The 94,245-nt window shown below is 52.3% G+C and carries 92 protein-coding genes, 1 tRNA gene and 1 pseudogene (1 of these 94 running past the window's edge); 41 read left to right on the plus strand and 53 right to left on the minus strand.

The genetic code is table 11. The features are described 5' to 3' along the window. Nucleotides 1–633, minus strand: partial view of a threonine ammonia-lyase IlvA gene (gene ilvA / locus J4E70_RS11835; protein WP_213889639.1) — the 5' portion only. It extends 615 nt beyond the left edge of the window; the window shows 633 of its 1,248 coding nt (coding positions 1–633); the start codon lies at nucleotides 631–633; the stop codon falls past the left edge of the window. 190 nt (nucleotides 634–823) lie between these two features. Here ilvA and J4E70_RS11840 point away from each other — a divergent pair, with 190 nt between their 5' ends. Both J4E70_RS11840 and J4E70_RS11845 read left to right on the plus strand, forming a co-directional pair. Further along, a complete protein-coding gene (locus tag J4E70_RS11840; protein ID WP_213889640.1) occupies nucleotides 824–2,047 on the plus strand; it encodes an argininosuccinate synthase in 1,224 nt (407 codons plus the stop codon). 181 nt (nucleotides 2,048–2,228) lie between these two features. After that, on the plus strand, nucleotides 2,229–3,209 hold the full coding sequence (locus J4E70_RS11845) for a Hint domain-containing protein (protein WP_213889641.1): 981 nt from the start codon (nucleotides 2,229–2,231) through the stop codon (nucleotides 3,207–3,209). Here the strand turns inward: J4E70_RS11845 and J4E70_RS11850 are convergent. After that, nucleotides 3,206–3,925 (minus strand): sulfotransferase-like domain-containing protein, encoded by a 720-nt coding sequence (locus tag J4E70_RS11850; protein ID WP_213889642.1) that lies wholly within the window; start codon nucleotides 3,923–3,925, stop codon nucleotides 3,206–3,208. The genes J4E70_RS11845 and J4E70_RS11850 overlap by 4 nt on opposite strands. A gap of 211 nt (nucleotides 3,926–4,136) precedes the next feature. On the opposite strand from J4E70_RS11850, the gene msrA reads away from it, so the two are divergent. Beyond that, nucleotides 4,137–4,805, plus strand: coding sequence for a peptide-methionine (S)-S-oxide reductase MsrA (gene msrA / locus J4E70_RS11855; protein WP_213889643.1), 669 nt, complete (start codon nucleotides 4,137–4,139; stop codon nucleotides 4,803–4,805). Here the strand turns inward: msrA and J4E70_RS11860 are convergent. Further along, the gene (locus J4E70_RS11860; RefSeq protein ID WP_213889644.1) at nucleotides 4,802–5,683 is read right to left on the minus strand and encodes a ribokinase; all 882 of its coding nucleotides are present in this window, start codon (nucleotides 5,681–5,683) and stop codon (nucleotides 4,802–4,804) included. The genes msrA and J4E70_RS11860 overlap by 4 nt on opposite strands. Continuing rightward, complete coding sequence (locus J4E70_RS11865; protein WP_213889646.1) at nucleotides 5,684–7,942, minus strand: NADP-dependent malic enzyme; 2,259 nt, start codon at nucleotides 7,940–7,942, stop codon at nucleotides 5,684–5,686. It lies immediately after the preceding gene. Between the two features lie 177 nt (nucleotides 7,943–8,119). Here J4E70_RS11865 and mutS point away from each other — a divergent pair, with 177 nt between their 5' ends. Beyond that, on the plus strand, nucleotides 8,120–10,777 hold the full coding sequence (gene mutS, locus J4E70_RS11870) for a DNA mismatch repair protein MutS (RefSeq protein ID WP_246531720.1): 2,658 nt from the start codon (nucleotides 8,120–8,122) through the stop codon (nucleotides 10,775–10,777). A 26-nt stretch (nucleotides 10,778–10,803) separates the two neighbouring features. Here the strand turns inward: mutS and J4E70_RS11875 are convergent, their stop codons facing one another. Both J4E70_RS11875 and hrcA read right to left on the minus strand, forming a co-directional pair. Continuing rightward, nucleotides 10,804–11,379, minus strand: a complete 576-nt coding sequence (locus tag J4E70_RS11875; RefSeq protein ID WP_213889648.1) for a nucleotide exchange factor GrpE — start codon at nucleotides 11,377–11,379, stop codon at nucleotides 10,804–10,806. An 11-nt stretch (nucleotides 11,380–11,390) separates the two neighbouring features. Continuing rightward, nucleotides 11,391–12,455 (minus strand): heat-inducible transcriptional repressor HrcA, encoded by a 1,065-nt coding sequence (gene hrcA / locus J4E70_RS11880; RefSeq protein ID WP_213889650.1) that lies wholly within the window; start codon nucleotides 12,453–12,455, stop codon nucleotides 11,391–11,393. A 120-nt stretch (nucleotides 12,456–12,575) separates the two neighbouring features. Here hrcA and rph point away from each other — a divergent pair, with 120 nt between their 5' ends. From rph to J4E70_RS11900, 4 genes are read left to right on the plus strand one after another with little or no spacing between them, the layout of a single operon-like run. Continuing rightward, complete coding sequence (gene rph / locus J4E70_RS11885; protein ID WP_213889652.1) at nucleotides 12,576–13,289, plus strand: ribonuclease PH; 714 nt, start codon at nucleotides 12,576–12,578, stop codon at nucleotides 13,287–13,289. Between the two features lies 1 nt (nucleotide 13,290). Next, nucleotides 13,291–13,899: an RdgB/HAM1 family non-canonical purine NTP pyrophosphatase gene (gene rdgB / locus J4E70_RS11890; protein WP_213889653.1), complete on the plus strand. Its 609-nt coding sequence runs from the start codon at nucleotides 13,291–13,293 to the stop codon at nucleotides 13,897–13,899. After that, nucleotides 13,883–15,052, plus strand: coding sequence for a radical SAM family heme chaperone HemW (gene hemW, locus J4E70_RS11895; protein ID WP_213889654.1), 1,170 nt, complete (start codon nucleotides 13,883–13,885; stop codon nucleotides 15,050–15,052). Before rdgB ends, hemW begins: the two co-directional genes overlap by 17 nt. Nucleotide 15,053: 1 nt before the next feature. Further along, entirely contained in the window at nucleotides 15,054–15,407 is a 354-nt protein-coding gene (locus J4E70_RS11900) for a YbaN family protein (RefSeq protein WP_213889658.1), read from the plus strand. On the opposite strand, the gene J4E70_RS11905 is transcribed toward J4E70_RS11900, so the two are convergent. The 7 genes from J4E70_RS11905 to hemJ form a co-directional block, all read right to left on the minus strand. Beyond that, nucleotides 15,382–16,287, minus strand: coding sequence for a ParB/RepB/Spo0J family partition protein (locus J4E70_RS11905; RefSeq protein ID WP_213889659.1), 906 nt, complete (start codon nucleotides 16,285–16,287; stop codon nucleotides 15,382–15,384). The genes J4E70_RS11900 and J4E70_RS11905 overlap by 26 nt on opposite strands. Further along, nucleotides 16,280–17,110: a ParA family protein gene (locus J4E70_RS11910; RefSeq protein ID WP_213889660.1), complete on the minus strand. Its 831-nt coding sequence runs from the start codon at nucleotides 17,108–17,110 to the stop codon at nucleotides 16,280–16,282. Before J4E70_RS11910 ends, J4E70_RS11905 begins: the two co-directional genes overlap by 8 nt. Further along, nucleotides 17,103–17,666 carry a 16S rRNA (guanine(527)-N(7))-methyltransferase RsmG gene (gene rsmG / locus J4E70_RS11915; RefSeq protein WP_246531721.1) on the minus strand — a complete coding sequence of 188 codons (564 nt, stop codon included), beginning with the start codon at nucleotides 17,664–17,666 and terminating at the stop codon, nucleotides 17,103–17,105. Before rsmG ends, J4E70_RS11910 begins: the two co-directional genes overlap by 8 nt. A 65-nt stretch (nucleotides 17,667–17,731) precedes the next feature. After that, a complete protein-coding gene (mnmG, locus tag J4E70_RS11920; RefSeq protein WP_213889663.1) occupies nucleotides 17,732–19,609 on the minus strand; it encodes a tRNA uridine-5-carboxymethylaminomethyl(34) synthesis enzyme MnmG in 1,878 nt (625 codons plus the stop codon). Nucleotides 19,610–19,612: 3 nt separating this feature from the next. Continuing rightward, nucleotides 19,613–20,902 carry a tRNA uridine-5-carboxymethylaminomethyl(34) synthesis GTPase MnmE gene (gene mnmE / locus J4E70_RS11925; protein WP_213889664.1) on the minus strand — a complete coding sequence of 430 codons (1,290 nt, stop codon included), beginning with the start codon at nucleotides 20,900–20,902 and terminating at the stop codon, nucleotides 19,613–19,615. A 31-nt stretch (nucleotides 20,903–20,933) separates the two neighbouring features. Next, entirely contained in the window at nucleotides 20,934–22,205 is a 1,272-nt protein-coding gene (gene rho / locus J4E70_RS11930) for a transcription termination factor Rho (RefSeq protein ID WP_213889665.1), read from the minus strand. Nucleotides 22,206–22,326: 121 nt separating this feature from the next. Continuing rightward, entirely contained in the window at nucleotides 22,327–22,779 is a 453-nt protein-coding gene (gene hemJ, locus J4E70_RS11935) for a protoporphyrinogen oxidase HemJ (RefSeq protein ID WP_213889668.1), read from the minus strand. Between the two features lie 414 nt (nucleotides 22,780–23,193). On the opposite strand from hemJ, the gene J4E70_RS11940 reads away from it, so the two are divergent. From J4E70_RS11940 to dnaQ, 4 genes are read left to right on the plus strand one after another with little or no spacing between them, the layout of a single operon-like run. Further along, nucleotides 23,194–23,793: a Maf family protein gene (locus tag J4E70_RS11940; RefSeq protein WP_213889669.1), complete on the plus strand. Its 600-nt coding sequence runs from the start codon at nucleotides 23,194–23,196 to the stop codon at nucleotides 23,791–23,793. Then, entirely contained in the window at nucleotides 23,790–24,626 is an 837-nt protein-coding gene (locus J4E70_RS11945; protein WP_213889672.1) for a shikimate dehydrogenase, read from the plus strand. The genes J4E70_RS11940 and J4E70_RS11945 overlap by 4 nt, the downstream gene beginning before the upstream one ends. Beyond that, nucleotides 24,623–25,222 carry a dephospho-CoA kinase gene (gene coaE, locus J4E70_RS11950; protein WP_213889674.1) on the plus strand — a complete coding sequence of 200 codons (600 nt, stop codon included), beginning with the start codon at nucleotides 24,623–24,625 and terminating at the stop codon, nucleotides 25,220–25,222. The genes J4E70_RS11945 and coaE overlap by 4 nt, the downstream gene beginning before the upstream one ends. Next, nucleotides 25,215–25,901 carry a DNA polymerase III subunit epsilon gene (gene dnaQ / locus J4E70_RS11955; RefSeq protein WP_213889677.1) on the plus strand — a complete coding sequence of 229 codons (687 nt, stop codon included), beginning with the start codon at nucleotides 25,215–25,217 and terminating at the stop codon, nucleotides 25,899–25,901. Before coaE ends, dnaQ begins: the two co-directional genes overlap by 8 nt. Nucleotides 25,902–25,905: 4 nt before the next feature. Here the strand turns inward: dnaQ and secB are convergent, their stop codons facing one another. Both secB and J4E70_RS11965 read right to left on the minus strand, forming a co-directional pair. After that, nucleotides 25,906–26,406: a protein-export chaperone SecB gene (secB, locus tag J4E70_RS11960; RefSeq protein WP_213889678.1), complete on the minus strand. Its 501-nt coding sequence runs from the start codon at nucleotides 26,404–26,406 to the stop codon at nucleotides 25,906–25,908. Nucleotides 26,407–26,491: 85 nt separating this feature from the next. After that, entirely contained in the window at nucleotides 26,492–26,971 is a 480-nt protein-coding gene (locus J4E70_RS11965) for an FxsA family protein (RefSeq protein ID WP_213889680.1), read from the minus strand. A 98-nt stretch (nucleotides 26,972–27,069) separates the two neighbouring features. Between J4E70_RS11965 and J4E70_RS11970 the strand changes: the two genes are divergently transcribed. From J4E70_RS11970 to J4E70_RS11980, 3 genes are read left to right on the plus strand one after another with little or no spacing between them, the layout of a single operon-like run. After that, the gene (locus J4E70_RS11970) at nucleotides 27,070–27,726 is read left to right on the plus strand and encodes a Tim44/TimA family putative adaptor protein (RefSeq protein WP_213889681.1); all 657 of its coding nucleotides are present in this window, start codon (nucleotides 27,070–27,072) and stop codon (nucleotides 27,724–27,726) included. Then, entirely contained in the window at nucleotides 27,723–28,757 is a 1,035-nt protein-coding gene (mltA, locus tag J4E70_RS11975) for a murein transglycosylase A (protein WP_213889683.1), read from the plus strand. The genes J4E70_RS11970 and mltA overlap by 4 nt, the downstream gene beginning before the upstream one ends. Next, nucleotides 28,754–29,344: a Smr/MutS family protein gene (locus J4E70_RS11980; protein WP_213889685.1), complete on the plus strand. Its 591-nt coding sequence runs from the start codon at nucleotides 28,754–28,756 to the stop codon at nucleotides 29,342–29,344. The genes mltA and J4E70_RS11980 overlap by 4 nt, the downstream gene beginning before the upstream one ends. Here J4E70_RS11980 and J4E70_RS11985 read toward each other — a convergent pair. From J4E70_RS11985 to hslU, 3 genes are all read right to left on the minus strand, one after another. Further along, nucleotides 29,327–30,550: an MFS transporter gene (locus J4E70_RS11985; protein ID WP_213889687.1), complete on the minus strand. Its 1,224-nt coding sequence runs from the start codon at nucleotides 30,548–30,550 to the stop codon at nucleotides 29,327–29,329. The genes J4E70_RS11980 and J4E70_RS11985 overlap by 18 nt on opposite strands. A 77-nt stretch (nucleotides 30,551–30,627) precedes the next feature. After that, entirely contained in the window at nucleotides 30,628–31,722 is a 1,095-nt protein-coding gene (locus J4E70_RS11990; protein WP_213889689.1) for an alpha/beta hydrolase, read from the minus strand. A gap of 57 nt (nucleotides 31,723–31,779) precedes the next feature. Next, entirely contained in the window at nucleotides 31,780–33,087 is a 1,308-nt protein-coding gene (gene hslU, locus J4E70_RS11995; RefSeq protein ID WP_213889691.1) for an ATP-dependent protease ATPase subunit HslU, read from the minus strand. Nucleotides 33,088–33,249: 162 nt separating this feature from the next. Between hslU and J4E70_RS12000 the strand changes: the two genes are divergently transcribed. Next, nucleotides 33,250–33,651 (plus strand): DM13 domain-containing protein, encoded by a 402-nt coding sequence (locus tag J4E70_RS12000; RefSeq protein WP_213889692.1) that lies wholly within the window; start codon nucleotides 33,250–33,252, stop codon nucleotides 33,649–33,651. A gap of 40 nt (nucleotides 33,652–33,691) precedes the next feature. On the opposite strand, the gene hslV is transcribed toward J4E70_RS12000, so the two are convergent. From hslV to regB, 7 genes are all read right to left on the minus strand, one after another. Further along, complete coding sequence (gene hslV, locus J4E70_RS12005) at nucleotides 33,692–34,249, minus strand: ATP-dependent protease subunit HslV (RefSeq protein ID WP_213889693.1); 558 nt, start codon at nucleotides 34,247–34,249, stop codon at nucleotides 33,692–33,694. A 234-nt stretch (nucleotides 34,250–34,483) separates the two neighbouring features. Then, entirely contained in the window at nucleotides 34,484–34,804 is a 321-nt protein-coding gene (gene trxA, locus J4E70_RS12010) for a thioredoxin (RefSeq protein ID WP_213889696.1), read from the minus strand. 62 nt (nucleotides 34,805–34,866) lie between these two features. Then, nucleotides 34,867–38,259 (minus strand): double-strand break repair helicase AddA, encoded by a 3,393-nt coding sequence (addA, locus tag J4E70_RS12015; protein ID WP_213889697.1) that lies wholly within the window; start codon nucleotides 38,257–38,259, stop codon nucleotides 34,867–34,869. Continuing rightward, complete coding sequence (gene addB, locus J4E70_RS12020; protein ID WP_213889698.1) at nucleotides 38,256–41,186, minus strand: double-strand break repair protein AddB; 2,931 nt, start codon at nucleotides 41,184–41,186, stop codon at nucleotides 38,256–38,258. The genes addA and addB overlap by 4 nt, the downstream gene beginning before the upstream one ends. Beyond that, nucleotides 41,179–41,877: a nucleotidyltransferase family protein gene (locus tag J4E70_RS12025; RefSeq protein WP_213889699.1), complete on the minus strand. Its 699-nt coding sequence runs from the start codon at nucleotides 41,875–41,877 to the stop codon at nucleotides 41,179–41,181. The genes addB and J4E70_RS12025 overlap by 8 nt, the downstream gene beginning before the upstream one ends. Then, a complete protein-coding gene (gene tsaE / locus J4E70_RS12030; RefSeq protein WP_213889701.1) occupies nucleotides 41,870–42,343 on the minus strand; it encodes a tRNA (adenosine(37)-N6)-threonylcarbamoyltransferase complex ATPase subunit type 1 TsaE in 474 nt (157 codons plus the stop codon). Before tsaE ends, J4E70_RS12025 begins: the two co-directional genes overlap by 8 nt. A gap of 119 nt (nucleotides 42,344–42,462) precedes the next feature. Further along, a complete protein-coding gene (regB, locus tag J4E70_RS12035) occupies nucleotides 42,463–43,857 on the minus strand; it encodes a sensor histidine kinase RegB (protein WP_213889702.1) in 1,395 nt (464 codons plus the stop codon). Nucleotides 43,858–43,956: 99 nt separating this feature from the next. Here regB and J4E70_RS12040 point away from each other — a divergent pair, with 99 nt between their 5' ends. Together J4E70_RS12040 and J4E70_RS12045 are read left to right on the plus strand one after the other, a co-directional pair. Then, on the plus strand, nucleotides 43,957–44,577 hold the full coding sequence (locus tag J4E70_RS12040; RefSeq protein WP_213889704.1) for an SCO family protein: 621 nt from the start codon (nucleotides 43,957–43,959) through the stop codon (nucleotides 44,575–44,577). Between the two features lie 62 nt (nucleotides 44,578–44,639). Beyond that, nucleotides 44,640–45,194, plus strand: coding sequence for an ActR/PrrA/RegA family redox response regulator transcription factor (locus tag J4E70_RS12045; RefSeq protein ID WP_213889706.1), 555 nt, complete (start codon nucleotides 44,640–44,642; stop codon nucleotides 45,192–45,194). Between the two features lie 2 nt (nucleotides 45,195–45,196). On the opposite strand, the gene J4E70_RS12050 is transcribed toward J4E70_RS12045, so the two are convergent. The 3 genes from J4E70_RS12050 to J4E70_RS12060 all read right to left on the minus strand — a co-directional run bounded on the left by J4E70_RS12050 (nucleotide 45,197) and on the right by J4E70_RS12060 (nucleotide 47,460). Beyond that, on the minus strand, nucleotides 45,197–46,066 hold the full coding sequence (locus J4E70_RS12050) for a LysR family transcriptional regulator (RefSeq protein ID WP_213889707.1): 870 nt from the start codon (nucleotides 46,064–46,066) through the stop codon (nucleotides 45,197–45,199). A gap of 305 nt (nucleotides 46,067–46,371) precedes the next feature. Beyond that, the gene (locus J4E70_RS12055; protein ID WP_213889708.1) at nucleotides 46,372–46,815 is read right to left on the minus strand and encodes a GNAT family N-acetyltransferase; all 444 of its coding nucleotides are present in this window, start codon (nucleotides 46,813–46,815) and stop codon (nucleotides 46,372–46,374) included. A gap of 48 nt (nucleotides 46,816–46,863) precedes the next feature. Further along, nucleotides 46,864–47,460, minus strand: a complete 597-nt coding sequence (locus J4E70_RS12060) for an HD domain-containing protein (RefSeq protein WP_213889710.1) — start codon at nucleotides 47,458–47,460, stop codon at nucleotides 46,864–46,866. 204 nt (nucleotides 47,461–47,664) lie between these two features. On the opposite strand from J4E70_RS12060, the gene J4E70_RS12065 reads away from it, so the two are divergent. Then, nucleotides 47,665–47,979: a hypothetical protein gene (locus J4E70_RS12065; protein ID WP_213889712.1), complete on the plus strand. Its 315-nt coding sequence runs from the start codon at nucleotides 47,665–47,667 to the stop codon at nucleotides 47,977–47,979. Between the two features lie 104 nt (nucleotides 47,980–48,083). Further along, nucleotides 48,084–49,478, plus strand: a complete 1,395-nt coding sequence (gene ahcY / locus J4E70_RS12070; protein ID WP_213889719.1) for an adenosylhomocysteinase — start codon at nucleotides 48,084–48,086, stop codon at nucleotides 49,476–49,478. A 59-nt stretch (nucleotides 49,479–49,537) separates the two neighbouring features. Here the strand turns inward: ahcY and lysM are convergent, their stop codons facing one another. After that, a complete protein-coding gene (gene lysM, locus J4E70_RS12075) occupies nucleotides 49,538–49,972 on the minus strand; it encodes a peptidoglycan-binding protein LysM (protein ID WP_213889721.1) in 435 nt (144 codons plus the stop codon). A 189-nt stretch (nucleotides 49,973–50,161) separates the two neighbouring features. Here lysM and J4E70_RS12080 point away from each other — a divergent pair, with 189 nt between their 5' ends. Next, nucleotides 50,162–50,503: a DUF2853 family protein gene (locus tag J4E70_RS12080; RefSeq protein ID WP_213889723.1), complete on the plus strand. Its 342-nt coding sequence runs from the start codon at nucleotides 50,162–50,164 to the stop codon at nucleotides 50,501–50,503. Nucleotides 50,504–50,743: 240 nt separating this feature from the next. Here J4E70_RS12080 and J4E70_RS12085 read toward each other — a convergent pair whose 3' ends face one another. Genes J4E70_RS12085 through tsaD form a run of 5 tightly spaced genes read right to left on the minus strand, consistent with a single transcriptional unit; the run spans nucleotide 50,744 to nucleotide 53,933 of the window. After that, on the minus strand, nucleotides 50,744–51,127 hold the full coding sequence (locus tag J4E70_RS12085; protein WP_213889725.1) for a DUF1761 domain-containing protein: 384 nt from the start codon (nucleotides 51,125–51,127) through the stop codon (nucleotides 50,744–50,746). A gap of 51 nt (nucleotides 51,128–51,178) precedes the next feature. Then, a complete protein-coding gene (locus tag J4E70_RS12090; RefSeq protein ID WP_213889727.1) occupies nucleotides 51,179–51,598 on the minus strand; it encodes an EVE domain-containing protein in 420 nt (139 codons plus the stop codon). After that, entirely contained in the window at nucleotides 51,598–51,870 is a 273-nt protein-coding gene (locus J4E70_RS12095) for a YciI family protein (RefSeq protein ID WP_213889729.1), read from the minus strand. The genes J4E70_RS12090 and J4E70_RS12095 overlap by 1 nt, the downstream gene beginning before the upstream one ends. Before the next feature lie 3 nt (nucleotides 51,871–51,873). Further along, a complete protein-coding gene (locus tag J4E70_RS12100; protein ID WP_213889731.1) occupies nucleotides 51,874–52,839 on the minus strand; it encodes an NAD(P)H-dependent glycerol-3-phosphate dehydrogenase in 966 nt (321 codons plus the stop codon). Further along, a complete protein-coding gene (gene tsaD, locus J4E70_RS12105; RefSeq protein ID WP_213889733.1) occupies nucleotides 52,836–53,933 on the minus strand; it encodes a tRNA (adenosine(37)-N6)-threonylcarbamoyltransferase complex transferase subunit TsaD in 1,098 nt (365 codons plus the stop codon). Before tsaD ends, J4E70_RS12100 begins: the two co-directional genes overlap by 4 nt. 75 nt (nucleotides 53,934–54,008) lie before the next feature. On the opposite strand from tsaD, the gene J4E70_RS12110 reads away from it, so the two are divergent. The 4 genes from J4E70_RS12110 (at nucleotide 54,009) to J4E70_RS12125 (ending at nucleotide 58,699) form a co-directional block, all read left to right on the plus strand. Beyond that, nucleotides 54,009–54,719, plus strand: coding sequence for a uroporphyrinogen-III synthase (locus J4E70_RS12110; RefSeq protein WP_213889735.1), 711 nt, complete (start codon nucleotides 54,009–54,011; stop codon nucleotides 54,717–54,719). Nucleotides 54,720–54,809: 90 nt separating this feature from the next. After that, nucleotides 54,810–56,096: a COG4223 family protein gene (locus J4E70_RS12115; protein WP_213889736.1), complete on the plus strand. Its 1,287-nt coding sequence runs from the start codon at nucleotides 54,810–54,812 to the stop codon at nucleotides 56,094–56,096. Nucleotides 56,097–56,106: 10 nt separating this feature from the next. Then, complete coding sequence (locus J4E70_RS12120; RefSeq protein WP_213889738.1) at nucleotides 56,107–57,585, plus strand: heme biosynthesis protein HemY; 1,479 nt, start codon at nucleotides 56,107–56,109, stop codon at nucleotides 57,583–57,585. A 364-nt stretch (nucleotides 57,586–57,949) separates the two neighbouring features. Then, nucleotides 57,950–58,699, plus strand: a complete 750-nt coding sequence (locus tag J4E70_RS12125) for a hypothetical protein (RefSeq protein WP_213889740.1) — start codon at nucleotides 57,950–57,952, stop codon at nucleotides 58,697–58,699. A 56-nt stretch (nucleotides 58,700–58,755) separates the two neighbouring features. On the opposite strand, the gene J4E70_RS12130 is transcribed toward J4E70_RS12125, so the two are convergent. From J4E70_RS12130 to J4E70_RS12140, 3 genes are all read right to left on the minus strand, one after another. Beyond that, nucleotides 58,756–58,831: transfer RNA gene (locus J4E70_RS12130), tRNA-Thr, on the minus strand. Nucleotides 58,832–59,059: 228 nt separating this feature from the next. Then, nucleotides 59,060–60,700: a tetratricopeptide repeat protein gene (locus J4E70_RS12135; protein WP_213889742.1), complete on the minus strand. Its 1,641-nt coding sequence runs from the start codon at nucleotides 60,698–60,700 to the stop codon at nucleotides 59,060–59,062. Nucleotides 60,701–60,772: 72 nt separating this feature from the next. Beyond that, nucleotides 60,773–61,177, minus strand: coding sequence for a rhodanese-like domain-containing protein (locus J4E70_RS12140; RefSeq protein ID WP_213889743.1), 405 nt, complete (start codon nucleotides 61,175–61,177; stop codon nucleotides 60,773–60,775). 355 nt (nucleotides 61,178–61,532) lie between these two features. Here J4E70_RS12140 and J4E70_RS12145 point away from each other — a divergent pair, with 355 nt between their 5' ends. After that, nucleotides 61,533–62,246 carry a GIY-YIG nuclease family protein gene (locus J4E70_RS12145; RefSeq protein WP_213889745.1) on the plus strand — a complete coding sequence of 238 codons (714 nt, stop codon included), beginning with the start codon at nucleotides 61,533–61,535 and terminating at the stop codon, nucleotides 62,244–62,246. Between the two features lie 128 nt (nucleotides 62,247–62,374). Here J4E70_RS12145 and J4E70_RS12150 read toward each other — a convergent pair whose 3' ends face one another. From J4E70_RS12150 to J4E70_RS12165, 4 genes are all read right to left on the minus strand, one after another. Beyond that, nucleotides 62,375–62,758, minus strand: coding sequence for a carboxymuconolactone decarboxylase family protein (locus tag J4E70_RS12150; RefSeq protein ID WP_213889747.1), 384 nt, complete (start codon nucleotides 62,756–62,758; stop codon nucleotides 62,375–62,377). A gap of 371 nt (nucleotides 62,759–63,129) precedes the next feature. Next, nucleotides 63,130–63,780, minus strand: coding sequence for a DsbA family protein (locus tag J4E70_RS12155; protein ID WP_213889749.1), 651 nt, complete (start codon nucleotides 63,778–63,780; stop codon nucleotides 63,130–63,132). After that, nucleotides 63,773–64,867 (minus strand): aromatic ring-hydroxylating oxygenase subunit alpha, encoded by a 1,095-nt coding sequence (locus tag J4E70_RS12160; protein ID WP_213889751.1) that lies wholly within the window; start codon nucleotides 64,865–64,867, stop codon nucleotides 63,773–63,775. The genes J4E70_RS12155 and J4E70_RS12160 overlap by 8 nt, the downstream gene beginning before the upstream one ends. After that, on the minus strand, nucleotides 64,864–65,751 hold the full coding sequence (locus J4E70_RS12165; RefSeq protein WP_213889752.1) for a MurR/RpiR family transcriptional regulator: 888 nt from the start codon (nucleotides 65,749–65,751) through the stop codon (nucleotides 64,864–64,866). Before J4E70_RS12165 ends, J4E70_RS12160 begins: the two co-directional genes overlap by 4 nt. A gap of 69 nt (nucleotides 65,752–65,820) precedes the next feature. Between J4E70_RS12165 and J4E70_RS12170 the strand changes: the two genes are divergently transcribed. The 7 genes from J4E70_RS12170 to J4E70_RS12200 are packed head-to-tail and all read left to right on the plus strand — an operon-like array spanning nucleotide 65,821 to nucleotide 74,580. Next, nucleotides 65,821–68,295 (plus strand): FAD-dependent oxidoreductase, encoded by a 2,475-nt coding sequence (locus J4E70_RS12170; RefSeq protein ID WP_213889756.1) that lies wholly within the window; start codon nucleotides 65,821–65,823, stop codon nucleotides 68,293–68,295. Next, the gene (locus tag J4E70_RS12175; RefSeq protein WP_246531722.1) at nucleotides 68,295–69,365 is read left to right on the plus strand and encodes an alcohol dehydrogenase family protein; all 1,071 of its coding nucleotides are present in this window, start codon (nucleotides 68,295–68,297) and stop codon (nucleotides 69,363–69,365) included. Before J4E70_RS12170 ends, J4E70_RS12175 begins: the two co-directional genes overlap by 1 nt. Then, nucleotides 69,362–69,964, plus strand: a complete 603-nt coding sequence (locus tag J4E70_RS12180; RefSeq protein WP_213889757.1) for a dimethylsulfonioproprionate lyase family protein — start codon at nucleotides 69,362–69,364, stop codon at nucleotides 69,962–69,964. The genes J4E70_RS12175 and J4E70_RS12180 overlap by 4 nt, the downstream gene beginning before the upstream one ends. After that, nucleotides 69,961–71,067 carry a mandelate racemase/muconate lactonizing enzyme family protein gene (locus J4E70_RS12185; RefSeq protein ID WP_213889758.1) on the plus strand — a complete coding sequence of 369 codons (1,107 nt, stop codon included), beginning with the start codon at nucleotides 69,961–69,963 and terminating at the stop codon, nucleotides 71,065–71,067. The genes J4E70_RS12180 and J4E70_RS12185 overlap by 4 nt, the downstream gene beginning before the upstream one ends. A 3-nt stretch (nucleotides 71,068–71,070) precedes the next feature. After that, on the plus strand, nucleotides 71,071–72,180 hold the full coding sequence (locus J4E70_RS12190) for a mandelate racemase/muconate lactonizing enzyme family protein (RefSeq protein ID WP_213889760.1): 1,110 nt from the start codon (nucleotides 71,071–71,073) through the stop codon (nucleotides 72,178–72,180). 3 nt (nucleotides 72,181–72,183) lie between these two features. Further along, entirely contained in the window at nucleotides 72,184–73,287 is a 1,104-nt protein-coding gene (locus J4E70_RS12195) for a mandelate racemase/muconate lactonizing enzyme family protein (protein WP_213889762.1), read from the plus strand. 9 nt (nucleotides 73,288–73,296) lie between these two features. Continuing rightward, entirely contained in the window at nucleotides 73,297–74,580 is a 1,284-nt protein-coding gene (locus J4E70_RS12200; protein WP_213889763.1) for an aspartate aminotransferase family protein, read from the plus strand. A gap of 43 nt (nucleotides 74,581–74,623) precedes the next feature. Here the strand turns inward: J4E70_RS12200 and gyrB are convergent, their stop codons facing one another. The 8 genes from gyrB to mutM all read right to left on the minus strand — a co-directional run bounded on the left by gyrB (nucleotide 74,624) and on the right by mutM (nucleotide 84,239). Then, entirely contained in the window at nucleotides 74,624–77,041 is a 2,418-nt protein-coding gene (gyrB, locus tag J4E70_RS12205; RefSeq protein WP_213889765.1) for a DNA topoisomerase (ATP-hydrolyzing) subunit B, read from the minus strand. A gap of 78 nt (nucleotides 77,042–77,119) precedes the next feature. Continuing rightward, entirely contained in the window at nucleotides 77,120–77,740 is a 621-nt protein-coding gene (locus J4E70_RS12210; RefSeq protein WP_213889767.1) for a LysE family translocator, read from the minus strand. Further along, on the minus strand, nucleotides 77,737–78,852 hold the full coding sequence (gene recF / locus J4E70_RS12215) for a DNA replication/repair protein RecF (protein ID WP_213889769.1): 1,116 nt from the start codon (nucleotides 78,850–78,852) through the stop codon (nucleotides 77,737–77,739). The genes J4E70_RS12210 and recF overlap by 4 nt, the downstream gene beginning before the upstream one ends. Nucleotides 78,853–78,917: 65 nt before the next feature. Further along, nucleotides 78,918–80,036, minus strand: coding sequence for a DNA polymerase III subunit beta (gene dnaN, locus J4E70_RS12220; protein WP_213889770.1), 1,119 nt, complete (start codon nucleotides 80,034–80,036; stop codon nucleotides 78,918–78,920). A 115-nt stretch (nucleotides 80,037–80,151) separates the two neighbouring features. Then, nucleotides 80,152–81,513 (minus strand): chromosomal replication initiator protein DnaA, encoded by a 1,362-nt coding sequence (dnaA, locus tag J4E70_RS12225; RefSeq protein ID WP_213889772.1) that lies wholly within the window; start codon nucleotides 81,511–81,513, stop codon nucleotides 80,152–80,154. Nucleotides 81,514–82,186: 673 nt separating this feature from the next. Further along, entirely contained in the window at nucleotides 82,187–82,450 is a 264-nt protein-coding gene (rpsT, locus tag J4E70_RS12230) for a 30S ribosomal protein S20 (RefSeq protein ID WP_213889774.1), read from the minus strand. Between the two features lie 97 nt (nucleotides 82,451–82,547). Beyond that, nucleotides 82,548–83,324, minus strand: a complete 777-nt coding sequence (locus tag J4E70_RS12235) for an enoyl-CoA hydratase (RefSeq protein WP_213889777.1) — start codon at nucleotides 83,322–83,324, stop codon at nucleotides 82,548–82,550. Nucleotides 83,325–83,387: 63 nt separating this feature from the next. Beyond that, nucleotides 83,388–84,239, minus strand: coding sequence for a bifunctional DNA-formamidopyrimidine glycosylase/DNA-(apurinic or apyrimidinic site) lyase (gene mutM / locus J4E70_RS12240; RefSeq protein ID WP_213889778.1), 852 nt, complete (start codon nucleotides 84,237–84,239; stop codon nucleotides 83,388–83,390). Nucleotides 84,240–84,324: 85 nt separating this feature from the next. Between mutM and ubiE the strand changes: the two genes are divergently transcribed. Both ubiE and ubiB read left to right on the plus strand, forming a co-directional pair. Continuing rightward, nucleotides 84,325–85,068 carry a bifunctional demethylmenaquinone methyltransferase/2-methoxy-6-polyprenyl-1,4-benzoquinol methylase UbiE gene (ubiE, locus tag J4E70_RS12245; protein ID WP_213889779.1) on the plus strand — a complete coding sequence of 248 codons (744 nt, stop codon included), beginning with the start codon at nucleotides 84,325–84,327 and terminating at the stop codon, nucleotides 85,066–85,068. Between the two features lie 3 nt (nucleotides 85,069–85,071). After that, entirely contained in the window at nucleotides 85,072–86,601 is a 1,530-nt protein-coding gene (gene ubiB / locus J4E70_RS12250; RefSeq protein WP_213889780.1) for a 2-polyprenylphenol 6-hydroxylase, read from the plus strand. Here ubiB and J4E70_RS12255 read toward each other — a convergent pair. The 3 genes from J4E70_RS12255 to fliK form a co-directional block, all read right to left on the minus strand. Next, nucleotides 86,587–87,393, minus strand: a complete 807-nt coding sequence (locus J4E70_RS12255; RefSeq protein ID WP_213889781.1) for a phosphotransferase family protein — start codon at nucleotides 87,391–87,393, stop codon at nucleotides 86,587–86,589. The genes ubiB and J4E70_RS12255 overlap by 15 nt on opposite strands. 138 nt (nucleotides 87,394–87,531) lie before the next feature. After that, complete coding sequence (locus tag J4E70_RS12260) at nucleotides 87,532–88,200, minus strand: flagellar hook capping FlgD N-terminal domain-containing protein (protein WP_213889782.1); 669 nt, start codon at nucleotides 88,198–88,200, stop codon at nucleotides 87,532–87,534. A 10-nt stretch (nucleotides 88,201–88,210) separates the two neighbouring features. Then, nucleotides 88,211–89,629: a flagellar hook-length control protein FliK gene (gene fliK, locus J4E70_RS12265; RefSeq protein WP_213889784.1), complete on the minus strand. Its 1,419-nt coding sequence runs from the start codon at nucleotides 89,627–89,629 to the stop codon at nucleotides 88,211–88,213. Nucleotides 89,630–89,751: 122 nt separating this feature from the next. On the opposite strand from fliK, the gene J4E70_RS12270 reads away from it, so the two are divergent. From J4E70_RS12270 to J4E70_RS12295, 6 genes are all read left to right on the plus strand, one after another. Continuing rightward, entirely contained in the window at nucleotides 89,752–90,030 is a 279-nt protein-coding gene (locus tag J4E70_RS12270; RefSeq protein WP_247077929.1) for a rod-binding protein, read from the plus strand. Beyond that, entirely contained in the window at nucleotides 90,023–90,382 is a 360-nt protein-coding gene (locus J4E70_RS12275; protein WP_213889786.1) for a hypothetical protein, read from the plus strand. The genes J4E70_RS12270 and J4E70_RS12275 overlap by 8 nt, the downstream gene beginning before the upstream one ends. Nucleotides 90,383–90,605: 223 nt before the next feature. Then, a complete protein-coding gene (locus J4E70_RS12280; RefSeq protein ID WP_213889788.1) occupies nucleotides 90,606–92,075 on the plus strand; it encodes a flagellin N-terminal helical domain-containing protein in 1,470 nt (489 codons plus the stop codon). Between the two features lie 58 nt (nucleotides 92,076–92,133). Next, nucleotides 92,134–92,538 carry a flagellar biosynthesis regulator FlaF gene (gene flaF / locus J4E70_RS12285; protein ID WP_246531723.1) on the plus strand — a complete coding sequence of 135 codons (405 nt, stop codon included), beginning with the start codon at nucleotides 92,134–92,136 and terminating at the stop codon, nucleotides 92,536–92,538. Continuing rightward, nucleotides 92,535–92,939 carry a flagellar biosynthesis repressor FlbT gene (gene flbT / locus J4E70_RS12290; RefSeq protein WP_213889790.1) on the plus strand — a complete coding sequence of 135 codons (405 nt, stop codon included), beginning with the start codon at nucleotides 92,535–92,537 and terminating at the stop codon, nucleotides 92,937–92,939. Before flaF ends, flbT begins: the two co-directional genes overlap by 4 nt. After that, a complete protein-coding gene (locus J4E70_RS12295; RefSeq protein WP_213889792.1) occupies nucleotides 92,936–93,751 on the plus strand; it encodes a DUF1217 domain-containing protein in 816 nt (271 codons plus the stop codon). The genes flbT and J4E70_RS12295 overlap by 4 nt, the downstream gene beginning before the upstream one ends. Nucleotides 93,752–93,828: 77 nt before the next feature. Here J4E70_RS12295 and fliI read toward each other — a convergent pair. Then, nucleotides 93,829–94,245 (minus strand): annotated as a pseudogene (fliI, locus tag J4E70_RS12300) (flagellum-specific ATP synthase FliI); the annotation flags it as partial.

Here is a 94,245-nt window from a genome sequence, read left to right on the forward strand (position 1 = left end):
GCCGCTGGGCTCCACGAAACGAAGTTCGGTCTTGGCGCCTATTGAACGAAGGTAGGAACGGATCCCCGCCGATAGGCCGCCACCGCCAACCGGTAAAACAATCATATCTGGCGCGCAGGAAAGCTGTACCAGAATTTCTGCCGCGACCGACGCCTGACCTTCGATCACATCGTCATCATCAAACGGAGAAAGAAAATGCGCCCCAACCTCTTTGCAATAAGCCTCGGCAGATTTGAGGGTGTCGTCAAAGTAGTCTCCGGTAAGGCGAATTTCGATTGAATCGCCTCCAAAAATACGTGTCTTATCAACCTTTTGCTGTGGTGTCGTGACGGACATAAAGATTACCCCATGAACGCCAAAATGCTTACAAACAAAAGCCACGCCCTGTGCGTGGTTTCCGGCGCTTGCGCACACAAAAGTGTGCTGATCTGGCCTCTTCTCAAGCTCTTTGAGCATAGCGTTAAACGCACCGCGTATCTTGTAAGAACGGACCGGTGAAAGATCCTCTCGTTTCAACCAGATTGATGCCTCATATCGCTGCGAAAGGTGATCATTTCGCAGCAAAGGTGTCTCTGGAAACACGCTGCGCATTTCTGCTTCTGCAGCGCGCGCTTTTTTGGAAAAGTCATTCATATACCAGATGTGCCTTGAAGCACGTGTTGGTGCAAGTCTGATCCAGCGTAATTGCGGCGACCGAGAGGATAATTGGCGACCGCGCAAATAAGAAAACCTCGCATTTGCAGCATTGTTCTGCGGCTTGCCTTGCCCTGCACCAAAAAACCCGATAATCGCCGAGCGATTGCTCAGACGACGGGAGTCCCTTATGTCCGCCCCAAAAAAAGTTGTGCTTGCCTATTCCGGGGGTCTAGACACCTCTATCATTTTGAAATGGCTACAGACCGAATACGGTTGCGAGGTTGTAACCTTTACCGCAGACCTTGGCCAAGGCGAAGAGCTGGAACCGGCGCGCGCCAAAGCAGAGCTGTTGGGGATAAAGCCCAAAAACATTTTTATTGAAGATGTGCGCGAAGAATTTGTTCGCGACTTCGTGTTTCCGATGTTTCGTGCCAATGCTGTCTACGAAGGGCTCTACCTTCTTGGTACATCCATCGCCCGGCCGCTGATTTCCAAACGCCTGATCGAGATCGCAGAAGAAACAGGCGCAGATGCTGTTGCGCATGGCGCAACGGGTAAAGGCAACGATCAGGTTCGGTTCGAGCTTTCTGCCTATGCGCTTAATCCTGATATTCGGGTCATCGCCCCTTGGCGCGAGTGGGATTTGACCAGCAGAACCCGTTTGCTTGATTTTGCAGAAAAGAACCAAATCCCCATAGCCAAGGACAAGCGCGGAGAAGCACCGTTCAGCGTTGACGCCAACCTTCTGCACACGTCCTCCGAAGGAAAAGTTCTGGAAGACCCGGCAAATGACGCGCCCGACTATGTCTATCAACGCACCGTTCACCCGGAAGACGCACCAAACGAGCCCGAGTTTATTGAGGTTGGCTTTGAGAAAGGGGACGCCGTTTCAATTAATGGCGTCACGATGAGCCCGGCTGAGGTTTTGACCAAGCTAAACGAGTTTGGCGGAAAGCACGGCATCGGCCGTCTTGACCTTGTTGAGGGTCGATTTGTTGGCATGAAGTCACGCGGTATTTATGAAACGCCGGGCGGAACTTTGTTGCTCGAGGCGCACCGAGGCATCGAATCCATCACCATGGACCGCGGCGCGATGCATCTAAAAGACGAGTTGATGCCAAAATACGCAGAGCTTATATACAACGGGTTTTGGTACAGCCCAGAGCGTGAAATGCTGCAAGCCGCCATTGATCATAGCCAGGAATTTGTCACCGGTACGGTACGGATGAAGCTATACAAGGGCCATGCGCGTACAGTTGGCCGCTGGTCAGATTATTCGTTGTATTCCGAAGAGCATGTGACCTTTGAGGATGACGCAGGCGCATACGACCAAAAAGATGCTGCTGGTTTCATCAAACTCAACGCCTTGAGATTGCGCTTAATCGCAATGCGAAATCGCAGGGCACACTGACGCGTTTCGCGGGCGAAACACCCTTAAAAACAACAGCTTTAAATAAGGCCGGATTGCGATGCAGTCCGGCTTTTGAGCCAAAATTTAACCAAAGTTAATATTTAGATTAGCGCTAGGTTTAGGTTTTATTTCGCGTTTTGGCTCATAAAGCCAATTTGCGGCTGTGTTTAGGTTTAGGGTAATGCCAGTTCGGACGATAACGATTTACGAGGTGAACAATTCCTACGTTTCCAGTGGGTCTACGTCGCCTATTTTAAACGTTGTCACACTAACCATAAACGACGACGACGGTGTTCTTGATGCGAACAGCGGTGCTGATAGTGGGACTGATCAGACCTTTACCACCTCCTTGGGGACGGCATCCGGCTATACCTTCCGTTACAATGATACCAGCTTGGTCGGCGGAACATCCCAGACGATAAAAACATTCCAGCTTGTTATTGGCGGAACGACCCGGTCCTTCATTATGAACGACGCGGGCGACAGTATTCCTGGGGCAACCACCGGGTCCTCGGTAAATTTGCAATCCTACGCAAATTACACGCCGATTAATTATACCGCGTTGCCTTGCTTCGTAACCGGAACGCGGATTCATACGGTAAGCGGTTGGCGCGCCGTAGAAAAGCTCCGCGTTGGTGACAAAATCCCAACGCACGATAGCGGTGTTCAAACCGTGAGATGGGTTGGTTCGGCTACGCTTTCTTACCGCGATCTTCTGAAGGCGCCGCATATGGCGCCGATCGCTATTCCAAAGGGCGCGCTTGGCCCTGACACTCCCAACAGGGATCTTAGGCTTTCGCCGCAACACAAGGTTCTTCTGTCCGGGTGGTCTGTCGAACTTACGGCCGGCCTTGAAGAGGCTTTCGTTCCAGCGAAATACCTGGTTGGAAAGAATGGGATCCTCATTGATCAGACCTGTGCAGAAGTCACCTATCACCACATCCTGTTCGACAGGCACGAGGTGATTGTCAGCGAGGGCTTGCAAACGGAAAGCTTTTTGCCTGGCGACACAATCCGAAACGCGATGGACAAAGAAACGCTACGTGAGATTCTTTCGCTTTTTCCAGAACTTAGCGATCCGAAAAGTAATCGGCAGACACAAAATGCACGCCCGGTTTTAAAACCTTATGAAATCGCTGCTTTAACCATGGTCGCGGCCTAAAGGCTCAGTTTCTTTAAAGACAGTTTTTCATAGAAAGGCATCGCTTCCTGCGCGACTGCTTCGTAGTCGGGACTAAGACGTGGCAATCGTCCCTCAGCGCCAGCAAAGCCGGTGCTCCGGTGAACAGCGCCATACCAGTGTTTGGCCCAGACACCGTCTTCTCTATGACCACCGGCCGGCCAGCTTAACATCGCAGGGTCAAAGTTAAGCCCGATCACCTCGCATAGTTTTGACAGCATTCCCTTCGGATTTTCACGAATGTCGTGCGAATCAATGACAAGCGGCGTACCGCCCATATCCCGGACTTCATCATAAAGTTCTGCCTGCTGGCGAAACCCAATGTCATCTAGAGTCGGGTTTTCGCGCTTTGCGGCGTAGCTCGCTACAACACGTGCCGGGTGGCGAATCAGGAAGACGTTTACAACGTTATTCATCCAGCCCCGGTCAAAACCCTCAACCATATGATGTGTCATGTGTTTTTGATAAAAATGAGGCTTTCCAGCTGGTACAAGACCAATGCACCGTTCCGAAACGCGTTTTGCACAAACGTCACCGGCCGCAATAATAGCATCGCCCATCGGATGTTTCAGACCAGTTACAGCGAGATATGCCGCATAATAGGGCTCATCCCAAACAGCAAAATCTTGACGCGAACCAAAGGAGTACATCATTGCCGTCGAAAGATTTCTTGGTCCGGACCACATTGCGATGCGCATTATAAACTTCTGCCATCCATTTTTCATACACCCGGCTTGTTAGTGGCCTTTGGTCTTTTATAAACAAACCCGCGTACACAGAAAATTGGCAAAAATGGGGCGTTCTTTGCTGTTTTATGATAAACTGAGTTCACCTATTCGTGAATACAACTGACTGTGACTTGTAGCAATCAGCATACTACCGCAGAGTTTCGGCTGCAGGAGGAAATCTATGTCTCAAACAGTACCGCAGTTCAAAATAGTTGTCTTGGCAGTCGTGATGCTATTCGCCGTCGTGCTCGACTGTTCTCGCGCAAATGCGGGCTCCAGGGAAACGGCTATTTTCGCCGGGGGGTGCTTTTGGTGCGTAGAATCAGATTTTGAAAGCGTTTCCGGGGTAACCCGTGCCGTTTCCGGGTTCATAGGTGGAACGTCTGCGAATCCGACATACCGTCAAGTTTCAAACGGCGGGACCGGGCATCTTGAAGCCGTTGCAATAACATTCGATCCGGAAAGGATAACCTACCCCCAGCTTGTTCACTTGTTCTTTCGGTCAATTGACCCAACGGATGCTGGTGGTCAGTTCTGCGACCGGGGAGACAGCTATCGGACCGCGATTTTTTATACAAGCGAAGCACAACGACAAGCCGCTGAAGCCGGCAAGGCAGAGGCGAGGCGCGCGTTGGGCCAAAGAATTGTAACCCCTATTTTGCCAGCGTCCAGATTCTATCCCGCAGATGAATCACATCAAAACTACTACCGGGGCAGAAACCGCATCATCACGCGGTGGGGCGTAAAGCGGCAATCAGACGCATATGAAGCATATCGTCAGGCTTGTGGCCGGGACAGCCGCGTTAAGGAGCTTTGGGGTGCCGCCGCACCATTTGCGAGCCATCACTAAGTTCTGAGCGCCAAAAACTTTTCTACGTCACCACGACGCGGGATCGCATCCGCTGTTCCGTGCCGTGTGACTTTAATGGCCGCGGCTGCCGACGCCAGTTTGAGCGCCTCTCTTATTTCCATCTCCTGATCAAGCCCCGCAGCCAAATATCCCGCAAAGGTGTCGCCCGCACCCGTTGTATCAACCGCAGAAACATCAAACGCGCGTGTTTTTACGATACCCCCCGTTGCATGAGTCCGCCACTCGGACCCTTCTCCACCTTTTGTAACGAGCACGTTTGAAACAGGAAAATCTTCTAAATTCGTCTCTAATTCGGCGCAAAGCTGTTCCGCTTCAATTTCATTCAGCGCAAGAACCGAAAGGAACGGAAGTATCTCTCTGGTTTTTTCGACAGAGAAGGGTGCGGCTGAATAAAAAACGCGCATTCCTAATTCTGCGGCCTTTGCTGCCGTGAAGCATTGCAGCGATGTTTCGTTTTGTAAAAGCAAAATATCGCCGTGCTTAGCGCCGTTTAGAGCCTGCAGAATGCGTCCTTTATCTTGTTCAGCATTCGCCCCTTGAAAGATAACAATGGCGTTTTCGGCATGTTTGTCGATGTTGATTATTGCGTGGCCCGTCGGAACTTCGACAATTGCGATGTTAGCGACATCTACCCCAAATTCTTTTATCCGTTCTACCGCCCAGCGCCCGTCTTTTCCGACGGAACCTATATGCACAACAGCAGACCCGGCCCTTACCGCCGCAACAGATTGGTTTGCCCCCTTGCCGCCAAGCCCTTTCCGAAATCCGGTCGCTGCCAGCGTTTCACCAGGCTTCGGTAGGTGCGGAACATCATAAAAATAATCCGCATTTATCGAGCCAAGATTAAAAATGGTCATCTAACCGACCCTATTTGCCGCAATCACCGCCATGTTCAGAATGTCGTTCACGGTGGAACCCGTGGCGCAGATCTGCACAGGCTTATCGATACCTATTAAAATCGGGCCGATGACTGTCGCTCCGGCCATCTCCTGCATCAATTTAACAGAGATCGACGCTGAATGGCGCGCAGGCACAACCAAAACATTCGCGGGGCCTGTCAGACGTGAAAAGGGATAATGCGCCATCGCGTTCATGTTCAGGGCAACGTCTACTGTCATCTCTCCTTCAAATTCGAAATCGACACCGCGTTTTTCAAGAATCTCGGGCGCAAGGTGCATTTTTTCGGCGCGCTCTGACACCGGATAGCCGAATGTGGAAAAGCTCACAAAAGCAACACGCGGCTCAAGACCAAGAGTGCGCGCGACGCTTGCGCCACGTTCCGCAATATTGGCCAGATCTTCTGCATCCGGCCACTCGTGCACCAAGGTATCGGCAACCAGAACGACGCGGCCTTTGTGTAGCAGAGCGGTTACGCCAACTGCGCCAGTTTCGGCCGTTGCATCAAATACATGGTTGATGAGTTGGAGCACATTCGCAGATTTCCGCGTGGCGCCCGTAACCATACAGTCGCCATGGCCGTGCGCCAGCATCAAAGATGCAAACACGTGCCGGTCACGTGCCGCGAGCCTGTGGATGTCGCTATGGTCAAACCCGTGACGCTGCAGTCTTTTGTAAAGAAAGCTTTTATATTCTTCCAGATGTGTCGTGTTTGCGGCATTTACGATTTCAATTTCTGAAACCGCCTCTGCAAGTCCGGCAGCGCTTAGTTTTTCGACCACGTCCTGTTCACGCCCTACGACAAGAGCCGTTCCAAGGCCGCTACGTTGATAAGCAACTGCTGCACGAAGAACCCTCGGATCATCACCTTCAGCAAAAATCATGCGCGCTTGTGCTGCTTTGGCCCGGGTGTGAATGCTCCGCAACATTGAAGCCGTCGGGTCCATTCTGGCCTTCAGGGATTCGCGGTAACCTTCCATGTCGACAATGGGGCGACGCGCGACCCCCGTGTCCATCCCGGCACGGGCAACTGCCGGCGGGATAATGTAGATCAGCCTGGGGTCAAACGGTGTTGGGATAATGTAATCACGGCCAAACGTCAGCTTGCGGCCATAGGCCATCGCAACTTCGTCCGGTACATCTTCGCGAGCTAGTTCTGCAAGTGCACGCGCGCAAGCGATTTTCATTTCGTCGTTGATGGCGCGGGCATGAATATCAAGCGCTCCGCGAAACAGGTAAGGAAAGCCAAGAACGTTGTTCACCTGATTTGGGTAATCAGAACGGCCCGTCGCAACGATTGCGTCCTCGCGAACGGCATGTGCCTCTTCTGGCGTTATTTCCGGATCGGGGTTCGCCATCGCAAAGATAACCGGGTCTTTCGCCATGTTAGAGATCATTTCAGACGTCACAGCGCCTTTGGCTGAAACACCCAAAAACACATCTGCGCCTTTCATCGCATCGTCGAGGGTGCGTAGTTTGGTTTTGACAGCATGGGCTGATTTCCACTGGTTCATCCCCTTAGCCCGACCCTGATAAATTACGCCCTTGGTGTCACAAGCGATGCAGTTATCATGACGTGCGCCCATAGACTTTAAAAGCTCGATGCAGGCGATCCCTGCTGCGCCCGCTCCATTCAGAACGATCCGGCAATCCTCGATCTTTTTACCCGAAATATGAAGCGCATTGATAAGCCCTGCCGCGCAAATCACCGCCGTACCGTGTTGGTCGTCGTGAAAGACCGGAATATCCATCACTTCTTTAAGGCGCTGTTCAATGATGAAGCATTCAGGCGCTTTGATGTCTTCAAGGTTGATGCCACCAAAGCTGGGGCCCATCAGGCGTACGGCGTTTATGAACTCGTCTGCATCCTCGGTATCAAGCTCCAGGTCTATCGAATTCACATCCGCGAAGCGTTTGAAAAGAACGGCTTTGCCTTCCATCACTGGCTTGGACGCAAGCGCGCCCAAGTTTCCAAGCCCCAGGATGGCGGTACCGTTTGAAATAACGGCAACCATGTTTCCCTTGGTTGTATAGTCGTAAGCGAGCTCTGGGTTTTCTGCGATCGCCTCAACCGGAACAGCAACACCGGGCGAATACGCTAAAGACAGGTCACGCTGAGTGGTCATAGGCTTGGTTGCCGATATTTCATACTTCCCCGGTTTTGGGTCCATATGATAGGCGAGCGCCTCTTCTGCAGTGACTTTATTTTTATTCGCCATAATCTTTCGTCTTCCCTAGCTAAGGCTGCTTAACCTACACAAGAATCCGTTTCGTACAATATGATGATTCAACTCTTCCTTGCGAACGCCCGCAATGCGGGTCATTTTCGCGGTGCAGAGCGACCAGATTTATTGCATTGTCACGTTGCAGGTTAGGCAAAGGAAGAAATCAGGACTATGGCGACGGCCGGCACCACCACTGTAACCCCAATGATGGCACAATTTCTGGAGATAAAATCCCAGTATAAAGACGCGCTTTTGTTCTATCGGATGGGTGATTTCTACGAGATGTTCTTTGACGACGCTGTGGCAGCGGCAGCTGCGCTCGATATTGCGCTTACAAAGCGGGGTAAGCACAACGGTGCTGATATTCCGATGTGCGGCGTCCCGGTGCATTCTGCTGAAGGATATTTTTTGACCCTCATTCGCAAAGGGTTTCGCGTAGCCGTTTGCGAACAGCTTGAAGACCCCGCCGAGGCGAAAAAGCGTGGTTACAAGGCTGTTGTAAAGCGGGGCGTCGTTCGGCTTGTTACGCCCGGGACTTTGACCGAAGATTCACTGCTGGAAGCACGGCGAAACAATTACCTTGCTGCGTTTGCAACCGTCAGAAATGAGGCAGCGCTTGCCTGGGCAGATATTTCAACGGGCGAGTTTCATGTGACCTCCTGCCCGCTTGTCCGATTGGGGCCAGAACTGGCGCGTCTTGCACCGCGAGAGTTGCTTATTGTTGATGAGAATGAACCAGATTGTGCTGATATAGTCTCTGATTTGGACGTTTCTCTCACTCCGCTCGCCCGATCAAGTTTCGACAGTACGTCTTCGGAAAAGCGTCTTACTGCGCTGTTCGATGTTAACACGATAGATGCCTTTGGTCAGTTTTCCCGGGTCGAATTGTCGGTCCTCGGTGCGATTGTCGAATATCTGGATATAACGCAAAAGGGGAACCTGCCACTGCTGCGCCCACCCGTTCGTGAAGGCGCGGGCGCGGTCATGCAGATTGACGCGGCTACGCGACGAAATCTTGAGTTGACGTGTAATATGGCGGGCGGTCGTGATGGCTCTTTAGTGGCCGCGATTGACCGAACAGTGACAGCGGGCGGTGGGCGGTTGCTTGAGAAACGTCTCTCAAGCCCCTCGATGGATCTCAGTACCATAGGGGCGCGACTGGATTCCATTTCCTATCTGCTGGAAAAAAGCAAACTTACGGCAGGCCTGCGCGCTACGCTTAAAAAATGCCCGGACATGGACCGCGCTTTATCCAGGCTTGCGCTTGACCGTGCCGGCCCCCGGGACCTTACGGCCATTCGTAATGGGCTCGGCCAGAGCCAACAAATTTCCAAGCGCCTGAAAGAAGAAAACCTACCGCCGCTTTTGGGGATCTCGGCGACCGCGCTTAATGGGCACAACAAATTGCTTGATCTGCTTGATGCGGCTCTCGTTGCCGAACCCCCTTTGCTGCTGCGCGACGGTGGCGTTATCGCGCCAGGATACGATGAAGAATTGGACGAGGCCCGGCTTTTGCGTGATGAGGGGCGTGGCATCATTGCGAAATTGCAAACCGAGTACGCCGATCAAACCGGAATCTCTACACTAAAGATCAAACATAACAATGTGCTTGGCTACTTCATCGAAACAACAGCGACACACGCGGCAAAAATGCTGTCCGAGCCGCTGTCAGAAGTTTTTATTCATCGCCAAACCACAGCAAATGCTGTTCGGTTTACAACGGTGCCCCTTTCCGAACTAGAAACGAAAATTTTGAACGCTGGGCAGCGGGCCCTGTCTATAGAAAAACGTCATTATGCCGCCTTAAAAGAGGCTGTTTTGGCAGTTTCGGATAAGGTCTCTTCGGCCGCGTCAGCGATTGCGGAAATTGATTTGGCGGCTGCTTTTGCTGATCTGGCTGCGGGCGAAGGCTGGTGTAAGCCAACGGTCGACAACAGCCGTGATTTTGAGGTCATCGCTGGTCGACACCCGGTGGTTGAGCTTGCGTTACGAAAGCAGGGTGGTGCTGGCTTTATTGCGAATGACTGTGCGTTTCAACCTGGCGGCGGCGCAAGTATATGGTTGCTGACTGGCCCAAATATGGCCGGTAAATCAACGTTCCTTCGTCAGAACGCGCTTATCGCTCTGCTCGCGCAAATCGGTTGTTTTGTACCCGCAAAATCTGCGCGCATTGGCCTTGTTTCGCAACTGTTCAGCCGTGTTGGGGCGTCTGACGATCTGGCGCGAGGGCGCTCCACCTTTATGGTGGAAATGGTCGAAACCGCTGCCATTTTAAATCAGGCAGATGAACGAGCCTTCGTGATCCTAGACGAAATTGGGCGCGGAACGGCAACCTATGACGGGCTTTCCATCGCCTGGGCAACGCTCGAACACCTGCACGACGCCAACAAATGCCGCGCGCTTTTCGCAACCCACTATCACGAAATGACCACTCTCGCTGAAAAACTCTCTGGTGTCGAAAACTCAACCGTCGCTGTCAAGGAGTGGGAGGGCGACGTCATATTCCTGCATGAAGTTCGAAAAGGTGCCGCGGACCGGTCTTATGGAGTGCAAGTCGCGAAGCTGGCTGGCCTTCCTGAAGCGGTTGTCAACCGTGCGCGCGTTGTCCTTGAGGCGTTGGAGAAAGGTGAACGTGAAGGCGGGGTTCGCCAGAAAGCGCTGATTGACGATCTTCCGCTTTTTTCTATCGCGGCCACAGCGCAGCCGAGTGTCCCGGCCAAATCTTCGGCGGTTGAAGAAAGGCTGAACGAAACGCAGCCAGATGAACTTACGGCGAAGCAGGCTTTAGACTTAGTTTATGAGCTAAAAGATCTTTCGCGCGAAAAATAAGCCCCGGCTTGTAGCCGGGGCTTATCTTATTTCTTCGAAGGCGTTGATGAAACACCAACTTGCGCTGGCCGGAGCAGCCTGTCGTGCAGTAAGAAGCCTTCTGCCATAACCTGTATAATATCACCTGCTTTGGTGTCAGGGACTGGGGCTTCAAACATCGCCTGGTGCAGCTTTGGATCAAACCGATCGCCGACTTCCGGTGCAATTTGTTCGATGCCATGTTTTGCGAACACGGTTACAAGCTCGCGCATTGTCAGATCGATACCTTCAAGCAGCGCTGCGTTCGCTTGGCGCTGTTCATCAGTAACTGATTCAATTGCGCGCTTTAAATTATCGTGCACTGGCAGCATGTCACGCGCCAGTTTTGAGCCGCCATAATTTTCGGCTTCGCGGCGGTCACGCTCGCTGCGTTTGCGGGAGTTTTCCGCATCTGCCAGAACACGCATGAAGCGGTCTTTCAGCTCGTCCCGCTCTGCCCGCAAAACTTCGAGCTCGTCCAGCTCGATCTCTTCTTGCGTTGCTCCTTCTTCGTCTTTGGCAAAAAGCTCTGCCTCGATTGTCTCGATGTCGTCCAGAAAATCTTCTTTTTTTGCGTCAGCCATGACTTAGTCCCTTAGCTTCGGTCGGAAATCAGTTTCCCGACCAGCTGTGCCGTATAATCCACGATCGGTACAATCCGCCCATAGTTGAGCCGCGTGGGCCCGATGACCCCAACTGCACCGACAATCTTTCGATCAGCGTTCATATATGGTGAAACCACCAAAGAGGAACCCGAAAGTGAAAAGAGTTTGTTCTCAGAGCCAATAAAAATGCGAACGCCCTCTCCTTCTTCGGTTAATTCGAGGAATTCAGCGATATCGCGCTTTCGTTCAAGATCGTCAAACAGGTTTTTTATGCGATCAAGGCCCTCGGTGTCCGCCTCTTCATCCAGGAGATTCGCACGGCCCCTTACGATCAGACGTTCAGAATGCTGGCCTTCATTTTCCCAGAGGGCCATTCCGTTTTCAACCATGTCGCGGGCCAGTGAATCAATTTCCTGACGTCGGACTTTTATTTCATGGCCGACTTTAAACCGAAGCTCTGCGAGCGTTCTTCCCTCCGCCAATGAGTTCAGGAAATTTGCGGCCTCGCGGAGCGATGAAGGCGTTTGTCCCTTAGGCGGGGTGAAAACGCGGTTTTCCACGTGTCCGTCTGCAAAAACAAGAACAACAAGCGCACGGTCCTGAGCCAGGTGAATAAACTCTATATGCTTTATCGGTGCTTCGTGTTTCGGAGCCAGTACAAGACTTGCACCATGTGTGAGCCCCGACAGCGCTGAGCCTATCCTGTCGAGCATTGTTCCAACGTCACGCTCATTTGATCCGAGTGTCGCGTCGATTTTTTCGCGGTCGTCTTTATCTAGATCCCCAACTTCTAACAACCCGTCTACAAACATGCGTAGGCCTTGTTGTGTTGGTATACGGCCCGCCGAAACATGCGGGCTGTTCAAAAGCCCCATGAATTCTAAGTCTTGCATGACGTTTCGGACTGTCGCTGCGCTCACTTTTTCGCTCAACGTACGTGTCAGTGTACGGGATCCGACGGGATCACCGCTTTCGAGATAGTTTTCAACGACGCGGCGAAAAACTTCGCGCGAGCGGTCGTTCATTTCGTTATACATTTCTGAGCGATCTGCCATATCTCACCGTTATATATGCATACTGACATTAAATTGCACGCGTGGCTCGCATCAATCGTGCTTGCCTTTTTTGAGCAGGTCCGGGTATCACCCCGCAAGCTTATGATAGAGGATATTTTTATGCGCCCTTCTGCAAGACAAACCGATGAGATGCGTGCGGTTTCCATCGAGGTCGGCTTTACAAAACACGCCGAAGGATCCTGCCTGATCAAGATGGGAGAGACCCATGTGCTATGTACCGCGTCACTTGAGGCGCGCGTACCTCCGTTTCTCAAGAATTCTGGTCTTGGGTGGGTAACCGCAGAATACGGAATGCTGCCACGCGCGACACATACCAGAATGCGCCGCGAATCTGCCGCAGGCAAACAATCTGGTCGTACTCAGGAAATTCAGCGCCTGATTGGGCGCAGTCTTCGCGCGGGCGTTGACCGTGTTGCGCTGGGTGAGCGTCAGATAACGGTCGATTGCGACGTTATTCAAGCAGACGGGGGCACCCGCTGTGCCGCAATTACCGGCGGATGGATTGCGCTGCGCCTTGCTGTAAACAAACTAATGAAAACGGGCGAGGTCATTTCTGATCCATTGCTCGACCCGGTATCAGCTATCAGTTGCGGAATCTACGCTGGCCAGCCTGTGCTGGACCTTGATTACCCCGAAGATTCGGAAGCCGGCGTTGACGCCAATTTTGTGATGACCGGGTCTGGGAAACTGATCGAGGTTCAAATGTCCGCCGAAGGGTCAACCTTTTCACGCGAACAAATGAATGCCCTCATGGATTTGGCTGAAAAAGGCTCTGCAGAATTGACTGCTGCGCAACTTGCTGCGGTTGCCTGAAATGCGAAAGCTAACGGAAGGCAAATTGGTGGTCGCCACCCATAATGCTGGAAAGCTCCGGGAGATTTCTGCGCTTCTTGCCCCTCACGGGGTCGATGTTGTTTCTGCTGCTGCGCTTGGCTTTGACGAGCCGGAAGAAACAGAAGATACCTTCGCCGGAAACGCCCGCATAAAGGCGCATTTCGCTGCAAAAAAAAGCGGCTTGCCTGCTTTGTCCGACGACAGCGGCATTATGGTCGATGCGTTGGATGGCGCGCCGGGCGTTTACACGGCTGACTGGGCTGAAACACCAGATGGGCGCGATTTCCCAATGGCAATGAGTAAAGTTTGGTCAAAGCTTGAGGATATGGGCGCAAAAGAACCTCGTTCGGCCTCTTTCAATTGTACGCTTTGTCTTGCCTGGCCGGATGGGCATGACGAATTATTCGAGGGTAAAGTCGATGGGCGCCTTGTCTGGCCGATACGTGGTAGCCATGGCTTCGGGTATGATCCTATGTTTCTTCCAAATGGCGAGTCCGAAACCTTTGGCGAAATGAGCCCTGAGAAGAAACACGGGATGAGCCACCGCGCCGCGGCTTTTTCAGAACTGGTTGATGGATGTTTTGACTGAAGATTGGCAAAATGGGGGCTTTGGGCTCTATCTTCACTGGCCCTTTTGCCAGTCCAAATGCCCATATTGCGACTTCAACTCTCACGTCTCGTCGTCAGTGGATCAGGCCCGTTGGCAGCATGCATTCCTTTCTGAAATTGAGCGCGTTGGAGAAGAAACTGGGGGGCGCGTCCTAAATACCGTATTTTTTGGGGGCGGTACGCCCAGCCTGATGGACCCGGCCCTGGTTTCGGCGATTATTGAGAAAATCTCGGACACCTGGACGCTGGCCAATGATGTTGAAATCTCGTTAGAGGCAAATCCCACGTCAATAGAAGCTAGGCGTTTCCGTGGCTATCGAGACGCGGGCGTTAATCGCGTCTCAATGGGGGCTCAGGCGCTAAACGACGAAGACTTGAAACGCCTGGGCAGATTGCACAGCGCCGCAGAAGCTATGGAAGCCCTTGATATTGCTCGTAAAACATTTGATCGGGTGAGCTTTGATCTGATTTATGCGCGCCAGCATCAAGCTCTTGATGATTGGCGCGCCGAATTAGACACCGCGCTTTCATTGTCTCTGGACCATCTATCGCTTTATCAACTGACAATAGAGCAAGGCACCGCTTTTGGAGACCGATTCAACCGCGGCCGGCTTGGCGGACTTCCCGACGATAACGCTTCTGCGGATATGTATCTGGCGACCCAGGAGATCTGCGATACCGCGGGTCTTTCGGCCTATGAAGTCTCTAACCATGCCAAAAATGGCTTTGAATCGCGCCACAACCTGATTTATTGGCGTTACGGGGACTACGCCGGAATTGGCCCAGGCGCGCACGGTAGACTAACACTATTGGGCGAGAAAACAGCGATAGAAACTCATTCCTATCCTCAAAAATGGCTTGAGGCGGTTGAGGGTACAGGAACTGGCGAAATGTACCGGGAGCTGGTCAAGAAAGAAGATCAGGCGCTGGAATACCTGATGATGAGCCTTCGGCTTGCTGAGGGAATGGACCTGGACCGCTTCCATGCGCTCGCCGGTCATCGGATTAACCCACTTAATATCAATAGGTTAGCTGATCTGGGGATGGTGTTTAAGACTCGGGACCGGCTGGTCGCTACCCCAAATGGCCGTGTGTTGCTAAATTCAGTTCTTAGCGAACTACTGGCGGAATAATATGCGGCTGCTTTGGGTCAGCATTGGTCTTTTCACTCTCGCGCTCGGTTTAATTGGTGCTTTTTTACCAATTCTTCCAACGGTGCCCTTCCTGCTTCTTTCGGCGTTCTGCTTCGCTCGGTCGTCAAAGCGCTTGTATAACTGGCTTCTGTCGCATCCGGTTTTTGGACCCCCCATTCAAGACTGGCGAAAAAACGGCGCAATACGTCGCCGTGCCAAAATCCTGGCAACGGCATCAATTGCTACAGCGTTCATTGTACCATTTGCGCTTAGCGTCGCACCCTCCGTGCTAACATTGCAGGCCGTTGTACTTGTCGCTGTGCTGATTTTTATCTGGACTCGTCCAGAGGCATAGCTGTCAGTATCCGGCAAAGCTCATCCAGGTCTTCCAGCGTTTTGTACTTTATCAAAACTTGGCCGGAATCTTGGCCTGGCTTGTGGTCAACGATGACTTTCATACCAAGGTTAGCTGACAGGTCTGCTTCTAAGGCGCGGGTATCCGCGTCTTTCTCTGCTCTCTGTGGCTTTATTGCTGTCGGTTTTATCTTCGGCGCCTGAGCCAACCGTTCCGTTTCGCGAACGGACAAACCTTTCGCAACAATCTCTTTTGCAAGTTTCAGCGGATCTTCCGTTGTAATCAGCGCGCGGGCATGTCCGGTCGTAAGATCGCCCGATCTAAGCATGTCCAGCACCGGTTCCGGCAGCTGAAGCAAACGCATCAGGTTGGCGATGTGGCTTCGGCTTTTAGAAAGCCCCTGGGCAAGCTTTTCTTGTGTATGGCCGAATCTGTCCATCAACTGTCGATAGCCCATCGCCTCCTCAACCGGGTTAAGATCAGCCCTTTGAATATTTTCTATAATTGCAATCTCAAGAACTTCGGTATCGCTGAAATCGCGTACAACGACAGGAAGCTCGTGCAGCTGTGCAACTTGTGCTGCGCGCCAGCGTCTTTCACCGGCAACAATTTGATAAGTATCTGTATTGTTAGGGTTTTCTCGGACAATAAGTGGCTGGATTACGCCTTTCTCACGAATTGACGCCGCGAGCTCTTGAAGGTTTTCATCAGCAAAACTTCGCCTTGGCTGGTCAGGGTTTGGGACAAGCTTCTCGATAGGGATTTTTCTGTCTGCTGCGGCAGGAACCGCCCCCTCGCTGCGTTCGTCTGCCTGGACATCAGCCATAAGCGCCGATAGTCCGCGTCCAAGTCCGCGACGCTCGTGTTTTTTGTCAGCCATCCTCGCCCCTCCCTATATTTAGTATTGTCCCGTGTCGTTGCGCTAATTCTTGAGCCAAGGCACGATATGCCTGACTTCCTTTGGAGCTTGAATCATATTCAAGCACCGAAAGCGCAAAAGACGGGGCCTCGCTTACGCGAACGTTTCGTGGAATTATGGTTTTAAACACCAAATCCCCCAGATTGTCCCGCGCATCTTTCTCGACCTGCAATGACAAGTTATTGCGGCTATCGTACATGGTCAGCACAATACCTTCGATCCTTAGGCCAGAATTCGCTGTTTGCCGTATCTCGCGGATCGTCAGCATAAGCTGCGATAGCCCCTCGAGCGCAAAGAATTCACTTTGCAGCGGCACAAGCACCGAATGCGCTGCGACCATGCCGTTAACGGTCAGCAAGCTCAGCGAAGGCGGGCAATCGATCAAAATGTAGTCAAGCTCAAAGAAATCGATTGCCGGTTGGCGAAGCGCGTCGTGCAAAAGAAAGCTGCGCTTCTCGCTCGAAAACAATTCTATATCAGCTGAGCTAAGATCGGTCGTCGCGGGAATGATCACCAATCCCTCTACCGAGGTTGGCTGCACTACATCGTGTAGTGCTGCGTCGCCCAGCAACAAGTCATAGGTGGTTAGCTTTCGATGATCTGAGTCGACGCCGAGCCCGGTTGATGCGTTTCCTTGTGGGTCAAGATCAACAATCATTACGTTCAGGCCAAGCTCTGCCAGAGCTGCGCCGAGATTTATTGTTGTTGTTGTTTTGCCAACGCCGCCTTTTTGGTTCGCCACGGCAATAATCTTTGGTCCTGTTGGTCGAGTCGGATCAGACACGCGCAATGTCTCCAAGTTTTAGAATAACGGCATTTAAATTTGTCTTACTCGGGAACTCTTGGCTTTTGAACGTCCAAGATGCAAGAGCTTCCTTTAATTCTTCTGCGTGGTTCGCACCCTTGGGGAAAAGAGCGGCACCGGACGGCGCAAGGTGCCGTTCTGCGTACTCACATAACTTAACTAGCGGTGCGAGCGCCCTCGCAGACAAAACGTCAGCTTTTAAGGGGGTTAGCCCCTCAATTCGTTCAGAAACAACATCTGTATTTACAGCTAATTCTCTGACGGCGGTACGCAGGAAAGTTGCTTTTCTTTTATCGCTTTCAACCAGGGTCATTTTCGTTTCGGGAGAGCGTTCTTTCAGCAACACCGCAACAACTAAACCGGGAAATCCGCCGCCTGCCCCAAAATCGGCCCAGTGATGGATCTCCCGAGTCACCAGATCACACAGTTGCGCAGAATCCAGAAAATGCCGCGTCCAGATTTCATCGATCGTCGCTTTCGAGACGAGATTTATCGTGGGATTCCATTTTTCCAGAAGTTCGGCGTAAAACTCCAACCGATCCAATGTTTCACGTGAAACATCTATCTCCGCGCAAAACGCACCCCTGCCGTCGCGAGCCGTCACGCAGAGCGCTTTCTTTTCGCCTGCTGAAGCTTAGCTAGCAAAAGAGTCAACGCCGCTGGCGTAACACCTTCGATTCGGCCAGCTTGCGCAAGTGTCTGGGGTTGAACGGTTTTCAGTTTATTTTTAAGCTCGTTTGAAAGCCCGTTCAAACCATCGTAGTCAAAATCCGAAGGTACCTTGTGCTGCTCGTCCCTTCGCATCGCCTCAACGTCTTTCGCTTGCCGGCCGATGTAATTCTCATAGACGGCATCGCGCGAAAGCTGAACTTTCACATCCTCTGAAATATCGCTCATCGATGGGTCAAGTTTTTCAAGCAAGCCAAAGGTAACATCCGGAAAAGACAACAGCCTGTATCCGGAACGCCGAACGCCATCCTGATTAATGTTTATTCCCTCAGCGGCGATTTCTTTCGGCGTTATCGAAAGCGCTAACAGTTTTTCTTTCGCGGAGGCGAGCGCATCTCCTTTTTCCTCAAATGCTATGCGCCTGGCCTTACCTACACATCCAAGGTCAATGCCAATCGGCGTCAAACGCTGATCAGCGTTATCGGCGCGGAGCGACAAGCGAAACTCTGCGCGAGAGGTGAACATGCGGTAAGGTTCAGAAACACCCCTTGTTATCAGGTCATCAACCATGACGCCGATGTATGAATCTGCGCGGCTAAAAATTACTGGCTCTCTACCGGTTGCCACCAGTGCCGCGTTCAAACCAGCGACAAGCCCTTGCGCCGCAGCCTCTTCATACCCGGTTGTTCCATTAATCTGGCCGGCCAAATACAGTCCGGGCACAGTTTTCGTTTCCAATGTCGGCTTTAATGCCCGCGGGTCCACGTAATCATATTCAATCGCGTATCCCGGCTGAACAATCTCTGCGTTTTCAAGGCCGTAGATCGAATTTACATAAGCTTTCTGTACATCCTCGGGCAGCGACGTTGATATACCATTCGGGTAAATGGTGTCTGTATCCAACCCCTCGGGCTCCAGAAAGATTTGATGTGAGGTTTTATCAGCGAACCTTACGATCTTGTCCTCAATAGACGGGCAATAGCGTGGCCCGACACCGTCAATGTGCCCGCCGTACATTGCGGAAAGCTCTAGGTTTTTCCGAATTATTTCATGCGTCTGTTCATTCGTATGCGTGATACCGCATGAAATTTGCCGCGCCGTAACTGACTTTGACATAAAGGAAAACAGGGTTGGCTTGTCATCGCCTGGCTGTGTTTCCAGCAAGTCCCAGCGGATTGTGCTTCCTTTAAGGCGTGGTGGCGTTCCCGTTTTAAGGCGCCCCAACGCAAAACCAAACTCGTCCATCCGTTCGGCCAGTTTGACGGATGGCTTGTCACCAATCCGGCCTCCTGGGCGCGATACATTTCCAATGTGAATTACACCGCGCAAGAAAGTGCCTGTCGTCAGAATGACAGATTTCGCAAAAATCTCTGCTTCATCTTGCAGTTTCAGCCCGCTGACTTTGCCGTTTTTAACTACTAAATCAACAACCTCGCCCTCAATCACAGTCAGGTTTTGGGCACATGAAATCTCTTCCTGCATCGCGTTTCGGTACAAATTTCGGTCCGCTTGCGCGCGCGGCCCCTGAACTGCCGGGCCTTTGCGTCGGTTTAGAAGGCGAAACTGAATACCCGCTTTATCAGCGACGCGGCCCATTGCACCGTCAAGCGCATCAATCTCGCGCACGAGATGACCCTTACCAAGACCGCCAATCGCCGGATTGCAGGACATCACACCAATAGAACCAAAGCTGAGAGTTACCAATGCTGTGCGCGCACCCATCCGGGCAGACGCGAGAGCAGCGTCAGCGCCAGCGTGGCCTCCGCCAACAACTACAACATCAAATCCCCGATGTTTCACGTGAAACATTCCTTACTTTCCAAGACAGAAACTCGCGAAAATTTCGTCCAATATGTTCTCGACATCCACCAACCCTATCAAAGAATCCAGAGCGCGAATGGCTGTCCGGATCTCTTCGGCCGCCAGCTCGGCGCGATCCGGGCCATTCATTACCTCATTTCGCGCTGATTCCAAAGCCTTCATCGCTCGTTCAATTGCGATCCTGTGGCGGTCGCGGGTTGCGGTCGCTGCGGTCGCAACCCTTACATTCAGAATCTTTACAATTCGCGCTATAAGTTCCGACACCCCGAGCCCGGTTTTCCCCGATACGCTAAACCCATCGTTGCCCCTTAGGTCACCTTTACCTTTGACTACGATATCATCGGCTTCCGGCTGCAATTCAAGGTATGATCCTTCATCACCCTGCAAGAACACACGCATGTCGGCTAGCCTTGCGCGCTCCATCGCCCGCGCAATGCCGATCCCTTCGACGTAATCCTCTGTTTCGCGCAGACCTGCAGTATCTAGTACCGTGACCGGAAGACCGTTCAGATCCATACGCACTTCGATGACATCGCGCGTGGTGCCTGCGTACTCAGATGTTATTGCCGCTTCCCGTCCCGCCAGGGCGTTCAGCAAAGTCGATTTTCCAGCGTTAGGCGGTCCGACAATTGCCACTTCAAAGCCGTCTCTTATTCGTTCAGAAACCGCAACGCCCCGTGCTTCTTCTTCCAGCGATAATCCAACTTCCGCCAGCAGCTCCAACACTTCTGGCGATACATCAACAGGTACGTCTTCGTCTGCGAAATCTATTGTTGCCTCAAGCAACGCCGCTGCCCGAATAAGCCGGCTCCGCCAAACTGCTGCTTTGTCACCAAGGGCACCTGTCAGCACCCGCAGGGCCTGCTTGCGCTGCGCTTCTGTCTCGGCCTCTATCAGGTCCGCAAGCCCCTCTACCTGCGCCAGATCAAGCTGTCCGTTTTCCAGAGCACGGCGCGTAAATTCACCCGGCTCTGCTAGCCTGAGATCTTCCTGTTTTTCCAATGCTCTGAGTACTGCGGCCACGGTTGCCTGACTGCCATGCAAATGCAGCTCTGCAGATTGCTCGCCTGTAAAACTGTGACCCTCGACAAAGGTCAAAACCAACGCTTCATCCAGCAATTGACCCGCGTCATCCCTCAAAGGCCGTAGCCCGGCCACGCGTGGTTCTGGCAATGACCCGGCAAGGTTTTCGATCGCAGAAAAAGAGCGCGGGCCGGATAACCGGATAACCGCAACACCCGCTTTTCCGCGGGCTGTCGCCAGGGCATAAATCGTCTCCATTTTTAACTAACTATTTGTTTTAGTTAAATAATTATGTATTCATCGAGTCGAAGAATTCAGCATTCGATTTCGTTTGCTTAAGTTTCGAGATCAGGAATTCGATTGCATCGGTCGTACCCATTGGGTTGAGGATACGGCGCAGCACGAATGTTTTCTGCAAGTCAATTTTATCAACCAGCAGGTCCTCTTTCCGGGTGCCTGACTTCAGGATATCCATCGCCGGGAATACGCGCTTATCCGCGACCTTACGATCAAGAACGATTTCTGAGTTACCAGTGCCTTTGAATTCTTCAAAGATAACTTCGTCCATCCGGCTGCCCGTATCAATCAATGCTGTCGCGATGATGGTTAGCGAGCCGCCCTCTTCAATGTTCCGTGCAGCGCCGAAAAACCGCTTAGGCCGCTGTAGTGCGTTTGCATCGACACCACCCGTCAGGACCTTACCAGAGGACGGCACAACCGTATTAAAGGCTCGCCCGAGACGCGTGATAGAGTCAAGCAGGATAACAACGTCACGCTTGTGTTCGACAAGCCGCTTCGCTTTTTCAATTACCATTTCAGCAACAGCAACGTGGCGGGTTGCAGGTTCGTCAAACGTTGAAGACACAACCTCGCCTTTAACTGAGCGCTGCATGTCCGTCACCTCTTCGGGACGTTCGTCGATCAAAAGAACAATCAGGTAGCATTCTGGATGGTTCATCGCGATCGAATTCGCGATGTTCTGCAAAAGAACAGTTTTACCTGTACGAGGTGGCGCAACAATCAATCCGCGCTGACCCTTACCAATTGGCGCAACAAGGTCGATTATGCGGGCTGAACGGTCTTTCGTAACCGCGCCTTCAACTTCCATCTTGAGGCGCTCATCGGGATAGAGCGGCGTAAGGTTATCAAAAGCGACTTTGTGTTTTGCTTTTTCCGGCTCTTGAAAGTTAATCGCCGCGACGCTGATCATGCCAAAATAGTTTTCGCCGTCCCGCGGTGCTTGAATCACGCCCTCGATTGTATCACCCGTCCGCAGCGAAAACTGACGAATCATTTCTGGTGAAACATAAATGTCGTCTGGCCCAGCGAGATAGTTTGCTTCGGGTGATCTTAAAAAACCAAACCCGTCTTGCAAAACTTCTAAAACACCATCACCGGATATTTCCCATCCATCGTCCGCGCGTTCCTTGAGGATCGAAAACATCATGTCGCCTTTTCGCATGGTCGACGCATTTTCGATCTCAAGCTCCTCAGCCATCGACAGAAGATCTTTGGGCGTTTTTATTTTCAGGTCAGCAAGGGACAGGCATTCTTTCGTCATTGGGGTGCTCTCTGGACCGGCCTTATTGGCGCACGGTCAATGTTCAGTGGGGAATCTACCCAGCCGGACGGCTGGTTTCGATAGACCAAATAGGGCCAGAACCCCTGCAAGTCAACATTCCTTAGAAAGGTCGCACCACCACTGAGGTAACAATTACCAACAAAAGAATTGTGGGAACCTCATTCATCACCCGGTATCGCCGCCCGGTCAAAGTATTTTCACCTCGTAAAAAATCTTTTCTACGATACCCAAGCCAATGATGAAACCATGTCATACCAAGCACCGCTGCAGCTTTTAACCACGGCCAGACAAACGCCCAGGTTACGACGCCAGGGGTAAAGACAAGCAACAAACCAAACACCCAGGTTGAAACCATAGCCGGGTTCATAATCAGGCGAAGAAGCTTAACTTCCATCTTCTGAAACAATTCATCTGTATCTGACCCTTTTTGAACTTCTTCTGTGTGATAGACAAAAAGGCGAGGAAGATAAAAAAGACCTGCCATCCAAGCGATAACTGAAACAATATGAAGCGTCTTAATCCAAGGATAAAAATCTGTAAGGATGTCGGTCATTCTATATCGCCCCCAAGTTTCTACACTATCTTTCTAAATTAATAAAAGAAGAAGAAAAGAGATGATGATTATGTAGCGATCAGGAATTCTCTGGATTAAATAGTTATTCACAGAATGGTACAGATAAGAAAAACCTGTGTGTAAATGGCAGATAACCCGAGGATAAAAAAAGAACAAAAATTACTTATTTATTACAAATAGTTACATAGAAATTACAGAAATAATTTGTGGATAAATACGGTTAATTCAGAGAGCGGGCGATTTCTCCACAAAAAGATTTTATCCTTTCCCACCGGGGATAAAAATGCTGGATAGCGACTGAACTAAGGCGAGAATACAGAACTTCGGCGAAAACCATTTTTTCGCCCAATTTACCCATAACTAATACAATCAATCATCCACAGGGTCTTCAACATGTCACAGCGGATCATTCTAGCGTCAGGTTCCGAAATTCGTCAGAAACTTTTGAAAAATGCTGGAGTCCCCTTTGAAGTTCAGATTGCGCGCGTGGACGAAGAGAGCATCCGGAATTCTCTTTTGGCAGACGGGGCCTCGCCGCGGGATGTATCTGATGCGCTGGCTGAACAAAAGGCCCGCTGTATGAGCCAGAAAAACCCAGAAGCGCTTATAATCGGTTGTGATCAGATACTGGAAGTTTCTGGCGCTATACTCGCGAAACCGAAATCAGTTGACGAGGCGCGCGCCCAACTTGTGCACTTACGCGGATCACGCCATAGTTTGCTTTCTGCGGTCGTCGTCTATGAAGGTGGCGCGCCAGTTTGGCGACATATCGGGCAGGTAAGGTTGCATATGCACAGTTTTTCGGATTCATATCTAGACGCCTACCTCGGCCGAAACTGGCATAGCATTCAACACTCGGTCGGTGGCTATAAACTGGAAGAAGAAGGCGTAAGGCTTTTTTCCAAAATAGAGGGTGACTATTTCACGGTTCTGGGGCTCCCATTGCTGGAACTTCTGTCGTATTTTTCTCTGCGAGGGGTATTGGAAAAATGAGCGAGCAAAAAATTCCACTGGCAGGTGTTGTAGGATCTCCGGTATCGCACAGTAAATCGCCGGCACTACACGCGCATTGGTTAAAAACCTACGGTATCAGGGGCCACTACATTCCGATGGATGTGGCCTATGACGATTTGAAAGAAGCGATCCGGACACTGCCACGTCTTGGGTTTGTCGGAGTGAACGTAACGATTCCACATAAAGAGGCGGTGTTGGAAATTGCAGATCTCGTGACCGACAGGGCAGCATTGATAGGTGCCGCGAATACATTAATCTTTCGCAAAGATGGCAGGGTGCATGCAGATAATACCGACGGCTACGGATTTATAGAAAATCTAAGGCATGGAGCCCCCAACTGGCGGCCAGACGCTGGCCCGGCCGCGGTGATTGGCGCCGGTGGCGCGGCGCGCGCTGTTTTGGCGACTTTGATAGAAGTGGGCGTCAAAGAAATTTTTCTATCCAATAGAACCCGATCAAGAGCGGATTCACTGCGCAGTGAATTTGGAACAAGGATAAAGGTGTTTGATTGGGTGCAGTCAGGCAATATGCTCGATGACGCAGCGACAGTGATAAATACATCTTCGCTTGGCATGGTGGGTAAGCCAGATTTTCGGATCCCGCTGGACGGGCTAAATAAAAAAGCAGTTGTTACAGATTTGGTCTACGCCCCGCTGAAAACAACGCTCTTGAAAGCCGCCGAAGAAATGGGGTGTCAGACAGTCGATGGTCTTGGAATGTTGTTGTATCAGGCAGCGCCCGCATTCGAGCGGTGGTTCGGAGTAAGACCCACCGTAGATGAGGCGACAAGGAAGGCTGTATTGTCGGTATGAAAAAACCATTTTTTCTTGGTTTGACCGGCTCCATCGGTATGGGAAAGTCCACGACCGCACGACTTTTTGCCGAAGCGGGCATCCCGGTGTGGGATGCTGATGCCGCAGTTCACAGGCTTTATGGAAAGGGCGGTGAAGCCGTTAGATCAATACGGGCCCTGTGTCCGCAGGCGGTTGTGGACGGAGTTGTAGACCGAGGGACTTTGAAAGCATGGATTGCGTCAGACGCAACGGCACTAAAACAGATTGAGGTTATTGTTCATCCACTGGTCGCTAAAGACCGCCAGAGATTCATCGAAGAAACGAATTCGGATATACTCCTGTTCGACATTCCGCTGTTGTTCGAGCTTGGAACCGAGTCAACGATGGATGCAACTGTGGTGGTTACAGTTCCCGAAAATATTCAACGCGCCCGAGTTCTCGAACGCCCCGGGATGGATGAAGGGCAGCTAGACCTTATTCTCTCAAAGCAGATGCCGGATTCCGAAAAGCGAAACCGTGCCGACTTTATCATAGAAACGCTGACACTGGACGAGGCGCGCGCCGCTGTTCATGATGTGCTTGAAAAAGTAAGAAAGCGGATTGCGAATGCGTGAAATCGTTCTTGATACGGAAACGACAGGATTTGAGCCAGAGCAAGGTGACCGCATCGTTGAAATCGGCGCAGTGGAGCTGTGGAACCAACTGCCGACGGGAAAAACGTACCACCAATATATCAACCCAGAACGGGAAATGCCGCAGAGCGCATTTGAAGTACACGGTCTTGGCGACGAGTTTTTATCAGATAAGCCGGTATTTAAAGCGGTAGGTCAGGAATTCCTCGATTTCGTAAAGGATTCGCAGCTGGTGATTCATAATGCCAGTTTTGACATGAAATTTCTGAATGCAGAGCTGAAATGGGCGGGCCTTCCATTGTTGCCCATGGGCCAGGCATTTGACACGCTTGCTGTCGCACGCAAAAAATTTCCGGGATCACCAGCGTCTCTTGATGCTTTGTGCCGAAGGTTCGGAATCGACAATACAGCACGAACACTTCACGGTGCCCTATTGGACTCCGAAATACTGGCCGAAGTGTATCTTGAACTTATTGGTGGTCGTCAGCCAGATTTCGCTCTGGCTTCGGATGCAGCCTCGTCAAACTTAGTGGGCTCTGAAACAGAATGGCGTCCCCGTCCGCGCCCGGTTTCGCTACCATCAAGACTCACAAAAGAAGAAGCTGCCGCTCACACCGCACTTGTTGACGCGATGGGCGACGGCGCACTTTGGAAAAACTAGGTTCCTAAGAAACGGGTTGGTTGGCTTTTTCCGCCTCAGCACGGCGTGCGATTTCCTGCCGATAAAGCGCTACAAAGTCGATCGTTTCCATGTTCAATGGCGGAAAGCCACCGTCGCGGGTTATGTCGCTAACAATCCGACGAACAAAGGGAAACAGCATTCTCGGACACTCGATCATCAGATAGGGGTGCAATTGTTCTTCCGGTAGATTTTCGATCTGGAAAACGCCACCATACTCAAGCTCCAACAAAAACAACGGATCATTACTGCTCTTGTTCTTGGCTTCGATTTTATATTTGGAAATCACTTCATACTGGTTTTCGCCGCTACGTTTTTTAGCGTCCATCGTCACCTGAACCTGTATGTCAGGCAGAACTTCACCCTGAGCGCCTTTTTGCACCAGGATGTTTTCAAAAGACAAATCACGAGTGAATTGCCCGAGGACTTGCATTTTTACTGGTTCTGGTTGGGCTTGAGGCTGCGCGCCGTTTTCGTTTTCGGCCATTTTCAATTTCTCCAAAAGATATCTGACTTTGCAAGGCCGTTTATCAGGTCATTCCCCGGGCCTCAATGATGTCTCGCGACAAGATTTAGTGTTTTGTCCAGCCCGATGATCCTTGCGTTGGGGGCTTGGACGGATCCACCTCGGTATATTCCGCATCAATTATCGTTGTACCGGGGTTGGTATCCTGCCTCGAACGCTCACCCATGGCGAAGCTCTGAACCTCGATGCGGGCACGGATGTAGCGGTATGCGACTGCACGAAAGGGTGGGAACAGCAATAAAAACCCGAAAGCGTCTGTGAAAAACCCAGGTGTTAGCAGCAAAACACCTGCGATTAATATCATCGCCCCGTGGGCCAACGGCTCGGTCGGATCGCTAAGTTCAGCAAAAGACCCGCGCAGCTGTGATATCGCAAGCGCACCCTGATTGCGCACCAGCCAGGTACCCAGAAACGCGGTAAGAACGACAATTGCAAGTGTCGGCCATAAGCCAATAAAGCCACCAAGCTTGATAAAAAGCGCGATCTCAATCAACGGAACTGCGACAAAGGCAAGCAATAGCCACATAAGAACCTCTTTCATCTATCTGGCGCGGTAGACTTGACCTCGCCCCTGTCCTACATATGTCCAGTGAACGTATGTTACCATCCTTTCGAGAGGTTCTGATGAGCAATGCTGCGATTCAACTGCTGGTTCTAGCCGGCGTTGCGATATTTTTGATCCTGAAACTTAAAAGCGTTTTAGGTACACGGGAGGGTTTTGAAAAACCTCCGACACCAATGGCGGTTGACAAATCCCGCCGGGCGGGGCTCGAAGTGATCGAGGGAGGGCCAGATCGTGATATCACGGACCATGTAGAAGAAGGCAGCGACGCTGCAAAAGCGCTTGTTGCGATGAAGGGCGCTGATCAGAGTTTTATGGTTGGTGAGTTTTTACAGGGCGCCCGAAGCGCTTATGAAATGATTCTCATGGGTTTTGAAAAGGGCGAGCTTAACTCTATTCGCCCCTTCCTTGCCGAAGACGTCTTTAACGCTTTTTCAGAAGTTGTGGCGGAGCGTGAAAAAAAGGGCTTAACAGTCGAAGCAGAGTTTATCGGCGTTAGCGAAACCACCCTTGTCGGCGCGGACTTTGACCGCTCTACAGGCATCGGCGAAATGCACGTCAGGTTTGTTGGTGAACTGAGGTCAGCGGTGCGGGATTCTGCCGGCGATATCGTTGAGGGCGACCCAAAAGAACTTAAACGTCAAAAGGACACCTGGACATTTGCCCGGACGCTAGGTTCAAGCGACCCGAACTGGCAACTGGTGGCTACAGGGGAATGAGCCATGCGCTTTTGGGGGCTATCGTTATGGCGGTTTTCGCCATGACTTTGCCAACAAAAGCAGCAGAACCGACCCATGAGTTACTTCGCTTTGACGAGCTGAGCGGTTGGAAAGAAGACGACCATCAGGCCGCGCTTACAGCATTTCTGGAAACATGCGGCGATGTTGACGGCGAAGATTGGTCGGCTCTTTGTTCGTTGGCAAAAACACAGCCAAGCGCACGCACCTTTTTCGAACTATTTTTTCGTCCAGTCTTGATAAAGGACGGCAATCCGGCGTTGTTCACCGGGTATTTCGAGCCGGAACTTTCAGGCTCTATGACGCGCACGGGTCGCTATCGGTATCCACTTTACCGCCGGCCGCCAGAAGCTCAGGGCCTTTGGCTGTCACGCCGTCAAATCGAAGAATCCAACGCGCTTCAGGGCCGGGGCCTTGAAATTTGCTGGGTCGACGACCCGGTAGAAGTTTTCTTTCTTCAAATTCAGGGATCTGGTCGGATCCGGCTGACAAACGGTGAAATTTTACGTGTTGGGTATGGCGGGGCCAATGGCCATACCTATCAGTCCATCGGTCAGGAACTTGTACGGCGTGGCGTATATCGGGCTCATCAGGTCTCTGCGCAGGTTATTCAAAACTGGGTACGTCGAAACCCTGTCGATGGGGTAGAGTTGCTGCGTCACAATCCGTCGTATGTTTTTTTCCGCCGCCTCAGAGACCTGCCAGAGGAGAAGGGCCCCTTGGGCGCGATGAACCGCTCAGTTACCCCGATGCGTACGGTGGCAGTTGACCCGAATTATGTTCCGTTGGGTGCGCCGATCTGGGTGGAAAAACGCGGCTCGGGCGCATTTAACCGTTTGATGATCGCACAGGATACCGGGTCCGCGATAAAGGGCGCGCAACGCGCGGATATTTTTTATGGATCGGGCGATGGTGCAGGGCGCGAGGCGGGAAAGGTTCGTGACCCTGGCCGCATGGTTGTTTTGCTTCCAATCCAGGTTGCATTCCAACTGGTTCCAGAGGATGCGGGATGAGCCGAAAACGCCGAACCCTGCGCCCTGATGAAGAAGAGCTTTGGAAGCGGGTTGCAGAGACGGCGACACCATTGCGCCCCGACGTCCCAAACCCAAAGGTAGCATTTGAGTTGGCGAATGTTCGACCTAAGGCAAAAAAAGTAACCGTACAGCCGTTTTCTTTCGGCGAGAAAATAATTCAGAAACCAGCAAGGCACGACTTTGCTTCCTCAATCGGCGAAGACCTTTCCAAGGCGCCGCTACAAATGGATGAAAAAGCTTTTGGTAAGCTAAAGCGCGGCAAGCTTAGCCCAGAAGCACGCATAGATTTGCACGGCATGACAATTGCACAGGCCCATCCGGTTTTAACTGGGTTTATCCTTAATGCGCATGCTTCGCGAAAACGGCTGGTTCTCGTGGTCACCGGCAAGGGTAAATCGGCAATTGACGACGGGCCGATTCCGGTAAGGCGCGGGGTCTTAAAGCACCAGGTGCCTCACTGGCTGCATTCCGCCCCCTTACGCCAAGTCGTTCTTCAGGTGTCCGAAGCACACCTTAAACACGGCGGATCCGGCGCTTATTATGTCTACCTAAAGCGTCACCGTTAACATTCGTCGTGCGCGGTTGACCGAGACTGCAACCAACCCGGACGCCGCTATGATAATCACCGCAATCCCAATCATCTGATCTTCAAAATTCAAACCCCTATCGATCAGGAATCCGGTTACGCCGGGCCCGATTGCAGATCCGAATACAAGCGCGGCCATCGCAAGCGCCTTTATCGCCCCAAGGTGTTTTGTGCCATAAAATTCAGCCCAGAAGGCGACAGCCAGTGTCGCTTGCCCCCCGACTGTTATTGCCATCACGCCCATCGCTAAGCCGGCGGCGAAATAACTTTCGGCATCGGAAAAAAGAACAAACCCGGCAGCGAGTGGTATTTGATAAACAGGCATCAATCGAGCGGTTCCAAACCGATCTATAAGCCAGCCAAAAACCAGCGTCGAAAGAACGCCGACGATCGTATAAACCGGAAACAGGGCGACAAGCGCAGCATGGGGCCAGCCTTTGACCTCGGCCAGGTGAACCTGATGAAAGAAATGTGCCGTGATAAATGCTGAAGGCGCCATCAAAGAGGGGATAACGGCCCAGAACAACCAGTGGCGCAACACGCTGAAACGTTGCCAATGCAACCCATTCATTCCGGCGGACGGGCTTTCGTCAGCAACAGACTGCGGTGTACGCTCTTCGTTCAGAAGAAAAAGGAGAGCCGGGATGCAGGCAAGTGCAAGCGACGCACACACCACCCAGAGGAATTTCCAGTAAAAAAGTGTCATTAGGGAAACAAAAACAAGCGGTAATGCCGCCTCGCCAATAGCATATCCCATTGATGCAATGGCAAGCGCCCGACCCCGCGTTGCCACATACCAGCGCGCCATCGCGACCGAGGCGATATGACTGTTCATACCCTGCCCGGTGAATCGAAGCAGAAAGATGACAACTGGCAGCGCCCAGGCTGCAGGCGCAAGCGCCATAGAAAGACATGCCAGCGCAAGCCCAACCATGACAAAAGCACCCAAAGACCGAACGCGAAACTTGTCGGTCAACGCACCCGCCCAGATCATTACAATGGCTGACGTCGCTGTACCTAATGAGTAGATGCCACCCCATGCACCATGGCTAAGTCCGAACTCCTGCCGGATTTCGCCGGCGAATACCGAAATGAAGAAGGTTTGGCCAAAGCTCGATACGAGTGTCAGCAGTACCCCGGCCGATAACCAGCGAACATTACTTCGGAGAAAACCAAGAAAGGACATCAATGCTCCAACCAACGGGCAATTCTTTGCGTGATGGAACAAAAATGAAAAGCGAAAACGACAAGAGGGCAGTTGATTTACAGGGGTGACAAAACCACCTGCGTTGCGTTCTGCACGGTTAAAACGGTGCCTTGAAGCAAATCAAGGCGGCCGGCACGATCGTTGCGGAAAGAGCTTTCGAGCATAGGAAGCAGGGACAAAATTCTGATGAGCGCAGGCGAAGATGCTGCCGTGAAATGGCCATCCAGCCCTGTCGAAAAATCCGTAACATCAAAGACGGTGACTTCCAGATCAGAAATAACGTTCGCATTTGTTAGTGTACCCAGCCTATTTGGTTGCCCGGTTAGCCGCGCAGAAAGCCGCAGCGCCCTGTCTTTCTCGGATGCGAAAATAACAAATGGCTGCGGCAGCTTCCCGATACGCATCGCCTGTTGGTGAAACACTTCAACATCGATGTCAGGCGAAATCAGCACGACGCCGCCAAGCGCTCTGCGCAAAACGGATGAGTCCGAAATCGCCATCTGACGAAGCGTTTCCACTGTCAGGAGCGCGCCAAGTGAATGGGCCATCAATAGTATTTTTTCGGCGCCTGCGTTTTGGACCGTGTCAAGCAACTCCTCAAGCCCGTCGCGCGCGAAAAGGACCGAGTCCCGGTCATATCCGTAGCCAAGCGGATGCCCGGCGCTGGGCCATGAATAGTGCACCGCCACTTCAGACAAGCCAAAATCATGGGATATCTGAGCAATCCGATACACCCCCTCGGCAAAATTATTGTTGAAGCCATGTACGTAGACAATTGCCAGCCGTTCACCTGAAGGTCGAGACCGAAGTTCTTTTCGCAGCGCGGCCCTGAAATCATCTGCTCCGGAAAACTTTGTATCCTGTGTCGCGACAAAGTGCTGACGTGGGTCAGGATTTGACCCGGAAATTTCAATGGCCCCAGTCTCATGATCTGGCGGAACGGAAACGTCTAGCCGGCCAAAGGTAACATTTTCAGATCGTCTTGATCCATACTGGCGCGCAGGATCGGCGCGCCGCGAGGTGCCATAAAAAATAGGGTAATTTGTTCCGGCGTCCTGAGCGACTGGATTAACAACAATAATGCCGCGGGGCGCGCAAGCGACGAGGCCGAGACATAGAAAAAGCGTTAAAGCCCGAACGAACACGCCCATAAAATCCCGACCCGAATGAACACTTTCTTGAGTGTTACAGTTTATTTCTAAAAGCGGCTATAGCACGTAGCGACTAAGATCCGTTGATTTTGTGAGCTCGCCCAGATTTGCATCAACAAATTCGGCGTTAACCGTTACGTCAATGCCTGCTTGGTCGGGCGCGGAGAAGCTAAGCTCTTCAAAAACCCGCTCCATAACCGTGTAAAGCCGACGCGCGCCAATGTTCTCGACACTTTGGTTTACGTCCGCTGCAATTTTGGCCAGTGCCGCAATGCCGTCTACGGTAAAGGTCACAGTCACGTCTTCGGTTGCCATTAAGGCAGTGTATTGAAGTGTTAACGCATTGTCCGTTTCGGTAAGAATTCGGACAAAATCACCTTCGGTCAGCGCACGAAGCTCAACGCGAATTGGCAGACGACCCTGAAGCTCGGGCAACAGGTCAGACGGTTTCGCAATGTGAAACGCGCCGCTGGCGATAAACAGAATATGGTCTGTTTTAACGGGTCCGTGTTTCGTTGAGACAACCGTTCCCTCGATCAGCGGCAGCAAATCGCGCTGCACACCCTCGCGGCTTACGTCAGCGCCGCGCGCATCTGCGCGGGCGCAAACCTTGTCAATCTCATCAAGAAACACGATGCCATTTTGCTCGACAGCTTCTAACGCATTTCGCGTAACGATCTCGTCATCCAGTAACTTGTCCGCCTCTTCCCCGATCAATAGCGCATAGCTTTCGGCGACGGTAAGCTTTTTACGCGTGGTTCGGCCGCCCATCGCTTTGCCAAAAAGGTCACCCAAATTCATCATGCCCATGTTCTGACCAGGTTGGCCCGGAACCTCGAACATCGACATCGGGTTAGTGGAGTCGGCGATATCAAGCTCGATCATCGTATCGTCAAGCTCTCCGTTCTTGAGCTTGCCACGAAACATTTCGCGGGTGGTTTCACGGGCGTCTTTACCTGCGATAGCTTCAACAACACGCTCTTCTGCAGCAGCATGAGCGGCGGCTTTTACGTCATCGCGCATCTGTTCGCGGATCATGGCAATTGCACTGTCAGCAAGGTCGCGGACAATCTGCTCTACATCGCGGCCCACATAGCCAACCTCGGTAAATTTCGTTGCCTCAACCTTGATAAACGGTGCGCGCGCAAGCTTTGCCAAACGACGGCTGATTTCGGTCTTACCCACCCCGGTTGGGCCAATCATCAGAATGTTTTTCGGATAAACCTCTTCGCGCAAATCGTCGTTTAGCTGTTTGCGCCGCCAACGGTTGCGCAATGCCACGGCGACAGCACGCTTTGCGCCATTTTGACCAATGATAAAGCGGTCCAGCTCAGACACGATTTCGCGCGGGGTAAGGTCTGTCATAGTTTTTATGTCCAAAAAGAAGAGTAGAGAACAACCTAGTCATACACGCCGAAAACACAAGATCGCACAGTTGGTTCACGCAATATAACCTGTAGGTGAGAGGCGGTATTTATTTACTTTTTATTAACTAAGTTTGCCAAACGAAATTCAAAGGAGGACACCATGATTTCGAAACGCAATATCATCAACCTGTTCGGCGCTGGCGCAACGGCCATCGCCCTTAGCGTGACCGCAATGCCTGCACTAGCTGGAATGAATGGCGACAGCGGCACATTTATTGGCCAGTCCAACCACGTCACCACGGGCGGAGTCTCTATCGTGGAAGAGGGCGGCAAATTCTACGTAGAACTTGCTGATGATTTTAGTCTTGATGGCGGCCCTGACCCACGCGTTGCGCTTGGCAACAATGGGTACGACTCTGATACACTCCTTGGCGAGCTTCGTGAGCTTACAGGCACACAACGTTACGAAATCCCGGCCAGCGTTGATATCAGCGACTACAATCAAGTTTTTATCTGGTGCGAAATCGCCGGTGTTCCACTTGGTGTTGCAACCCTGAACTAAGGCAGACCTCCCAAATGCCTGTCTGACCGCATTTATGTGGTCAGGCTTTAATCTTTTCAACTGTCAGGTTTCCATTGGTGTAAACACAGATATCAGAAGCAATCGCCATAGCTTTACGTGCTATTTCTTCGGCCTTGAGATCGCTGTCCATCATGGCCCGTGCGGCGGCGAGCGCATAGTTCCCACCTGATCCGATTGCCGTCACATCATGTTCAGGCTCCAGAACATCGCCCGCGCCGGTTATGACCAACAGTTCGGTCCCGTCGGTGACAATCAGCATTGCTTCAAGTTTTTGAAGATATTTGTCGGTACGCCAGTCCTTCGCAAGCTCAACAGAGGCGCGCGCCAATTGGCCCGGCGTCGCCTCGAGCTTGACCTCAAGCCGTTCGAGCAGTGTAAAGGCGTCAGCGGTTGAGCCAGCGAAGCCAGCGATAACGTCATAGCCGCCGGGCGCAAGTTTGCGGACTTTACGGGCCGTTCCTTTGATCACTGTTTGACCAAGGCTGACCTGACCGTCGCCGGCAATGACAACCTCGCCACCCTTTTTTACGCCGATAATCGTTGTGCCGTGCCAACCGGGAAAATCTTCGTTAGCCATGTGCCCTCCGTTTGTTCAGACCTATATGGCTTGGTGTTTGGTGAGGTGCAAGGTTACGTGTTCGCAAGAACCCGGTCTGATGCTTTCTCTGGCAATAACGCTTCAACCGCTGTCGCCACAACACAATGAAGAACGCCACCGCCAGCCTCAACACCATTCAAATCGTCTTTCGCTGCCTGCATGAAAAGAAAAGGGGCGCAAAAGCGCCCCGTAATCTTATAGTTATATTAGAGATCAGACAGCTTCGTCGATCCAGCTTTGCAGCGCGGCTTTGGGTGCCGCGCCAACTTTGTTGGAAACAACTTCGCCATCTTTGAACATGAACAACGCCGGAATACCGCGCACACCCAATTGGGCGGGGGAATTTGGGTTGTCGTCCACATTTACTTTGACGACCTTGATCCGGCCTTCGTATTCGGCTGAAAGCTCTTCCAGAGCGGGGCCGATCTGCTTACAGGGGCCGCACCATTCTGCCCAGAAATCTACGATTACTGGAATGTCTGATTGCTTGACTTCGGCGTCAAAGGTTTCGTCGGTGACTGCGACAGTGGCCATAGGCTCTCTCCGAAAAAATGGAATGCGTTGGGAGTGGAACGTAGGTGCCCGACAGGGGGCCGTCAAGGAGAAGCCGCGCGACGAAGCGCTTCAATCACAGCTTCTTGTGAAAGCGGCATCAATTCTGCTGTCCGCGTCCACAAAATGGCAGTCTCAACCGACCGGTCCGGGTAGATTTGTGAGAGCGCTGCCGAATAGGCCCCCATTTGGCGTAATATGCCCTCGGGCACATCAGAAGTATTTTTGGGAACAAGCGCGTTTGATTTGAAATCTACGGCCAAAACACGAGCTGGCTTGATCAGCAACCGATCGATCGCGCCATGAATGCGCTGCCCGTCAAGGTCCGGCAGGTTTGCGGAAACGTCAACTTCGGCAAGGGTATCATCCGAGAATAAAAACGCGAGCTTTGGGTTCATTAAGACCTGCTGCGCCTCTGCTAAAAGCGCGCGCGCCTCTTGCTCGGGTGTAGTGTCTTCTCCCGAGGATAGAATATCAATCGCCAGCGTCCCCCAAGTTTCTGGTGGGTAAACAGGCAGATATTCAAGCAAACGATGCAGCCTTCGTCCTCGCAACAATGCTTCTTCTTCATCTAGCCCGGCATCGCCCAGTAATGCCTTCGCGCCGCCCAAACCAGACGGGGCCGATGTTTTTTCTGTATCTGCCGGAGTGATCGCCCTTTTTTGCGCCCAGTCCGGAAGATCAGCGCGGGCTGCGGTTAATTGATCAGGCTCAACTTTCCCGAGGCCGCTCCAGTCACCTTCTTCAAGCCGCAGCCCCTGCCCGCCCGCAAACATATGCGGTGCAGCACCCGATGTGTTCATTCCGCTTCGGGCGGTTTCATACCAGCTGTTGCCATCTTTACCCAACTCACCAGCCGCCGCGATAATCAGCCATTTTTCAGCCCGCGTCATTGCCACGTATAGCAACCTATCTCGTTCGGCGGCCTGCTTAGCCTTTAACGTTTCATGGGCTTCGGCCATTATCCGGGGCTGCATGTTGGCGGAGGCTTTCCAAACTGGCCCGCGTTCTGTCAGGTAAATCTCGTCTCGCAGGTTCAAATTACGCTGGCCTGTATCAGGCAAAATCACGATGGGTGCCTCCAGCCCCTTTGCGCCATGAACGGTCATCACCCGAATTTGGTCACCAGCACTGTCCATTTGCCGTTTGATTTCAACGTCATCCGCCTCTAGCCATGTCAGAAATCCTGTAAGGCTGGGCACTTGCGCACGCTCATAGGAAAGCGCCTGCGATAGCAGCGCATCGATTCCATCTTCTGCCTCAGAGCCCAGCCGGGCCAGCAGATTTAACCGCCCGCGATAGCGGGTCAGAATCCGTTCAATCAAATCATAGGGCCGCAGATAGTCGGCATCATCGCGCAACGCCTGAAGCATGGCGTGCGTCTCTGGGTGTTCTGCGGCCTTTCCCCGAAGCGCGGCCCAAAGATATTCCTTTTCGCCCCTGCGCTGGGCAAGTGCGTGCAGGGCCTCTTCTGTCCAGCCAAACATCGGGGACCGGAGAGCGGCGGCTAACGAAAGATCGTCTTCTGGCGTGGCCAGAAAAGACAGCAGCGCCGAGATATCTTTGACAGCAAGTTCTGCACCCACTTTCAATCGATCCGCCCCGGCAATAGGCAGGCCGAAATTTTTGCAGGCGCGAATGATTTCATGAAACAGATCAGATCGGCGCTGCACCAGTATCAGAATGTCCCCTGCCCGCACCTTTCGCATTTCAAATTCACCGGTCTGGCCGACTTCTTCGGGAATATTTTCTTTCCCGATCATACCAGCAATCTGCTCGGCGATCTGGGACGCGAGCTTTACCGAGTGGTGGTTTTCAGCGACCTTATCAACCGGATCGAACCAATCCCTGTCTTCTTTTTCCGCGGTTCTCGGAATGGCAGGCCAAAGATCAACGCGCCCGGGCATGTTTTGCTTGAACGAAATGTGATGAATGTCGCCACCCAGGCCGTTGCCCGTTCGTTCCTGAAACGCTGTATCAACAAGGCGAAGTATCGGGTTTGCGGACCGGAACGAATATTCAAGTTGCATGGGCTGAAAGGGAATTTGCACATCGTCCAGTTTTTTCTGAAAATGCGCGCGCATCCTGTCAAACCCATCAGGATCGGCGCCCTGAAAAGAGTAGATGGATTGTTTTTTGTCCCCAACGACGAAGATAGATCGTTCCACCTCTGCGCGTGCGCCTTCACCTGTTGTAAACTCTTGCGCCAACCGTTCAATCACGTCCCATTGCGCAGGGCTTGTGTCTTGCGCCTCGTCGACAAGAATGTGATCGATCCCGCCATCCAACCGGAACAAAACCCACTGCGCAACAAGTGGATCGTTCAGCAAGCCGCGCGCCTTTAAAATCAAATCATCAAAGTCGAGCCAGCCATGGCGTTGTTTGCGTGTGTTGTATTCTGCCAGAAAAACACTCGCGAACTCATGCAATGCAAGCGTTTTTTGGGCGGAATAGAGACTAATTCGCATCTCGCGCGCGGCCTCAACCCGCGCCATTAAACCGTTCAGCTGATCTTGTATAGGCCCAAGCTTTTCGCGAGTGGGTTTCGTTGGAACCGCATCAATTTTGGCAACAAAGGAACCGGCTTTCGTGTCTTTTCCGCTTAGAAAAACACTCTCGAAAATTGTTAGGTCTGAGAAAGAGATTTTATTCGGATCTATGAGAGCCAATCTTGCCGCATTTTTAGCGTCTGTCGGGCCTCCGGCAAACATGAGAGCTACAGCTGTTTGCAGTAAATGAGGCTCATCTCCTTTAAGAACAGCAGTCAACACATCAGACTCGGATGTGTCTGCGTTCAGATCAAACCTCTTCCATACGTCAACGGCGTTGGGTTTTTTGGCAAAGGCTTCTTTGTGTTTTACAATTTCTCGCGTCAGCGCTGAAAAATCTTCGCCAGAATAATAATGCGCGACACCGTCGATGAGTTTGACGTTTGACCCATCGGCAAGCTCTTCAACAATTTCCTCGCGAAGCAGCTTGGCAGCCCTGTCGTCCATTTCCGTGAACTGAGGTGAAACCCGCGCTTCAAGTGGAAAGCGGTGCAGCAGCGATGAGCAGAAGGAGTGGATTGTTTGAATCTTCAACCCGCCCGGCGTTTCGATCGCCCGCGCGAACAGACGCCGTGCCCGGGCGAGAACATCTGCGTCTATTTCAACCTCAACGCCGAGGGTCAGTAAATCCTCCCGCAGCGCAGAATCCTCTTTCATCGCCCAGGAACCCAACCGTTTGAACAACCGATTTTGCATTTCTGAAGCAGCGGCTTTTGTGTAGGTCAGGCATAAGATGTGTTGGGGCGAAACCTCGCCTAGCAGCAGACGCGCAACGCGGTCTGTCAGAACCCTCGTTTTGCCGGATCCGGCGTTTGCCGAAAGCCAGACAGATCCACGCGGATCAGCGGCGCGAACCTGTCGTTCGGTGGCTGCGTCGCGACGTTTCATGGCATTTCCTTTGGTGCCGGCTCCTGGGTTTCATCCCATTCGCCGAAACGCGCCAAGTGGTCAAAGTCGCCCCCAAAGCGCATTTTTGCCATGGCGCGACGAGAGGTATATCCTTGTTTTGGGCCTGAATAGGCTCTAATCAGCGCGTCAAACTCTTGCCAAACCTGATCAAGCCCTGGGTCATCCAGCGGTGCGTGCACTTCCTTTGGCGAACTACCAAGCCCGATGTATGTCGCGCCAGCAACATGTGCCGAGCCGATTTCAGAAAACCCCCCGCGCTCAACCATTGCGGCCTCTAGCAGTAGCTGTTTGTCAAAATAGGTTTGTTCTTCGGCAGAGGGCGGTGCACCGGTTTTGTAGTCGATGATGTACACAGACCCATCAGCGGCGCGGTCAAAGCGATCAGCTTTCGCGGTGAGCGTAAAACCCTGCTCAGCCAGCGAAACGCTTCCTAAAAGTTCTGTCTTTATCGGCGTCGAAATCGCGCGTCGCGCTTGTTCCCCGGCGATAAACCAGTCAGCAACCCTGGCAAGCTTTGCCCACCAAATACGCCGGGCGGCGGGCCAGGGCGCATCTTCGAGCAAAACCTGATCGGCGATGTGCAAAAGCTCTTCTCGTGTAGAGGCGCTTTTTGACAAGAATTGCTCCATCACCTTATGAAGAACGGTCCCGCGTAGGGGCGCATCTGGCGTTTGCTTGATCGGGTCAAGCGGTTTAAGCCTAAGAACGTACTGCGCGTAAACGGCGTAAGGATCGCGGATCAATGTTTTGATGCGTGTCACGGAAAGTTTGCGTGGTCTCTGGTTGGTCGGGGGGTACGGAGAAGGTCTGTTTTCCGCAGGAACAGAGACTTTTGGTGTTGAAAGCGCCTCGGCCATATCAAGCCAGAACTGGCCGCGTTGCTCCATATCTGAATACGCCTCTTTGCCCCCTTGTTCCGTTAAGCCGTTAAGAAGGTTAACAAGCCGATTAACCCAGCGCGAGGGAACTGTTTCAGCCTCGGCGTCGCGAATGGCGCGGGTTAGCCAAACTTCCTTTGCCGCAATGGCCTGCTGAAAGTCATGGGCTGACAGGCCGATGCGCCGCTCGGGCAAAAGCAAGCCGGCATCTTGGCGCATCTTTCGGTTCAACCACGGGTCGGGGGCGGGTTGTTCGGGCCAAACCCCATCATTCAGACCGCCGAGTATGACCAGATCGGCACCCTGAACACGCGCTTCCAGCGTTCCCCAGATCATAATGTTTGAATGTGGGCGGCTTGGGTCACGGACTTCAACGCGCTTAAGGATAGCCAAGAACAACGCGTTGTAATCAGCGGGTGAAAGAATACCGCCAGCACTTGCCTCTCGTTCCAGCTCCTGAACAGCAGCAAGCGCCGCTTTTCCTGCTGGCTTGTCCCAAAGTGTGCCGGCCCCTTCAACGACTGGTCCGGCAGCGAGCTGTTCGGCAATCTGCAAATGGTGCCGGAGATGATCGGAAAGCGGTCTTTCTGAAACCTGTTCCAACCCTCCCAGCATTTCCCCTAACCATTTTGTCCAGTCAAGGCGCCCGTCATCGGCACGTAACTCGGCCCAGCCAGTCAGATCCGCCGGTGTTGGGAAGGGTGGCCCGTAGCGGCGCAGAGACAGCTCTAATTCCCGCGTCCATAAAAGATGTAAGCCGCGATTTTCAGCACCGGTATAGGAAAGCGGATGTTTTAGCAGCGTTAGCAGCGATTCGGATGTCAGTTTTTGACCAAACAGGTTTGAAACATGCCGCAAGAAACGACCCGGTGCTGAAAGGTGCAATGGTCGCCCCGCGCTATCGTCTGGCTCTATCCTCCATTGATCAAGTGCTGCGGTGACTTGCCGCGTAAGTTGGCGATCAGGTGAAATAAGGGCAGCGGTTTCTCCATCTTCTGCCGCTTTGCGCAGACGAAGCGCAATTGCGACCGCCTCAAGACGCGAAGACGGGGCCTCTATCAGGCTTATGGATTCGGTTGATTTGCCAACATCCGTTAACGTGCGCCCCTCTGTCATCCATTGATCTGTTACGGGGGCAGGTCGCAGGGCGAGAGAAACAAGCCGGTTTCGCGGCGGGCTTGGAACAGGGGTGTCAGACCATTTCAGAACGTCACCCGGACCCAGATCCAGCGAATTCATGAGCTTCGCAAACCGATACTGCGGGTGGTCTTCTGTCGTGAGCGCGTTGTCGAGGCTGGTCCAAACAGACGCAGGCATGTCAAAATCAAACCCGGGCAACACGAGGGCACCTTGCGGAAGGCGTGCCACAGCCTGCATTAGCAGATGCGTGGCACCACGAGAGCCGGTTGAACCAGCAACAATCACTGGATGGTCTGGCGGAGAGTCCGCCCAGCGCGAAACAAGCCGTTCTATAACCATGCGCTGACGCGCCTCTGAATCAGGCGCTTTTTCGAACTCATCCTGAAAAAAGCGCTGTATTAGAGATACAAATTTGAGCGCGCGCTCCCAATGTCCAGATTGGTCAGTTACATCCAGTTCCGCTATTTTTTCGGGCGATACACCTTCACCCTGCATTTCATCCATCAAGGCAGCAAGGCTGTCAGCAAGATCAAAAACGGCAGAGCGAGGCGCGAGATCAGGTTGTTGTTTTAACAATTGGGCCACGAGCTGCGAAAGCTCCAGCCGACGTCGCAGCGGCGGGACGGCTGGCGGCAGATCGGCCATTGCAGCATCTTGACCCAAATCCGTCACAAGCCGAAGTCGCGGTAACAAAAGGGCAGGGCCAGAATCAAAAAGGTCGCGCACGCGCCGCTGCATTCTGCGGGTGTTCACAAAAACCTCAACACGCGCCACGTTCTCAGGCGGCATTCCCTGGGTCCGATCCAGCAGGCCGTGTACCAGAGCCTTCGCAAAATCAGCGCCTGGTGGTAGCCCGAAAATTCTGGCCTTTTCGCAAGGGTCAAACATCGCGCACCTCTGCCAACAGATTTTCTGCTTCGGCAATACCTTCGGGGCGGCCGACATCACACCATTGGCCGGGATAGAGCAGGCCATAGATTCGGTTTTCAGCCATCATTTTGTTCCAGAGAACATTCAGCGAAAACACATCGTCAGCGATTTCAGAAAGCCGCTCTGTACAGAGGATTTGCGCGCCGGAATATATATGGCCCGGGCCGCGCGTTAACTGACCGGTGGCGTTCACTACAAAATCACCCGCCCCTGTATGTCCACGCGCATTCTGGGGGGCGACGAGAAGCAAAAGAGCGTCCATTTTCTCTGGATTCCACGCTTCGGCCAATAACTTTAAAGGGTTAGGTCCCGCCCATATTGCGTCAGAATTGAAGGTAAATACCGGGCTTTTCCCAAGAAGCGGGAGCGCGTGACGAAGACCGCCACCCGTTTCCAGAATGGTCTCAAGCTCCTCGGAGAAAACAACATTTCTGTTTGCCAGCTGATCGCGCATCATTTCTGATTTGTAGTGCAGGTTTACAACGGTTCTGGCGATACCTGCGCCCTCGACCTGATCCAATGCGTGATCTATCAGCGCCCGACCGGCAACTTTTATCAGCGGCTTCGGCATTTCAGCGGCAAGCGCACCCATCCGCGTACCAAGCCCAGCAGCAAACAACATAAGTGAATTTGGGTGTGAATCAGTCATGGATCAGATCAAGCACAGGCTGCCAGCGCGCCGATTTGGCCGAGGCCGTCAGATGCCGATGCTCGGCTTCAGCGACGACCGAAAATGAAAGAATAAGGCCGTCGTTAGGCGCAAGATCGGCCAGCCTGTCTGGCCATTCGACGAGGCAAATTGAATTTTCAAAGGCGTCTTCGAGGCCGAGTTCCAGAGCTTCGTTCGGAGAGGTCAACCGATAGAGGTCACAATGCCAGATTTCGACGTCGCCGGCATCATAAGTTTGAACCAAAGTATAGGTTGGCGAAGGTATGTCTTCGGGAACGCTTATCCGTGCAAGAATTACCGCACGTGCAAAATGGGTTTTGCCGGCACCTATTGGCCCCTCAAGCAAAACGGTGTCACCCGCACGCAAATGTGGTGCGATTCTGGCTGCTAGATTTGCAGTTTCCTGAGGTGACGTCAGGAGCTGTTGTGAGGAATAGGCCGACATGGGCTGACTTTAGCTGTCCGGCGGATGGCCGCAAGCCAGATCAGCCATGTTCCTGGGCGCGTAAAGGAATTTATTTGTAGGAACGGCGACAAACTTTTCCCAACGCTAAGCAAAACAGCTCAAACGTCGATCGGTTGGTTTTGACCCAACGCACGCCTCGGCGTCGTTGCTTCGGGCGTATGCCCGAACCTTGGCCATTTCACCTCTACAATTGCGCCGCATTTTTCTGGCCGTTCTTCATCAGCCAGAAAAGGATCAGACCCGTTGGCAAACGTTAGATCCGCGCCGGAGCGTTCCAGAAGAGTTTTGGCTATGAACAACCCAAGCCCCATCCCTTCATATTCCGGCCTTTGGGCACGTTCTGCGGCGCTTCGCCGCCTGCGCACAAAAGGATCACCGATCCGGCCAAGCAGATGCGGCGGAAAACCAGCGCCATCATCGATGATTTGCAGGCGAATATGGTCTTGGGTCCAATGCGCCTCGACCCATACATTTTTTTCAGCAAAATCAACGGCATTCTGAATAAGATTGCGAATACCGTGGATCATTTCTGGCTGTCTGTAGACGATTGGCTGCATGCCACCATCACCTTCCCGGTCAAATGCAAAATGCACCGTTTTGCCGCGGCTAATATGTGGCTCTGCTGCCTCTTCTATGAATGTTGAAAGGGGCGCTGTTCGCATGTGCAGATCATCTTTTCCAATACGGCCCATTGATTGCAGAATCTCGCGGCACCTGTCGGCCTGATCGCGGATCAGCCCTGCATCTTCTCGTAGCTCCGGGGACTCAGACAAATCTTCAATCATCTCGGTGCTGACCAGCTTTATTGTAGCAAGGGGGGTCCCCAACTCGTGCGCTGTGGCCGCGATCACCCCTCCAAGGTCAGTCAATTTTTGTTCGCGCAGAAGCGCTGTTTGGGTTGCGGCAAGAGCCTCGGACATGTTGTGGATTTCAGAACTGACCCTTCGGGCATAGATGCCCAGAAAAACTGTTCCAATGACAATCGACACCCAAAACCCAAAGACGAAAACATTTGGCAGTCTTAGAATGAACCCCTGTTCAGTACGAAGCGGGATATAGTAGGTCGACAAAAGTGTTGTCATGCCCAAAGCGATAAAGCCCAGAAATAGCGTAGACCGCAAATGAAGCGCGGTTGCCGAAATCGTAACGGGCACCATGATTAACAAAGCGAAGGGGTTGTTCAGCCCGCCGGTCAAAAAAACCAGCGCGGAAAGCTGTGAAATATCGAACAGAAGCAGCAACACGGCCTGCGTTTCTGTCAGCCTCTTATTTTCCGGATAAACAAAAATTGAAATCAGGTTTGCAATAACAGACGCGCTCAGGGCCATTAAGACCAAACCAAGTTCAAGCTGCAGGTGGTAATACCGCAACGCTATGGTTATTGCGGTGACCTGACCAATGATCGCGACCCAGCGCAAAACCATAAGCGTACGCAAGCGAACCCAGTCGCTCCTGGCGTCGCTGATAAAAAGGGCAGTGTCTTTTTTTGTCATACGCTCGCCAAACTGTGATTGCATCAATCTGTGCAATTGTTAGTCATGCGCGTAGACGTGATCAATGCGCAGCAGACGAAAACCGTAAAGAGGGTAAAAATGGCAAAAACTTATGCAATTGTCGCGGGCACAGCGATTGTCGCGCTTTTGGCGGGCCTTTGGTTTGCAACAGCCCGAAACGCGGCCGATATTTTTGCGGCCTGCAGGGCATCGCAAATTGCTGGCGGTACAGGTAGTATTGGTGGCCCATTTACACTGGTCAATCAGCAAGGTCAGACCGTAACAGACAAAGAAGTCATTACGGGCCCGTCCATCGTCTATTTTGGTTATACATTTTGTCCCGACATTTGCCCGGCGGATACTGCGCGCAATGCAGAAGCTGTCGACCTTCTGGAACAGCAAGGGATAATGGCGACCCCTGTCATGATTTCGATCGACCCAGAGCGGGACACACCAGAAGTGATGGCGGATTTCGCATTCAACCTGCATGAGCGGATGATCGGATTAACCGGAACTGTGGAGCAGGTCAAAGCAGCGTCGCGGGCCTATAAAACCTACTATCAGAAACAAGAGGGCGACGAGGAATACTATCTCGTAAACCACTCAACGTTTAGCTATCTCGCTCTACCAGAGTATGGGGTTGTTGAGTATTACACACGTGATATGACCGCAACTGAGATGGCGGAAAGCGTTACCTGCTTTGTAGAAACGGCGAGCTAAATTGACCCGCTGCACGCAACCGCATACAAGGGACGCTAGGACAACGCGCGCAAGGTATTTTAATGACAGACCGAGAATTACTTGAGATCGGAGATGACAAGTCTCTGCTTCTCGTAGATGACGACGAGCCATTTCTGCGCCGTCTGGCGCGAGCCATGGAAAAACGTGGCTTTGAGCCAGAACTGGCCGGGTCTGTTGCGGCTGGTAAGGCGATTGCGACAGCCCGCCCCCCTGCATACGCGGTCGTTGATCTGCGGCTTGAGGATGGCAACGGCCTGGATGTGGTTGAATTGCTGCGCGAACGCCGCCCCGGTGCGCGGATTATTGTATTGACTGGATACGGCGCTATCGCAACAGCGGTTGCAGCCGTAAAGATAGGGGCGACTGATTATCTTTCTAAGCCTGCTGACGCGAATGACATAACGGCCGCCTTGTTGGCGAACGGTGATGCCCTGCCACCACCACCAGAAAACCCAATGTCTGCAGACCGGGTTCGCTGGGAACACATTCAGCGTGTTTATGAGTTGTGCAATCGTAATGTAAGCGAAACGGCGCGGCGCCTGAATATGCATCGCCGCACGTTGCAACGGATTTTGGCGAAACGAAGCCCACGCTAATCTTAGCTGCAACAACGCAACCAGTCGATAAATGGCGCAAGCGATGGGTGCATATGGTTTTCGCGCGTCACGATGTAGTAGCCAAGTTCGCCCGAATCTTCCTGAAATACGCTAACCAGGGTTCCGTTTTTCAAATCACTTTCAACCAGCGCATAAGCCTGAATCGACAGTCCGTACCCTTGCCGTGTTGCTGACAAGACCAGGGTATTGGTTGCGAAGGTTGTGATCTGCGACTGGTTCAGGTTTATACCATGCGCCTCGGCCCAGAGTCGTTGTTCAGGGTGTCCCTGTTCAATCAGCCAGACGTGTTTTGATAAATCGGATGGGCCGCCAAATTCGATTTTTTCCGCAAACTTCGGGCTGCAGGCGATCACATAAGTGGATTGCGTAAGCCGCTCTGCCTTATGCCCCGGCCAGTTCCCGCCCCCGTATCGGATCGCAAAATCGATTTGGCCGCGCTTCAGGTCGAGCACTTTCGTCGTTGGAACGATCGAAATTTCAAGGCCCGGACGATCAGCCCAAAATGCACCAAGCCGCGGCATAAGCCAGTTTTCAGCAAAACTTGGCGTTGTGGAAATTGTAAGAGGGCGCGTTGTTGCATCTGAAATCAGGTCCTTAATGCCTGCCTCAATCGTCCCAAACCCATCACTTAACGTGTCAGCCAGCCGACGCCCTGCTTCCGTTGGCTCCATCAGTCGTCCGTGTCGTTCGATCAAAGATTGAGAAAACCTCGCCTCTAATCCGCGCACGTGCTGCGCAATCGCCGCATGGGTCACATTCAGCTCTCGTGCTGCCGCGCTAAAATTCTTTAACCTCGCTGCGGATTCAAAAGCGCGAAGCGCAGCGAGTGAAGGGATATTTCGCCAATCCATAGTCTACCTGATAGTTCAGCTTACAAAATAGAAATTTTTAAGATTAGCACAATAGGATGAACGCTTTTATTTCTAACGTATGAAAACGACGAATTGGAGAATGACATGTTATCTATTCTAGCAGACAGTCTGTTAACCGCAACATGTGTAAAACGTGGTTGCAGAGTGCCAGAGCATCCAAAGCCGCATGCAGATCGCTTTATTCCGACACGTAATCGCACCGAGAAGCGGCTGGGAAAGAAGTTTAACTCGCTTAGGGATCTCTGGTAAAAATTAGCAGGCGCGGCCTCTCCCTGCTGCGCCTGCTAAAGCGTGAAGCGTTTGCTGATCCTGTCAACAAGTGTACCGTCGCTGAGCGGAACGTCACAATCAAGGCGCCATATTTCAAAGCCCAGGGATGCATAATAAGCAAGACCGCCTTTTTTATCAGCCCTGATCGTTGCGTTGATCCAGCGATACCCAGCATTACGCGCCGCGATTTTGGTGGCCTCAAACAAACCTGTGCCGATACCCATTTTGACCGCGCCGATCCGAACAAAGCTCGCGATGTCGCACGCCTCGATAGGCAACTTCTTATTCGGCTCAAAATACTGAAACCCCACTATTTGTTTTTCCGGAGTTTCTGCTACATGCCAGCCGTTTCTGCCCTGATGGGCATCCATCCATTCAATCAAGACCGAAGGTGCCGTCGGTTTTTGCATGGCAGTCGTTCCGCCAACCTGAACGATCTGATTGAGGATTTCTGCCATACCAACAGCATCATAACGAAAGGCGGGCCGTACAGAAAAGTCACTATTTCAGCCCAATTCCGCTAAAAGCAGCCGATGCCTCGCGGTATAATCATTGCGAACCTCAAGCGGTGGCCGTAGCCGGATCGTTAAGCCATCAATCATATCGGGCGGCGGTTTGCCAAAAAACTTGTCCGCCTCTTTCTTTGTAAACCCGGCGATCTGGGTGGCCTCGAGCCAAGCAGAAATTTTGTCAGCTTTTTTTATTTGACGCTTAACAGAGATAGGCGTCGCGGTGGGCAATCCAAACCGCAGGTGAATTGCTGCAGTCAGCCGATCATCAAGTGAACTATACCCAAGACCCACGGCAGCTTTCACAGGTGAAATCATGTCTCCTATTACGTACTCGGGCGCATCATGCAGAAGCGCTGCAAGTTTCCACTTTGCTGGGGCATTTGGGGAAAGTCGCATGTAAATCTGTTCAACCAACAAGGAGTGTTCGGCAACTGAATATGCAAAATCACCCTGTGTTTGCCCGTTCCAGCGCGCAACAAAAGCTAACCCATGTGCGATATCCTCGATCTCTATATCAACTGGGGTCGGGTCGAGGAGATCTAGCCTGCGACCTGAAAGCATTCTCTGCCAGGCTCTGGGTGGTGTTGCCATTGTGCTACATCCTCTTTTTAAGCCACTCTATCGCCGCATTTTTCATTCAGCGTAGACGAATAGATCACGTGCTGCCGCCGTTTGTGTGAAGATTTGTGTTTTGAACACAGACGTACGGACCATGATCTTATTAGTCGAGGGGGGCACTGTCATCCTCCCGGCGTGCCCTCCTCAAAACCGAAGCACTAACGAAAGGAGCTTGCTATGTTCAAGCGTCTTCTTACAGCCGGGCTTTTGTTCGGCATGGCAGCAACGGCCCCCCCGGCGCACGCAACATCCTGCGCGATGCGCGACCAGGTCGTCGACCGGCTAAAATCAGAATTCTCCGAGCAACTAACAGCCGGGGGTATTCAGGCGACACGATCGGCACAGACACTCCTAGAAGTCTGGGCCTCCCCAGAAACAGGCACATTTACAGTTATGTTAACCAGCCCAAATGGCGTTAGCTGCATCGTGGCAGCCGGCACAGATTGGTTTCATGACCTGCCAACGCCAGAACCAGCAGGCCAACCAAGTTAACCAACGCTTTGGTGCGCCTAACGTAGTTTCGGCTAACCTATTGTCGGTCCGACGACTGAATGCTATCTGCTGCGCGAAAGTTATTCGCAAGGAGCGTGGGCAGGATGCCAAAGGATTACATCGTAAAAGATATTTCGCTGGCCGAATACGGCCGCAAAGAACTGGATATCGCCGAAACAGAAATGCCGGGCCTAATGGCTTTGCGGACAGAGTATGGCGACAGCAAACCACTTAAAGGCGCACGTATTGCCGGGTCATTGCATATGACCATTCAAACGGCTGTTTTGATCGAAACGCTTGTTGTCCTTGGCGCGGATGTGCGCTGGGCGTCCTGCAACATCTTTTCAACTCAAGACCACGCCGCCGCCGCTATCGCCGCAGGTGGAACTCCTGTTTTTGCGATCAAGGGTGAGACACTCGAAGAATACTGGGACTACGCAGACCGTATCTTCACGTTCGAAGAGGGTGGTGCAAACATGATTCTGGACGATGGTGGTGACGCGACGCTTTACATTCTTCTTGGTGCACGGGTCGAAGAAGGTGAGACAGACATTATCGAGAAACCGGAGTCTGAAGAAGAGGTCGCCCTTTTTGCCCAGATTAAGAAGCGGCTAAAAGACAGCCCCGGCTGGTTCGTCAAACAACGCCACATGATCCAGGGCGTGACAGAAGAAACCACCACAGGCGTCCACCGTTTGTATCAAATGATGGAAAAAGGCCATTTGCCTTTCCCGGCGATCAACGTAAACGATTCTGTCACCAAATCGAAATTCGACAATAAGTATGGCTGTAAAGAGAGCCTAGTCGACGGTATTCGTCGCGCGACAGATACAATGATGGCTGGCAAAGTTGCTGTTGTCTGCGGCTATGGCGATGTTGGTAAAGGGTCTGCCGCGTCTCTTTGCGGGGCTGGCGCGCGCGTTAAGGTAACCGAAGTTGACCCGATCTGTGCGCTTCAGGCCGCGATGGATGGTTTCGAAGTGGTTGTATTGGAAGATGTCATTGATAGCGCAGACATTTTTATTACGACGACCGGAAACAAAGACATCATTCGTATCGAACATATGCGCGCGATGAAAGATATGGCGATTGTTGGCAACATCGGCCATTTCGACAACGAAATTCAGATCGCTTCACTTAAGAACCACAAGTGGACAAACATCAAAGAACAGGTCGATATGATCGAAATGCCCTCGGGCAACCGGATCATTCTATTGTCAGAGGGCCGCTTGCTGAACCTTGGCAATGCAACGGGACATCCGTCTTTTGTGATGTCAGCAAGTTTTACAAATCAGGTACTTGCACAGATCGAACTTTGGACCAAAGGCGACGAATATAACAACGAAGTTTATATTCTTCCAAAACATTTGGACGAAAAAGTCGCGCGTCTGCATCTGGACCGTATCGGCGTGAAGCTGACGACGCTGAAAAAAGAACAGGCTGATTACATTGGCGTGAATGTTGAGGGCCCTTATAAGCCAGAGCATTACCGCTACTAACGGGATCCCATAAAACTAAAAACCCGCGCCGCAGTTTGGCGCGGGTTTTTTTGTGAAACTTAAGCAGATTTTCCGCCGGGAACCCGCAGAACCTGACCGGGATAAATTTTGTCCGGATGGCTCAGCATCGGCTTATTCGCCTCGAAAATTTCTTTGTAGCGATTACCATCGCCAAGCGTCTTCGTCGCTACCGCCCAAAGCGTGTCACCTTTTTCAACGGTGTGAAAAACGGATTCCCCTTCTAGGTCCGCCTCGACCGAAGAGATGCCCGCGACGTTGCCAACAGCCAGAACAATCTTTTCTTTTTCTTCTGTCGACATCGTTCCGCCACTTACTTTTACCTTTCCATCAGTAACGGTTATATCGAACCCGTTTGTATCCAGGCCAAGTTTTTCAACCTCTGCCTTCAACGCTTCTTCGGGCTGTATTTCTGACGCTTCGGCAGAGCCAATCAAAGATTTCCCTGCATTCTTCACAAAGTTCCATAGTCCCATCTTGTCCTCCAGAGTTGGTTGGGTTGTATGGCGGCAATTTGCGCCGGTCGTATTGCGCAAACTAGGGGGAATTATCCGGCAATCTTTTCCTTTGTTATCTTCACGAATGGTTCTAGTCTGCATTTGGACGGCTCGATGTTACGGGCTAGCGGCGGGGGGTTGCCCCGAAATTATTGTTTGGAGATTCCCATGGGAAAAAGAGACGATCTTATTGCGCAATACGCGGATGATTTGAAAAACAAATGCGGCATTACACCTGATATGGATTTGCTAACCAAAGTCACCATCGGTTGCGGCCCGGCAATATACGATGCGGATGCATCGACAGTAGCTGGATCTCAGGAGCATGAGCTCGATACAGTCAAAAACAATTTTCTCATCAAGAAACTCGGTCTGAATGATGGTCCTCAATTGATGGACGCAATCAACGCAGTTATCGAAACCTATGGTAAATCAGAGCGCAACAAATACCGCGCGGTTGTCTACTATATGCTTACAAAACATTTCGGTAAAGAATCCGTCTACGGCTGATTGGCCGAGGGGATTAACGCAAGCGCCCGCCTTTTGGCGGGCGTTTTCGTTATAAGCAACCGTGCTTTGGTGAGTTTAATTTTACTAGTTTTGTTGCAGTAATTTTGTTGCCTTGATGGCCGAGCGCATCTAGTTTCAGATCAATGGCCAGAACAGCCGGGACCTTTTGAAGAACACGTGTGGTGCTGAGGGAGCACGTGGGGTGGCGGAGGGTTCTGGTGTTTCAGGGCCCTCCGTATTTCAAACTAAAACCAACACAAGACCCATAATTGTACAGCCGAACGTTGCGTAGCCTCCATCAATAAGTGTAAGCGCGCGTGGGCGCATGCTAAAGGCGTAATTCGTCAATATCCACGGGCTGACAATGAATATTCCCAGTCCGAAACCGCCCATTAACCCCGTTCCAACTGTGTCTATTCCGGAAATGAAAAAGATGTGACGCATCATCCCCGCGACGATCAGAGCCGAAACAAAGCTAATGATATAGGGTTTTGGATCTTTGCGGTTGATCTCGCTCTCTCGAAGTCCCGCAGCGGCCATCCAAGGCTTCGCAAGCGCCATATACCAGACAGCCCCAAACGCATAAGACGCAATTGCAGCTATTACAACAGACAGAAAACCCATGTCGTCCTCCTATGATTTATGGTGGAATAGTGACTGAAATACAGGAAAATGCTAGCTTTTTAAGCCACCCATTCCGCAGACAGTTTTCCATTCTTTTTCCGTTACAGGCTGCACCGACAAACGGGTATTGTTGACTAGGACCATGTTTTCAAGGCGCGGCTCTTCCTTACACATTTGAAGTGTGACTGGCAGCTTAAGCGGTTTGACCGCTTTTATATCCACGCAATCCCAGCGAAGATCATCGGTTGTCGTATCGGGGTGCGACTCTGCGCAAACCTCAACGATTCCGACAATCTCTTTTTCCTTTTGTGAATGATAGAAAAACCCGAGGTCGCCAATTTTCATCCGACGCATATTGTTGCGTGCCTGATAGTTGCGCACACCATCCCATTGTTCGCCAGCGTCACCTTTGGCAACCTGCTGGTCCCAACTCCAGGTTGATACTTCGGATTTAAACAGCCAGTAGGCCATCAGCCAATCACCCTTTTCCATTCCTGCAGGTCTACGCTCTCAAAAAGTCCTGCCTTTGCATAGGGGTCATTTTCGGCCCACTTTGCTGCATTTGCAATGCTGTCGACGGACAGAACAATCAGCGAGCCACACATCTGACCATTCGCATCCAGAAACGGGCCTGCCTGTTCTACAACACCGGTTTCTTCAAGATAGGCAAGGTGGGCAGGACGGTTGTCCATCCGGATTTGCAGGGATCCGGGTTTGTCTTTGACGATAAGCGCTACACGCATTGGTCATTCCTCTTTCAACGGGCGGGACAATAACGTTTTTACCGCCTCTTCCACAGTTAACTTTTGATCAAGCACTGCTGCGATTACATCAGCAATGGGCATCTCAACTTTGTGTTTTTTTGCGAGATTAGAGACTGCTTTTGCTGTTGCAACCCCCTCTACCGTTACATTTTGGTCGAAGGCCTCTCCGCAACCAAGTGACAAACCAAAGGCATAGTTTCGCGACTGGGCAGATGTGCAAGTGAGGGCAAGGTCACCAAGGCCTGAAAGCCCCAACAGTGTTTCTGACCTTGCGCCCAGTGTCGCGGCCAAGCGCAACATTTCTGCGTACCCCCGCGTCATGATGGCTGCGCGCGCACTTTCTCCAAGATTGGCACCAATCGCGATCCCGCAGGCTATAGCGACAACATTTTTCAGAGCGCCCCCAAGCTCTGCCCCAATCGTGTCGTTGGTTCGGTAAAGACGCAAGTTTGCTGTTGAGATCTCATGTTGAAGATCTTTTCCAGCTGTTTCGTCGTTGCAGGCGAGGGTCAGGGCCGTCGGCAGGCCTCGCGCGATGTCAGCCGCAAAGCTTGGCCCGGTCAGAATGGCGGCGGTCGCAGAAGGAACGTGGTGTCGAATAAGCGAGGTCGCGCCCGAGAGGCTGTCAAGATCTACACCCTTACAGCATGCGACCAGTGATTTATTTGCAAGGATGTCTTTGTGACAAACCAAAAACCCAGAGAGTTGCTGCATCGGGACGCAAAGAAGCAGCGTATCGGAATTTGCGGCGATCTGGATGTCTGAGATAACCAGCAGGTTCTCTGGCAGCCGTACACCTGGAAGCCGACGCGCATTTTCACGCATGTCTTGCATAGATGCGGCCGCGCCTGAGTCTCTGGCCCAAAGGGTGACGGGCTTCCCATTGCGCGAAATCGAAATTGCCAGCGCAGTTCCGAAAGCGCCCGCACCAAGTACCGATACACTCATGCCTTCGCCCCTTTCTTTCCAGAGCCCAGCATGCTTGGACTTGTTTTATCCAGCGGCCAGCGAGGCCGCGCAGACAATGTCATATCGTCGCGTGCCCCAGATCGATATCTTTGAAGTCCGGCCCAGGCGATCATGGCTGCATTGTCAGTACAAAGCGCGAGCGGCGGCGCGGTGAACCGTACGTCGAACTCGGCAGAAACAGTCTCTAATAAAGCGCGAACTCGTTTGTTTGCTGCAACACCTCCGGCAACCGCGAAAGCAGGGTGGGTTGGGTTTTCAGACAAGTAGAGTTTCAATGCGCGGCGCGATTTTTCTGCCAGAACATCCGTTACGGCCTGTTGAAAGGCAGCACATAAATTGGCGCGGTCAACCTCTCTCAGGCCGCCATGTTTCGCAACAAGCAGATCCCGGGCGCGAAGCAGCGCAGTCTTCAGCCCGGAAAACGACATATCGCAATCTGGCCGGTCAAGCAGGGGGCGGGGCAGGGGGATTTGCGCCGCATCTCCGGACATGGCGCAAGCCTCGACGGCTGGCCCGCCGGGCTGGCCCAAGCCAAGCAGTTTAGCGGTTTTGTCAAACGCCTCGCCAGGGGCGTCATCAATTGTTCCGCCAAGCCGGCTAAAGTCGTCGACACCACGCACAATTAAAAATTGGCAATGCCCACCCGACACCAAAAGCATCAGGTAGGGGAACTCCAAGTCATCGGTTAATGTGGGCGTGAGGGCATGGCCCGCAAGGTGATTGATGCCGACCATTGGCAGGCCTGTCCCTATGCTAAGCCCCTTAGCGCACATTACAGCAGAGAGAACCCCACCAATCAGGCCGGGGCCCGCTGTTACCGCAATTCCATCAATTTCCCGCAATGTTAGAGCCGCTTTCTTCAAAGCTTGCTCTACACAAAGGTCGAGCCTTTCAGCATGTGCACGTGCCGCAATCTCTGGAACGACACCGCCGAAATCGGCGTGTAACTCAGACTGTCCCATGACAACCGAAGAAAGTATTTCAGGACAAGAACCGGGCGTATGACGCACAACGGCAGCGGCTGTATCGTCGCAGCTGCTCTCTAGCCCAAGGAAAGTTAACGTTGTGTTCATTGCTGCGCCGGTTGCGAAGGGTTCCTTTGGCAGGTAACACCAGAGAGAGGCGCAGACAATCCCGGCAGGTGGCACTTGGCCCAATTCACACCAACACTTTTGCTGACGCGGCCCCAAATGCAGGCAGAACGCTTTGCATCGATTTGCCAGTCAGAGTTTGGCGATACAGTCAAAATTATTGTCTCGCCGGTTGTTCAGATCAAATCTGAAACGCCGGACATCCAGCCCGAAAGATTTGAGGGCTTTATCTTCACGTCCGAAAACGCGGTGCTGGCCGCTAAAAACCTTTGGCCGCATTTGCAAGGGCCAGCCTTCTGCGTCGGTGACAGAACTGCAAAGGTTGCGGGTGATGCGGGTTATGAATCAATATCCGCGAACGGAACCGCAGAAGATCTGATCAGAATGATCAGGGAACTGAAACCTGCTGGCCCATTGCTCCACTTAAGAGGCAGACAGACCCGCGGAGATATTGCCCAGACACTGACAAAAGCGGGCCTACAAACAACAGAGGCAATTTTGTATCGGCAAGTTCCAGCAGAACTTACGGACGAAGCGAACGAATGTTTGTTGGGTGAAAGCCTGGTGATTCTTCCCCTTTTTTCCCCGCAAGGTGCGAAGCTATTTTTTAAACAGGTAAAAACTGTTACTGCACCGCTGCGAATTGTAGCCCTGAGCGAGGCCGTAAAAGCTGAAATATCTGGCTCTGTTCAGGCGAAAACCGTTGTTTCTGCGCATCCAGGGGGGCTAGGTATGATTGATGCGATAGCAGGACTTATAGACGCATGAAGGTCGCTTGAGAGAGCCGGATGACCAAGCTAGTCTCAGGGTATCGTGCGGGGTGCCGTATTTGTGATTGTAGAAAAAGGGTAGGGTCCGTTGGCCAGTTCCAGAAAACCAAGAACCACGGCAAAGAAAAAGGCAGAGGCGGATAAACCGCAGGATGACAAAATAGAAACTGTTGATCTTGTAGAGCCTGAGGTTCAAGAACAAAAATCCGAAGATCGAAAAGATGAATCGACGGAAGACGCTGATAAATCTGACGACGCTAAACCCATAGAGGAGGAAGCGGCGGTCGAGGCGGATCAGCCAACCAGCGCCGAATCTCTGCCCGAAGCTGAACCCGAACAGGAGCAGCCGACCCCGGAAGAACAACCCGCACCCGAAGAGACACCCAAAGAAGCGGTGCCTGAAAAACGCGGCGGTTTTGTTCCGATGCTTCTTGGAGGCGCTGCAACGGCGGCGATAGGATTTGGTGTAGCCCAATTCGTCGATCTACCTTTGGGACAAAACCCGTCTGCTGATATTGAAGCAGCACTTGATGCACAGACAGCGCGGTTTTCTGAAATAGAAAACGCGGTAGCAGCAGCTTTAGACGACTCAGCGATCATGTCACAAATTTCGAATTTGCAGGCCACGGTTGAAGCTGAACAAGCTGCGACGACACAAGGACTTGATGATCTTACTTCGAAACTGGCTGAAATAGACGTCCGGTTAACCGAGGTTGAAAAGCTCCCGGTGAGCGGATCAACGGCAAGCAGCGCGGCGGTGGCGGCGTATGAACGGGAATTGCAGGCTCTGCGAGAGATGTTCGAAGCGCAGAACGCAGAGATTCAAACTATTGCCAGCACAGCCGCCGCTCAGGTCGAAAGCGCAGAGCGCCTTGCTAAAGAGGCCGCTGTTCAGGCTGCTGTTTCGCGGATTGAGGCAGCGCTTGATAGCGGCGGCCCCTTCGCCGAGGCACTGAATGATCTGAAATCGGTTGGGAATATTGAAATTCCGGCAGAACTAGGCGCGGTCGCCACGGCCGGGGCACCAACCCAGATGGGCTTGCAGGAACAGTTTCCAGATGCGGCGCGGGCAGCGCTTCAAGCTTCGATACAGTTGGGTGTGGAAGACGGAACAACGTCGCGGCTGACCGCATTTTTGCGCACCCAGCTTGGCGCACGTTCGCTTGAGCCAAGAGAGGGTGATGACGCCGACGCCATTCTGTCACGCGCAGAGGCTGCGTTGCGTGATGGCGACATCGAAACGTCGCTCAGTGAAATTGCGGCGCTTCCAAATGTTGGACAAGACGCGCTGGCAAATTGGGTAGCGAACGCCATGGCGCGGCAATCGGCGCTGGCCGCAGTTGAAAAGCTCACCGAATCTATCGGCAGCAACTAGGAACAAATTGATGCTTTGGTCTTTGATAAAAATTCTGATTTTCGTTGCTGTCGTTGCGGCGCTGACACTTGGCTTTGGGGCGTTGATGGAAACGGGTGGCGGGCTTCGCCTGTCGATTGCTGATATGGAATTTACGCTGGGCCCGTTGCAGATGGTAATTGCCGCTGTTTTGTTGCTGTTGCTTGTCTGGCTGCTGATCAAGCTGACCGGATTGCTGGTCGCTATTCTGAGGTTTCTGAATGGCGATGAAACCGCGATGTCGCGATATTTTGACCGCAATCGCGAGCGCAAAGGCTATGAAGCGCTGGCAGATGGGTTGCTTGCGCTGGCGTCAGGTGAGGGGCGGCAGGCGATGTCCAAGGCAGCTAAGGCAGAGCGTTATCTTGCCCGTCCTGAACTTACCAACCTTATCAGTGCGCAAGCCGCCGAGATGTCCGGAGACAACAAAAAGGCTGAAGAAGTTTACAAGCGTTTGCTCGCAGATGACCGTACACGTTTTGTTGGTGTACGCGGCATACTGAAACAAAAGCTGGCTGAAGGGGATACCGATACCGCTCTTAAGCTTGCTGAAAAGGCTTTCGCGCTGAAGCCCAAGCATGAAGAGATGCAGGATACATTGCTTCAGCTACAGGCCGAACACCAAGATTGGTCTGGCGCACGGAAAACACTGGGTGCCAAACTGCGCCACGGTGCACTGCCCCGCGATGTTCACAAGCGGCGCGACGCTGTGCTTGCCCTGTCCGAAGCGCGGGACATTTTGATGGAAGGTAATACCATCGAAGCCCGGGAAGCCGCGATTGAAGCAAACCGTATGTCGCCAGATCTAGTACCGGCGGCTGTGATGGCTGCGCGGTCATACATTGAGCAAGATAAACCGCGATACGCGACGCGGGTTATCAAGAAAGCCTGGGGTGTCACCCCGCATCCGGATTTGGCGGCCGCTTTTGCTGAAATAGCACCAGATGAAACAGCGGAGGAACGCATCAAACGTTTTGCTGTACTGGTGAAAACGCACCCCGATCATAGCGAAACCAAGATGCTGCAGGCAGAGCTCATGATTGCAGCGGAAGATTTTCCAGGGGCCCGCAAAGCGCTGGGCGATCTCTATAATACCGAGCCAACCGCAAGATCAATGACAATTATGGCTGCGATCGAACGGGGCGAAGGCGCAGATGACGCGCTTGTCCGGGGCTTGTTGACGCGCGCGTTGACGGTGTCGCGCGGCCCACAATGGGTTTGCGAAAACTGCCAGACAATTCACCCTGTCTGGGGTCCGGTTTGTGAAAACTGCGGAAGCTTTGATACGCTGAGCTGGAAGGTTCCGGCATCAGGCGAAATCGCGATGCCCGCGTCGACCGAAATGTTGCCGCTGATTGTGGGAACAATCGAGGATAAGTCTGAAGATGAGGCCGCAGAAGACGCAGAACTGGTTGCAGAGGATGCCCCGGAAGACGCCGTTCTGATAGCTGAGGAAGAGGAAAAGGTGTAGCTTTTGTGAACGGCTCAGGTGCCTCAAGATGATCTACATGAACAGACCGCTCGCACGGAATACGCTTAATCACCTAAACAATGCGTCACGAGCAAACAAACTGTTCGCGCAATAGACACAGATGTCACAATTAATCTCTATGATGTCTTAGAATTAACCAATTCATACACCAATATCCTTTCACGTCTTTTACGGGTGCGGGCGATATTCGATATTTGAAGTGGATGCAGCTTGGGCGAAATTGCAACCTTTCTGCTTTGAACAAAGGAGCGCAGGTGTTGAAATATCGTTTCAATAATAATGACTTATCGGTGATTGAATCGTTCTTTATCCCTGAGTGCGCCTTTTGGTTAGGTGCCGTGAAATGACAAAAGTAATGCTGCTCGCACTTGCTATAGCTGTTTACCTGACCCCGAAAATCTTCGGGTTTTTCGGTTTTGAGGGCGCGCCAAATGATCTCAATTCTTGGGGCCGTATCATGACCGAATTGGGCCTCAGCAACATTGTTGCCATAGCGGTATTGCTCTTTGCTGGTTTTCTGTTGTGGAAGGAGTATCGAATTCGAAAAAGGTATCATCCGAGGTATCGCGCCTTGCAATCCTATTTTTCGCCGTGGAGCAATACTGTCCTCTCTCGCGTCAAATTTCTTGACAGAGGCTTGGTCATTAAATCAATTTACCGGAGCTGGACCGAAATCGAAGGTGGCCTTGCCAAAAGCCGAAACGATTTTGTTACCAAAGGAGCAATGGAAGTTGAGGGGCTTGGCCTGAGTGCGGTGAGCCAGACGTTAAGACCCATAAAAGTTAAGAGGTGCTACTTTAAATCTCGTGAAAGTGGTCAGGAAGTTGATGCATCGTTGAATGGTCAGCTAGGCTGGGACTCGGCGACAATTAAACCCGGGTCCGTCATGACATTCTTCGCGAAGTTTGACCCAAAGACAAACCTGTCAGTTCCCGATTTCAGGAGCGCATGGCCTTCTTTTGAGTTCATTCTTGAAACGGAAAAATTCACGCAGAAAATTCTTTTTAAGGAAGAGCTTGTTGAGTGGTTGCTTTATGACGCTGTCACCCAACTTAACGAAACACCAAAGCGGGCTATGAAAATAGCGAGCTAACCCAGCTTAATATAGGCTGTCTGAGGGTCTGAATCAGTTACTTTTTTATTGTTTAATGGTGCCCCAAGACGGATTTGAACCGCCGACCTACTATTTACGAAACAGTTGCTCTACCGACTGAGCTATTGGGGCTATGTCGCGCCGATTTAACAGGCCTTATTCTCTTGCGCAAGAGTATCAGCTTTTATGCAGGGGGTGCCATGAGACATGCTAAACTTGTTTCGGACACGTAAAGTTTCAGAAGCCTCGACCCCTATACCGAACGCCCTTTTCGATCTGAATGGTTGACGTTAATTGTTTAAAATTGCTTCTGGAAAGCTCTGAGCAACAACGAGATTGTGAGCGCGCGTCTGCCCAAGTTTACGCTACTGCCTTTTGACGGCAGTAACAGGATGCCTTGATAGGAACCTCAGCGCGCGCAGCGGCTTTGTCGAGTTGCAGTTTGATGTGCAGCGCTTCTGCATTTGCGCCCCTCCGGGTCAGACATTCGTGAAGGCCATGCAGGCTCCAGACGTTTGTGGGGTGTCGGCAGGCGCGGCTCAGCGTATCGTCCAAACCCAGATCGGCGCGGTAGACGGCCTCTGCTTCCTCATATTGTCCCTGTTCCAGCAGGAGCGCGCCCAGCGCATGACGCGTTGGCTGCATCCAGGCCCAAGGTTCGTCATAGGGCATGCTGTCGTCAATTTCGACAGAGCGGCGCAGGTGAGCAAAGGCTGCTTCGTGATTGCCTTTGTGATATTCCAGTTCGCCCAACATCATCTGTTCAGCAACTCCCATAATGTCTTCGCAGGTGTTGTTGAAAAGTGTTCGGCTTTCCTGCACGCGCGCCCGCGCAGCATCAAAGAGGTTTCGCTCTGCTTCTGCACCAGCGATGTTACTTGTATTGGCAAACGCAACCGTGCGTGCGTAATGCATCATCGCCGTTGTAAAACTGTAGAGCTCCTTATCCTCGGGCAGATTCTGGGCAAGAATATCATGCCACCGACCAAAACGGATCAGCACATGCTGTTTCATTGGAATGAACCCCTCGAACCAGTCGGCCATTGGCCGCAAGATCGATTCCGGCAAATTCTTGATCAGCTCTTCTGCGGCCTCTAAGGCAGGTGTTGGCTGTCCAAGAAACATCGCCCCGTAGATTTTGAAGTGATAGTTGTGACAGCGGTAGACCGAGTAAAAATTGTCGGGGCCGGACCGTGCAAGGTATTTGCGATCCGCAATAATCGCGGTCGAGTTTCGAGAAACGACATTTTCGTAGTCTCCGCAAAGCACATCGATATGCGTTGCCATGTGTAATAGATGCCCGGCATCCGGAACGAGGGTGCTGAGCCTGTCGCCGTGGCGCAATGCCCGCTCTGGATGCGGCGACATTTCCATCAGATGAATATACATGTGCAGAAGGCCGGGGTGGTCCCATGCGCCATCAATGGAATTGAAGGTATCTTCAAGAACCTTGATCGCCTCGAGCGTGTCTGCACCCTCTGCTGGCAGGCCTTTCGGCAAATCCCACAACTGCCACGGTGTTCGGTTCATGATCGCCTCGGCAAACAGGGCGCAGACATCCAACTGGTGCGGGTGAGCAGCATGAACCTTGCGCATCGCATCTGCGTAGGAATTGTTCCAGGGGCAAAAATCCACAATGTCGGGGCTTTTTGGGTAACGCGTTGAAAGCGCTTCTATCAAAGCACGCTCGAATGGGGACACTGTATTTTTAAGGGCTGTGGCTTTTGAGAGGGAATCGTGAGCTGTCGCCAGCGCAGCTGGTTTTTCTTCTTCCTCGAATGTTTCCCAGGGCTTGTTATAATTTGGGCCAATCGCGTACCCGATACCCCAATAGGCCATCGCACAATCGGGGTCGGCCTCTATTGCCTTTTCAAAGCAAACGATCGCTTCTTCATGGTGGTATCCGTAAACCCAGATCAGCCCACGGTTAAACCATAGCTGCGCATCTTCTGATAAGGTTGTTACCTTAAGAGAATAAGATCCAAGATCGTAGTAGTCCATTTCGGTGCCCCCCCAGTCCGACGTAATCCACCAACAGTAGCACCAAGGGGGGCTTTCACAAAAGGGGTCTGATCAGTGCTTTTCTACGGTCTCAATTTCGCCGCCAGATTTCTTCCATGCAGTGAAGCCACCCGCCATATGCGCAACAGGCGCCAAACCCATTTCAGACGCGATTTTTGCGCTTAGGGCAGAGCGCCAGGCACTTGCGCAGTAAAAGACATAGGCCTTGTCCTGATTGAATACGTCCTTGTGATAGGGGCTTTCCGGGTCAATCCAAAATTCCAGCATGCCACGCGGGCAGGAAAATGCGCCTGGAACCTTGCCCTCTCTCTGAAGTTCGCGAATGTCGCGCAGGTCGATGAAAACATAATTGCTGTCTGTATAAGCCTGCTTGGCATGCTCAATCGGCATAGTTTCGACCGCTGCATTCGCCTCTTCCAACAAAGCCTTGATGCCTTTGGTGATGTTCTGTCCCATGCGTTTTCCTTTGTGCGAATGGCGTTTGGTTTTATTTACGCTTTGGGCGGGATAATACAATTCGATGATGTGAAAATTTTCGTAAAAACGTGCATGTATTACACCCGCTCAACGGAAACTTTGTTATGCGCTACGCAGCAATCGATCACGGTGCCCGAACCGAGGGGAGGGCGAAAAGCGCCCGCCCCGTGGGGGCGGTTCGGGCACTACCCGTGCAAGGCACGGGCAATTGGGACGTCATAAGCAACTTAGTCGCGAACCGCTGGTTGGGTGTCAGCAAGGCGGATAAAGCCGAAATTGGACAATGCCGGGTTGGGGGTTGACAACGTTACTCGTACTTTCGACCCTCGTCCCCATGAAAGAACACATCCAAAATGAGATCAAAAGGCTAGCAGAAGCTAACGGAGGCAGAGTCCCGGGAAAAGAGTTTTTCCAACAAGAAACGGGCATCGCCGAAAAAGATTGGTGTGGGAAGATTTGGCTTCGCTGGAATGACGCGGTATCAGAGGCAGGCTTGCACCCCAACAAAATGAACCAACGCCTGTCCAGCGATTTGGTCTTGGACAAATATGCTGAAGTCTGCCGCCACTATCGCAAGCCTCCCTCAAACGCCGAACTGCGCTATTACGCTAGGGAGATCCCTGACTTCATCAGCCACAACACGTTTTCCAAGCACTTCGGTAGTAAGAATGGAGTAATTGCAGCTCTGCGGGATCGCGCAATTGAACGCGGCGAGGACGATTTAATCGCGATCCTTCCAGAAACGAAAGTGGCTCGGAACCCCAGTGGCAACGCTAGCTCACCGAAGTTTCTGGAGGGTTGGGTCTACCTCTTAAAGTCTGGCATCCATTTTAAAGTGGGACGCAGCGATGAATTGGAAAAGCGTGTGAAGCAGATCAGCATCGCGCTCCCTGAAAAGGTAGAACTAGTTCACGCGATTCGAACAGACGATCCTCCGGGCATTGAGGCCTACTGGCACCGTCGTTTCGCAGATCAACGTGCAAATGGGGAGTGGTTTAAGCTGTCTTCGGCCGATGTTAAGGCATTCAAGCGCCGCAAATTCCAGTGATCAGGTCAGGATTCCTGACGTTCGCAGCGACCCGTTAACTAGCAAAAAGGCTCGAAACTGACAAACAAGAACTCCGATTTGCCTTTTCAATTCATCACCACGCGGACTCCCAACTTAAACCCGCCAACCTACTCCTCCTCCAAAACCTTTTTGGCGACGCGAAAACACTCCAACGCCTGCGGCACGCCGCAATAGATTCCGACAACATGAATAATGGCGCGGATTTCTTCTTTGCTGACGCCATTGCTAATAGCGCCGCGGCAGTGAATTTCCCATTCGTGCATTTTGCCAAGCGCACCGATCATGGCGAGATTCATCATTGAGCGCGTCTTCGGCTCTATCACATCGTCGCCCCAGCCAAAGCCCCAACACCAGGCAGTCATGGCTTCCTGAAACGGGCGTGTAAAATCATCTGCTGCGGCAAGGTTCTTTTCAACGTATTCCGCCCCAAGCGTGCCTTTGCGTTGCTCCAGACCTTTCAAAAACAAATCTTCGTTAAACAGATCAGCCATTATGCATTCCCAAGTTTGATTGCGATGTTTTTTGCCTGGACTTAATTCCAGAGCGCTTCTCGTCCCTTTTGGCGACCATAGCCAGATTTGCCGTATCCGCCAAAGGGTGTTTCAACGCCCCCCCCGACGCCGGAGCAAGGAAAACTCTTGTACAAAGCTCTTATAGAAATTGAAGAGGCGCATTTCGGATAGAACGCCGTTTTGATGGTGGTGTTTTGCTGCCTGTACAGCACGATCAACATCGGCGGCACCGGCAATAGAAACCTCTGCAAGTCATTCACCTGACCCGGGGTTGTCCACCCATAAACGACCGGCAGCGCCGCTAACCCATTTGTCGTCAACATGGTCTTGCCGATATGGCGTGACCTCGGTCACGCATCTCTCCGAATGTAGCCGGGCAATCCAAGTCGCCAGACGACCTGATCAAACCGGTCTTGCCCGAAAAAAGGCTCTCCATCGACGACCATGAGCGGTACACCCCAATGACCCGCTTCAAGCAAATCATTAGCGTTCTCCTGAAGGGTTTTTTCAGTGGCGGGCCATTCATTTTCGGAAAGGACCTCTTTTATATCGAGGCCAGCCCGCGCCATCGCGTTTTTCAGATGATCGCCTTTATCCCACCCCGGTGTTGAGCCATCCCAGAGCGTACGACCGACATGATCCAGAAATTCAAGCCCTTTGCCCTCGCGTACGGAGCCGACGAATAACCTAGAAAGGCGCTCGTTAAGTGGCTGGTTCTGTTCGGCAACCCAAAGCGACCCAGACATAAAGGAAATAGGTGACGGGTCGGGATAGGCATACGGCAAACCAAGGAACGCGGCAGTACGCAGGGTATCAGTTTCGAAATAGCGCTGCTCCAACATGTCCCGGTACTTGAAACGATCGGGGATGCGCAGCACACCCCCCAGAACCGGGCGCATCACAACCTCTACACCCTGACCGTGAAGCCAGATCAGACGTTCGAGCAAGAAGTAGCAGTAGTCGCTTTGCAGCGAATAGTAGACGTCTACCCTGTCAGCCATCTACGGCCTCGCGCATCCACTCCTGAAGTTTCTTGATCGAATGTTCCGACATGACCCCACAGCCCGGATCAAGCACCAGCGGGCCCGGTCTATACCCCTTGGATTTCAGGCCGCGGTGCACCGATTCGACAAGAACAATGTCTTCTTCAACGGTAGTCTGGCGGTCCTGAACAGCAAGACCCCGGATAACATCGCTATCCACGCCGCCTTCTGTGTACCAGCCGCGCCAGACGGCACAGTTGTCCACGTCAACGGCACGCCAATGGTACGTATTCAATACGTTGCCGGGGTAACACTGGAAGCTGAACATAGGCCAAAGGAACCAGGACTGGTAATCGCCTGCATGTTCATTTGCATCCAAATCTATCGGATAGGTCATCTTGTCGAGACTTTGGCATTCGGTCGTATGGCGTAAAACGTAACCACCTTTGTCATCAGGCTGAATGTCATATGTTTCTGGTTTGATCACCCCTTCGGCAAAGGTGGGGTGGTTCGTCGGGCAATGGTAGCACTCCGAATAATTCTCGACTGAGACTTTCCAGTTGCAACGCTCTGGGCATTCCACCCATTCGAGCGGCGCCAAAGTGTCGATTTGGGGCACGTAGCTGGCGATCTCTTTGCGTACGCCAGGATACCAGTCATCCATCGGTGCGGCGTCATCGTTGAGATTGACAAAGATGAAGCCATGAAAATCTTCGGAGCGCACTTCGGTGAGGCAGATTTTCTCGCGATCAAAACCGGGTACATTCTTGATGTTCGGCCCAGCCCGCAGGCCCCCTGTCAGCTCATAGGTCCATTGGTGGTACGGGCAGACGACAACGCGCGTGTTGCCCGATCCGCTGACCATTTCATGGGCGCGGTGCTGGCACACATTGTAAAAGGTGCGGATAACATTATCACGACCGCGAATGCAAAACAGGTTCTGTCCGGCAATGTCAAAGGCGAAGTAATCTCCGATATTGGAAATCTGGCTCACGTGCCCGGCAAACTGCCATGTGCGGGACAGCAGGCCATTCATCTCGTTCTCAAAGATTGCAGGATCGGTGTAATAGCGGGCGTCCAGCGAGTGCGTCAAAGGGGCATTCATGACTGATCCTCGTGATAAAGGCCAAGCTGATGGCGGCGTTGATGGAATTTTCCGACCCGCTCAACAATCTCGTCGCTTGCGGATGCGATTACGAATGAAAGCAGTATTTCAAGCAGCGCAATTGTCGAAACAGAAGACGGAAAAAACTGAGGCGTATCCGCCGCAACGATAAACCCATGATCAGCCCCCCGTATGATCGGAGAGGCGGGGCTGTCGGAAATTCCGATCACGATCACGCCCTGTTCGCGCGCGATGCGTACGGCCTCGACAACTTCGGACCGGTAGGGTTTGCAGGTTATGGCGATCAGAACGTCCTGCTTATCTGCCCATGCAAGATCATCGACAGCGGTGCTGCCCATGCGTGGGATGGCGTGGAACTGTATCATTCCGGTCGAAGCCAGATAGGTAAAGTTCTGCGCGTTCGAACTGTTCACACCAACGCCCAGTGTGAAGGTTTGCCGCGATGCCCAGATCGCCTCTGCCGCTGCTGAAAGCTGTTGGTCAGATATATTTGCAAATGTTTCTTCAATGTTTCGCAGCGCTGAATTGACCATATCAGCATAGAGACTACCAAGCTTGCCAGAGCTTCCAATCTGCTGCAACCAGCGTGCACGGTCTGGAAAACTTGCTGTCCCATTGCGAATCGCCGTGCGGAAGGGTTCTCGAAAATCCTCATACCCCTCAAAGCCAATCTGGCGCGCCATGCGTACCATTGTGTTGGGCTTAACCTTTGCGGCCTCTGCAATTTCACGCACAGTAGAAACGCCAACATCATTTGGGTTTTCCAATACGTAAGTTGCCGCCTTGCGCGTCTCTGGCGTCAGGTCGGTTAGCTCGTCTGCCAACCGCTCCAAAACACTATATGATACATTTGTGTCATTCATGATTGACTATGGTACAGATGATTGATTAGCCTGTCGAGGAATTTTGCGACTCTCGAACAGGAAAATGTGATGTCTCAGAAAGATTTCCCCACGCGTACAAAAGTTGTCATTGTTGGCGGTGGCGTGATGGGGTGCGGTTTGGCTTACCACCTTGCGCACGAGGGGTGGGGGCCGGAAACGGTTCTGCTTGAAAAAGCCGAACTGACCAGCGGCTCAACATGGCACGCGGCAGGTCAGATCACCCATTCAACCAGTTCGTTTGGTCTGGGGAAAATGGTGGATTACAATATCGGCCTTTATTCAGGGAAGCTTGAGGAGGAAACCGGGCAAGCCGTAACATGGCACGGCTGTGGTTCGTTCCGCCTCGCCTATAGCGAAGATGAAATGGATTGGCTGCGCCACACGCTTTCTGTGGGTCGCTCTTTGGGATTCAACATCGAACTGGTCGGGCCAGAGTTTGTCGCAACGAAGCATCCGTTCTACAACCTTGATGGTGTCATTGGCGCGCTTTACACCCCCGATGACGGCCACGTCGATCCGTCGAATGTGACGATGGCAATGGCAACAGGTGCGCGCCAGAAAGGCGTGCGGATTTTCCGCCGCTGTCAGGCAACAAACATAACACAAAGCGATACGGGTGAATGGGTTGTCGAAACCCCGCAGGGAACCATCACCTGCGAACATGTTGTAAACGCTGGTGGCACCTATGCACGTCAAATGGGCGAGTGGTCAGGCTTGCAATTGCCGATGACGTCGATGACGCACCACTATCTGGTTACTGAAAACGTGCCAGAGTTCGAAGACCTTGAAACAGAACTGCCGGTCATTCGCGACGACAAGAAGGTTTCAGGCTACATCCGCATGGAACAAAAAAAGGGTCTGATCGGTATTTACGAAAAGCAAAACCCCAACACGGTTTGGGAAGACCATTGCCCATGGGAAGCTGAGAACGAACTTTTCGCCGCTGATTATGACCGCATCATGCCGTGGCTTGAAAATTCGATGGACCGGATGCCAATCTTTGCCGAGCTTGGGATTACCCGTGAAGTACATGGTGCCATCAGTCACCCTCCGGACGGCAACCCAATGGTCGGCCCTGCGCCGGGGGTTAAAAATTACTGGTGCGCCTGCGGTACGCAAATAGGCATTGGCTGGGGCCCCGGCCTGACCCGGGAACTCGCAAAATGGATGGTGCATGGTTCAGCGGACATTTCCATGCGTGACTATGACCCGCGTCGCTTTGGTGATTACGCCGTCAAAGAATGGCAGGTGATCAAGGCGAAAGAAGATTACTGCCTGCGCCATGAAATTCCGTTCCCACATTTTAACCGGCTTCAGGGGCGTCCGATCAAACCATCGCCAATGTACAAGCGCCTGAAAGAAAAAGGCGCAGTCTATGAAGAAGTGTTCGGTCATGAACGCCCCCGCTGGTTCGCCAAAAACGGGGTCGCGCAGCACGACCATTATTCTTTTCGTCGGAACGAAGTGCACGACATAGTTGGTCTTGAATGCAAAGCCGTGCGCGAAGCCGTTGGCATCATGGACATCTCTGCCTTCACCAAAGTGAAGGTCAGCGGGGCGGATGCCGAAAAGTTCCTCGACGGGCTTGTCGCGAACCGTTTGCCAAAGAAAGTGGGGGGGATCGCGCTAACGCATCTGCTGAACCGTCGTGGCCGGATCGAACTTGAAACGACTGTCGTGAAACTGGCCGATGACGCCTACTATCTGGTTTGTGCAGCGTTCTTTGAAAACCGGCTTCTGGACCATCTGAACGATAACCTCGCGGGCGAATCCGTTGTCGTCAAAAAACTCTCAGACGACTGGGCTGCTTTGACCCTGAATGGGCCAAAATCCCGCGAGGTGCTGGCGCAATGTACCGATGCGCCGCTCGATAATACAAACTTCCGCTGGCTTACCGCACAACAAATCAAAGTTGCCGGTCACGATGTCTGGGCATTTCGCATGTCTTACGCGGGCGAACTTGGCTGGGAATTTCACATTCCGCGCGAAAATGCACTTGCCGTTTATGATGCGCTTTGGGCAGCGGGTGAAGCGCACGGTATCGCGGACTATGGTTCATTCGCCATGAACGCGATGCGTATGGAAAAAGCGTTCAAAGGTGCAGGCGAATTGACGAACGAAGTCACGCTGTCAGAGGCAGATGTGATGCGTTTTGCCAAACTCGACAAAGAGTATCTGGGAGTTGAGAAGACCCGAACCAGTGCAGAGGAAGCGGCGAATGGTGCGATGAAATGGGTTTGTGCCTATTTGCAGATCGAACCCGATGGTGTTGAAGATGGTCACGGGGGCGAGGCGGTTTTACTCGGCGGCAAAGTTGTCGGGTCCACGGCTTCTGTCGCCTACGGCCATACCTACGGTAAAATTCTGGCGTTCGCTTATATCAAGCCATACGCGAATGTCTCTGGGACCGAAGTTGAGGTGATCGTTGCCGGGAAGCCCCGCAAAGGCAAAATCCTTGCCGAGGCGGTGTATGATCCGGCTTCGGTATTTCCCCGCACAGACGCAGCAATAGCGGTGGCATAATGACAATACCGACGAAAATGAAAGCCATGGTTCTGACCGGGCACGGTGATATGGAAAAGCTGGAATGGCATGATGATTGGCCAGTCCCAGATATTGCTGAGGGTGAGGTTCTGATCAAGGTTCTTGCCTGCGGTCTAAACAACACTGACGTTAACACCCGCACCGCATGGTATTCCAAAGGAACACAGGAAAGCACGACAGGCGGCGCGTTGGAAGGCGCAGATGAAGAAGACGCAACATGGGGTGGTGCGCCAATCACGTTTCCGCGGATACAGGGTGCTGATGTTGTAGGTGAAGTTGTTGCAGGATCGAAAGAGCTCGCAGGCAAACGAGTCATAATTGACACTTGGCTGCGTGACTGGGACGATCCGATGAGCATGGATAAAACTGGCTACTACGGCAGCGAATGTGACGGCGGTTTTGCGGAATACACCAAGGTCGACACGCGGAATGTGCATGTTATGGAAAGTGACCTGAGCGACGCAGAAATTGCCACGTTTGCCACGTCATACGTAACGGCGGAAAACATGCTGAACCGCGCAAATGTAGGTTTCGGTGATACTGTTTTGATCCCCGGCGCCTCAGGTGGTGTGGGCGGCGCACTTATACAGCTGGCCAACCGCCGTGGCGCCCGGACGATCGCAATGGCGTCTGAGCCAAAACATGCCAAAGTCGCGCGATCAAATCCGGCGCGCATACTGTCGCGCGCGCCAAAAGGTTTGAAAGAGCTACTCAAGGATGAAAAAATCACCGTTGTGGCGGATGTTGTCGGTGGTGAACAGTGGCCGGTTCTCATTGATCTACTGGAACGCGGCGGGCGTTACACCTGCGCAGGTGCTATCGCAGGCCCCATCGTTGAAATGGATCTAAGGACCTTCTACTTGCGTGATCTCACCTTCACTGGTGCAACGATCGTCCCTCCGGGTGTTTTTGCAGACCTGGTTGGATATATTGCGCGAGGAGAGATCAAACCGATGCTGGCGGCGACTTACCCTCTGCGCGAACTGCATGCTGCACAACGGGCCTTCATCAACAAAAAACACACCGGTAACATCGTGGTGGTGCCATGACACATCGGGAATTTGCAAAAGCCCTTGCAGAAACGGCCACTCTGCACACCGACCACCCGGATGTCGCAGCCTTTTGCCCATTCCCAAACAATGTGAAATGGCGTGAGTTAGAGCCGTTTTATGTGCCTGCAGCAAAAACGATGGTTACTGATACCGGATTTAGTACCGATAAATATACGTCCCTTCGCGATGCATTGATTGTATTGTGGGACAAGGCAAATTGGCGAAAAACCTATCGTGGCACGAATATCGGGGACGACTTTCTGAACCGGTTCGGTTGCTACGAACTTGTTGGTTATGAAGGACACTTTGAGTGCCGGGAAATGAGCTCGTTTCTCGTCTATTCAGATGCAGGTCTCCACTATCCCTGGCACCATCATCCGGCAGAAGAAATGTATATGATCATCGCAGGTGAAGCCTTGTTCGAAGCAGAAGGCAAACCATCGCGTGTTCTGGGATCGGGCGATACAGCATTTCATGCCAGTAACCAACCACATGCCATGACAACGCAGGACAGCCCGGTGCTGGCCTACGTAATCTGGCGAGGTGAGGGAATGGATACAGGCCCGGTCCTGACTGAAAGGCCGGTAAACGAATGAAAATCACCCGTATCTCAGTTTATAAAACGCATTTACCCTATGTTGGCGGGACTTATGTCTGGGGGGCTGGCAATGCTATCGCAACTGCCATGGCATCAGTTGTTGTGGTCGACACCGACGCCGGGATATCCGGGTGTGGCGAATTCACGCCTTGTGGTGAAAACTACATGGTCGCCCATTCCGAAGGGGTAGAGGCGTTCGCCAAACTGGCGGCAAAACAGCTGATCGGCGAAGACCCGCGGCAGGTTTCCCGGATCGAACGGCTGATGGATCATATCGTTCAGGGACATGGCTATGCCAAAGCGCCATTTGATGCCGCTTGCTGGGATATTCTGGGTCAGGCGTCAGGGCAACCGGTCTGGATGCTGATGGGTGGTAAACTGACGGATGGTGCGCCGATGTATCGGGTGGCACCGCAAAAGGCGACAGAAGAAACCATTGCCGAGATGGAAGTGCACCGCGCCTCAGGATACCGTCAGTTTCAGATCAAGGTTGGTCGTGATTGGGCGGGGGATATCGACCGTATCCGGGCAACCGTACCGTTGCTAAAGCCGGGCGAAAAGGCCATGGCTGATGCCAATCAGGGCTGGCGTATCGACAATGCAATTCGTGTCGCCCGGGCAACAAAAGATCTCGATTTTATTCTGGAGCAACCCTGCAAAACGTATGAGGAATGCCAGCAGGTTCGCCGGGTTGCAGCTCAGCCGATGAAGCTTGATGAATGTGTTACCGACATACGCATGGCACACCGGATCGTTGAGGATCGTGGAGCAGAGATGTGTTGTCTGAAAATCTCAAACCTCGGAGGGTTGTCCAAAGCGCGCCGCGTGCGGGATTATCTGGTGGAAAACCGCATTCCGGTTGTTTCCGAAGACACCTGGGGCGGCGAAATCACGACAGCTGCGGTTGCTCATTTCGCAGCGTCCACGCCTGAAGAATACCTGATTAATTCGACCGACCTGCACAACTACAATTCACGATCGACCGGGATAGGTGGACCAACCACCAAAGGCGGTAAGTTGTACGCTACAGACACCCCTGGACTTGGTGTGACACCAGATTTTGACAGTCTTGGACATCCCATTGCGGTCTATGGAGAATAGGCTATGAAGATCACCAGAGTAACGGCCTATCAGTTGGATATGCCATTAACAGAGCCTTATTTTCTGTCAGGCGGGCGGCTGAGGTTCGAAAAACTGGACAGCACTTTCGTCCGGATTGAAACGGATGAAGGTCTGATCGGCTGGGGCGAAGGCTGCCCGTGGGGCCATACATATCTTCCAGCGCACGGACCTGGCATTAGGGCAGGTTTGGAGATTCTGGCGCCCGCGCTGATTGGGCTGGATCCACGAGGCCTTGACCATATTAACCGGGTGATGGACGTGCAGTTACCGGGGCATCCATATGTCAAATCCCCACTGGATTTGGCCTGTTGGGACATTCTGGGGCAGGCGGCCGGAATGCCCTTGTGGCAGCTATTTGGCGGGGCAAGTGCGACACCTGTCGAGGTTAATTCCTCCATCTCTACAGGTACGCCTGACCAGATGATCGCATTAATCCGCAAAGCGTCACAAAAAGGATATCGGACTCACTCCGCCAAAATTGGTGGGACAGATACCGCACTCGACATTGCAAGGATTGGAGCAATTTCAGCGGCACTTCCTTCAGGCGAAAATGTAACTTTTGATGTGAACCGGGCCTGGTCGCCGGGCACCGCAATTCAGGTTCTGAATTCGACCAACACACGCGATTGGGTCGAGCAGCCTTGTCAGACGCTTGAGCAATGCGCCCATGTCGCTGCCCGTGTCCATAACCCGATTATGCTCGACGAATGCCTGCATACATTTGATGATCATCTGGAGGCCTGGAAAACGCGCGGGTGCGAGGGCGTGAAAGTAAAACCAAATCGTGTTGGTGGCCTTACACGCGCACGGCAAATTCGCGATTTCGGCATTTCTGTTGGCTGGCAAATGCATATCGAAGATGTTGGCGGGTCGGCCTTGGCGGACACCGTAGCCATACATCTGGCTGCGTCCACCCCAGATGAAAATCGCCTTGCAAGCTGGTTGTGCCACTATCATCTGGCGATTGATCCGGTTCCGGGGCAGGGTGCGCGGAATGTGAATGGCGTGGCAACTCCGCCATCTACATCTGGCCTTGGCGTCGTGCCTGACTTTAACATTCTTGGCGATCCTGTCGCTGTTTTCGGAGGGTAGGGCATGAGAATAACCCGTATCACTTTGTGGCATGTACCCCTGACCAGCCACACGACGTATTTCATGTCGGACGGAAAAACCTGTGACACAGTCGAAAGTGTTGTGCTGCGGGTTGATACGGACAGCGGGCTATGTGGATGGGGCGAGGTTTGCCCAATCCCGCACTACTTGCCGGCATACACGTGCGGTGTCTTGCCTGCGCTTGAAGACATGGCACCCATTCTGATCGGCGCAGACCCGATAGGGCCCGAAGCGTTGATGGCGCGGCTCGATCGCCATTTACACGGGCACGTCTACGCCAAATCCGTGATCGATATTGCACTTTGGGATCTGACGGCAAAGGCTGCAAACCTGCCACTTCATGCATTGCTCGGGGGGCGTTGTACCACTGATATGCCGCTTTACCATTCGATCACGTGTATTTCGCCGGGGGATATGGCGGAAATAGCCTCAGAGGCGTTCTCTACCGGAATACGTCAGTTTCAGGTCAAGCTTGGCGCAGATGCAAACTGGGAGGCGGACGTCGCCCGCCTAACGCAGGTTCGCGAAGCGGTTGGCGAGGGGCCGCTTGTTTACGGGGACTGGAACTGTGGCGCGACACGGCTGGATGCAACCCGTGTAGCCCGCGCTGTCGCCCACATGGACATCATGCTGGAACAGCCCTGCCCAACGTTTGAAGATTGCACCGCGGTGCGCGCGGCCTCTGGCCTGCCGATGAAAATGGATGAACTGGCGCATGATACGGCATCTCTGCTCAGGGCGCACCAATTGGGCTGTATGGATGCTGTTGCGTTGAAACTGTCAAAATTCGGCGGTCTTTCCGCAACCCGGCGTGCACGTGATTTATGTCTCTATCTAGGCGCAAAAATGTGTATTGAGGACACTTGGGGGTCAGATATCACGACAGCGGCGCTGCTCCACCTTGGTGCCGCGACAGAGCCTAAAAACCTGCTGAATGTCTGTGACCTCTCTGGCTATGTCAGTCCCCGCCTCGACCCATCTGCGCCCGTGCGCGCCAACGGGCGTATCGCCCCGCCCGAGGGTGTTGGGCTGGGTGTTAACCCCGATGTTGTTGCGCTGGGCGGGCCCGCTGCAATTCTGGACTAGGAAAATACCATGCTAAAACTGCATACCCAGGAAGAATGGATCGAACGCGCCAAAGCCGTATTACCGGCTGGCGGTTTTGGTAATTTTGACCCCGGCATTATCATCGGCCGCGGCGAAGGTTCGCGTGTTTGGGATGAGGATGGAAAAGAATATGTTGATTACCTGATCGGCTCTGGCCCGATGTTGCTGGGGCACGGACACCCTGAAGTGTTGGAAGCCGTGCTGGAGCAGTTGCCACGCGGCATGACATTTTTTACGAACAACACGGCTGGCATAGAGTTGGCCGAGGAAATCTGCCGCGCTGTGACCTGTGCGGATCAGGTGCGCTATGTCACTTCTGGTGGCGAGGCGGATATGTACGCCATCAGGCTTGCACGTGCGTTCACGGGCCGTAACAAGATCATGAAATTTGAAGGTGGCTACCACGGTATGTCTGCCGAAGCGCAGATGAGCCTTGCGCCCGCCGCACGTGTCAACTTCCCCCAGGCTGTACCAGACAGCGCAGGTATCCCGGATGCAGTACGCGCGCAGATGCTGATTGCGCCTTTCAATGATCTGGAGTTTGCGCGGTCATTGATTGCCGAGCATCACAAAGAGATTGCGGCGATCATCGTGGAGCCGCTGCAACGTATCGTCCCACCTGTGCCGGGCTTTCTGGAAGGGCTGCGCGACCTTTGTACTGCACATGGAATTGTTTTAATTTTCGATGAGATCGTCACAGGCTTCCGGCTCGACTATGGCGGGGCACAGGAACGTTACGGTGTGGTGCCGGATCTGTGCACCTTGGGCAAGATCATAGGTGGCGGCTTTCCGTTGGCAGCGGTTGCCGGGCGTTCAGATATCATGGCGCATTTTGATAAATCAAAGGTTGGGGCGGATAAATGGCTGATGCAACTCGGCACGCTTTCGGGCAATCCGGTCGCGGCTATTGCAGGGTTGAAAACGATGGAAATCTTACGCCGCGAAGGTACTTATGATCACCTGCGCAGCCTTGGGCATCAGCTTATGAACATGCAGGCAGAGGCATTGAACGCAGCCGGAATTGCGCATCAGATTGTTGGTGACCCCACGTTGTTTGATGTGCTGTTCACCGACAAAACCATACGCACTTACCGCGATACTCAGGACGCAGACACCAGTATGAGTGCGTCCTATAACAAGGCGTTACGAGAGGATGGCGTGTTTAAATCATCCGGGAAAATGTATCCGTGCCTTGCGCTAACCAGAGATGATCTTGATTTGACCAGGGCGGCAGTAGAGCGTGCGGTCAGCGAGGGTCTTCATAATAAGTAAGAAAGTGACTGCCAGTTGGGTTTCTCGAACTGGCAGCCCATCCTCAAAAATCGAGGTTTTCCACACTTAGCGCATTTTTCTGGATAAATTCGCGGCGTGGCTCAACAACATCACCCATCAGTTTGGTAAAGATATCATCGGCATCGGCCATATCTTCGATTTTTACCTGAAGGAAGGTGCGCGCGTCCGGGTCAAGCGTGGTTTCCCAAAGCTGTTCGGGGTTCATTTCGCCCAAGCCCTTGTAGCGTTGTAGTGATAAGCCCTTTTCGCCCTCGGTCAGGATAGCCTGCAACAACTCAGTCGGGCTGTGGATCAGCACTTCTTTGTCCTTGCGGATCAGTTTTGCCGGCTGGCCGTAAACATCCTTCATCGTCTCGGTATAGGTACCAAGCTTGCGTGCCTCGCCCGAACGGATCACATGGCCGTCCAGTGTGCGCACCTCTTCAACACCGCGCAACAGACGCGCCAGTCGCATGCCTTTGTCTTGTGTCGGGCGGCCCTGCCAACCGCGTTCGTACTCAACAGCGATAAGGTCAAGCCGCGCGGCGACTGCATTTGCGACGCCTTGCAGATCGGTATCAACGGCACCCGCCACAAAGGCGGCAGCAATCGCCGCCTGCTCCAGAATGTGTTGCGGATAATGCGTTGGGAAGGTTTGCAGAATTCGCCGGACCTGTCGGGCCTCTTCCACAATACGCCCAAGATCCTGCCCAATGATTTCTTCACCAGATGCAAGGCGAAGAACAGCACCATCCACGCCTTGCTGAATCAGATAGTCGTCAAGCGCAGCCTGATCTTTCAGGTAAACCTCTGATTTACCCCGCGCAACTTTGTAAAGCGGTGGCTGCGCGATATAGAGGAATCCACCTTCGATCAGTTCCGGCATGTGCCGGAAAAAGAAGGTCAGCAGCAATGTACGGATGTGGGCGCCGTCCACGTCAGCATCGGTCATGATCACGATCTTGTGGTAACGAAGCTTGCTGATGTCAAACTCATCGCGCCCAATACCGGTGCCAAGCGCCATCACAAGGTTGCCGATTTCCTGGCTGGCGAGCATTCGGTCAAACCGAGCCCGTTCAACATTCAAAATTTTCCCGCGCAACGGTAGAACAGCTTGTGTCTTCCGATCGCGCCCGGTTTGGGCGGACCCACCGGCAGAGTCCCCTTCCACCAAAAAGACTTCGGTCTTTGAAGGGTCCTTTTCAGAGCAGTCCTTAAGCTTGCCTGCAAGGAAATTCACATCCATAGCCGTCTTGCGGCGTGTTAGTTCACGCGCTTTACGTGCGGCTTCGCGGGCCAGTGCAGCCTCGACAATTTTGCTGACAACTTGCTTTGCAATCGCCGGGTTTTCTTCAAACCACTCGGCCAGCTTTTCGTTCACCAAGCCTTCGACAGCCGGGCGCACCTCGGATGAAACAAGTTTGTCTTTGGTTTGGCTGCTGAATTTCGGGTCCGGAACTTTAACTGACAGAACGCAGGTCAAACCTTCGCGGGCGTCATCGCCGGTAAAGCTGATCTTTTCCTTTTTCGCGATGCCTGATGACTGCGCGTAATTATTGATGGTCCGGGTCAACGCCCCACGAAAACCAGCCAAATGCGCACCACCGTCGCGTTGCGGGATGTTGTTGGTAAAGGGCAGGACATTTTCGTGGTAGCTGTCATTCCACCACATCGCCACTTCAACACCTATGCCATCTTTTTCGCCAACCATGAAAATAGGTTCCGGCATAACGGGTGTTTTAGAGCGATCCAGATAGCGAACAAATTCTTTCACGCCGCCTTCGTAGAACAGTTCTGTCTTCAGCACTTCGGCAGGACGTTCATCGACCAGAATGATCCGAACGCCAGAATTCAGAAACGCAAGTTCGCGCAAGCGATGTTCCAGCGTTTTGAAGATGAAGTCCCGGTTAGAAAACGTCTCTAATGAGGCCAAAAATCGCACCTCGGTGCCTTTTCGGCCATTGGCATCGCCAACAACGCGTAGTGGTTCGACGGTAAAGCCACCTTCAAATCGGGCGTAGTGTTCTTTACCATCGCGCCAGATGCGGAGTTCCAGGTAATCGGACAGGGCGTTCACAACAGAAACACCCACACCGTGCAAACCGCCAGAGACTTTGTAGGAGTTCTGGTCAAACTTACCGCCGGCGTGCAGCTGGGTCATGATGACCTCGGCTGCTGAAACACCTTCTTCTTCGTGGATACCAACAGGAATACCACGACCATTGTCGCTGACAGAAACGCTGGAATCGGCGTGAATGGTGACGTTTACTGCGTCAGCAAATCCGCCCAATGCTTCATCGATACCGTTGTCTACAACTTCATACACCATATGGTGCAGGCCAGAGCCGTCATCGGTATCGCCGATATACATACCGGGTCGTTTGCGAACCGCTTCTAACCCTTTGAGAACTTTAATAGAATCGGCGCCATATTCTTCTGGTTTTTGTGCGTCGTCAGACATTCTGCTCTTCCTGATTTTCTGACGGTTTTTATATCTGGTTTAGGGGGGAATGTCACGCGAATCGCCCATAATTTACGCTTAGACAAAGGGAATGATCAGCCCCACAAAAATCAGCAGAATCCCTGCGGTAATATTTACCCGCCTGAGGGCCGAAGAGGAGGTGAGAAGCAGCCGCATACGGTCGACGAAAAGCGCCAAAATCAAGTTCCCAATCAGCGGAACAGCCATTGAAATAGCAACGATTGCAGCGATGTCAGGACCGGTGACTTTTGTAAGATCAAAGAACCCTGGCAAAACACCCATGTAAAACAAAATGGCCTTGGGGTTGCTGAGAATCACAGCAACGCCAGCCACAAACCCGGCCCAGGCACCGGGGCGCGTTAGACGTTTGTCCTGGTTGATCCCTTTGTCCGCATTGCGGATCAATGACCAACCCATCACGAGAAAAATAAGGGTCGCGACATAGCGCAGAACGGTCATAAAGCCATCAAAAGTTCCGACGACCCAACTTACCCCCAAAATAGCGAGAAATGGCCAGACGGCGTCACCAACCACAACGCCCAACGCGAGCGGCCATGCCGCCTGAAACCCGCCAGAGAGCGATCGTGCGAGCAGTGCAACCCAAACAGGGCCTGGGGTCAGGAACAATATGCTGATCGCACCCGCATAAAGTACCAGATCAAAAAGCGGCAGGGTCATGAGCAATTTATCTCTGCTATAGCAGAAACTCCGGCAGTTTCGGTTACTTCCAGATATTTGGCGCGTTCGCCAAGGTCTGCGAAAAGTTCGGCACCTGTGCCTGTCATCCACGCCTGTGCACCTAACCCACATATTTCATTATAAAGAGCAGCGCGGCGGTCAGCATCAAGATGCGCGGCGACTTCATCCAGCAGTAAGATAGGGGGTGCGCCAAAGCTTTCGGTCAATGCGCGCGCGTTGGCCAGTATAAGCGAGACCAGCAGCGCTTTCTGTTCTCCTGTTGAACAATCGCGTGCCGCAACATCCTTCGCGGCGTAGGTCGCCAGAAGGTCTGCCCTGTGCGGCCCAACCAGGGTGCGCCCGGCCAAGAGATCTCGGGGGCGGCTTTCTGCGAGTGCGGCAATCAGTGCAAGTTCTTCATCGGGCATTTCGACATCATCCGCATGGGTAAGGTGAAGGGCAGCGGTTGGAAAGCTTGTCTCTGCTTTAGCCTGAGAAGCAGTAAGCGCGGCGAGTGCATCTTTCCGATTGCGATGGACTGCAGTGCCCGCACGGGCCATCTGTGCCTCAAGTGCTGCGTACCAGGCAGGGTCGCGCACCTGATCCTTAAGCAGGCGGTTGCGTTCGCGCATGGCTTTTTCATAGGTCAAGGTGGCCTCTGCGTGACCGGGCTCAAAACTAAGGGTCATCCGGTCCAAAAAGCGCCTGCGCCCTTCTGCGCCCTCAATCCAAAGCCGGTCCATCGAGGGTATAAGCCACAAAACCCGTGCGACCCGACCCAACGCGATTTGGCTTGCGGCTTTGCCGTCTATCCGGACGGACCGGGACTGACCCGATTCAGACCACGTTTCAATTTCATGTAGTTGATGGAGGCTGTTCAAACTCGCGCTGACTTTCCATCCCAGCGTCTCGGGTCTACGCGCCATATCTTCGGTCGATGCGCGCCGGAGGCCACGACCGGGCGACAAAAGCGATATTGCCTCAAGAATGTTTGTTTTACCCGCCCCGTTTGGGCCATAAAGCGCAATGGGTCGTTCGTCTGCCGTCAGCCGCAAAGCCTTGTGCGAGCGAAAGTGCGAAAGTTGCAATTCAGCAATTGTCAGGCCGGACATACCGGATCTTTCCGGATTATAAGTTTGAATATGCCTGAGATGTTAACGCTCTGGCACGGCATCTCTTACACGCGCATCGGCATGACAACATAGATCGCGCTGGTGTCATTGCCTTCGCGCATCAGGGTTGGGTCACCGGAAGAATTGAACATGAAGACCGCATTCTCGCGATCAACCTGACTGGCGATTTCCAGCAGATATTTCGCGTTGAACCCAATTTCCAACCGCTCATCATTATAGGCGACGGCAAGTTCTTCTTCTGCAGCACCGCTGTCAGGGGCATTGACCGAAAGAATCAGTCGATCTTCGTCGAGCGAGAGTTTTACCGCGCGTGACCGTTCTGACGAAACGGTCGCAACACGGTCAACGGCTTGCGCGAAATCGGCGGCGTCAACTTCCAGTTTCCGCGTGTTTCCCGTTGGGATGACGCGGGTGTAGTCGGGGAACGTGCCATCAATGACTTTGGATGTCAGGGTGATTTCAGGCGTCGCGAAGCGAATTTTAGTTTCGGAAACAGAAACAGCGATTTGCATGTCGTCGTCATCCAGTAGCTTGCGCAGTTCGCCCACTGTCTTACGTGGCACGATCACGCCAGGCATATCCCCTGCACCATCTGGTAAACCAGAGTCGATCCGAGCAAGGCGATGTCCATCGGTCGCAACACAACGCAACACCTTGCCACCGTCAGAGTCTGCAACATGCATGTAGACGCCGTTCAGGTAGTAACGCGTTTCTTCGGTTGAAATAGCGAATTTTGACTTGTCAAAAAGTCGGCGTAAATCTGCAGCGCGCGCAGAGAAGTTAGACGCATACTCCGACGTTGCCATAACGGGGAAATCTTCTTTGGGTAAAGTAGCCAGTGAGAAGTTGGATCGCCCGGCTTCGACCGCAAGGCGCCCTGAAGCACCATCATCTGTCAGCGAAACCAGCGCCCCGTCTGGCAGTTTACGCACAATTTCGTGCAACATGACGGCCGAGACGGTTGTTGCGCCAGCACGTTCAACTTGTGCCAGCGTTTTATCCACGACTTCGATATCAAGATCGGTAGCGCGGAAGCTAACAGCATCGCCTTCCGCCTCTATCAGGACATTGGCAAGGATTGGAATGGTATTGCGCCGCTCTACGACCGACTGCGCCTGAGACACCGCTTTCAGAAGGGCTGCGCGCTCGATACTAATTTTCATTCCATCACTCCTACAGGTGTCGGGGCGGTGAACGTAGCGCATTCACCTCCCCGCTCAAGTCTTTTTTGGAATGTCTGTTGCTTTGAGGGGGGCGTCAAGGCCTGACCCGCAGCAATCAGGCCTCTAAACTGCGTCTCAGCAGCTCAAGATCCTCTGCGATTTGATTATCGAGCATTTTTAGCTCTTCCACTCGCTTTACACCGTGCATGACCGTTGTGTGGTCACGGCCTCCAAAGCGGCGGCCGATTTCAGGTAAACTGCGCGATGTCAGCTGTTTTGCCAGATACATTGCGATCTGACGGGGTCTTGCAATGGTGCGCAATCGCCGTGGGCCGATTATTTCGGACAGGCGAATATTATAGTGCTCGCTGACTTTCCGCTGAATTTCGTCAATTGTGATTTTCCTGTCCGAAGCGCGAAGTATATCGGCCAGGCAATCCTGCGCCAGATCAAGCGTGATCTCTTTGCCAACAAGCGAGGCAAAAGCGAACAAGCGCATCAACGCCCCTTCGAGCACGCGAACATTTGTAGAGATGCGATGGGCGAGAAATTCCAGCACGCCATTTGCCAGAACCAGATCGCTGTATTGCTTGCGATAGTGCACAACTTTCTGCTGAAGGATGCCAAGGCGAAGTTCGTAATCCGTTGGATGTAAATCCACGACCAAACCACATTGCAGTCGTGATTTAATGCGATCCTCAAGACCCTTGATTTCGCCAGGCGCACGGTCTGCCGATATGATGATTTGTTTGTTCTGGTCTACGAGAGCGTTAAAGGTGTGAAAGAACTCTTCCTGAGTGCTGTCTTTGCCAGCGATAAACTGGACATCATCAACCATAAGAATATCGACCGAGCGGAACAGCTCTTTGAAGTCCATCATCTTGCGTTCACGCAAGGCTTGCACGAAACGATACATAAACTGTTCTGCGGACAGATAGACCACATTTTGTTGCGGGCTTCTGCTTTGCAATTCGTGGGCAATCGCGTGCATCAGGTGCGTTTTACCCAAGCCGACACCACCATAAAGGAACAGCGGATTAAAGGTTACAGGCCCACCCTCTGCAACGCGTTTGGCTGCGGCATGTGCCAACTCGTTTGGTTTACCTACGACGAAACTATCGAAAGTGAATCTATTATCAAGCGGTGCGCCCGGAAGTTCGCTATCTTCTTTCGTTCCTTCCGCAGAATTCGCTGGAGTTGGAACTTGGCTGGGTGACGCTTTTCTTGAGGAAGAGATTGCAGGAACCGTGAATTCCACGCGACTAACAGCTTCCCCATTTTTTCCAAGCAAGTGAATAATTTGCTCGCCAAAATTGCGGGAAACCCAATTTCCCATAAAATTTGTCGGTACAAAAAAGGTTGCAACCCCATTGCGCAAGCTAGAGAATTCTAACGGTTCAATCCAGTTAACGTAGTTGTTTTTCCCAACTGTTTTTTGAAGTTCCGCCCTAACATGTCCCCAAGTTTCGTCTGTCATCTAGTGTTACCCACTTAGCAATTTTTCAATTTAAAGGCAGCCAAACTACCTTCCCGGAACAACCAGTTCTTTCACTGGGCCCGGCATTTATTGCGACAACACTTTCCTAACGCTGCCAGAGTGAACACACTGGCGGTGATGTGCCGAAAAGGCACACTCCAAGAACACACCAAACGGCGTGTTGAGTTTACGTTTTTGGATAGCAAACAAAGCAACGGAACTTTCAGTTCCAGGTTCTCTTTACTGCTTCCGCAAACGCGGGCTCTTAAGACATGTTCCACGGATCTTAGGACCAGCCCGAATTTTTGAGCCGCCGCACCGCTACATCAGAACAACGAACTTACGCATAGCAAGGTCTGTCCTGATGATTTAAAAACACGAGGAATTTTTCGGTTTATGCATTTTGGGTTTCATTAGGCAGATGCCCCCAAAAATGCGCGAACAAAACTCGTGTCCCTACATGTCCCCCCAAAGTAGACGTGAATCGCATGGCTAAGCTAGCAAGGCCTTAGCAGGCCGCGCAACAGAACTTCGAACTTGACTCAATCTTTGTCGAAACGAATCTCACGGTTAAATTTTTTTTGTTGAGAAACTGGGAGGATGCCGCAGTTGCAAACAAAACAGGCGCGGCAAAAAAGCCACGCCTGTTCAAAATTTCAAAACCAGTGGTAGATTAACTGATTGCTTTTACACGCGCTGCGAGTCGCGACATTTTGCGAGCAACAGTGTTTTTGTGCAGTATACCTTTGGTCACACCGCGCATCAGTTCTGGCTGAGCTTCGCGAAGTGCTGTTGCAGCTTCGTCTTTGTTCCCAGAGGAAATCGACTCTTCTACTTTACGCAGAAAAGTACGAATGCGCGAACGACGCGCTTTGTTAACTTGAAACCGCGTTTCGTTTTGACGCGCGCGTTTTTTAGCTTGAGGCGAGTTGGCCATAGTCGGACGTCCCATCTTTTTGGGTTCGTGAAATCTGAAGTCGGGCTTCTATGACCGACTCAGCTTGAAGTCAACGGTGTTTACAAAGAATTACTTATTATTTGTCTCGAAATTGTGGTTCGCGTTTCTCCAGAAAGGCTGCCATGCCCTCTTTTTGGTCTTCAGAGGCGAATAGCGAATGGAACAATCGCCGCTCGAACAACAAACCTTCGCTAAGTGTCGTTTCATAGCTGCGATTGACGGCTTCTTTCACCACAGCGGTCGTCAGCATGGATTTTTCAGCAATTTTTTGCGCAGCTGACAGCGCCTCTTCGAGCAGTTTTTTCGCTGGTACAACACGGCTGACCAGTCCCGAGCGCTCCGCCTCCTTGGCGTCCATGAAACGACCGGTCAGGTTCATATCCATGGCTTTGGATTTTCCGACGAACCGGGTTAGCCGCTGCGAACCGCCGATGCCTGCTACAACCCCAAGGTTGATTTCAGGCTGACCAAATTTTGCAGTGTCCGAAGCAATGATAAAATCACACATCATCGCCAGCTCACATCCGCCGCCAAGTGCGTAACCTGACACGGCTGCGATGATGGGTTTGCGGCATTTCAGGAATTGCTCAGTCTCGCGGCCGAAAAGGTTACTCATGAAGACTTCTACAAAAGTCTTTTCTGCCATCTCTTTAATGTCTGCCCCGGCAGCAAAAGCCTTTTCAGACCCGGTGATCACAACGCAGCGTACCTTGTCATTCTCTTCTGTTGATTTCAGTGCGTCTGCCAGTTCGCCTAACAACTGAGTGTTCAGTGCATTCAGTGCGTCTGGACGGTTCAATCTGATAAGCGCGACGTGGTTTTCCACTTCGACGATCAGTGTTTCATAGGCCATGTGTTTGCCATTTGTTACTTCGGTTCAGCGCGATTCATTAGCATTCTGACAGCACGGATCAAGCTATCTTTGGCATTGCGGACAATAGAAAGACGAGCGACCGGACTGTACGATTCGCTTAATCTTTTCTTTACACCCTGGGTTGACGCAAGGTTCACCTTCACGCCCGTAAACACGGAAACTGTGTTGAAAATAACCAAGTTCCCCGTCTGTTTGACGATAATCCTTAAGCGAAGACCCACCTGCCTCTATCGCCTCTGACAGAACGTCGCGAATAGCGGGAACCAGTGCAGAAATTCGCTTTTTAGGTAAATCTTTAGCTTTTCGGCCAGGCGACATTCCAATCCGGTGCAGCACTTCGCAGACATAAATGTTTCCAAGACCTGCAACGATTCGCTGGTCTAACAGCGCAGATTTGATGGGGCTATTTTTACCCTTTAGCCGACCAACCAGATATTCTTCGTTAAACTCATTGCCAAGCGGTTCTGGCCCAAGCGCAGAGAGCAGTTTGTGAGACTCAACATCCATAGACGGTGCAAGATCCATCGCGCCAAAACGACGTGCATCATTAAAAATAATCCGCGTACCGCCCTCCATATCCATCACGACGTGATCGTGTTTTTCGGGTGCGGGGTACGCATGATGAAACTCTCCGACTTGTCCGCCAGAAATTAACATTCGACCGGACATACCAAGGTGAATGATCAGCGTTTCACCTGTCGAAAGCTCCGCTAAAATGTACTTCGATCGACGGCGCAACGCCTTTACCGTTGCTCCAGTAAGCCTAACGGCCATATTTTCCGGAAAGGGCCACCGCAGATCGGGGCGATTAACCTTTGCTAAAACAATTCGTTTGCCTTCCATCACGGGTAACAACCCGCGACGAACCGTCTCGACCTCTGGTAATTCAGGCACGACAACCCTTCCTTTGTCAGAGGGCGCATTGTATCGCGCCCTCAGCGCCTTATAAGAGGGGCGGCATCGAAGGACAGCAAGACCCATGAGCGAGAAAACCACACATTTCGGCTTTCAAATCGTAAACGAAGACGACAAGGCCGGTATGGTTCATGGCGTTTTCACCAATGTGGCGTCGAAATACGATGTGATGAACGATGCCATGTCCATGGGGATCCACCGTGTCTGGAAAGATGCGATGATGGATTGGCTGGCACCACGTGCCGGGCAGAAATTGTTAGACGTGGCGGGTGGTACCGGTGACATCTCTTTTCGTTTCCTGAAACGGGCTGGGCAGGCGCACGCAACCGTGCTCGATATGACAGAATCTATGCTCATCGAGGGTTCTAAACGCGCTGAAGCGACAAAACAGGCCGAAAGCCTGAACTGGGTTGTGGGCGATGCAATGGCCTTGCCGTTCGAGGCAAACACATTTGATGTCTATACCATAAGCTTCGGTATCCGTAATGTGACCCGAATCCCTGATGCGCTATCAGAGGCTTATCGTGTCTTGCGCCCCGGCGGGCGTTTGATGGTGCTGGAGTTCAGCCAATTGCCAAACGCAGCAATGCAAAAGGCCTATGATCTTTATTCTTTCAACGTGATTCCCAAATTGGGCAAAATGATCGCGAACGACGCCGACAGCTATCAGTATCTTGTCGAATCGATCCGCAAATTCCCGGATCAGGAAACCTTTGCTGGCATGATACGGGACGCGGGGTTTGAAAACGTAAGCTATCGAAACCTGACAATGGGCGTTGCGGCACTCCACTCAGGTTGGAAAATTTAACAGATGCGCGGACCTCACAATATTTGGCGGCTCGTTCGCACAGGTGCCACTTTTGAGCGCACGGGCGCGATGCGGATCATTCTTGATGCATTGGAAGCGCCAAGATCGTTAAGAATTGCCGCGCGTGTTCTTGGCTGGCCATTTAAATGGCTGGGGCTGAAGGGTGATCCGAACATGCCGCCTGCGACCCGTGCGCTGACCGCGCTGGGACCAGCATACATTAAATTTGGTCAGGTGCTTTCAACGCGCCCGGACGTTGTGGGCGACGACATGGCCCAGCAGTTGACAGTTCTTCAGGACAAGCTGCCGCCGTTCACTGTTGAGCTTGCCAAAGCCTGCGTCGAAGAACAGCTTGGCCGCCCAGTGGATTCTATGTTCTCAGAATTCAGCGAACCGGTTGCCGCAGCCTCTATCGCACAAGTTCACAAGGCAAGGCTTGCGGATACAGGTGAAGAAGTAGCGGTTAAAGTGCTTCGCCCAAATATCGAGCGCGCATTTCAAAAGGATATAGATGCCTTTTACTTTGCCGCTTCAGTTATCGAATTTCTGTCACCCTCTTCGCGACGCTTGCGCCCAAACGATGTCATCGAACATTTTGAGGGGGTTGTTCTGGGTGAGCTGGATTTAAGGCTGGAAAGCGCCTCTGCCTCTGAATTTGCAGCAAACACTGTAGGGGACGCTGCGTTTCAGGTACCCGACGTTCGCTGGAACTATTCGGGGCGTCGCATGATGACGCTGGGTTGGGCTGAAGGGGTGCCGCTGGGGGACAATGCAGCACTTGATGCTGCCGGACACGATAGGACAGTTCTGGGCGACCGGGTGCTTCAACTCTTCCTTTCACATGCGCTGCGAGATGGGTTTTTCCACGCGGATATGCACCAGGGGAACCTAAAAGTAGCAGCAAATGGCGATCTGATCGCATATGACTTTGGTATCATGGGGCGGATCGACGAATACACTCGTCGCGTCTATGCAGAAATTCTGTTTGGCTTCATTAAAAGAGATTACAAACGGGTCGCTGAAGTTCACTTTGAAGCCGGGTATGTACCCGCCGACCGCGATGTCGACGAATTTGCGCGCGCACTTCGTGCTGTTGGAGAGCCTATTTTCGGGATAGACGCCAGCGGCATTTCTATGGGTAATTTGCTGAGTTATCTGTTTGAAGTGACAGAGCGGTTTGGCATGGAAACCAGAACCGAACTTATTCTTCTGCAACGCACGATGGTGGTGGTTGAAGGTGTTGCAAGGTCTTTGAATCCGCATATCAACATCTGGCAGGTCGCGCGTCCGGTTGTTGAAGATTACATCAAGGAAAGCATCGGCCCACGCGCTTTCGCACGTGATTTGGTGCGCACCTTGCGTGTTGTCGCCCGCTTCGGGCCCCGGCTTCCGGAGATGGCAGAGACCGCCTTGATCCGTCAGTCCCAAGACACGGTCGCCCCGCCGCAACCGTCGCATTGGCGCCCTGTAGGATATGTGTTTCTTGGTGCCCTTTTCGCGGGTGCGGGCTTTTGGCTTTCAACTTTGCTCTAACGCCGCCAGTTCCAGCAACATTGCATCAGCATAGTCGGCAGCACCTCTTTTTGCTTTCCACAGGCAATAGGCAGCCATACGCCAGTGAAACCAGGGTGCAAGCTGGGTGTAGCGTTCCGAAACCTTTGGGTTCTCGTAGGCTTCCAAAAAGTCGTATTGTTCACCCGATGACAGCGCGATGCCGCCATAGAGGCTCTGCATTGCGGGTGACAGGAATACGGCGATGTCTTCACAAGGGTCACCAATTGAGGGGCACTGCCAGTCTATAAGGCGCAACCCTTCGGGTGACACGAGCACATTATTCGGCACGACATCACCGTGGATAAGGCACAGTTCAGAAAGAGGTGCGACGTCGCGCAAAGGTTTCATGGCCAAAATCTTAGCCGCTTCCGAACTGGAACAACCTGCCAAGATAGTCTCTGTTATTGCCTGAATTGCGTCAGAACCTGACGGGGTTGTTCTAAGATCAGGTCGCTCTGGCAGGCGATGTATTTGCGAAAGCAGCCTTGCAACCTGCGTGCCATCTTTCCGCCAGCTGTGGCCCACAACATGTTCATAGACGATGCAGAAACCGAGCGCTGTTTCCATCGTTCCGACAAGGGATGGCGCGATTCCCATTCCATTCAGCGCACGCAGTACGTTTGCTTCGGACACACCGTCATTCGGGAAAAGCGGGTTTTTGTTACAGCCGCTGAACAGTTTTACAACCAGCGGTTTTTCGGGAGCTTCGACTTTCCAAATCGCATTTGTCCGACCACCAGACAATGGAGTCCAGTCCGCCCCGACAGGCACAAGGAAACGGCCTTCCAGTTGCGACCGGAGCAGGTCAGGCAGAAGCGGCTGAAGGGATGCTGGATCAGACAGAGCACTACCTTTAGAATTATAAGAGCACGCGCCCTGTTAAGCCTGCAGAAGTTACGCTTCAACCCCTCAGCTTGGTGGGTGTTGCCGCAGCGCGGTAACCGTGCTTGCAGGAACGCTCGCGCCGCTTTCGAGGATCAGAACGGTTTCACCGTTTTCGATCCGTGCTTCGGATACTGACGAAAAGGTTTCGGCCTGTTGTGTTTGCAGCAGTTCGCCGCCAGAAAAATGCTCAACTTCAAAGTTGTAGATTCCGAACGGAAATGGTGAACCATCGTCGCGGACCCCCGCCCATTCGACGGTGCTCTGGTCAGCAGGAATTTCGATTCGTTGGATCTCTGACTGATCTGCAGCTTTGACAACAAGAAATGCCTGATCTGCCAGAGCATCAGGGGTAAATGCAATTTCGACCGGGCTTCCGTCAAAAGAAGCGGGCGCAGCGGCACGCGCTTCCATCCCGATCCAATCTGCAAGCTGTGCGATTCCAAGTACGCCAGACTGGGAGCCAAGGTTTTGCAAAAGCTCATTCGTGCGCACTTGTTGTTCAACACCAGAAAAAGTCGCGAGCTGGACGGCAAAATCCGCAGACTGAATAGGGTTTTGCGGATCCTGGTTTTGCAGTTGGGTCGTCAACATTTTTAGAAAAGTTTCAAAATCAGAATTGATCACCGTAGCGGGCGGTGTTTGCGGATTGGCCGCTGAAGTAACCGCAGGGTTTGCAGATTGAGGGATTTCCATTTGCGTCCTTTCAAAGCCGTAAATCGAGCTCTTCCGCCCGATCTAATGTTAGCTTCAAGTGGTTTCTGCTTGCTGTGGCCGTATCAGTTTGCGCTGAGCCGGTAGATGACGCTTCCTGCTCGGGAACATCTTCCGAATTCTGATGACTTTGACCAAAGTTAAAGGTGACGTCAGAGAAGCCGATATCGCCGAATTCTTGAGTCAGAAATTCGATATGCCTCCGCATAAGCTCCAGCGTTTCTGAGCGTTCAGCATTGAGCGTTACCATTACGCCTGACTCGGAAGTCATAACTGTAAGCTGAACCAGACCAAGCTCTTCAGGCGACAAGTTTAGTTCAACGGGTTGATCTTGCTGAATCTTCGCAACATTCGCCAATTGCTGTGCAATATTCCGGCCAATTTCAGTGCGCGTCGGTCCTGGTTCCGGTCGAGAAACCATACTGTTCGGATCGACCGTCAATTTGGCTTCAACATTCACATTATGCGCGTTTGATGTCGTCTCTTCCAGCGAGATATTGAAAAGCGTTGAGTCACCTCCCGTTATTTCGGAAGTGATTGTTGCGTCGGCTGATTGCAAAGAATTTAACGTCGTAACGAGGTTCTGACGCTGAATGTTGCTAACCTCCTCAGCCTGTATCAAAGACAGGGCGGGAGGGTTGAAGGCATCAATTTCAGACCGACGGGCCGCAGAAGCAAATCCAATAATGGGTGGACGCTTTCCGTAAATTTCTTCTGCCATTTCTCCGCCCGCTGTTGGGTTGTGTGCTTCCCTGACGCGAGAAGCCTTTGTTCTAGAAGTATCAGTTTCTAGTTGATCTGGCCTTATTAGAGACTGATTATCATTAGAAGAAACAGCCAGAGCCGATTGAGAGTTTTCTACATTCTCAAGCTGAACAAACGTTGTTGCCGCCTGTTGAGATGATGGCACGCGCAGCTGGACCTCAGGCGAAGACGCGTGTTTAAGAAGCGTGTCGAGATCAGAATTTATGGTGCCTAAAGTACTGTTTTTTGCTGCAGGTAAGTTCTCTGGCTTTGTCGTGCGTGCGATGCTGGGTGATTGTGAACTCGAGGAGATATCTTTGATATCATTGATAGCTGGCAAAGAGTCTAAGACTACTTTTTCGGTATTCAACTCGCTCTGTGCATCAGTTTTTGCGATTGCATCCTCAAATAGAAGGGCCTCAAAAACCTCTCCCCCCGTATCGAGAAAATCTGAGCGGGGGTTTTGCGGGTTACCAATTGCGGAATACGGCAATCCAAATTCCCCCCCGAACCCTGGAGCATCAGGCTCGTGGCGCAGTGACACCATCATCTGATCAAAATCCGGCCCCGTGTGATCAGTTTGATCTGCCCTCACGATTGGATCGTCGCGTACCGCGCCATCTGTTTGCAACCGTAGTTGTGCGTCAGTTTGTTGTTGAATCTGCATGACCGCCTTGGAGTTCTTCCGCGCTAGATACCTTTCTGTTTGATTCTGGTTACTGGTTCTTTACCCAAACCCGCCAAAGTCACGAAAAGTGTTTTCAATTGAAAGGAAACGACGTGAATGAAATAGCAGCCTTTCAGCCAAACAATGCATCAACTGCGGAGTTGAGTAGTAAAGACCAAAAGCTGCGCCATGCTGCGGAACAGTTAGAAGCGAACTTTCTTGCGGAAATGCTCAAGGCCGCAGGGCTTGGTAAATCTCGAGAGAGTTTTGGGGGCGGTATCGGGGAAGAGCAGTTCAGCTCTTTTTTGCGGCAATCGCAGGCTGAGGCTTTGGTTGATCGTGGCGGTATTGGGCTTGCACAGAGCCTGTTTGAGGCCTTGAAGGATCGTCAGGATGGTTGAAGTGATTCAGAACCGAGAGCTGCTTTCTTTGGAAAAACTTCTGGACGAAGAAAGAAAGAAAATTCTTCTTGGGGACGTTGTTAACGTTTCGCGTCTGGCCAGTCAAAAAGAAGCATTGCTATCGCGGCTTGGTATGTCGGCGGAGGACGCGGGGCAGCTAAGTCAGCTACGGGCAAAGGCGGACCGCAACAGAGAATTGCTGGAAGCAGCGATTCGTGGAATCCGGAATGTCACGCAAAGGCTCGAGTTTCTGCGCCGCGGTCAGAGGCCGCTCCTTACGACCTATGATCAATCGGGCCAAAGTCAAAATCTAGGTGGACCCGCCGCTACGTCTTTAGAAAAAAAGGCCTGAGCGCTGGCCTTTAAGATTTGACTTAATTGCTTTGTGCACGGCGTCCTCAGCTTAGGTATCTCTTAGCTTTTTTGCCCAAGATTGGTTTTGCATTCCAGAAGGGGCTGCATGGCGTCGGGCAAGCCCGATGTTGCGCAAACGTCAGAAAGACATCAGATCCCGCCACAGAACAGCGGGGCACGTAATTTGGTGCAAAAGCACTGATTTAATTAAGGAAATGACCATGTCTAGTCTACTGACAAATACCAGCGCAATGGTTGCGCTGCAAACGCTGAAAACAATCAACACTGATCTTGGGAAAACACAAAGTGAAATTTCGACGGGGAAATCTGTTGCTACATCTAAGGACAATTCTGCCATCTTCGCGATCTCCAAAGTGATGGAATCGGACGTTGCGGGCTTTAAGGCAATTTCTGACAGTCTTTCATTGGGAGAGTCTGCAGTATCTCTCGCAAGGCAGGCAACAGAAACTGTCACCGATCTTTTAACCGATATTAAAGGGAAGGTTGTTGCCTCGCAGGCTGAAAATGTCGACCGGTCAAAAATCCAGACCGATATTTCCGCGCTGCGTGACCAGATCACCTCGATTGTCGGGGCAGCACAATTCAACGGTATGAACTTGCTGCAGGGTACCGAAGATGTGAATATTTTGTCATCGCTTGACCGGAGCAGTGATGGGTCCGTGAACGCGAGCAACATTACAGTAAACCGCCAGGATCTATCAAGCGGTGCAGGGTCTTACGGAACTGGAACCAGCCTAACGCCAAACGCGACGTCAAGTTCCGCAACCATTTCCGCAACCGGTAATACCTCGGATTTGACAATCGCTGCCGCCGCAGATGTCAGTGGTGACACCTTCGACATTACAATCGCCGGAACTTCGGTTTCCGTGACTGGCCTCACGGGCGACCAGGACGCAGCCGCAACAGCAATTTCTGCGGCTATCAACGCACTTGGCCTTGAAGGTATCAGCGCATCATCAGTTACCGACACCGTGACGATTTCTTCTGCCAGAGCCTTTGAGGACGTTGGCGTAGCCGCCACATCGGGTGGTACTGGTATAACAGTTTCCGCCGCTACAATTGGGGAACGCGCTGAAAATGTTACCTTCTCCACCTCTGCGAATGTTAATGAAGGCGATGGTTACAAAGTAACTGTTGGCACAGATGAGTTTACCTATGTTGCGGGTAAGGGTGAAAACTTTGAAGATGTTGCAAACGGCCTGAAAACAGCAATTGATGCTGGCGGTCTTGCCGGGATTACGACCAGGGTTGCAATTGGTTCCTCTGGCGAGGCTATTCTGAAAGTAGACAACTCCGGGGCGGATGTTGCGTTGGCCTCGGCTGGTGCTGCTGGTGGTGACGCGTCCGGTGGCTTGTTTGGCCTGGATGGTATTGATGTAACAACTAATCAGGGTGCAGATGCTGCTCTTGCCAATATCGAAGTTCTGATCGAAAGCTCAATCGACGCGGCTGCTTCTTTTGGGTCGTCACAAAGCAGGATTGAGACGCAAAACAGCTTTGTTTCCAAACTTACTGATTCATTGAAGGCAGGGATCGGTTCATTGGTTGACGCAAATATGGAGGAAACCTCTGCAAGGCTACAGGCGCTACAGGTGCAGCAACAGCTTGGCGTTCAGGCGCTTTCTATAGCAAACCAGGCACCACAATCGCTCTTGTCACTGTTCAGATAACCCTTTCGCGGGGTGCCTTTCTGGCGCCCCGTCATTCGCGCTGAAAATCGCGATTTGAATGCCTCAGTCATTGAAAGGATATGACGTGAACGCCTACACCATGGCCAAAACGGCCTATTCCGCTTCTGCAACACCGGTTCGCACACCCAGAAGCACCGAGTACCAAACCTTTGCGCGGGTCACACAGAAACTAACCCAGGCAGACGGGAAAACTGGCGCTGAATTTTTGGATTTGGTACGCGCAATTCATGAAAACCGCCAGCTTTGGACGCTTCTTGCTACAGATGTTGCGGGTGATGGAAACGCATTACCACAGCAGTTGCGGGCGCAATTGTTTTACCTTGCTGAATTCACAGCGGAGCACAGCCGCAAAGTCCTGAAAAACGAAGCCAGTGTTGAGGCACTGGTCGATATTAATACCGCGATTATGCGCGGCCTTCGCACACGGACGGATTTAGCATGAGCGGCCTTGTTCTGAAGCTAGGACCAAAGGAACGGGTCCTGATCAACGGTGCCGTGATTGAAAATGGTGACCGCAGGTCGCGCCTGTCTATCGTGACACCAAACGCGAATATCCTGCGGCTGCGTGATGCCATTCACCCGGAAGACGTGAACACCCCGGTACGCCGCGTATGTTACATAGCGCAACTTGTTCTTTCCGGTGACGCAAAGAAAGAGGAGGCGCGCATGCAACTTTTGCGTGGCATCGAACAGCTCAGCCAGATTTTAAGAGACGCGGATAGCAAAAGACATCTGGATGCTGCAAGTCAGTCCGTTATTCATGACCAGTTTTATAAGGCGCTCAAGGCGCTGCGGTCATTGTTGCCGCGTGAAGAACGGCTTATGGCTGCGAGGCAGTCATGAATTTTCAACCTGTCCTCCCGCTGTCCGGGTATCCCGGATGGTTGTTTTTAAATCGCACGCTTGAAACACAGCAAACAGCGCATGACAACACGCAGCAGATTAAAAGAGAAACCGCCTATTTCGAGAAAAACATAGGCCGGATTCAAACCGCCGAGGCGCTCGTCCAAGACCGAACCCTTTTAAAGGTCGCTTTGGGAGCGTTCGGTCTGGATGACGACATCGGCAACAAATTCTTCATTCGAAAAGTTTTAGAAGATGGCACGTTGGAGCGTAGCGCCCTGTCAAACAGGCTCGCTGACAAAAGATACTTCGAATTTTCCAAAGCATTTGGTTTCGGGGATTTTTCGACTCCGAACACGCAACTAAGCGATTTTGGAGCACGCATTGCGGAGGCCTACAAAGAACGGCAGTTTGAAGTTGCGGTTGGTGATCAGGACGAAAACATGCGACTGGCGCTTGGCGCACAGCGCGAGTTAGACGCCCTGACCAAACGCGATATTTCCGACAATGCAATGTGGTTTACAGTTATGGGCAACGCTCCTTTGCGCAACGTGTTTGAAACTGCACTGGGTCTGCCTTCCAGCTTTGGGTCGCTGGATTTGGACAAGCAACTTGAGGTTTTTCGTGACAGAGCGGAACGGCAATTTGGTGCGAAAAATATAGCGCAGTTTGCAGACCCCGAAAAACAAGAAGAGCTGGTAAGAAATTTTCTGATCCGGGCCGACATTCAGAACCAGAATATTTCAATTCTTGGCGGACAGACCGCGTTGGCTCTGCTTGAAAGCGCAAGCGCTATTCGGCCCTTTCGATAAAGGTTGAACTGGTGTGGTCCCTCCCTCTTAGAATCGCGCAGTTTGCACTAGGCTGCGCCCTTTCCGAATAAACTTTTCTACGATGCTGTATCCGGCACTTGTACGTTCTTTAAAATACCGGAAAGCCGCTCGAAACTGGCTTGTCTATTGTCTGTTTCATCTTCGGAAAGGAATGCATCCAGCGCCGGCCAAACTTCGATCGCAGCATCAATCGTCGGGTTGGACCCGGCACTGTACAACCCTGCTTGAATCATCATTTCTGCCCGCTCATATGCCCCCAATAACTGCCGTGTTTTAGTGATTATGGCGGTTTCATTTTCTGAGGCTGCGTTTGGCAAGCTTCTGGAAACGGATTTTAGTAAATCAATTGCTGGGTATCGCCCTCGTTCCGCGATTGTGCGATCCAGAACGACGTGCCCATCCAGAACGCCCCGCAGAATATCGGCAATCGGTTCTTCCATATCTGATCCCGGGACCAATACACTGAACACTGC

The organism is Pseudohalocynthiibacter aestuariivivens (genome assembly GCF_018457175.1).
Lineage (GTDB): Bacteria > Pseudomonadota > Alphaproteobacteria > Rhodobacterales > Rhodobacteraceae > Pseudohalocynthiibacter > Pseudohalocynthiibacter aestuariivivens.

What these genes read in the sequence shown, in the direction of transcription:
- dnaQ (WP_213889677.1), top strand. Translation starts at nt 25,215, where the DNA reads ATGCGTGAAATCGTTCTTGATACGGAAACGACAGGATTTGAGCCAGAG.
- addB (WP_213889698.1), bottom strand. Translation starts at nt 41,186, where the DNA reads ATGTTTGACCCTTGCGAAAAGGCCAGAATTTTCGGGCTACCACCAGGC.
- J4E70_RS12170 (WP_213889756.1), top strand. Translation starts at nt 65,821, where the DNA reads ATGTCTCAGAAAGATTTCCCCACGCGTACAAAAGTTGTCATTGTTGGC.
- rho (WP_213889665.1), bottom strand. Translation starts at nt 22,205, where the DNA reads ATGACGAAAGAATGCCTGTCCCTTGCTGACCTGAAAATAAAAACGCCC.
- J4E70_RS12195 (WP_213889762.1), top strand. Translation starts at nt 72,184, where the DNA reads ATGAGAATAACCCGTATCACTTTGTGGCATGTACCCCTGACCAGCCAC.
- mnmE (WP_213889664.1), bottom strand. Translation starts at nt 20,902, where the DNA reads ATGGAGACGATTTATGCCCTGGCGACAGCCCGCGGAAAAGCGGGTGTT.
- J4E70_RS12190 (WP_213889760.1), top strand. Translation starts at nt 71,071, where the DNA reads ATGAAGATCACCAGAGTAACGGCCTATCAGTTGGATATGCCATTAACA.
- J4E70_RS11840 (WP_213889640.1), top strand. Translation starts at nt 824, where the DNA reads ATGTCCGCCCCAAAAAAAGTTGTGCTTGCCTATTCCGGGGGTCTAGAC.
- mnmG (WP_213889663.1), bottom strand. Translation starts at nt 19,609, where the DNA reads ATGTTTCACGTGAAACATCGGGGATTTGATGTTGTAGTTGTTGGCGGA.
- tsaD (WP_213889733.1), bottom strand. Translation starts at nt 53,933, where the DNA reads ATGAACACAACGTTAACTTTCCTTGGGCTAGAGAGCAGCTGCGACGAT.
- dnaN (WP_213889770.1), bottom strand. Translation starts at nt 80,036, where the DNA reads ATGAAAATTAGTATCGAGCGCGCAGCCCTTCTGAAAGCGGTGTCTCAG.
- recF (WP_213889769.1), bottom strand. Translation starts at nt 78,852, where the DNA reads ATGTCCGGCCTGACAATTGCTGAATTGCAACTTTCGCACTTTCGCTCG.
- J4E70_RS12135 (WP_213889742.1), bottom strand. Translation starts at nt 60,700, where the DNA reads ATGGACTACTACGATCTTGGATCTTATTCTCTTAAGGTAACAACCTTA.
- trxA (WP_213889696.1), bottom strand. Translation starts at nt 34,804, where the DNA reads ATGGCCACTGTCGCAGTCACCGACGAAACCTTTGACGCCGAAGTCAAG.
- J4E70_RS12280 (WP_213889788.1), top strand. Translation starts at nt 90,606, where the DNA reads ATGTCTAGTCTACTGACAAATACCAGCGCAATGGTTGCGCTGCAAACG.
- J4E70_RS12000 (WP_213889692.1), top strand. Translation starts at nt 33,250, where the DNA reads ATGATTTCGAAACGCAATATCATCAACCTGTTCGGCGCTGGCGCAACG.
- J4E70_RS12210 (WP_213889767.1), bottom strand. Translation starts at nt 77,740, where the DNA reads ATGACCCTGCCGCTTTTTGATCTGGTACTTTATGCGGGTGCGATCAGC.
- J4E70_RS11865 (WP_213889646.1), bottom strand. Translation starts at nt 7,942, where the DNA reads ATGGCGAATAAAAATAAAGTCACTGCAGAAGAGGCGCTCGCCTATCAT.
- J4E70_RS11850 (WP_213889642.1), bottom strand. Translation starts at nt 3,925, where the DNA reads ATGCGCATCGCAATGTGGTCCGGACCAAGAAATCTTTCGACGGCAATG.
- hslU (WP_213889691.1), bottom strand. Translation starts at nt 33,087, where the DNA reads ATGACAGACCTTACCCCGCGCGAAATCGTGTCTGAGCTGGACCGCTTT.
- msrA (WP_213889643.1), top strand. Translation starts at nt 4,137, where the DNA reads ATGTCTCAAACAGTACCGCAGTTCAAAATAGTTGTCTTGGCAGTCGTG.
- hrcA (WP_213889650.1), bottom strand. Translation starts at nt 12,455, where the DNA reads ATGGCAGATCGCTCAGAAATGTATAACGAAATGAACGACCGCTCGCGC.
- ahcY (WP_213889719.1), top strand. Translation starts at nt 48,084, where the DNA reads ATGCCAAAGGATTACATCGTAAAAGATATTTCGCTGGCCGAATACGGC.
- J4E70_RS12125 (WP_213889740.1), top strand. Translation starts at nt 57,950, where the DNA reads ATGACAAAAGTAATGCTGCTCGCACTTGCTATAGCTGTTTACCTGACC.
- J4E70_RS12090 (WP_213889727.1), bottom strand. Translation starts at nt 51,598, where the DNA reads ATGGCCTACTGGCTGTTTAAATCCGAAGTATCAACCTGGAGTTGGGAC.
- hemJ (WP_213889668.1), bottom strand. Translation starts at nt 22,779, where the DNA reads ATGACCGACATCCTTACAGATTTTTATCCTTGGATTAAGACGCTTCAT.
- J4E70_RS12180 (WP_213889757.1), top strand. Translation starts at nt 69,362, where the DNA reads ATGACACATCGGGAATTTGCAAAAGCCCTTGCAGAAACGGCCACTCTG.
- J4E70_RS12060 (WP_213889710.1), bottom strand. Translation starts at nt 47,460, where the DNA reads ATGGCAACACCACCCAGAGCCTGGCAGAGAATGCTTTCAGGTCGCAGG.
- J4E70_RS12165 (WP_213889752.1), bottom strand. Translation starts at nt 65,751, where the DNA reads ATGAATGACACAAATGTATCATATAGTGTTTTGGAGCGGTTGGCAGAC.
- J4E70_RS12200 (WP_213889763.1), top strand. Translation starts at nt 73,297, where the DNA reads ATGCTAAAACTGCATACCCAGGAAGAATGGATCGAACGCGCCAAAGCC.
- J4E70_RS12235 (WP_213889777.1), bottom strand. Translation starts at nt 83,324, where the DNA reads ATGGCCTATGAAACACTGATCGTCGAAGTGGAAAACCACGTCGCGCTT.
- J4E70_RS12185 (WP_213889758.1), top strand. Translation starts at nt 69,961, where the DNA reads ATGAAAATCACCCGTATCTCAGTTTATAAAACGCATTTACCCTATGTT.
- flbT (WP_213889790.1), top strand. Translation starts at nt 92,535, where the DNA reads ATGAGCGGCCTTGTTCTGAAGCTAGGACCAAAGGAACGGGTCCTGATC.
- J4E70_RS12050 (WP_213889707.1), bottom strand. Translation starts at nt 46,066, where the DNA reads ATGGATTGGCGAAATATCCCTTCACTCGCTGCGCTTCGCGCTTTTGAA.
- J4E70_RS12155 (WP_213889749.1), bottom strand. Translation starts at nt 63,780, where the DNA reads ATGGCTGACAGGGTAGACGTCTACTATTCGCTGCAAAGCGACTACTGC.
- J4E70_RS12295 (WP_213889792.1), top strand. Translation starts at nt 92,936, where the DNA reads ATGAATTTTCAACCTGTCCTCCCGCTGTCCGGGTATCCCGGATGGTTG.
- rph (WP_213889652.1), top strand. Translation starts at nt 12,576, where the DNA reads ATGCGCCCTTCTGCAAGACAAACCGATGAGATGCGTGCGGTTTCCATC.
- J4E70_RS12120 (WP_213889738.1), top strand. Translation starts at nt 56,107, where the DNA reads ATGCTTTGGTCTTTGATAAAAATTCTGATTTTCGTTGCTGTCGTTGCG.
- hslV (WP_213889693.1), bottom strand. Translation starts at nt 34,249, where the DNA reads ATGGCTAACGAAGATTTTCCCGGTTGGCACGGCACAACGATTATCGGC.
- regB (WP_213889702.1), bottom strand. Translation starts at nt 43,857, where the DNA reads ATGACAAAAAAAGACACTGCCCTTTTTATCAGCGACGCCAGGAGCGAC.
- tsaE (WP_213889701.1), bottom strand. Translation starts at nt 42,343, where the DNA reads ATGTCGGCCTATTCCTCACAACAGCTCCTGACGTCACCTCAGGAAACT.
- J4E70_RS12025 (WP_213889699.1), bottom strand. Translation starts at nt 41,877, where the DNA reads ATGACTGATTCACACCCAAATTCACTTATGTTGTTTGCTGCTGGGCTT.
- J4E70_RS11945 (WP_213889672.1), top strand. Translation starts at nt 23,790, where the DNA reads ATGAGCGAGCAAAAAATTCCACTGGCAGGTGTTGTAGGATCTCCGGTA.
- J4E70_RS12085 (WP_213889725.1), bottom strand. Translation starts at nt 51,127, where the DNA reads ATGGGTTTTCTGTCTGTTGTAATAGCTGCAATTGCGTCTTATGCGTTT.
- rpsT (WP_213889774.1), bottom strand. Translation starts at nt 82,450, where the DNA reads ATGGCCAACTCGCCTCAAGCTAAAAAACGCGCGCGTCAAAACGAAACG.
- J4E70_RS11940 (WP_213889669.1), top strand. Translation starts at nt 23,194, where the DNA reads ATGTCACAGCGGATCATTCTAGCGTCAGGTTCCGAAATTCGTCAGAAA.
- flaF (WP_246531723.1), top strand. Translation starts at nt 92,134, where the DNA reads ATGCCTCAGTCATTGAAAGGATATGACGTGAACGCCTACACCATGGCC.
- coaE (WP_213889674.1), top strand. Translation starts at nt 24,623, where the DNA reads ATGAAAAAACCATTTTTTCTTGGTTTGACCGGCTCCATCGGTATGGGA.
- ubiE (WP_213889779.1), top strand. Translation starts at nt 84,325, where the DNA reads ATGAGCGAGAAAACCACACATTTCGGCTTTCAAATCGTAAACGAAGAC.
- J4E70_RS12065 (WP_213889712.1), top strand. Translation starts at nt 47,665, where the DNA reads ATGTTCAAGCGTCTTCTTACAGCCGGGCTTTTGTTCGGCATGGCAGCA.
- J4E70_RS11905 (WP_213889659.1), bottom strand. Translation starts at nt 16,287, where the DNA reads ATGGCTGACAAAAAACACGAGCGTCGCGGACTTGGACGCGGACTATCG.
- hemW (WP_213889654.1), top strand. Translation starts at nt 13,883, where the DNA reads ATGGATGTTTTGACTGAAGATTGGCAAAATGGGGGCTTTGGGCTCTAT.
- J4E70_RS12175 (WP_246531722.1), top strand. Translation starts at nt 68,295, where the DNA reads ATGACAATACCGACGAAAATGAAAGCCATGGTTCTGACCGGGCACGGT.
- J4E70_RS11965 (WP_213889680.1), bottom strand. Translation starts at nt 26,971, where the DNA reads ATGTGGCTATTGCTTGCCTTTGTCGCAGTTCCGTTGATTGAGATCGCG.
- mltA (WP_213889683.1), top strand. Translation starts at nt 27,723, where the DNA reads ATGAGCCATGCGCTTTTGGGGGCTATCGTTATGGCGGTTTTCGCCATG.
- J4E70_RS11845 (WP_213889641.1), top strand. Translation starts at nt 2,229, where the DNA reads ATGCCAGTTCGGACGATAACGATTTACGAGGTGAACAATTCCTACGTT.
- dnaA (WP_213889772.1), bottom strand. Translation starts at nt 81,513, where the DNA reads ATGACAGACGAAACTTGGGGACATGTTAGGGCGGAACTTCAAAAAACA.
- J4E70_RS12100 (WP_213889731.1), bottom strand. Translation starts at nt 52,839, where the DNA reads ATGAGTGTATCGGTACTTGGTGCGGGCGCTTTCGGAACTGCGCTGGCA.
- secB (WP_213889678.1), bottom strand. Translation starts at nt 26,406, where the DNA reads ATGGCCGAAAACGAAAACGGCGCGCAGCCTCAAGCCCAACCAGAACCA.
- J4E70_RS12150 (WP_213889747.1), bottom strand. Translation starts at nt 62,758, where the DNA reads ATGGCTGATCTGTTTAACGAAGATTTGTTTTTGAAAGGTCTGGAGCAA.
- J4E70_RS12260 (WP_213889782.1), bottom strand. Translation starts at nt 88,200, where the DNA reads ATGGAAATCCCTCAATCTGCAAACCCTGCGGTTACTTCAGCGGCCAAT.
- J4E70_RS11990 (WP_213889689.1), bottom strand. Translation starts at nt 31,722, where the DNA reads ATGGGCGTGTTCGTTCGGGCTTTAACGCTTTTTCTATGTCTCGGCCTC.
- J4E70_RS11980 (WP_213889685.1), top strand. Translation starts at nt 28,754, where the DNA reads ATGAGCCGAAAACGCCGAACCCTGCGCCCTGATGAAGAAGAGCTTTGG.
- J4E70_RS11985 (WP_213889687.1), bottom strand. Translation starts at nt 30,550, where the DNA reads ATGTCCTTTCTTGGTTTTCTCCGAAGTAATGTTCGCTGGTTATCGGCC.
- J4E70_RS12040 (WP_213889704.1), top strand. Translation starts at nt 43,957, where the DNA reads ATGGCAAAAACTTATGCAATTGTCGCGGGCACAGCGATTGTCGCGCTT.
- fliK (WP_213889784.1), bottom strand. Translation starts at nt 89,629, where the DNA reads ATGCAGATTCAACAACAAACTGACGCACAACTACGGTTGCAAACAGAT.
- J4E70_RS11860 (WP_213889644.1), bottom strand. Translation starts at nt 5,683, where the DNA reads ATGACCATTTTTAATCTTGGCTCGATAAATGCGGATTATTTTTATGAT.
- J4E70_RS12080 (WP_213889723.1), top strand. Translation starts at nt 50,162, where the DNA reads ATGGGAAAAAGAGACGATCTTATTGCGCAATACGCGGATGATTTGAAA.
- rdgB (WP_213889653.1), top strand. Translation starts at nt 13,291, where the DNA reads ATGCGAAAGCTAACGGAAGGCAAATTGGTGGTCGCCACCCATAATGCT.
- gyrB (WP_213889765.1), bottom strand. Translation starts at nt 77,041, where the DNA reads ATGTCTGACGACGCACAAAAACCAGAAGAATATGGCGCCGATTCTATT.
- J4E70_RS12045 (WP_213889706.1), top strand. Translation starts at nt 44,640, where the DNA reads ATGACAGACCGAGAATTACTTGAGATCGGAGATGACAAGTCTCTGCTT.
- lysM (WP_213889721.1), bottom strand. Translation starts at nt 49,972, where the DNA reads ATGGGACTATGGAACTTTGTGAAGAATGCAGGGAAATCTTTGATTGGC.
- J4E70_RS12095 (WP_213889729.1), bottom strand. Translation starts at nt 51,870, where the DNA reads ATGCGTGTAGCGCTTATCGTCAAAGACAAACCCGGATCCCTGCAAATC.
- J4E70_RS12145 (WP_213889745.1), top strand. Translation starts at nt 61,533, where the DNA reads ATGAAAGAACACATCCAAAATGAGATCAAAAGGCTAGCAGAAGCTAAC.
- J4E70_RS11875 (WP_213889648.1), bottom strand. Translation starts at nt 11,379, where the DNA reads ATGGCTGACGCAAAAAAAGAAGATTTTCTGGACGACATCGAGACAATC.
- mutS (WP_246531720.1), top strand. Translation starts at nt 8,120, where the DNA reads ATGGCGACGGCCGGCACCACCACTGTAACCCCAATGATGGCACAATTT.
- ubiB (WP_213889780.1), top strand. Translation starts at nt 85,072, where the DNA reads ATGCGCGGACCTCACAATATTTGGCGGCTCGTTCGCACAGGTGCCACT.
- J4E70_RS12140 (WP_213889743.1), bottom strand. Translation starts at nt 61,177, where the DNA reads ATGGGACAGAACATCACCAAAGGCATCAAGGCTTTGTTGGAAGAGGCG.
- J4E70_RS12275 (WP_213889786.1), top strand. Translation starts at nt 90,023, where the DNA reads ATGGTTGAAGTGATTCAGAACCGAGAGCTGCTTTCTTTGGAAAAACTT.
- J4E70_RS12055 (WP_213889708.1), bottom strand. Translation starts at nt 46,815, where the DNA reads ATGGCAGAAATCCTCAATCAGATCGTTCAGGTTGGCGGAACGACTGCC.
- addA (WP_213889697.1), bottom strand. Translation starts at nt 38,259, where the DNA reads ATGAAACGTCGCGACGCAGCCACCGAACGACAGGTTCGCGCCGCTGAT.
- J4E70_RS12160 (WP_213889751.1), bottom strand. Translation starts at nt 64,867, where the DNA reads ATGAATGCCCCTTTGACGCACTCGCTGGACGCCCGCTATTACACCGAT.
- J4E70_RS11900 (WP_213889658.1), top strand. Translation starts at nt 15,054, where the DNA reads ATGCGGCTGCTTTGGGTCAGCATTGGTCTTTTCACTCTCGCGCTCGGT.
- J4E70_RS11970 (WP_213889681.1), top strand. Translation starts at nt 27,070, where the DNA reads ATGAGCAATGCTGCGATTCAACTGCTGGTTCTAGCCGGCGTTGCGATA.